Raw genomic sequence first — 115,343 nt, 5'->3', positions numbered from 1 at the left:
TACATGACGGTCATCTTGAGCTGGTAAAAATTGCCAAACAGCATGCAGATGTAGTGGTGGTCAGTATCTTCGTTAACCCTATTCAGTTTGGCGTTGGGGAAGATTTTGACAGCTATCCGCGTACATTAGATGCAGATGTAGCCAAGCTTGCGACAGTGGATGCAGATTACGTGTTTGCACCTAGCATTGATGCGATGTATCCAGTATTACCACCACCTACTGCTGTGTTGGCAGGGGCTATTGCCAATCAGTTGTGTGGTCAATCACGTCCTGGACACTTTGATGGTGTTGGTATTGTTGTCGCTAAACTATTCAATATCGTACAACCAGATGTGGCAGTATTTGGACAAAAAGACTATCAGCAGCTTGCTATTATTAAGCAGTTGGTACGTGACTTGAGTTATCCTATTAATATCATTGGTGCGCCTATTGTTCGTGCTGATGATGGCTTAGCGCTATCATCGCGTAATCAATACTTAAGTGCAAATGAGCGTCAAGCTGCCCCTGTATTACATCAAGCATTGCAAGAATTAGCGCAGAGTTTGAAAAGTACGGCTCTTAGTAAGCAAGCATTTGATAAGCTATTAGTAGAGACGCGGACACGTATTAGTGACGCAGGTTTTATTATTGATTATCTGGAAATCAAGACTGAGGAGTTAGGTTCTGTCGTAAGTGACTCTAAAACCTTTAATATAGAAAACAAAAATATCGTTATTTTAGTTGCAGCGTGGCTAGGAAAAGCGCGTTTGTTGGACAATCAGTTGGTAGTGGTAAATTAGCTTTTATGACATAGCGGTAGACTAGATACAATAGACTTGGATGAGTAGATCATGGGTGTAAGTCAGGATCAAAATAGTAATGCAGCAGCAACGATAGCGGATCAGACGTCTACGAATAAGCTCAGTATATTGGTGGTCTCAGGGCGTTCAGGATCTGGTAAAACCTCAGTATTGAATATCTTAGAAGATCTAGGCTATTACTCTATTGATAATCTGCCGCTGTCTTTATTACCTAATGCTGCTCATAAACTGGTCAATGAAAGCGGTATTCATCGTATTGCGCTGGGTGTCGATATTCGAACGCCACGTGCTGATTTATCTAATTTCGCAGTGACGTATGCTTCTCTTAAGGAGACTTATGGGTCGCATGCGGTACAGATTTTATATGTGACTGCACAAGAGAGTACGCTGATAGCTCGTTTCAATGCGACGCGCCGTGTACATCCGCTAATGTCACAAGATATCGATAGTGATAATGCTAAGCATGTTACTTTCAACTTACCTGCTGCTATCAAAAAAGAAGTTGAGCTATTAGAGCCAATTGCTAGTCACGCTGATATTAGGATTGATACCAGTAGCCTAAATATCCATCAGTTAAAAGACAGCTTGCGTGAACACATAGGTATGGACAACCAGATTGTCATCAATCTACTGTCTTTCGGTTTTAAATACGGTAGCCCCATTGATGCTGACTTTGTATTCGACGTTAGAATTCTACCGAATCCGCATTGGAACCCTGAGTTACGTGACTCGACAGGTCTGGATACTGAGGTAGGCGCATTCTTCTTAGATTATCCAGAAGTAGCAGAAATGATGGGTGATATTGATAAGTTTTTGACCCGTTGGCTACCAGAGTTTTTGCACAATAATCGTCATACGGTCACGGTTGCCATAGGCTGTACGGGCGGCAAACATCGCTCTGTTTTTATCACTGATCATCTACAACGCCGCCTTGCTGATGCTATGCCCAAAGGCGTGAAGGTATTAGCAAAACACCGCGAAAAAAGTCGTTGGTAGTGATATCAGACACTATTTAATTTATTAATTATTATTTTGGAAAGCTTTTATGATCGACTGGAAAGAACAGGACATGCGCGTTTCGCGCACAGAACTCAAAAAAGCCCATGAGCGCTTGCAGCAATTATCTATACCGCTTGCTAGCTTATCGAAAAAACAGCTAAAAGCCTTACCTGCCAGTGATTATTTTATGGCGGAGCTAATGGCATTGGCTGATATTACCAGCGCCAATGCTCGTAATCGTCAGACCAAGCGTGTTGGCAAGCTTATGATTGAAGAGAATCGCCATGAGCTGATAAAGGCACTATTTGATGCCTTTTTTCCTAAAGAACAAGTCTCAAAAATAGAGAGCTGGTACGAGCGTCTGAATATCAATGATGAAGGTACGCTTAAGCAGTTTGTGAAGCAATATAAAGCTTCTGAGCACCACAGTATGTATCAGTTATTATTGTGGATAGAGTATGCCAAACATATGCAAGATGACGAGTTGCTGGCAGAGTCTAAAGCAGATTTGGCAAGCTATATTCGTGAAGTGGCTATTTTATCGCAGCTGAAAAAATAGCATCTATAACCAAGCTAGAAATCTATTAATTAGAATTTTATTAGTTGAAAGATTAGTAGTTAAAAATGAGTAATTAAAAGACGTATAGCTAAAAGGTTAAGATGCAAAAAAGCCAATCAATTTATGATTGGCTTTTTTGTTCATGGCGTATAGATAGATCGTACGTCATGTGAGTTATTCAAGTACTTATGGCTCGAATTATTTCTTTTCAGCGCGAGTTTTGTCAACTAAATAGTCAACAACTTTAGCGACTTTAGCGTTTTCACCAGTTACCACATATTTGCCTTGTACAACGACAGATGGAACACCAGTGATTTGATAACGCTTGGCGCCTTCTTGAGAGCGACCGATTTTTGTGCCAACAGCAAATGAGTTATATAGGCTGTTAAATTTCTTTTCATTCACGCCTTTTGATGCATACCATTTGCTTAGTGACGCTTGATCAAATAGTTTTTTGCCATCTTTATGAATAGCATCAAATAATGCGTCATGAGTTTTACTTTCAAAGCCTAGAAGCTGAGCTGCATAAAAACCGCGAGCATTGGCTTCCCAAACAGGGTTAAGTGCTGCCGGTGTCTTAAAGAATGCCACATCTTTGTCTTTGGTTTTTGCCCATTTTTCCATGTGCGGGTTAAGCGCATTACAATGTGGGCAGCCATACCAAAAGAACTCACGAACAATGATAGCATCACCGCTGATTTTCTCTGGGTTGTCTAGCACACGGTAATCTTTTCCAGCGACATAGTCTGCAGCTTGTACGCCCATAGAGGCAAGTCCAATGGCCATGGCTAGACCAGTCAGTGTGATGACACGTTTCATACTTTATCCTTGAGGTGTGGAGACTTAGAATGGGTTAAGAGGTTGGTGTCTATATGGTTATTAAACATGTGACACTCTAAAATATATAGCTTTTAAAGGGTCTAAACCAGACAGTGTCGAGTATAATCGAACAATAGCAAAGTATCGACTATGATAACGTAAAATGTATGTACTTGTGAATCGCATTCTTAACCAATAGTTGTAAAGCTGTTAGCTATTATTTAAGGTATATTGCTTGTTACTTTCTGAACCTACTGTTTCTCAAACGTCTGCTTTATTTCTATGTAATATTTAAGACAGTCGAAAGTATCAGGATGCGGTATTTTCACAAAAGTATTTAGCTCTTCTATATCAAGATACTGCCCAAAAAACAAGGTAAAGTTTAAGCCTATTCACAATCAGTGACGATGTGCTTACGACAAAACTGCTACTCTCATGCTAATATTAAGCACATAATCGTGCACTGTAAACGATAATAACGATAGTGACAATCAAGGAACATACCATGAGCTCAGCTTTAAATTCTTCATCAACTTCGAGTGATCAAAATAACAATAGCACTTTCAATAGTACAGAGTCTAACACCATCAACGTAGATCCTAGCGAAGTCGAAAAATTTAATAACTTGGCGAGTGAATGGTGGAGCAATACAGGTGCCTTTGCAACGCTACACGAGATCAATCCATTACGTTTAAACTGGATAGAAGAAAACGTCAAACGTGGCTATCAAAACGCTGCTAATAAAACCGCTGAGCAAGGACTTTCTGGCAAAAAAGTACTCGATATAGGGTGCGGCGGCGGAATATTGTCAGAATCTATGGCACGCCGCGGTGCTGATGTGACAGGGATTGATTTAGGTACAGAGAACCTAAAAGCTGCTGCGTTACATGCAGAGCAAAGCCAGTTGGAGAGTACGCTTCGTTATCAGCATATACCTGTTGAAGAGTTAGCAAAAACGCAGGCTGGTCAGTTTGATGTGGTGACTTGCATGGAGATGTTAGAGCACGTGCCAGATCCTAGCTCGATTGTGCAGGCTTGTTATGAGTTACTGGCTCCTGGCGGTGTCTGTGTACTATCAACGATTAATCGCAATCCTAAATCTTATCTGTTTGCCATCGTTGGTGCAGAGTATGTGCTGCGGTTGCTTGATCGTGGTACCCATGACTATGCCAAATTTATTACGCCAGCTGAATTAGACAAAATGGCACTTAATACTGGATTTGTTCGTCAGGATATTATCGGTTTGCATTATAATCCGCTGACCAAACGCTACTGGCTTGCCCAAAACGTCGATGTTAATTATATGATAGCCGTACAAAAGCCACTGGCTTGATGCTGCACGCAGCCATTTATTTGCCATACTTTCACTAAACACGTCATCAATCTCAAGAGCATTCACTATGACCCAATTTGTAAAAGCTGTTTTATTTGACCTTGATGGGACATTAATCGATACTGCTGCTGATTTTGTTCGTATCATTGGTAAGATGAGTCTCGAAAACGATTGGCAGGCACCGCCTGAAGCAGAAATCCGTGAGCAAGTCTCTGCGGGTGCCTCAGCTATGGTGCAATTGATGCTAAGACATAACGATCAGCTTGAAGTCAGCGAGGAAGAGTTGCTTGAGTTTCGTCAGCAGTTCTTAGATGATTATGAAGCAGATATCTGTGTCGATAGCTGCGTGTTTCAGGCGCTTGAAGCGGTGCTGACTGAGCTTGAAGCAAAAGGTGTGCCTTGGGGTATCGTTACCAACAAGCCACGTTATTTAGCCGAAAAGCTATTAAGTGAGATGCAACTGGATCAACGCTGTGCGGTTTTGGTCTGTCCAGATGACGTATCACGTACCAAACCAGACCCAGAGCCAATGTACATGGCGCTAGAAAAACTCGGTATTCCGCGAGGGGCTGCAGGCTGCGTACTTTATGTCGGTGACCATGTACGTGATATTGAAGCTGGCAACGCTGCTGGCATGCCAACGATTTTGGCCGCTTATGGATATATTCCACCTGAAGATCAAAAGTCTTTGAAAAAATGGGGCGCCGACTATATTACGGATACGCCTGAGCAGTTAAATAAATTGCTGCTATCGTCTGGTAAGTTTGAGTATTTATAGACTGCTATATATCACCAGTTTTACAACCATAAGCACATATCCTCAATGATTTAATGATAAGTAGTGAGCAATGCCATGAGTAACAATAGTAATCAACCAGTCGATCCACAAGACAATAAAAAAACTGTTCAAAGTCCTATTCAGCCTTTGACTCATGATGACATTCGTAGCTTCGTACCGTCCAGTAATTGCCTAGATGGTAAGACTATTTTAGTGACTGGAGCAGGTGATGGTATTGGCCGTGTTGCGGCATTGACCTATGCTCGTTATGGCGCCACTGTCTTATTGCTAGGACGCACTAGCAGCAAACTTGAGTACGTCTACGATGAGATTGAAAGCCTTGGTGGTAAGCAGCCTGCTATGTTACCTATGAACCTAGAAGGGGCGACTTACGCCGAAATGCAGCAGCTCGAAGGGCTAATTAATAAAGAGGTCGGCCAGTTAGATGGTATCTTGCATAATGCTGGTGTATTAGGACAATTGACGCCGCTTGAGATGTATGACGTCGATACTTTCGCCCAAGTGATGAAAGTCAATTTCACAGCGACTTTTATGCTGACTCAAGCGCTATTGCCGCTATTAAAAGATGCTGATCATGGCTCTGTTGTCTTTACCTCTAGCACTGTAGGTACACATCCTCGCGCATTTTGGGGTGCTTATGCACTTTCCAAACAAGCAGTAGAAGGTATGAGTGATATCTTTACTCAAGAGACTCAGAACACTACCAATCTACGTTTTAACTGCGTTAATCCGGGTGGTACCCGTACCAATATGCGTGCGCATGCGTATCCAGGTGAAAACCCTATGAGCTTAAAAACACCTGAGGATATCATGGCAGGCTATGTCTGTCTGATGAGTGATGAAAGCATTGGCGTACGCGGTCAAGTCATTGAGCTACAACCTAAAGATTAGTAGCAAAGTTTTAAGTTGAGTCGAAATAACTGCGTCATTCTTTGTTGACGATTTTATAAACTATTGCAGGTTGCAATTAACTATAGCTAGCCCCATCTATTTGTTATTAAAGACATTTGTATTGTCTCATTATAATGAATAAAAAATAGGATAAGATTATGGCAGGTGGCTGGTCAAGAGATGGTGCTGAGCACGAACAGATGGATGCAACTGTAAATGATGCGTTGGAGCGAGCGCGACGTTCGTTACCGACAGGTGTGAGTGCTGAGCTGTGTGACGAATGTGGTAAGCCTATTCCAGAGGCAAGGCGACTGGCAGTGCCTGGTATTCAGCATTGTGTTAGCTGTCAGACGGAGCTTGAACAAGAAGCAAAAGCAGCTGAGCTGTTTAATCGTCGTGGTAGTAAAGACAGTCAATTGCGTTAAAAAATAGTTAGTTGCGTTGAAAAAAGAAAGGGCGGACATTGCTAGATAAAATAGCAATGTCCGCCCTTTTTTTGTCTGTTGCTATATAACCAGTGCCATCAGTTCGTGATCGCGATCTTCCCAATCTATCAAGGCTAGTGACGCTTTGGCATCATTCTCAGTTTCTGATTTTCCTGTAGCTTTATCGACAGCATGTGTATCGACAGTATTGCCTAATTGCAAAATAATTTCCAATCGACTATCCGTCTGTGGGTTGATAGTTCTAGTAGTTAGACTACCAGGGTTAAAATTGATCTGCATCCATCCATCAGAAGTATGCACTACGCCTTTGATGCGTTGCCAGTTTGGCAATGCTAACAACCAATTCTGTAAATCGTCAGCGTTTAGTATGTAGTGTGCAGGTAGTCGCCATCCAGCCAATTGAAAATCTTGCTGCTCTTCATGGTAGCGATAGGGCAGATCACTATCAGCACTGGTCTGAGGATTGGCCTGAGCTTCGGTCTCATCGATAGATGAAATCGATGATGACGCAGTTGCCAAAGAGTTGTCTTGAGACTGTAAACCAATCATCGATTTTGTAGGATTAGAGATACTGACTTTTCGTTGATTTGAAATGATAGAGCTGGGCTTATTCAGTTGTTCATTCAACGTTTTAGAGTATGTATCTGTTACAAGTTTATTTGCTACAAACTTATCTGATGAGTCTGTTGCCTCAGATGCTGTTAGCCCTGATGCTGCCCAAATGATTTTTACTTGTGAATTTAGCTTGGTTATCCATTCTACTAAGACTTGTTTTTCGCTAGTATCTAATTGGACATAACGATTGATTATCAGCACATCGGCATCACGAACATGCGCTTGAAAACCATCGTGATCACGATACTTAATCTGTTGCCACTGCTCGCCACTCAGTACGGTTATCACCGCATTCATTTTTAGGGCAGTTTGCCAGTGCGGCGCACTAAGTTGTAGTATCAGCTCACGTGGATGTGCCAATCCTGTCGGCTCAATGAGTAATCGCTGCGGATGATGCTCACTGAGCAGACGACTGATTGCAATTTGTAAGGGTAGCTGACTGGTGCAGCAAATACAGCCACCACTGACCTCACGAATGGCGATATTTTTTTGCTTAAGATCGTTATCTTGGGAGCTTGCTAGGAGTGCACCATCAATACCGATACGGCCAAACTCATTGATTAGGAGAGCCCAGCGTTCGTCATCAGGTTTTGTAGCCAGTAACTGATTAATTACGGTGGTTTTACCAGCACCTAAAAACCCTGTCACTAACGTGCAGGGTATGTTTTGAAAAATAACTGGGTTTTTCACAAATAGGCTCATCATATTGGCACGTGTTTGAGAGTAAACAAACACGGCCTATATTAAAAGGAATTAGATCAGTCAAAAGTTATTCGCTTTTGATGGTTTCTACCTCAGCTTCATCAGGAACGAACACGTAGCCCACGCCCCAGACGGTCTGGATATAACGTGCTTGTGAAGGGTTGTCTTCAATCAGACGACGCAGACGTGATACTTGGACGTCGATAGAGCGCTCCATCGCACCCCATTCACGACCACGGGCAAGGTTCATCAACTTATCACGGGTCAATGGCTCACGTGGATGCTGTACGAGTGCTTTTAGTACTGAAAACTCACCTGTCGTCAAAGTGACTACGTTACCATCACGTTTGAGCGTACGAGTCGATAGATCTAATGTCCATGGACCAAACTCGACCACTTCCATTTGATGACTTGGTGCACCTGGCAACTCACGGTTTTGACGACGCAGTACTGCTTTGATACGAGCCAATAGCTCTTTTGGGTTAAAAGGCTTAGGCAGATAATCATCTGCACCCGCTTCTAGACCTGCGATACGGTCAGCATCACCACCTTTGGCAGTCAACATAATGATAGGAATATCTGCATTGTCTTCACGCAGACGCTTACAAATACTGATACCGTCTTCGCCTGGCAGCATCAAATCAAGCACGACCAAAGAGAAAAGCTCACGTTGCATGAGTTTGTCCATCTGACTGCCATCATGAGCAGTACGAACGACAAAGCCGTCGTCTTCTAGGAAGCGTTGCAACAAAGAGCGCAGACGAGCGTCGTCATCGACGACTAAAATACGCTGAGTCAACGTGTCAGGGCTGTTGTTATCAGTCATACAGGCATCCTTTTATAAAAATTATTGTTATCAGAAACTACAAGTAAATAGCTATGAGCAAAAACACTGCCACTAATTATCATTATTTAATTATTGGTTACGAATAAGCACTTCATAAAATTAAAAACTATTGTTCAATATATCAGCACATATCAATATTTGTGTTATTGATACTTTAGTGTATAAGATTGCACCGAGAATTGCATCACCCATGATAATAAATGCTGTATGCGTTTGTTTAACAAGTCCATAGGATGTGTGATATAGAACGATTTGCGTCCTAAAATGCGCAATAAATAACGAAAAGATAAAAAGGATTTTTATTCATGCAGCTTTTGCTATAATGCAAAGCTACATTTCTCAACGATTGATACGTATATGAGTAGCACTGATACCTTAACGTCATCTCAAACCTCGACAAATGCACAGGTTTTAGATGCAACCACACACGCGAATATTCACGACAAGCTTGCTCGCGCGCTTGGCATTAAGACTGCTCAAGTCAATGCGTTTGTCAAACTTTATGATGAAGGCGCGACGGTTCCTTTTATTGCGCGTTACCGCAAAGAAAAGACTCAGAATCTTGATGATGCGCAGCTGCGTGCTTTAGAGAAGTCGCTTAATTACGAGCGTGACATGGCAACACGTCGCCTTAAAATTACTGAACTGCTAAGCACACAGGGCAATCTGACTGATGAGCTACAGACGCGTATCGATAATGCGACGTCTAAGCTTGAGCTTGAAGATATCTATCTGCCATATCGTCCGCGTCGTCGTTCACCTGCTGCCAAAGCTCGTGCCGCTGGTCTTGATACTGCTGCCCAAGCGGTCTTGACCCAAGAAATCACCCCGATGGATGCCTTGGCTGATTATCAGATCCAGTCAAGTATCACTGATGACAGTGGTAATGAAATCGAGGTTGACTTTAGCGATATCGAAAAACAACTCGCTGGCGTACAAGCGATTATCGTTGATGAATGGACGCAAGCATTGGGTTTGTTGGACAATTTACGCAGTGGTTTTGCCAAAACTGCCAGTATCGTATCGAGCGTTGCGAGCGAAGAGAAGCGCGAAGTGGGCGAAAAATTCAAAGACTACTTTGAGCATAGCGAAAGCCTTGCTCGACTGCCAAATCATCGCCTATTAGCAATGTTGCGCGGTCGTCAAGAAAACGTCTTGGGCCTAAAGATTGAAGGCGAAGACGCACCCTTTATCGAAAAAATCATCAGTCATTTTGACGTCGATGCCAAAGCGCCAGCAGCACGCCGTGAGTTTTTAGTAGAGGCAGCCAGTAGCTTGTGGAAAGACAAATGGCGTCCGCATATCGAGCATCGCCTATTAACTGAAAAGCGCCTAGCCGCAGAAGCGGATGCGATTGATGTGTTCGCTAGCAACTTACAGCATTTGCTAATGTCTGCACCTGCAGGTCCTAAAGTAATCTTGGGTGTCGATCCTGGTATCCGTCATGGCGTAAAAATGGCCATCGTCGATGCGCAAGGTCATGTCATGTTAGATAACGAAGAGAAACCTGTCATCGCGACAGTGTATCCGTTCGCACCTGATAATAAGATGGATGAAGCCAAAGAAGTCATCGATGCGCTGTTGAGCACTTATAACGTTGATTTGGTCGCTATCGGTAATGGTACGGCAAGTCGCGAAACAGATGCGATGATTAAAGAGATTTTGGCCGCGAATGATGCATTAAAAGCCAAAGCTGTTATCGTTAATGAGTCGGGTGCGTCTGTTTATTCAGCGAGTGAACTTGCTAGTGATGAGCTGGCCAATCTAGACGTTTCTGTACGCGGAGCGGTTTCTATCGCGCGTCGCTTGCAGGATCCATTGTCAGAGCTTGTTAAAGTTGATCCAAAAGCCATTGGCGTGGGTCAATATCAGCATGACGTCAATCAAAACCAGCTTGCAGACAGTCTTGATAAAGTAACTCAAGATAGCGTGAATGCCGTGGGTGTGGATGTAAACACAGCCAGTCCAGCTATCTTAGCTCACATCGCAGGTCTTAACCGCAATGTGGCGCAGCAAATCGTCACTTATCGCAAAGAGCATGGTGCATTTGATAGCCGTGAAGCGCTCAAAAACGTCCCACGTCTAGGCGCTAAGACATTTGAGCAGGCAGCTGGTTTCTTGCGTATTCATAATGGTAGCAATCCATTAGATGCCACTGGTGTGCATCCAGAGAGCTATGCATTGGTCGATAGCTTACTCGCACAAGCGGGCAAGCCGTTGTCAGAAGTCATCGGTAATGATAGCGTATTAAATACTATTGATACGACTATACTGGCTGCTAACGATGATAATGTTAGCGTAAAAGCGATTATCGAAGAGCTTGCTAAACCTGCTCGTGATCCTCGTCCTGAGTTTAAAACGGCCAATTTCCGTGATGACGTCAATAGCATCAAAGATTTGAGCGAAGGCATGACGTTAGAAGGGGTAGTCACTAACGTAACGGCCTTTGGTTGTTTCGTTGATGTGGGTGTCCATCAGGATGGTCTGGTACATATCTCGCAGATGGCCAATGATTTTGTCGCCGATCCTATGAACCGTGTCAAACCTGGCGATATCGTATCGGTACGGGTTATCTCTATCGATGAGAAACGTGGTCGTATCGGCTTTAGCATGAAACCTGAATCTGAAAAACCTGTCCGTACGGCTGCCAAGTCTACGACAGCTAGTACAGATGGTGAGAAAACCAGTCGCCCACGCAACAATAATGCAAATAGTGACCGTCCAAATAATAGCCGTCCAGCTGCTGATAAACGTCCGTCTAAGCCACGTGGCAAGCGTCAGGATAAAGACAACGCGAGCAATCGTAGTAAGCCAGTGAAAAATGATAAAGCTGAAGCCCCAAGTAAAATGGGTACACTCGGCGCTTTATTACAAGAAGCGGGCGTGACTAAAACTAAGAAATAAATACTGATAAAAATAGCTAAAATTTATAGTTTGGTATAACAAAAAAGGCAGCCATATGGCTGCCTTTTTATATAAGTAATACGCTTACAAACTAAATCAAATAAACTAGTTATCTGCTTAGCGTGATACAGCGATACGACGGTTCTCTTTGAACTGTACGTTTGCTGGCTGAGTAGCTAATAACTCACCACGCTTGTCTTTTTTCTTTTCTTGCAAAGTACTAGCAGCATCTGCAACTTTATTCTCAGTAGCCGCTTCACCAGCGATCAAAGGCTGATAGTCTGCATTGCTGTGTTGCATGTTAGGCGCTTGAGCGTTCTGTACAGGAGCCTGAGCAGTTGTAGCAGTAGTCATTGCTGCCGCATTGGTTGTTGCCTGAGCGTTATTCATCAAAGCTGCGTTATCATTGCTTACTTCATTATCCATATCGTCAGTTTCGTCGTTTATTTCATCTGCTTCATTATTCATGTCCATATCGACATCAGCAGTATTTGACGCTTCGACATCTACAGCGCCAGGTTGAGTCGCTAGCAACTCACCATCAGGACCTTCTATTTCGGCCTGTACAGTGCTCTCGACAGCAGCGTTACGCATATCTGCTGGCATTAGATCGCTATTGTTAACGGGTGCTGCCATTGCCATAGTTGGCAATACAAGGCTGGCGCCGACGATTAGTGATAAAACATTCTTCTTCATTATAAAACTCCATGATACATAATTAGCAATAGTTAAAAACGATAACTCATATTCAATAATGAGCTGTTTTTATTTAAAGGTGTCTGTAAATACTGTATGCAAATTATCAACGATGTAGTTTATATTTCAGTAGCAAACTCATTAAGGTTCTAACAGTTTAATGTTTTCTTGTGACGTTATGAAACTGTCATATTTAAAGTCTAGCTAGTATTTTAACTTGTATATTTTTCAAAAACTCATTAGTAGCAAAGGTTGATTTTGTTATTAAAGCTGTTAATAAATGAGTTTGTTAACTATAAATATTTACCGATGTCTCTAGCATTAAAAATATGAATGTTTGATTGCTTATAGTTGTTATTTGAACTTAGCTGATTGTTATTAATAGTTTTTTCAGTGCTATCTGTCAGTATTATAGAAACTTCTATCAGTAGTTTTTATTTATAATTAAAAGCCAGTGTTTAGATAATTCCTAAATTCTATTATATAAATCCTTTGATAATATATACTTCATTAAACTAATGTTTACGTATGATTTTTCTACAATATCTATAAAACGATAGTAGTACTAGATTAATGGTTAGTATCATAAAGTATTAAATAATCGGCAAACAGAAACATTGTTCACCAAAAAAATACGTTGTTCTTAATTTAATTTTCGTCTCAATTTTAGAATAGACAATAAAAAACCGTATCTCAAAGCCAAGATACGGTCATAAAGACATTGAGCCTTTGTTATCACTCAATAGATTAACTATCAATCACTTCAAAGCTAAGACCAGAATGCGCTTCTAAACGTGTTATTAGCTTATCTCCCATCGCAGTTGCTGGTGTCCAGAACCCGCCGCCAATATCTTCTTTGCTAATATCTTGTGCCAGACATAATGCCGCCTGCGAAATCATACGAGAGGTACTGCCATAACCAGGATCTCTATCACCTGTTACTTTAACGGTAATAGTATCGTTTTTGGCCGTTTGTCCAAAGTGACGAATATCAAAGTAGCCGTTCTCTTGCTCGTCCTTAGAAGGGCCTGAGCCAGCTTTTGGTAAGACGTGCTTGGATAGTAACTCGCGACTTGGTTTAATCATCATCGCAGTGGCAAAGCCTAGTAAACCTGCACTCATAGCATAGCTAGACAGTTTTCCTTTGACGCCATCTTTCATCCACATGGCTTCGTCATATTTAAAATCGCGACCGTACTCATAGCTGAGCAATTGGTTAGTACGATGGACGATACGCGTATTGATGGTCGCCATGACGAACGGTGCTAACCAGCGCTTATGATTGCTGTCATATACTGGTTTGCTAACATTATCCTGACGTACGTTTGGTGCGTTGGCATCATCGTTTAACAGGTATGGATTGGCCACTTGTTTGCGACGTGCTTTGTCCTCACCAGCTTCTTCAAATATTGATGCCATCGATGCGATAGTACCGCCTGAGATCCCACCTTTCGCTGCTTTGACACGCATATGAATGACATTACAGGTCTCGCCGAACTTTTCTTCTGCCTTAGCTTGGGTAAAGTACGCACCCAAATCTGAGGGGATAGAATCAAAACCACAAGAGTTGACGATACGAGCACCACTTTGCTTGGCAGTGTCTTGGTACTTGTCCATCATATCTTTGATGAAAATAGCCTCACCAGTAAGATCAACATAATCTGTACCGTTTTCAGCACAGGATTTAATCAGCGGCTCACCATATTTCAGATAAGGGCCGACAGTTGAGATGATGACTTGAGTTTGATTTGTCATCTTATCAAGGCTGTCAGCATCGTTACTATTGGCAATAATAATGTCTACCTTGCTCTCGAGTTTGGCCTGTAGCTTATTGAGCTTGTCTTCATCACGACCTGCGATCGCCCATGATACATTTGAGCCATCTTCGTTCTTATTATTTGACAAAAAATTGGTTAAATAGTGGGCAGTGATCTGACCGACGAAGCTTGTCGCACCATATAGAACGACTGCATAAGGGCGTGTGTCGCCGCTGGTTTTTTGTATAGGGTTTTCAGTATCCGTATTGGTATCCATATGTATTGTCCTTAATAGATTTGAGAATAGGTGGATAGTAAACTATAAACCAAGTCGTTTGATTAGGTTAGGGGTTTGTGAGGTCGCTACAGTTTATAGTTTGCAGCCTACCTCACATACAACATCACATATAACGTGAGAAATTTAAAATAGTTCTGCATACAGTTGAAAGAGTAGCGTTCAGTAAAAGGGCATTCAATAAAAGCACATACAGGTAAAAAGCGCTTAGTTTAAGAATGCTCAGTTAAATAACGTTGTATTCAGAAATATAATTCTATTTCGAAAATATCATCTATTAAAGAAAAAGAGGTATGAGACATTAACAGATACTACAAACTTTACATAACCTACCGATATTATTACTAAAATGAACGTTTTTTGGACACGAACATTGCTAATCTATAAGCGTAAACAGTAATAACTAGCATTAGATAAAAACAAGTTAAATAGATGCTATATAAATTCTAATATCTGTTTTTTACTATTATTTGAGGAGAAGATTATGTTTCGTTGGGCTATTATTTTTGCAGTAATCGCATTATTAGCGAGTTTACTAGGTTTTGGCGGTGTCGCAGGATTATCTGCTAATTTGGCATACATTTTCTTAGCAGTCGCAGTGATTTTGTTTATTGTTGCCTTTGTCAGTCGTAAGATGTAGACACAGCTTATCGTTGTAAATACCTACTATAAGAAAGACCCTCAATTGAGGGTCTTTTTTTGTCTGCTTCAACTAGGGTAATAGGTATAGAGCCAAGATAATTAGTATCAAGGTATGCATTATAGACTTGCTACTACAACCGTTTGGGCTGAATAATATGCTCCATGCGCTTGGCTAAACGAATATCCAAACTAGATATACCGCCTGTATCATGATTGGTTAGACGAACTTCTACGATATTGTAGGTATTGCGCCATTCAGGATGGTGCTCAAGCGCTTCAGCATGAAATGCCGCTTGATTCATAAAGCTCATAGCTTCGATAAAATCGCTGAAATGATACGTCTTGACGATGCTATTGCCGTCACGCTGCCAGCCAGCCAGCTCTTCTAGCTGTAGATTGATTTGTTTGTCAGATAAACTACTCATATTAATAACCTTTATTGTTATGTCGAATTGGTTTATTAAAAGTGGTGCTGGGGTATGTCTCCTATGCTAAATAAATATCTACATATTTTTCTGCTTTGCCCGATATTACTTAACTGAACCTAGTTAAAGAATTAGTTGAGCCTAATTATGTAGCCAGCTAAATCAAATCTTGATACTCAGGATTTTTGCTAATGTATGACGCGACAAATGAGCATTGCGGTACCACTTTTTTATTTTGCTCACGCGCATAATTCAATGCATGCTTTACCAGTGCTGAACCAACGCCTTGACCGCCTAATTGCTGCGGTACGATAGTATGATCGTAAACCAACTTGTCAGCATTTTCCTGATAGCTAATATAACCTGTCTGACCATTGATAGATGTCTCAAAGCGGTTCGCTGCTTGATTATGAACAATGTCCAGATTTGGTTTAGAGGTTTGATTATTCATTAATATACTCCATTTCTTATTATCGAATTTTTATTATGAATTAAATATTTATTAATTTAATAGTGCCAGTTTAGTATGTAGGTTTGACACCTAATAATCTAGACGCTTACCGTAATGGTCGATAGGACGATTGTTAACGTCATTTATGTTTGTTGTCCTACCTTATCATGGCAGTATCTGGTTGCAAATCTGAATAGGTCACCATGCATAGGATATGGCTTTACGAACGACTGGAGGTAAAAAGCGAGTGAGACCACCAACATTTTCTATCTCTAATTTATCTTCTAATTTGTTTTCTAAATTGACCGCTGACCTATCATCTTTATGAGTAGTAATATCTGCATTTTCCGTTGACTGTACATACGCTTGCCATTCTTTTTCACTAGGTTTGCTAAAGTGATAAATACGTCCCAGTACTTGCTTGAGCTGAGTGCTAAAGCGGCCAGTGTTATAGCTTAAACCATACTTATGGCACATGGCCTGTACCTGCGGCGCAATCTTTGCATAGTGGGCAGCTGGCATATCAGGGAATATATGATGCTCAATCTGATGAGACAAATTACCTGTCAAAAGGTGAAACCATTTGCTGCCTTTGATATTGCTAGAGCCAAGGATTTGGCGTACATACCAGTCGCCTTTACTTTCATTGGCATCGAGATGGGTATAGATATGCGCTTGCTCAGTGAAATGCCCACAAAAAATCACCGCCCACGTCCATAGGTTACGGACAGTATTGGCAGTCATGTTACCGCTCAGCGTACTAAAGGCGCCACGACGGCCTAGTGTCATCGCTACCACAGACGGCAGTGCGATATAGTCTTTGCCTATTTGTCGTCCAATTTTGGCAAATAACGCGCGAGACTTTTGCTGCATGATTTTGTGCAGATCAGGAGAGTCAGCGTATTCATCTGCACTGATTTGGATATCGTGAAAAGCTACCGCCCATTCAAAGCCTAATGCTAGCACCGCTGTACTAAACATATTATAGCGATCTTCTGGCGTCCAAGGCTGCTCGTCAGTCACTCGAATCAAGTGATAGCCTACGTCATGATCACGGCCAACAATATTGGTAAAAGTGTGATGTAGATAATTATGAGAGTGTTGCCACAATGGAGCAGGGCAGACAATATCCCAGTCAAACTTTTGACTATTAAGGTGCGGGTGTTGCATCCAGTCATATTGCCCATGCATGACGTTATGACCCAGCTCCATGTTGTTCAATATTTTGCTAAAGCTAAGTAAAGACGTACCTAGTAGCCAAGTAGCGACAAGACTGCGTTTCGATGGCATACGCCCAGCCGCTGCCAGTAAACCACGGGCGATAATTTCACTATATACCACGGTGGCATATATCCGCTGTATGTAACGTGCATCCTCACTACCTAGCCAGTCCATAACGCTTTTGTACAGGGCATTGAGCTCTACGGCTAAAGCATCACTTTGAGGCTTTGATAGAGGGGCATCAGTTACTGTTGGGTAGCGAGTCCGTGTTGACGTGTCTGGCTGACCTCTATCATTGATTGCTTTATCATTAAGCTGCGTGTAAGGCGTTTGCGGTGTCAAAGGCAAGGGCGCGTTTTTTGCTAGCTGTGCATCGGACAAAGGCGTCAAGATAGGCACAGCAGATTGTGGCGTAGTAACGGGTGGTAATAAGCGCATAAATAAATCCTTAACCGAAACGGCATGAATAAGCAGCACTGCATCCGGTTTGATAAGTTATCTGAGTTTTAGCCTATAAAGTGACGTTTGTCTTTTACTTCTCATAGGTTGTTTAGCATATGCTTTCTATTAAGCCAGTCATTAAACATCGAGTACCACATCAGTCATGGCAATGTTGATACAAGTCTGAATAGACTCGTAACCATCACCACTCACTTTCCCTGTTTGGACGTTTTTGACCACGCCGCTGACTTTATTACAGCGGCACAACTGGCAAATACCTTGCCGACAACCATATGCTAGTCGTATATCTGCATTTTCAGCAGCAGTCAGTATGGTCGTGTCACTGCTAAACTGTCGTTGCCGTGACCGTAAATAGACAGTGTGTTCTTCTACAGGTATCGTCTTATCGAATGTTTGATTGCTGCTGACATCAACATCAGCTAGAGCATTACCAAAGTTCTCTACGATAATGTTATCGCGCAACTGTTTGTCTGTAGGGCAAATTATCTCTGCGGCGACTTTATATAAGCCAGTTAATAACGCTTGTGAACCGCAAGCAAATATCTGCGTATCTGCTAGAGGTAAGTTTAGCAACAGCAGACCCTCTGCACTTAAATATCGTGTACCAGCCAAATAGGTAGTCGGATCTTCAGTATGGATTAGATGATAAGTGAAGTCTGGATGAGTATCGTTCAGCTGTTGCCACTGATGTTGCAGTTTGGATGAAATAGTCCGACTATAATGCAATAGCGTCACCTGATGTCCATTACTCAGGGCTTGAGTGATAAGTCCGAGCATAGGCGTGATACCGCTACCGCCAGCGATGAATAGCAAAGGAGTGGACTGCTTATTATCTGAGCCTTCCTGCACTACTATGGATGTCTGTCCCAAAGTGAAATGACCAAGTGGCAGGCTTGTATCAACGACGCTAGCCAATGGCATTTGCTTGGTTAAATAGTCAGATACCAATCCTTGCGGTTTAATCGCGATAGTTACCGTATGGCGTTGGTCTGCTGTGTTACTACTGGTATTATCGTCGAGCCACCAGAGGGGTTGATGCGCCAAACCCACTATCGAGTAGCTACGCTGGTAATAGATCCCATCAATACAAACGCGAAAATCAAGATATTGACCGCCTTGCCAACCACCCATCACCTCAGAAATTTGCTGTTTAAAGGCTCTATTGGTTTCAAATCGAAGTGCTATCAAATCATCATTTAATGTATAGCGTGCGATCAGGCGTAACTTAGGAGTCGTCAATGACCAAAACGGATGCAAGCGCGATCCGATAAAATCGACAAACGCACGTTGAATAATTTCAGGGCGATAGCCGTTGGCCATATTATCAGTACCTGTATGATTGTTATAAAGTAGGTGTTGAGACGAACATAAAGTCAGATGATCAATCGATTTTGATAATTAAATATCAAACGGATCTACTCGACCTTGTTAAGCCACACTAACATGCTAACGGCTATTGATTAAATTTGCGAAAGTTTTGATGCTATTTTTTGTGGTCTTTATAAAACGCTAATGAATCAAAATGTTAAGTTAGTTCATTAAGATAAGACCTCCTAAGTTATTTTCTAAAGCGAGTTTTATAGCTAAAGGGCATAGCCTGCTGCCAAAAACAGTAAAACAACTGGTAAAACAACCTGTCAGCTTGCAGGGTATGCGCCACAATGCGATAATGACCTATAATTTGTAACCCTGATTTTGAGGTACGGCACGCTTGGCATCATCGCTGAGTTGCATTTGCTGTTCTCTTCTATGCAGTCTATCGGAGTGTTAATGGCTCAATATATTTACACGATGAACAACGTGTCAAAACTTGTTCCCCCTAAGCGTGAAATCCTAAAAAACATCAATCTATCGTTTTTCCCTGGTGCCAAAATTGGTGTTTTGGGTATCAACGGTTCAGGTAAATCAACCTTGCTACGTATCATGGCAGGCGTGGATACTGAGTTTAGTGGTGAAGCACGCGCGCAGGCAGGTACCAAAGTTGGCTATCTGCCACAGGAACCACAGCTAGATGACAGCAAAGACGTTCGTGGTAATGTCGAAGACGGTATGCGCGAAGCACTAGATGCGCTAGCACGTCTAGATGCTATCTATGCTGAATACGCAGAGCCTGATGCTGACTTTGATAAGCTTGCTGAAGAGCAAGGCAAGATGGAAGATATTATCCAGTCTTGGGATGCGCACAACTTAAACAACCAGCTAGAAAAAGCAGCCGATGCGCTACGTCTGCCACCATGGGATGCTGACGTTAGCAAACTATCAGGTGGTGAGAAACGCCGTGTGGCACTATGTCGTCTGCTATTGTCGCGCCCTGACATGCTATTACTTGACGAACCGACCAACCATTTGGACGCCGAGTCTGTTGCGTGGCTAGAGCAGTTCTTGCAGAACTACAGCGGTACTATCGTTGCCATTACCCATGATCGCTATTTCTTGGATAACGTAGCTCAGTGGATCTTGGAGCTTGACCGTGGCCATGGCTATCCGTATGAAGGTAACTATACTGAGTGGCTAGAGCAAAAGAACACGCGTCTAGAGCAGCAGAACAAGCAAGAAGAATCATTTGCTAAAGCGCTAAAAAAAGAGCTTGAGTGGATTCGCAAAAACCAAAAAGGCCAACAGGCCAAGTCTAAATCTCGTGTACAGCGTTTTGAAGAATTGAACTCAACTGAGTTCCAAAAACGTAATGAGACCTCTGAGATTTATATTCCACCTGGTCCACGTTTGGGTAACAAGGTTATTGAGATCAATGACATCTCTAAATCATTTGGCGATCGTCTGCTGTATGAAAACCTAAGCTTTAACGTACCAGCTGGTGGTATCGTTGGTATTATCGGTCCAAATGGTGCGGGTAAAACCACGCTATTTAACATGATTACTGAGCGCGATACACCAGATACTGGTTCAGTTGATTTGGGTGAAAGTGTTAAAGTTGCCTATGTCGGTCAGGTACGTGATCATCTAGATGATAACAAAACCGTATGGGAAGAGGTTTCTGACGGCCTTGATATCATTACGGTTGGTGACTACACCACGCCAAGCCGTGCTTATATCGGACGTTTTAACTTCAAAGGCTCAGATCAGCAAAAGCACGTCGGTCAATTATCAGGTGGTGAGCGTAACCGTCTGCAATTGGCGAAAACGCTAAAGCAAGGCGCAAACGTATTGCTCCTCGATGAACCATCAAATGATTTGGATATCGAAACCTTACGTGCACTAGAGGATGCAATTCAAGTATTCCCAGGTACAGTAATGGTCGTATCGCATGATCGCTGGTTCCTTGACCGTATCGCGACTCATATCTTGGCATTCGAAGAAGAAGGCCCGGTTTGGTTCGATGGTAACTACACTGAGTTTGAAGCGTATCGTAAAAAGACAATGGGTGATGATGCCAGTCCTAAACGTGCCAAGTACAAGAAGATTACCAACTAATACGGCTGCTTAATATAGTTCAATCCAAAAAAAGACCGCTAATGATTAGCGGTCTTTTTTTATTTAGCTTAAAACCTTAAAGGGTGTGGCTAGTTGTTAAGACTAACGCTTACGCCCAAACTTACGCTGCTTTTTATTACTAATTTCAGTAATGGCGTGAGTGATTTCTTCTTCGTCCAAACTAGCGACTTGCTGCAAGATTTGCATCATATCAGGAGTTAACACGTACTTAGCATGATGAGCAATGTCATTAATACGATGATCAAAGGTCAGTATGCCTGTTTCATCGTCTTTTTGTAGATAGTCAAGACGAGTCAACGCACTGATGAAGCTGGTAAACAAGGCGCGATCAAAGAAGTCAGGAATATCATCTGCATAAAGCACAGATAAACGCTGTCCGAGCAGGTGACACAGGTCAACAACTTCATTTTCAGTCAAATTACCAGAACCTTGCTGAGCAAGTAGGGCAAGCGTCATAAAGTAACGCTCAAGGCTTTGTCCAACTGGAGTTGCCAGAACTTGCAGCTGCTGATAGTGCTTACTATTAGACTCAGGAACGCTGAGCGTATCATCACCCAAGTCAACGATGAGTCCATGAGACAGCAAGTTATCAACTTTCTTATTAAGCGTATCAGCCAAGCCATGTGCTGGATAATATAAGAATAGCTCACTTTGTAAGAACGGATATAACTGCTCAGCAATACTATCGAGACGGCTGCGTTTGATACGTCCATTGCGTGCGACTAGCGCAGACAGGAACGACAGCAGGATAAAGACATGCAAAATGTTGTTACGGAAGTAGCTGAGTAATGCTGCTTGCTTACCTGCGACCTGAATGATATCGCCCAAGATGTGCGGCGTACGCTCAATAAGTTTTAGCTTAATACCATAATCAATGATTTGCTGTGGCGTCATATCAGTGATAACTGTATCATCCGAGTAGACCAGCTGCTGAGCTAGACCTTGATACAAAGCGATTTGCTCACGGCAGATGTTTTCATCCAATGCAGCTTTCGGTGCCGATAGTAAAACTAATGACAATAGCGATACAGGGGTGACGACTGCAGCTTTATTGATATGCTGCATGACTTTCACACCGATGTTATCAACCATGGCACTGGTTTTTTCATCAAGCGGCGAGTCAGTACGATCGGATGGCAAACTATTGGCTGGCACATCGAACTTTGTCATAAAGTCGCTAAGGTGCAACGGCGTACCAAAGCTCAAGTGCACATTGCCGAAGATACGTTCGATTTTGCGGCCAACTTTGAGCAGTCCGATTAAAGACTCTGACTCTTTTGGCTTACCTTTTAGCTCACCGACATACGTGCCGCCTTCCATAATACGCTCGTAACCAATATAAGTTGGAATAAATACCACGGGCTTATTGGTTTGGCGTAATTGGCTATGCACGGTCATCGCTAGCATACCCATTTTCGGCGGTAGCAAGCGACCTGAACGTGAGCGACCACCTTCGATGAAGTATTCAATCGGGGTGTTACGCGTGATAAGGGTATGCATGTATTCGCGCAGTACAGCGGTATACAGCGCGTTACCACGGAAGCTACGACGAATATAAAAAGCAACGGCACCGCGTAATAGTGGGCCTAATACCGGTACATCTAAGTTGTCACCTGCTGCGACATAAGGGATACTCAGGCCACGCTTGTAGATAACATAAGACAGTAATAGATAGTCGACATGGCTGCGATGACAAGGCACATAAATCAGCTCATAATCGGTCGCAAGGTCACGTACTCGCTCGAAGTGATGAACTTCTACGCCGTCATATAACTGCGTCCATAACCATGTCAGAAATTTATAAAAACCACGGATGATAGAATGAGAGTAGTCATTGACCATCTCATTAGCATAGCCTCTGGCTTGGCTGCGAGCTTCTCGAACGCTGGTCCCTTTTTCTGCCGCTTCCATCTCGATCGCATGTTTGATCGCTGGCGAATACACCAGTTTGTCTACCAAGTTACGTCTATCTGATAGATCTGGGCCAAGCATACTGGCGCGCTGTTTATCTAAATAAATTGACAGTTGCTGCTGCAACATACGAACCAGTTCACGATTACTATCAGCCGATGCGACTAGCGCATAACTTGGTGTTTGCTCAGCATCAACTGCGGCATCACTGTTAGTAGCCGTTGATTCTGTATCGACTGAATCCGCCGCGGTTAAATTTGCTTTCAGTGCATCTGTAGCGACCGAATCAAAGGTAGCTGGTCCTTCCACATCGCCTTTAAGATTATCATTGATAATGGTACGTAAGTCTTGCGGTGGATGAAACTGTACGAAAGTATCGCGGCCCATAACCCCGATATTAAATAGTTGCTTGGTAATGCTAGGGTCTTGCCAGTTGTCAGCAGTCAACAGTTTAAATAGCGAATCTTCTTTTTCAGGTGCGCGTCCCCACAGAATCGATACGGGCACTAAACGCACCTTTAACTCTGGATATTGCAATACAGCAGATACTAAGCGAGAAAGTCGAGGAGACAACTGACTGTCTTTGGCACTTGGGTGATTCAAAAATATGATGGCCGCATTTTCTTTAATATTATGGGCGGCATCATTTACTCCAACCAGTGCAGGCGGTAAGTTGTGCTCTTGCGTTTGCAAGTCGATCAGAATACTGTTGGAGCGAGAATAGTCCTGTAGTACATAAAACCTTAGCGTCTGATCATCATTGTCGAACTCAGGCAGCTCGCCTAATAGCTTAGGTTTTACGGCGATATCGAGCATCTGACCTGACAGCTTACGATACAGCTGATTGATCGGTGCATTAGAATAAGGCTTAGTAGCGATTGCATTGCCATCAGTTTCAGACGCACGGTCAGTCGCGACCGGCGCTTTAAAAATCCGTTTTTTTAGGAACTTCGGTATCATAATCAGTATCAAAAATAGTCAAATATGTTGCGCTTATGATGCCATAAAAGCCACCAAAGCGATATATAGTGTCTATATATACTACCAATATTAATACGGTTTGGTTACGCTGTAGTGAGTGACAAATTATACAAAATGCTCAAACATTGGAAAGTTCATATATTTAGCGTAATAATATATTTTTATCATTGATGATTCATAGATATAGCGTCCATTTTTCAATTTCACTTTATTAAGCCTAAAACTTATGACTCCAGCTATTGATCTTGCCAAAAAACGTAACCTTGATTACCAAGTACACGAATATATTCATGACAGCAATGCCGCATCGTTTGGTTTAGAAGCCGCAGAAAAACTCGGCGTAGCGGTGACACAAGTGTTCAAAACTTTAGTAGTGACCACCGATACTGGCGTACTGGCTGTGGCGATATTATCAGTTGATAAAACACTTAATTTTAAAAAAATGGCTAAGGCTTTATCTTCTAATAAATTGCTATCTTGCAAAAAAGTGCAGATGGCTGACCCCAAACAAGTAGAGCGCAGCACGGGCTATGTGTTGGGCGGTGTCAGTCCACTGGGTCAAAAGAAGCGACTAGAAACCGTGATAGATAGCACAGCTCAAGATCAGGCCACAGTCTATGTGAGTGGGGGTCGCCGTGGTCTAGAGATTGAATTGCCGCCTGCACAGTTGGCTGCAACGCTTGATGCCTGCTTTAGTGATATCACTGATGAATAAAAGATTCCACGGTGGCTGTAATCTGCCTATTACAAAATGGTGATGTCGACAATTTCGCTAAGCATATTTATGAGTAATCTATACTGGATTCGCTTGTACTGAAGATATTTTGGCGCAAGATTGTTGTAGATTGACCATAGCGATAAGGCGTAGACTTATACGCCAGCTTATCTATTATTTCTATCTACATTTAAGGACATGCTCATGCCACATTTAACCATTCAAGTGACACCCAACGTCAGTATCGCTCACGAAGAATCATTGCTCAAATCGCTAAACAAAGCATTATGGGATAGTGGTCAGTTTAAGCTGCCTACTGATATCAAAGCCCGCATTGTACCTATTAAGTCATTTCTAGTTGGTGTTGAAGACGATGAGCAGGCCAATGGATTTATTTATGCTCACCTAAAGCTGATGAGCGGACGCGATATGGCCGCTCGTGACCAGTTGGCTGAACTGTTGGTTGCTACTATCGAGGAAAAAATAGGCGCAGAGCAGTCAGGGCGTGCAGCATTGCAGATATGTGTAGAAGTTGAAGAGATAAGTGCGGTGTATCATAAGAAAATGCTTGGTAGCTAACAGTACTCGCCTTAAACAGCTCATTGCTGTGTATTCTGTATAAGTAGATTTTCAGTTAAACACAAAAAAGCGCCTAAATGATAGGCGCTTTTTTATTGATTATCGATGCAATTCTAGTCTAAGAAAGCAAAGTGATCGATTTCCATTGATGTCATGCTTTCGCTTGGAGCAACCATCGCTTCTGCGTGACCAGAAGTGCGTGGTAGCAACTTATCAAAGTAGAATTCAGCAGTCTGAATTTTTGCTTTGTAGAATTCTGGTGCTTCTGTGCCGCCGGTTTCTAGCTTTTCGTAAGCGACCGCTGCCATACGAGCCCAATGATAGCCCATCATCACGTAGCCTGAGTACATTAGGAAGTCCTCTGACGCTGCTGAGATGATTTCACGGTCTTTACGTGCCATCAACATCAAGCGTACCGTTAAGGTGTTCCACTCAGCACATAGTTTGGTTAGTGCCCAAACGAATTTACGCATTTCTTTATCGAGTGCGTACTCGCCGCACCATTTCATGATGCTTGACGTGTAATCACGGATAATCTTACCTTTAGACTGTAAGATAACTTTACGACCTAGTAGATCAAGTGCTTGTACGCCAGTAGTCCCTTCATACATCGTCGCAATACGAGCATCACGAGCGATCATCTCCATGCCCCATTCTTTGATGTAGCCGTGACCACCATAGACTTGCTGACCGTGTTTAGCAGCTTCGATACCTAGCTCAGTTAAGAAGCCTTTTAGAATTGGCGTATAGAAGCCCAATTTGTCGTCCCACTTTTCGAACTCTTCATCATCGCCATTGACAATACCTTGTGCCATTTTGTCTGCATAACGTGCTGAATGATAAATCATTGAGCGACCGCCTTCAGCAAAGGCTTTTTGCGTCAGTAGCATACGGCGTACGTCGGCATGATGGATAATAGCATCAGCTACTTTTTCAGGATCTTTAGTACCAGATAGCGTACGCATAGAACGGCGTTCTTTGGCATATGGCAAGGCGTTTTGGAAAGACAATTCAGTATGCGCCAGACCTTGGATACCAGTACCGATACGAGCCGTGTTCATAAAAGTGAACATAGCTTTTAGGCCTTTATGCGGTTCGCCAATCAAGTAGCCGACTGCGCCGTCGAAGTTCAATACACATGTCGAAGATGCGCTGATGCCCATTTTGTGCTCAATTGAACCACAAACGACGGCATTGCGCTCGCCAGCTTCACCTTCAGCGTTCGGGGTGAATTTTGGTACGATAAATAGTGAGATACCGCGTGTGCCTTCAGGTGCATTTGGTAGACGTGCTAGAACGATATGGACGATGTTATCTGTTAAGTCATGCTCACCGCTTGAGATAAAGATTTTGGTACCGCTGATTTTATAGGTACCGTCATCTTGTGGAATGGCTTTTGATTTAACTTGACCCAAATCTGTACCACATTGTGGTTCAGTCAGACACATGGTACCTGCCCATGAGCCTTCGACCAGCTTAGGTAGGTACAGTGCTTTTTGCTCGTCAGTACCGTACTGAAGCAATGTGTTGATACAACCTGTTGATAGACCAGGATACATCGACCATGACCAGTTAGCAGTACCAATCATCTCAGCTTTAATAAGGTTGATTGACGTTGGCAGATTCATACCACCGAATTCTTCAGGATATGAGATACCTTGCCAGCCGCCTTCTACAAACTGGTCATAAGCCTCTTTGAAGCCCTTTGGCGTGGTCACGACGCCATCTTCAAAATGACAGCCTTCTTCACCACCTGATTGATAGAGCGGGGCAATGACGTTTTCAGCAAAATCAGCCATGCCTTGTAGAATCATGTCTACAGTTTCAGGATCAGCGTTTTCGCCATTGTCTAAGCTTTTATAATGCGTCTGATAGTCAAATACATCATTAATCAAAAATTTGATATCACGTAAGGGGGCTTTGTAAGTTAACATAATCGCTCTCTTTGGTTAGTTCGCTATCATAGACTTATGGCGCAATATCTGAGTCACAACTTATGTAAGCGATATTTACTTATTTTAGATGAGCTAGACGTTATATTAGTCATCAAGTGAATTATTAGTGGACAGCTTTCCAGTGTATTAGTTATTAGAACGTCTTTAGCGACGGACAGCTGTTATGGCGTTGATATGATTATAAATCTTCTACAGCGACAAATATACAACTAATAACTATTATTCATGATTAATTATGTTATTAATTCATTTTAGTTTGTATAGGTAAATTGTATCTTCGCTTGAAATTATTCTATAAAGGGCTATGTATACTCATCTAAATTCAAAGACAAATGGACTTATCAAATAGGAAAGCCATTTATGAGCACCTCGAAAAAGCAACAGCGAACCTCTTGGTTGGGCACACTATTAACTCGAATTAAGGGGTTAATCGATGGTGAGCTGAATCATCTACTGACAGTCAATCGTAGTCATCGACCATGGCATATGCCAATCATCGCGGCGATAGCGATTAGCTTTCCGGTGTTTGTAGGGGCTTATTTTGGTGACTTGTCTTCAGGTATCAAAGCCTCGCTAGGCTCGATGATTATTCTAAACCTACCATTTGTAGGCGGGCTACCACATCGGCTAGTGACAGTCATGGCTTGGGGGTTTGCGATGATACTTAGCTTTGCACTGGGTCTGATCGCGCAACTGATACCAATGCTGCGGCTGTCCGTGTTTATGCTGATAGGGATTAGCGTAGTGATGCTAGGTCGTTACTATCGACAACCACCACCAGCGGGATTGTTTGTGTTGATGGCGGGTGCGATTGCGCTATTTATCCCCGTGCCGATTGATCAAGTGCTCTCAGCGATAGGGCTTGTGATACTGGGTAGTGGCTCCTCGATGTTGTTAGCGCTACTCTATAGTTTGTTCTTATTGGCGACGCGTCCTGTTGCTTCTGTACCTGTCTATGACTATCAGCCTGATATGATTAGCGATAGTCTTATCGTGGTAAGTTTTGTTAGTTTGGCATTGGTCGTTGCCGTTCTGTTAGAGCTGCCTTATCCCTATTGGGCAGCGATGAGCTGCTTTATTATCATCCAAGGTATGCAGCTACGAACCATGTGGATCAAACAGTTGCATCGATTATTAGGTACATTAGCTGGCATGGGCGTAGCGGGCTGGATGCTGTCTTGGGGACTCTCGGTATGGGGCATTGCTATCGCAATATTGTGTATGATGTTTTTGATTGAATCGTTTGTGGATCGGCATTATGGACTGGCGGTGATATTTATCACGCCGCTGACGATATTTATCGCTGAGTATGGTAGTACGATGTCAGTGCCTCCAGTCGTTGGGGAGGTTATCCAAGCACGTATGATTGATACGGCGCTCGGCTGCATGATTGGACTGAGTGGTGGTCTAGCGATACACTCTACGAGATTGCGTGTACCGCTACGCCGCTTTGAAAATTGGCTATTACTACGTTTTAGTTAATAGGGTAGAGCTTTGCAAAGATTCTTCTTTGATTAACTGTCTTTATTTAGCGCTGTTGTCGCTTGTGCTACATCGATAGTATGCCCAGTCCAACGCTCAAAGCTTAAAGCGGCTTGACCGATAAGCATACCGTAGCCTTCAGAGGTCTGTGCGCCGCGAGCGGCAAAATGCTGCAAGAACGGTAGCGGACGTCCATACATCATGTCGTAAGCGTATTGACAGTTTAGAGCATCATCCAGCGGCAACGTATCACCTGACAAGCCAATAGAAGTGGCATTAATGATAATGTCAAAAGAGCCACTGAGTTTATTGGTCGCACAAACCTCGATATGTTGATTATCGATTATTGAGCTGGCCGCACTCAGCTCATTTACCAAGTCAGCTGCCTTAGACACGGTGCGATTGGCGATCTTGAGAGAGTTAATACCTGCTTCAAATAGTGGCAATATCACGCCACGCGCGGCACCGCCTGCACCTATTAGCGCCACACGAGCATCAGTTAGTGGCCAGCCCAAGCTTACGACGTGATTGACGAGTCCTTGCCCATCCGTGTTGTCACCATAGAGTGCTTCGGTGATTGGTACGCCTCTTTCTAATAGTGCCTTGTTCAACAGTAATGTATTGACCGCACCTGCCGTCTTGGCATGTTCTGATAAACCACCACGCGCCGCACAGCAATCATAAGCGACTTGTTTAAAAGGAACCGTTACGTTGGCACCCACACCGCCACCGCAAAAAAACGCCTCAACGACAGCCGTAAAACTAGCGGCATTATCAGGGCAGTACTGACGCTGATAGCTAATATCAATCCCTGCTTGAATAGCAAACTGCTCATGAATCTCAGGAGATTTACTATGGGCGATTGGATTGCCAATAACGATAAAGTGTTGGGTCATAAATAGTCCGCTGGCTAGAAAATAAAAATACTATCAAAGAAGCAATAAGTGGCGCTCAATCATCATAAGGGATAACGCTATAATTGACAAACCAAGAGGCCATCACCAATCAATGATTAGGAAGTGACATTGTTAGTCAGAGGCAGCCTTATCGCTTTTGAAAATAAATTGTGACATTGAGGCAAACATACGCAAAACACGCGCAAGCAGTTTTGTACTTTCTATTAAAGAGAAGGTCGTTTTGGTACGTTATATATTTAACAAATCTGTACTCTCGGGGAGTACTCCGCGTAACGTAAAAGGTAGTCAAGTGCTGAGCAGTTGGGTAAACTATAAAATATGGAAACCTATATCAATATGCTGTAATGACTGCTAGATTATAATATTTGTGAAATATGCTCTTTATTGAAAACTATTCGTTATCAGCGGCGTTCTTGCCAGCTCGTTAATACTATTTCGAGATCAATCTAAAAGTGTGAGTAAATTATCCATGTGGAATCCTAACCTACAGACCCTTCTAGTCGGTACGATAATGGCAGTTGGTGTGACGCTCAGTGGCTGTGACAGCACCAAAGAAGATGCTCCAAATCCAGATGCGGAGACCACTGAGCAGGCAACGACGAATGAGCCAGTACAGGACAGCGCAAACAACCCTGACCTAGACGGTGCCACTGCTCAGCAAGGCACGCCAGTGAGATATGATGTCACAGCATGGGGTGCGGATAAGGTTGAGTCGCTCGCTGTAGATGAGTTAGATAGTATAAAATCCGTGTTTGGCGAAGTGATGAGCACTGACGAAAACAGCCTAGACTATGCCAGTAATCCAGCGGCGAAATATCGCTTTATGAAAACGGATGCGCCTTATCTAGATATTATCGACTCTGAAAAATATCTAGAGCTTGGCTGGTACTATGCCAATCCTACTGACACAGACAAAGAAAAAGAGCTGAGCCAAAACCACGCCAAAAAAGCCTATCAGCTATCGCGTCAATTGATGGGCGATGATGGCGGTAAAATGGTTGCTGATATGCTCAATAGTCAAATCATCAAAAATAGAATCGTCGGTGGACAAAAGATAGAGCTAGCAAAATGTGAGTTCTACAGTTGCATGCTGGTTATCAATAAAGCCGCTGCTCAAACAGACAATAGCTAAATCATGACCGATACGATGTCAGTGCCAAACGGCTGGGTGTGTCTGTACCCTCAAGACAGCAGTGTGACCGAAGAGGATAGGGCAACCAGCCAAACGGTAACGATGTCTTTAGATAATCGCGGACTGGCATACGCTGATGGGTTTTTTACCACCATGGGCGTCATTGATGGGTTGATACTATGGTCAGATTATCATTATCAGCGGCTTGTCTCTCATGCTGAAGCCTTGCATCTAAACATAAACAGCGAAGAGCTATTAGCAGTACTGCAACTGTATGCCCAGCAGTTAGAGCAGGGTATGCTCAAGCTAGTGGTCACTCGCGCTGCGCAGAATGTACGCGGTTATGGCTATACACCTAGTACAAATGGTAGCGACTGTGAGATATGGCTAAAGGCTACTGCAATGAGAGTTTCTACTGCACTGCAATTGTCTTTGCCTGATGGAAAATTGGTACCTATCCAACCTAATGCTTCGGCAATATGCTTGTCCTCTCAGATTGCTTGCTTACCGCCACCGCTGGCAGGTCTCAAGAGCCTTAATCGTTTAGACAATGTTCTCGCTAGTGGTGAGCTACAATGTATAAAAGCTGAGCCATTGGCATCAAAGCTTGCTTCAACACTTGGTGAAGGACTGCTACGTGATATGGGCGGGCAGTGGGTTGAGGGTACGATGAGTAATGTATTCTATCAATTGGCAGAAGCACCACTATCAGAATCCAAAACTAGCTCTAGTATTCATAAAGATAATGAAAACTACCTAACCACCGGTCAGTGGTACACCCCTTCTATGGCTCAATCGGGTGTCGCTGGCGTCATGCGTCAAGTAATTATAGATGCACTATCGACGACGCAATATCCAGTCATAATCAGGTCGCTACAAGATGAGGATTTACCTAAGCTAACTCAGCTTTTCTTTTGCAATGCACTGCGCGGTATCATGCCAATGAGCAGTCTGACGTTATTATCAGGTGATGTTGTGGATTTTGAATCTGCCTAGCTGTTACTGAAAGATATTGAATTGGGTATCAATAAAATCATCTGGATGTAAAACCACTTGCTCATTTCTATACATCTCTTGCGCTTTCAAAAGTGCACTTTGCTCATCTTCTGCGACAACATCCACGATAGTGCTTAATGTTTCGACAATTTCAACTTGAAAGGTTTGTGCTGCCTTTTTATCTTTTCTTATTATATTCACACTCGATTCTCATATATCACTTCAGTCATTTATAGCAAGTAGATTAGCAAAAGCCCTCGAAAGAAGTGATCGTCTTTTGTTACGTGGTCTTGTGTCTTAAAGCAAATCGATCAATGCTGCTTATCTAATAAGGAGATAAGCCAATGTACGAAGTTTATGAAGATGAAAGTATCCCGCTACAAATCCGTCGTTTGATGGTTTTTGATGAAATCTGTAAATTAGCGAAGAAAGAACCTGATGAAATTATTCATTTATCAAAATTTACTCAGTTATCACTTGGAGTTATGTATCTAAAGGATTTTAAGAAATTTATAGCCTTTGGTGGTGTGTTTGAGTATGCACAAACACCCGAAGAAGTTATTGAGCAACGTATTCGCATTTTTCCTAACGACGAGCCAGTAAAGTGCGCGCTGACTGTTAATCTAAAGCAGTTTACTCGCCCAGCTAGTACACCTATACAATTAGTGTGGTATTGGAATAAATATGTAAAGAATAGAATGCATGCTTATGTTGACTATCGTGAAGAAGTTTTTTTTCGGATAAATGATGAAATTGATTCGGATTACCCACCGCATAAGTTTCATGACCGTCTAGTTGCGACAGCTCGTCTGCCACTATGGGATGATAGAGATGAGTTAATTGCAGATGTATACCGTGACAATCAAGGCGAACCTAGACCTGAACGTTATAATGAAAGGCGTTTGATATAATTTAATGAAAAGCGTTTGAAATAATTACTATGTTATACGAAGCTCATAATTAAGTTACTACTTATAATTATAGCTGCTAATAAATTTTAGCGGCTGTAATATTATGATCTTGATACTGTGTTTATATGACGTATCAGCCTTCTTACATAAATCACCACTCGCCTTTGAGGCTCCGTCAATCGAAGTTAATGCACTGGTACTTTCGCAAGAAGTCTATTGAGTGATGCATATCTCCAATAACGTTCTTCATAATTGATCGTCTTTTGTTAATGAGTATTGCGTACTGATGTTAATCGATCAATGATTGCATTCTATCCAATACTATTTAACAGGGGATAATAAATGCGTACTACATATGAAGATCAACGAATTCCACTACAAGTTCGTAGATTGATGATATTTAATAAAGTTTGCTGTGCAGCGAAAAGAAACCCTGATGAAATAATTCACTTACCTTGTTATTCACAGATAGCATTTAGTATTGTTTATTCTAAGAAAGATAAAAAATACACAGCATTTGGGAGTGTGTTTAAGTATGCGCATACCCGTCAAGAAGTCATTGAACAAGGTTTAGATAAGCAGTTTCATGAAGATACTGTGATGTGTGCAATCACAATCGAAAGACAAGCCTTTATTAAAGCTTCTCGCACTCCGTTAGGGCTGTTAATCAGCTGGAATAAACAGGTAAAAAATCGAGCTTATACCTGTCTCGATGGCAATGTGAAACACTTTTTCAAAGTAAATGATGAGCTTGAGCTAGATTACCCTCCTCATAAGTTTTACGGTCGTTTGGTTGCTGCCAAAGGTTTACCATTATGGGATGATAAGTGTTCTTAGTATAGCTTTCGATAATGACCACGGCTTACAAATTCAATGATGCCTTTATCTCGTAATACTTGTAATTGTTGGCGAATTTTATCTTTTACGTGCTTGTTTTCAGGATGTTTGAGCTGCAACTCATCAGCAAAAGCATAAACTTGATTGAGAGAAAAACTGTCATCGAGTCGGTCGATACATTGCCAGACATCGAGTGTCCAACCGCGTGAAGCCATAGATTGCTTGCGTAAAAACAAAGTCTTTTGGAACTGTTGAGTGACATTTTCACGCGGTATAACTTGTTGGTCTTTGACCAAAAATACTTTGCCTGATTCGGGTACGTGGCGTAAGTCAATATTGCAACCAACCCAACCTGCTCGTTTGGCAGTAACTGATAAGGGTTTACGCTTAACAATAATATCGGGTGTAAAGAAATGCTTAGGAATAATCAGAAAATTATTGACGGTGTATTCTTTTGAGTAGGTTAAAAAGAAAAAGCTGGGATTGTTCTTACTATTGATACGCTCAATCATCGTCTTATAAGCGCCATCATTGACAATATTGCTTAACTTGGCTTTTTTACTTTTTAGCTCATATTGCTCATTACAATTTTCGCAATAAAAATCAGCGGCAGGTTTGTTATTAGCAAACTCAGCAAGCGATTGGGCGCTACAATTGGTGCAGTAACTATTTTCTTTTACCCATGCTTCGCTGAGTACACGAACTTTTTGAGGTTCAGAGTGATAGTTTTTAGCAAGACTTTGGTTAAAATGTAGGTTCATAAGATATTTTCATTATTAATAGATAAGCTGAGAATACTGAAAAAAACGCTTAAGTATTAAGCCATATAAACGGCTATCAATAGCAAGATAATTCATAAGCTAAGCAAATACCATTGAAAATCGCACGGTTCAGTGCTAAATTCTAGCAAACATCTGCCTCGCGAGTTGCCATGAGCAAGCCTACACCCAATATACCACCTGAACGTCCCAATGAGTCGCCGTCAAACAAGCAAGATGGCACAGTCGAGGAGCGTGTCGATACCACGCTGCCGGACGCGCAACCAGTGGTAGATGAGGTGGAAGACACATCAGCAACGCCAGCAACCAATGTCTCGCTCATCAGTGGTAACAGTAAACCGCGTCAATATAAAGTCAATAACCCATCTTTTTTTATGCAACGTGGCTATCAAGTGCTGCTAGTGCTAGGGCTTATTGCTGCATTTTTCTTGGTCATGGTTTATCAGACGTTGTTTGGTCGTATCGAGCAGCCGCAGCAAATGGTCACGATTGAACCAGGTCAGACGTATTATGGTCTATTACCGCAGTGGCAGCAGCAGATTCCGCTGTTTTCGGCAGGCGTGGCCAAGCTGTATATCAAATCGCAAGTCGATGCGCCGTTGCATGCTGGTACGTATCAATTACCTGAAAACCCGACTATCGCTGAGGCGTTACAGATACTAGGTCAAGGCGCAAAAGCGGCCATGGTCAAGGTACAGATTATCGAAGGTAAGACATCTAAAGACCTTTACCAAGCGCTGCGCGATAATGACAAAATCGAAAAAGAAGTACTGACTGCAGATAGTGACAATGCGAGTATTGCCCAAGCACTAGATTTGACGGGTGTATTGCCAGATAGTGTGGCTAATAGTAGTGACCCGATTGTTAACTATAATCTTGAAGGTTGGTTCGCGCCTGATACCTATTATTATGGTGAAGGAACCAGCGATAAAAAAGTATTGACTGACTTGTATAAGCGTCAGCAGCAGGTACTGACTGATGCGTGGGAAAATCGTGCGCCGAATCTGCCTTATAAGAGTCCTTACGAAGCGTTAGTGATGGCGTCTATTATTGAAAAAGAGACCAGCGTTGCTGATGAGCGTCCTTTAGTCTCTGCCGTATTTAGAAATCGCTTGAATAAAAACATGCGTATGCAGACGGACCCGACTATTATCTATGGTATGGGCAGTCGCTATGATGGCAATATTCGCCGCAAAGACATCAATGAAAAAACGTCTTACAACACCTACCAAATTGATGGTTTACCGCCAACGCCAATTGCGCTACCATCAGCGGCCTCTATCGAAGCGACCTTACATCCTGCCGATAGTGAGGCCTTGTATTTTGTGGCAACGGGCAATGGCGGGCACAAATTTACCAATAGCTTGGCTGAGCACAATCAAGCGGTAAAAGACTATCTCAGTGTCATGCGTGAGAAAAAATCTCAAACGCCGCCGCAGTAATATTCCTTCTTAATCTTCTTAAAAAACTTATCGTTTATTGAGCGCTACAAAGTAGAGGTAGCGCTCATCAATGACATAAGGTCATATCATGTCAGTATCTATGCATACCAGCGCAACACCGTCACATACCAATACACCATCATCGAATCTACCTGAAGCAAGTGCTTCGAATACGGAGATGGCACCTACTTTAGGCCGCTTTGTTAGTTTTGAAGGGACCGAAGGCGTAGGAAAAACTACCGCGATTGAACAGCTGTGTTTGCGCTTAGAAGCTAATGGCATTCCATATCTGCGTACTCGTGAGCCGGGTGGCAGCCCATTTGCTGAGCAATTGCGTGACATATTATTGGACCCAGCGACGGATATCGAAGACGATACTGAGCTGCTACTATTGTTTGCGGCGCGCTGTGATCATATGCAGCAATTCATTTTACCAGCGCTCCAAAATGGTACTTGGGTGATATGTGATAGGTTTACCGATTCTACCATCGCGTATCAGGGCTTTGGACGTGCGTATGGCGATGAGTTGGTACGCGGCAAAATCGATATGCTTATCAAACAATTTGTGACGCAGCTTCCTGAGCTGACACTGTGGCTAGATTTACCAGTAGCAGAAGGTATGAAACGTGCCAATAAGCGCAGTGCGGCAGATCGTTTTGAGCAGCAGGCTACCGAGTTTTTTACTTGGGTGCATACTGGTTTTAGTCAGCTTGCGAGCGAATACCCTGAGCGCATACAGCGTATTGATGCATCGGGCAGTACGGATGATGTGAGTGCGCGTATATGGCAGACAGTTATGGACAGATTCGATATCAAGTAATTAAATTTTGCCAAATAGATTTATAATGCAGTTAAATGTATCGATATTTAGTCAGTCAGTTAGTTAGCACCAATAAAAAAGCCCCAGCATATTGCTGGGGCTTTTTATTAAGGTAAATCTTTCATCTTTAAGTCAATAAAGCAAATAACTATGCACGTTATTTATCATCTATTTTATCTACTTTTACACCATCAGTAGTAGCGATAGAGGCGTCGCTATCTTGAGCAGAGTCAGGTAGACGATTTGGGTCAAGCGCCCCTTTTTTGTTTTTAGGCGCACTACCATTGCCATTACTGTTCGTAGAGGTTTTGGTCTTCGAAGTCGCTGTCGAATTTGCAGACATGACACCTTTATTATCCCCATTAGTAGCAGATGTTTTTGGCTCTTCTACTGGCTCACTTTTCTCTACGGTAGTACTAGAAGGTGACTTAGTTTCAATGCTACTGCTTTGGTTAGTTGATGACTGATTAGCAGTGTTTTGCTCATCGCTTTTGTCACTATCTACCGAAGGCTCTGGCGCTGCTGTTTGACTATCGTCAGGGTTAGGCTCCTGCTCTTTGCGCTTTTCAGGTGCTTTTGAGTTGGATTCAAAGTTAGCATCAGCTGCCATGCGAGCCTGCTCTTGCTTAGGCGTTACATCGACTGGCTTCGGCTGTACTTCATCGTCTACCACTAGCGATATAAGCTTACGGTCACGAGGGACAGTACCGTCAAACTTATCGGTGATGACGTGCAGTTTGCCTTCTTTATCGACGGTATATAGCGGTACGAATTGTTTATTATCCGCTTTATACTGCTCAAAGCTATAGCTATCCGTGATGTTAGTAATCTTAATTCGAGCTTTTTTGGACAGCATACTGGCAAGCTTAGTATAGGTCACATCTTTGCCAAACAACCACTGTGAGTGGAAGTTCGATTGCTTATCATCACGCTCGCTTTTAACCTTTTCGTCACTGAATTTAAGTCGGTATAGCTTACGCTCACCAAATTCATGACGATAGTGAATCTCGGATAACGTATTCATTTCTTTGTCCATACTCATCGCAAACAGACGACCAATACCGATTAGATCTAGATGATGATCTGCGTGATCAGAGATGGGGTTACCGAAGTAAGTACGCAGACCGCTCATGCGTGCGCGTGCAATATTGGTGTAGTTATTGTGGGCAACGATGACGTCGAAGCCTTGGTCTTTGAGAGAGGTAGCAATCAATAACGCAATTGGGTTTGAGCCAACGATAAGGATACCGTTGGTCTCAGGCTCACGTACGCCTAGTAGATTACCGACGACTTTTGCACCCAAGCCCTGAATCATGACCGTACCAATGATGACCATAAATACTAGAGGTACAAGTAGCTCTACGCCCTGAATATCATACTCTTGCAAACGAATCGCAAACAGGGATGAAATAGCAGCAGCAACGATACCACGTGGCCCAATCCAACTAATCATCAGCTTTTCATTGGTCTTAAGGTTAGAGCCGATAGCGGATGCCCAGACTGATAGTGGGCGTGCGACAAACATCACGATAGCGAGCAGCACTAGCCCTGCAAAACCAACGCTGAGCAAACTTGCCAACTCTACACGCGCCGCCAGAATGATGAACAGCACTGAAATCAGCAAAATGGTCAACGATTCATTGAACTCTAAAATCGTCTCACGTGGGAATTTTGGCCAGTTTGCCAATGCCACGCCCAATACGGTGACGGTCAATAGACCAGATTCATGCTCTAGATGATTCGATATCGAAAATAACACCAGTACAAATGCTAGAGTAAAGACATTACGCAAAAACTCAGGAATCATATGACGACGCATGAGGAACGCAAGTAGCCAAGCACCTGCCATACCCATTGCCGTTGCCAATACGACAATCTTAGCAAACAGTAGAATACTACTGGCTTCGCCGCCTGAGATAATGTACTCATAGACCAATACCACAGCGATAGCGCCGATTGGGTCAATGATAATACCTTCCCATTTCAAGATATTGGAAATGGTTTTGTTAGGGCGTACACTACGCAGCAGCGGCATAATGACCGTTGGACCAGTCACACAGACCAGTGCACCGAAGAGTAGAGCAATCAATGGATCGACATCAAATAGTAAATAAGTCGATAGGGCCACGATAGCAATCGTAATCAGTACACCGACCGATACCAGCATCTGTACCACGGTACCGTGTTGCTTAATCTCATCGAACTCTAGCGTTAGCGAGCCCTCAAATAGGATAATCGCTACGCCCAAAGAGATGAAAGGAAACATCAGCTCGCCTAATACCAGATCTGGGTCAAATACACCCAGCACTGGGCCGACGATAATACCAATCAGTAATAAAAATAAAATGGATGGTTGCTTTAAATACCAAGCCAACCATTGGGCGGCAATGCCAATCCCAACCACGCCGGATAGCAAAAGGGCGGTATCCATAAATTAATCCTTTTATAATCTTGTCATATTTTATATCTATCAATAGCTGTTATAAGATAGTCGCTACCGTTTATTTAACAATAAGTTGTTATCCGTTTTTGTTGTAGCTAGGCCATCGCACTGATAGCCATCATGAATCACAACATAAGCTAGATATGATATAACTACTATAAAGTAGCAAAGACAAAAGCGCTTCTAGATAAATCACAATACGCTAGAAATGCAAAAGATGGAAAACAAGAGTGATGATAGCCAGTTTATAAACCTGCAATAAACAGTCTTATATACAAGCTAACTTTTGTTTGTTTAGTAAAATATTTGGTTTGACATCATACCATGATTTTATTTCAAGCTGATGTAAGCCGTACCTGCTAAAAAGCTATGTCACGGCCATAAAAGTATACGAAGACCGTATGAAATAACGCTGTCTTGGGTTATCCTGCACTATGCAAAAAGCATCAGCACAATACTTTAAGTTTTTATTTATCATACAATAGCTGCGTGGGGCATGCACGTCGCGCGCACAGGATAATAGTGTTGGCGCTATGAAATGTCATATACTGATAGCTGACATGGTTTATTTTTATAAGACACTATTAACCATCTTCTAAAGAAAAGCACTCTATAAATATTCAAGTAATGAGTAGGGATAAAAATAAGCGTAAAGTAATTGCTAAATAGCTATGACAATAAGTTCGAATAAAAGTGCTGCGTAGTATCAAGAGATAAGTGAGTATAATTTCACCAAATAGTAACGAATAGGGGTATGCCGCTTGGTGTAGTCGCTATCGCTGACAATCATAACGTGGCTGTTAATAACAGCGATTACTCATATGGAGGACACAAAATGCCTATCAATATGTTCAAAGGACAGACCACTGCCAATATGCAGCGCTGGTTACAGCGTAGTGCGCTGGCACTCGCTGTTAGTACCGCGATGTTCGCTAGTATTAATGTCACGACGATAAACAGTGCTCAGGCTGCAGTCACTACGGCTGATTTCTCTGGTTTGGTGCAACAAGTCACGCCAGCAGTAGCACGCGTCAATGTCACCAAAACGATTAGTGAAGCCGAGCTTGCTAAGGCTCAGACTGCTGAAGTGTTGCGTCAGTTCTTTGGTGATCGTCTACGTATTCCTGATCGAGTCGCGACGCCAGCGATTGAACATGCTTATGGTACGGCCTTTTTTATTACCTCCAATGGATATATGCTGACCAATCATCATGTCATCGCAGGGGCGGACAAAATCACTGTGACGCTCAATGATAGAACCGAGCTTGATGCAACTTTAGTTGGTAGTGACGAGCGCTCAGATGTGGCCGTGCTGAAAGTTGAGGGAAATCAATTTCCAGCCCTGCCTATTGGCGACTCCAGTGGTTTAAAAGTAGGGGAGCCAGTATTAGCAATCGGTTCGCCATTTGGTTTTGACTACTCAGCCTCTGCTGGTATTGTCAGTGCCAAGTCGCGTAGCTTCTCGCGTGAGACGAGCGTGCCATTTATTCAAACGGATGTAGCACTAAACCCTGGTAATTCTGGCGGACCACTATTTAACCAACGCGGTGAAGTGATTGGAATCAATTCGCGCATTTTTAGTGGTACTGGCGGTTATATGGGTCTGTCATTCTCTATCCCTATTGACGCTGCCATGGACATTTATGAGCAGCTAAAAAACGACGGTGAAGTGGCGCGTGCATATCTAGGAATTTATCCACAAGATATCGATCGCAATCTGGCCGAGGCTTATAATTTAGAGCGCCCTCAAGGTGCCTTACTGACTCGTGTATCACCAGATTCACCAGCACAAAAATCAGGCCTAAAACCTGGTGACATCATTTTGCAATACAATGACGTACAAATCATGGAGGCATCCGATTTGCTGAACTTGCTCAATCGAGCGCGTCCAAGCGACTCCTTCCGTGCACGGATTCAGCGTAACGGTAAGCAGATGGTGATTAACGGTAAGCTCGCTTATGCGCCTAATGATGTAAGAGCACAGAGCGGTGATGAGCAAAATGATGATGTACAGTTGGGCTTGCGTTTACGCGATTTGACGGCAGATGAACAAGCAGAAATCGCAGTCGATAATAAAACGGGCATATTGGTTACCACAGTGGATCCTACTGGACTAGCCGCGCGCTCAGGTATTCTGGCAGGTGATGTCATTACCAACTTTCATCAAAAGCCGATTAAAACAGTGGCAGACTTTTCAGGTGCTATCTCATCTCTTCCTAAAAAAGGCGTGGTCACTATAGAAGTTATACGCCAAGGCATTCCTGCTATTATTGGTCTGCGTATTGAGTAGGTGTCATGATTAAAGCGTGACTGTTAATGTTACTCATAATGTAACTCAGATTACGGTGCAGAGTATAAAGGCAGCGCACACGTCAATAATTGTGCTTGTCTATCATGGAGGTCGACCTCTATAATGTTTGGTTTTTTATCAAACAGCTAAGAGTAAGACCTCAACAGCAATCCATTCGTTAAATGAGTTATTGATCAATCAATAGGCTCTAAGGTGGGCCGAGTCGCTTAGTAGGCTCGTACCATTATACAACCGCTAGGTAATTATGACTGACCCCGCTCTACATACGCTTATTACAACGACGTCAGCAGCACTGCTAGCGTACATTGCACTGTGGTCAGGGCTACAAACGTTTAATGCCAATCCTACCAAGCGCTTTATGCGTATTTGGGTAAAACTCGCATTGTATTATGCCGCTTACACGATGCCTGCTTGGGCAGTATTGCTTATCATGGCTTGGTCACAGGACCTGATACCGATGTTAGCGCAGCTATCATTACCTGCCGTACTGATGGCAATATTGATGATGAGCTTATACTTTTTTACTGTCATTGTACAACCCAACCGCTTACGATTAGAGCATCATTCTATTGACTTAGATTTGTCTACACCGCTCAAAGTCGCCGTATTGGCAGATTTGCGTATAGGAATATACGGTGGTAAGCCGCGTCATATCCGCAAGCTAGTCTCTACTATTAATGCCTTGTCAGCAGACGCCGTACTGATTACGGGCGACTGGCTATACTATCCAAGTGCAGATTTAGTGGGTCAGTTAATGCTATTTAAAGGGGTGAATAAACCTGTTTATACGGTCATGAGCACCTCGGACTTGCGTTATCAATCTATGAATACGACCAAGCAAGGTCAGCCGCTACTAGAAGATACATTGGCCAGTACTTTTGATGTACTCGATATTAACTATATCGGTCAGCAATGTACGTCACTGCCACTCAAATGTGCAAGAACAACAAATGAGCAGTTAGTCGTCAATCAGTCGACTTATCGAACTAATAATCAAACTAATATTGAGCAAGAAAACTCGAATATAAATCCATTAGTAGCGGTGCTTTGTGGCTGGCAAGATGTACCCAAGCAATCTACAGATATTGAAACGTCAGAGGCGACTGATAAAGTAATGCTTGGATCGGAGATTGCCAATGCCACCAGTCCAGTGATTATCTTGGCATCACGATTTGATAGTATCAGTGATCTGCCAAAATCTTTACAGCCACGCCCTTTATTGATAACAGGCGCTGCAAAGGCTATTCAAAGAAATATCCTGCTTGCTCAAAAACAGAACGATATTCGACACAGTAGTGAACAGTCAGCATTGCTATATAACAGTCGTATGGGTAAGCAGCGCGGCCTATACCAACATGCAAGTGCACAGATATTTGTCAGTAGCGGCATCGGTACGAGAGGGTTGCCTTTTCGATTCTATCGACCTACTGTCGATGTGTTGTCGATTCGTTAATATTACATAAGAGATTTATCAGCGTACATTGATTGCGCTAAACTGCTCCTTTAATGATGTAACTATTTGTCTACAAGGTTTTAGGCCAAGTTCTATAAATTTAAGCGAAAAATAATACACGTTTTTTGGTACTAAAATTATGTGCTGACTGCCAATTGATTGATAGCGGTCAAATCAAAATATGCTACACTAACGAGCACTCTTATTATTATATTTCTGTCGGCTAGTAGGTACGCCTATTACTCTTGGTAAATTGCCATCACGATACTGATATCGTAAATATAATAATCTATGATACAAACGCTATTATAGTAAGTAGAGACGCAGCATTAATATCAAGTAAGTTACGCCATCAGCGTTTATCAACGCACACAAAACAATGGCCACTTGCAAACGACCTATCATGTGACAGCTTTAATAAAAGCTAGGATAATACAGTAAGGCACGGTTATGAGCACAGCATACGACGAGATCAAAACCCGACTACAAGGCTCAATGGTAGCCTTGGTAACGCCCATGCACTCTGACGGTAAGGTCGATTATAAACGTCTCGCAGATCTCATAGATTGGCAGATTGAGCAGGGCACACACTGCCTTGTAGCTGTTGGTACTACTGGCGAATCAGCGACCCTATCTATGCAAGAGCATAGCGATGTCATTCGCTATTTTGTCCAGCATGTCAAAGGTCGTGTACCGGTCATCGCAGGTACTGGTGCCAACAACACGATGGAAGCCATCAAGCTGACTCAGGATGCTGCCGATGCAGGCGCAGACTGTGCGTTGCTCGTTGCTCCTTACTACAATAAGCCGCCACAAGAAGGCTTGTTTCAGCATTATCAAGCCATTGCCAAAGCCGTAAATATACCGCAAATGCTGTATAACGTGCCTGGACGTACAGTGGTTGATATCGCTCAAGAAACGGTTGAGCGTTTGTGTGATATCGATAATATCGTTGCTATCAAAGATGCGACAGGATCTGTCGGTCGCGGTGAGCAATTGATAAAAGCCGTTGGTGACAGAATGGTTGTGTTATCTGGTGATGACGGTACTGCGCTTGATCTAATGAAAGTAGGCGGCAAAGGTAATATTTCAGTCACTGCTAACGTAGCGCCAAAAGCTATGAGCGAGACTTTTTCTGCGGGTTTACGTGGTGACTTTGAAGCGGCTGGTAAAATCCACGACGTAGTCAAGCATCTGCATCGTGACCTATTTATCGAATCAAGCCCTATCCCAGCGAAGTACGCCTTGCATAAAATGGGCATTATCGATAAAGGTATCCGTCTACCATTGGTTTGGCTCGCCGAGCAGCATCATGCGACTATCGATGAAGCATTGGTTCGAGCAAACATACGATAAATTGATATTTAGCCAATTGATATTCGGCGATTTAAGACTTGCTGCACATTAGATGAGTGCCATTCGAGCTAGCAGCAGGTCAACTTATCATGATAAGTCAATCGCCTACATGAGCAATAACTGCTAACTCAGAGAGACAACATGATGACAGTATCATCAAAGACGACAAAATTATTTCCAGCAATGCTGACCTTGGTTTTGGGTAGCACTTTGGTATTAAGCGGCTGTCAAGCGACCAAAAACCTGCTTGGTAAACGTGACAACGGCAGCTTAGATTATCAACAAAGCAAAAAGCTTGCACCGATAGAACTACCTGCTGCCCAAGAAACGGCACCCTTTGTACCTTTGTATTCAACACCTAATGCTGGGGCAAACACGCTCCAACTACAAAATGAGTCAGGCAATCAGTATCAGCTGCCAAAACCTCAGCGTGCTGTTAGCAACACTTCGAACTAAACTTACTCCCTTATCTATATCGCTGACTTTTGCGTTTTTTATTATAGCCGCAAATCATGTATCTTACATCAGTCAGCGGTAGCTGCGCGTTTTTACCACATAAGCTTGAACGAACAGGAACCCCTATAATGCAAAAGCAACAACTGCTGTATAAAGGTAAAGCCAAATCTGTCTATGAAACAGAAGACAATGATCTTCTGATTTTGCACTTCCGTGATGATACCTCAGCGCTTGATGGTAAGCGTATCGAACAATTAGCACGTAAAGGTGTGGTTAATAACCGCTTTAATGCTTTTATCATGCAAAAATTGTCTGACGCTGGTATCGAAACACATTTCGAGAAGCAATTATCTGATGACGAAGTGTTGGTTAAACGCTTGGACATGATCCCTGTAGAGTGTGTAGTGCGTAACTTTGCAGCTGGTAGTTTGGTGCGTCGTTTAGGTTTAGAAGAAGGTCAGGCATTGACGCCGCCAACTTATGAGCTGTTTTATAAAGACGATGCGCTAGGTGATCCGATGGTTAACGAATCACTTTCTGTATCTCTTGGCTGGGCGACCAAAGAGCAATTGGCTAAGATGGAAGAGCTAACCTATCAAGTCAACGATGTATTAAAGGCATTGTTTGATGCGGGTGATTTAATCTTAGTTGATTTTAAACTAGAGTTTGGCATATTCCATGACCGTATCGTGTTAGGTGACGAGTTCTCACCAGATGGCTGCCGTATCTGGGATAAGAATACCAAGAAAAAGCTGGATAAAGATCGTTTCCGCCAGTCACTAGGTGATGTGATTGAAGCTTATGAAGAAGTGGCTGACCGTATTGGTGTACCATTAAACTAAGTATCAGATACTTAGTATGCAATAAAAAACTGAGCCATGTGCTCAGTTTTTTTATGGCATTCTATAATGGTTGTACCCTAGTGAGGACTTGAATATTTGGCGGTAGGCTATTAGTAGCAATGGTTCCAGTTTTTGAAGCAACAGCAATGTACTTCGTTGTGTACATATAGTGAGCTTTTGCATCATTATTTTTATATGCTAAGTAGATGAAACATACTTTCAATGAGCTAGAGATAGTTATGAGTAAGGCAGAATTTAATGAGTTAGAAGCAATTAGAATCTTAGGCGAACTCAACTTTCTTTTCAAAGTTAATCATAATGTGCTAATTCCAGAGTTAGATAAACTAGAAAATATCGTGAAAAGCAAGAATTACGATAACTCTAATCTTGACTTTGGCTTTGCATTCAGACGAGTACAGGAAATAGGTATATATGACGAGGATATTGATGAACTGTTCAAAGAGTTAAATTTTATTATTTGTGTTAATTGAAATATAGGTAAATATTAAACTCTCAAGCTATAGTATTTATAAAATGATTCACCAGAGTTTATTGCCTAGAGCTTCCTCTTAATCGAACTAATTTATATTGAATCATGATCGATGCGCTATACAGGAGTCGAACATACTCTAAAAAAGGACTTTATGGTAAAAAATCATCAAAATACACAAGCTAATTGCAAGGTCATAAAATGAATAAAAGCGAGATAGATACTCTACTGTACAGTATTCCAGACAAAGTGGATTATACTGAAATACCAGACGAAATAGATTTAGAAGATGTACCCATAGAGCGTCTTAAGAAATTGATAGCACTACTAGAGGTCGATGATGAATCTCTTTTATTTGATGTCTCCAGATTATTAACATCTTGGGGTGTTAGAGAAGGATTCGATACTCTTAGAAGTCTTTTAATGAATAATCGTTTACAAGGAATGATCCAACATCGCTTGCACGGTTATGATGATACATATAAACATGTACTGGATAGCATTATCAGTTACTGGGCTAGCTTATCAGACTTAGGACAAGGGGCTAAAGCAAGACAAGAGATATTCGAACCCATATCCAAGATTATTAAAGATTCTAACTTACAATCATTTGAGATTAGTAGAGTATTTTATCTAATCCTTCGTGAAGGATTTTATGAATATATATCTCTATTGAAGGAGCATCTGGAAATTATTATTAAGAAACCTGAAGATAATTATTGGAAAATAAAAGATGCTCTTGATTTGTTTTTAAAGATTGATCCTGAATTTGTAAAAGTTGTTCTTAACAATAATTCAAAAACATTGGCTGATTTTGGGTTAAATGAAAACCTGTGAATATTGATTTAGCTCTTTAATAATCAATGAACACAATGTGTCTTTTTGGCTATACCCCAAGAGAACCATTTACTTAACCCTTCAAACCTATTAATAGACTACTTAAAACAGACTGCCATAATGGAACCGCTTATAACAGACTGCAATTCCTATCCATTTACCAACCAGTATCACCCTTTCAGCCATAGGCTTATCATTTAACTCGTATAAAAAATCAAACATAGCGCCAACACTGTACTCCATACCTTATCTTACTTTTATGCTAATTTGTTAGTACTTACTCATATCAATTAGACCATAAAAATAAGAAAAGGTTTCGCTAATGTCTATTGCTTCATCAACTGTTTTAGAGCCTGACTGGTTTACACGTCCGACCTGTGTGGTCGCTGCCGATTTGGTCGGTAAGGTGCTTTGTAGAAAGCTGATCGACAGCGACGAATCAGAAAAAGTTTTGCGAATGCGTATCTCAGAGACAGAAGCCTATATTGGTCAAAATGATCCTGCTTGCCATTCACATGCAGGTACTCGAACGGCGCGCACAGAGATTATGTATGAGCAAGGCGGTGTGTTCTATGTCTATTTGACATATGGTGTGCATCATATGCTAAATTTGATTAGCGGCTCTGTAGAGTCGCCTGAATCGGTATTGATCCGCGCTGGGTTTTTGACTGATGATAGTGACCGTCTGATCGAAGAGCAACAACTCAGTCCAGATAAGCAGTTTACTCATCCTAAGCAATTCGCAGGCCCTGGTAAATTGACCAAACGCTTGCAGATTGATCGCGATTTATATGGCAAATCTATCTCGCCGACATCAGAAGTTTGGATAGAAGAGGATGGTTGCCAACCACCCGTGTCAGTGCGTCCGCGTATCGGTATTGATTATGCCGGTGATGCCAAAGACTGGCTACTACGTTATATATGGACCGATCATCCTTCCTTATCTAAGAACTAGCAGATTGAGATTCAAAACTATTCTATGAGGTAAACCTATGTATAAGTTGACCTTTTTTGTTCCTGATGCAGCGTTAGAACAAGTGAAATCTGCTTTGTTTACTGCTGGCGCTGGGAAAATTGGAAACTATGAGCAATGCTGTTGGCAGGTACAAGGAGCTGGTCAGTTTATGCCATTGTCAGGTAGTATGCCGCACATTGGTACACAGGATAGCTTAGAAACTGTCGATGAGTGGCGAGTTGAAATGGTGGTAGATGAAGCCTTTATCGATGCTACCATTGCCGCGTTAAAAGAAGCGCATCCCTATGAAACGCCAGCTTATGATGTGATAAAAGTTTTGGATTTCTAGTTTTATATAGAAAAATGCCAGATTCTTAACTGTAAGAATTCTCATAAAAAAACCAAATAAGCCATTCGATGACTTATTTGGTTATAAAGTTTTTAATGTTCCAACTGAATATTCATAGTGAATATCAGATCCTAATAACTGATTAATCTTTTTTAAGTTTAATCACGTTGTAGCTTGGGTAGCCTAGCTCGATTTTATAATCGTCGCGTCCACGTTCGGCCTTTATCTTAATCTTACGATCACCGTTTTTATATTTGACGTCTTTGACGCGATATCCCATGCTACGGACTTTACTAGTAGCTCTTTGCTCGACAACAGAGACATAGCTGTCTTTGTTATCCTTTTTTTCTTTGTGTTTTTTATGCCCTTTATTGTCCTTATGAGTATGCTCGTATAGGTCGTCATAGCCGTTGTAGCCATTCGGCGCAGTCACACAGCCTGTGGTCACTGCCAATAAAGCTGCGACTATGCTGCCAGTCGCTACCGTTTTTAATGTTGAAAATGATAGAGTTTTCATAATGATTTCCTAATAATATATCATTGCTCAATATGGGTAAAAGTTAAATGTACCGAGGTCATTAGCTGAAAATGCTGAAAGCAATCAATCTTTTCTGACTTTGATCACATCTAAATTTGGATAACTTAATAGTATTTCGTACTTTTGTGAACCGCGTTTGGCCTCAACCTCAAAGACGCCTCGCTTGTTTTTTTCTTCAAGATCGATATCTTCAATACGGTAGCCCATCGCCCTTACTTTGTTGATAGCACGGCGTTTAATAGCTGGGTAACGTGATTCTCTTTTAATAATGTCTTCGACATCGCCTTTTTTATAGCGCTGACCATTCTGATAATTATCTTTATGCTTGTTTTCTTTATAGCGGCCATTATTTTTTTGCGACTTACTATTATCCCAGTTATCTGGCCATGATCTTTTACTTGAGCTGATGAGTCTTAGGGTAGGGTAAGTATATTTTAGTTCGTAGGCTTGGTTGTTCTTTTTAGCATAAGCCGTAAGAGCTCGATCACCACGGTAACTATCAGCTCTGATATGTATAACTTGATAGCCTTTGCGGCGCAAGTCTTGTCGAAGCTGCTGACTGATGCGATTAAAGTTATGGCTTTGGCTATTATTGTCACCACGATAGACAGGCTGATTGTCATATCCTGAGCCTACAACTGTACAACCCACTGTCGTACCCAATAATGCAACGACAAGACCAGTAGACAAAGTGGCCTTAATAGAGAAGGGTTTTATTGTTTTCATGAGGCAGTATCCTATGATGAGATTAAGTGGGTCGTGTAGGTTAAAGGTACCTATATTCTCTATAACTATAAGATTTTAAAAGTATTCTGGCGAATTAAACTAAATCGTAATTAATAAGTATTTCTAGTGATTTATTTTTCGAAATATTTCCTTACATTATCTATAATAGAGTACAAAACTTTGCGCTAGGTGTCATTTGCGTTAATAAGTTGTAATAATTGTGGTAAATAAAATAAATCGTTGTAAGCATATGCTTACATGCAATGACGTTTACGCGACTTAACATAAGAGTGAGAGTTAGGCATTATAGTCACACGGCATTAGGGAATGTGACTCAAGGATTGAGTTGACCGCATTAAGGATAATGATTCGATAACTAGCGTCAGGATGACAATAGCGATTGAAGTAAGGACACATACCCTTTGCTGATAGCAGCAAGTAATACTGAAGCTGTAGTGTAGTAAAAAGGGCAGGATGCCCAGTATCACAATATACTGAATATTTGTGCAAGGATGCATGAAAAGCAGTCGTGATAGGTAACATGGATAGTTAACAATAAAACCGCATAACAATTGATTGCTATGCGGTTTTATCGTGTCTGGAGAATGGTAATTTATTTCCCCAACAGCTTGTCTGTACAGTATAAATCTGACATAAAAAAACCGCATATATTTCTATGCGGTTTTTCAGTTTATTCAGTAGAGTAGTTATGAACTAAATATATTAATATTTGTTTTCTACACGCCAGTCATCTACTTCACGCTCTGCGTCTTCTTTGGCATGACCGTAACGTTCTTGTACGCGACCTACTAGCTTGTCACGGCTACCTTCGATATGGGTAAGATCGTCGTCTGTTAGCTCAGCCCATTTTTGTTTAACTGAACCTTTCATTTGGTTCCATTCGCCTTTTAGAGTATGTTCGTTCATTGTATTATTCCTTTTATTGAACTTATTGTGTTTGATTTATATTTTAATCACTATTTTGATTCTTATTTCACGATATCGATTACTGATACTGCTATTTAATTTTTATTCTAATTGTATTGCACAAGGATAAATGATTGGTTCCAAATATCTTGTGAGATCAAATATAGGACTTTTCAATTCAACTGTCTGTATATGCTATGTTTATAGTGTTACTTAATTATAGTGAGCGTTTACTAAGTGTTATATACAGGGCTGCTGTAGTAGTGCCACGTAAATTGCGTCTATTGTACGTGATAATAATTCTTTCTATGAACTTGTTTTTTATATGAATATTAAAAAAATATATTATTTATTGAAAAATAATTATGCAAATAAAAAAGCAGAGACTCAAAAATAGAGTAGCTGCTTTTTTTATTATCTTTGAAATTGAGTGAAAGTTATTTCGTCGAATATTTATTCAAATAACGATGATAGCGTTTGGTGAGTTTTTTTATTCGTATACGATCAGAAATCAATGAGAAAATTGGCGAGGCAGTTGGTTTGGGCGATTTTCCTTGCCCCATGCGCTGTAATTGTCGCTTGATGACCGCCATTGTAGCAACTGCACTTAAGGTTTTATCTTTCCAGCGTACCACAGGATTGTGAGCACTAAGCGTACTATCATTTTTCCAGTCATTCGGTAGAGCAGGGTTCATGGCTAATGCGGTTCCCATACCAACCATATCAATCCCTTGCGCCAGTACATCTTCTGCGACAGCCAATCGCCTAACGCCACCTGTCGTCATGATAGGCATGGTAGCGACTTGAGCAATCTCCTTTGCAAAGTCTAAAAAGTAAGCTTCTCGTTGCAACGTGCGACCATCAGCTGTGCTGCCTTGCATGGCTGGGCTTTCGTAGCTGCCACCTGATAGTTCAACCAAATCTACCGCCAATTCATTCACCGCTGAAATAACCACTTTGGCATCATCTGCATCAAATCCTCCGCGCTGGAAATCGGCTGAGTTTATCTTCACAGCGACTGCAAAGGTAGGCGCAACTTGAGCACGAACGGCTTTGATTACTTCGATTAATAGTCGCATCCGATTCTCAATCGAACCGCCATATTCATCTTTACGTTTATTGGTAAGCGGTGATAAAAATTGAGAAATTAGATAGCCGTGGGCGGCATGAATTTGTACACCATCGAAGCCAGCTTGTTCTGCTTTTAGAGCACTATCGGCGAATCGCTGTATCAGTTGCTCGATATCTTGTTGCGTCATCGCGCGCGGTTTACCAAATAGATGAGAGTGTTTGCCCAAGTCAATTGCTACGTCAGAAGGTGATAGCACATCGCCGCCCATGGCAGCATATACTTGACGGCCAGGATGATTGAGCTGCATCCAAACCTGGGTATTGTTGTGCTTGGCAGCATTTGCCCACGCTCTAAAAGGCGCTATCTCACTGTGTTTGTCTAATACGACACCACCAGGCCCTGTCATAGCACGGCCATCGACCATCACGTTTCCCGTGATTAACAGACCTGTACCGCCTTCTGCCCAGTTTTTGTATAGACGGAGCAGAGTAGGGCCAGGGACTTGACCGACATCAGCCATGTTTTCTTCCATGGCAGCTTTCGCTAAGCGGTTGGGTAAGGTAGCGCCACAAGGCAGAACTAAAGGGGTGAATACAGGTGATGTCATGATAGTGGCCTAGAAATGGTTGTTTTGTGAAGCATGAGTTCTACTATGGGTTTGGCTATAGACATATGGTTTAAATGACTATAACCTTATAGCTAAGATATTCGCTGTCGGCAATTGACCATTATCATCACATTTTTTTGGCACAATAGCACCTAAGGTAAATTACTGGTGTGTCGATATAATTATCTATTGAATAGGAATACCTCTGCATTGAATGTATTAGCGCAAGATTTGACAGTCCCAGTAGAATCTAAACGTGAGCTGGCGAAAGCTAAGACTCGGCGTGCGTTATTAAAAAGTGCCTTGCGGTTGTACAGTTTGGAAGGTGCTCAGGGCATGAGCATGAATAAAGTTGCCAAAGGTGCAGGTATTGCCCAGCCCAGTTTTTACAATCATTTTGAGAGCCTAGAGACGTTACAAAATGAGCTGAGCGCCCAACTAAAAGACAATTATCTATCACCGATGCGACTGGCATGGGTCAATATGCTCAAAGATTATGATGTGTTGAGTAAAGATCAGTTTAATCAGCAATGTCGACAATGTCTGATTATGATCTTTGATTCTGCATTTGAGAATATCGCACTGTTTCAACACTTGCTCGAAGATCGTCCTAGATTTAGTGACAGTATAGAAAACCAATCTTCATTAAATAATGGACTAGGCAATCTGATTACTGAAATACAAGAAGAATGGACAGAGATATTTATTCAGGGATTACAGTTATCCAATCGTACTTGCGAGCGCAGTGCTGTCAATCTATGCGTCGATATGGCGGCGGCACAAGTACATGAGTTGATATTGGGCTGTCATCAGCAGCGTTACTCAAGACAACAAGCGATTGCCACGTTGAGTAACAGCTTCGATGCACTGTTCGCCAATTTTTTGCACGGAAGCAATACTAGTCAGTAATGATAATTAGCAAAAATTATTGTCATGAAATCTAGAACAAAAAACACAACAGGGAGAGTGACTATGGCCACAACCACGGCTGCACCAACGTTAGGCGAAGCGCAAACGCATTTTAGAACTTGTACATTGTGCGAGGCAATGTGCGGCGTCGAAATAAAACATGATGGCGAAAAAGTCTTGTCGATTAAAGGGGATAAAAACGATCCCTTTTCGCAAGGCTATATTTGTCCGAAAGCCACCGCTTTGCAAGATTTGCATGAAGATCCTGACCGTTTACGTCAGCCGGTAGAGAGAACGGCAGACGGTTGGAAATCTATTAGTTGGCCAGAAGCGTTGGATAAAGTCGCCGCAGGTATTCAGTCCATACAGCAAAAGTATGGTCAAAATGCGTTGGGTGTTTATCTAGGTAATCCTAACGTACATAACATGGGTGGTATGTTGACCATCAAACAACTACTTACCAGCTTAAAGACGCGCAGTCGTTTTTCTGCCACTTCTATCGACCAGCTGCCACATCATATTATTAGTATGCATCTATTTGGTCACATGCTGCGCATTCCAGTTCCCGATGTCAATAATACACAATATATGCTTATTATCGGTGGCAATCCGCTGGCTTCTAACGGCAGTATCATGACTGCGCCCAATATGCGTCAAAAGTTAAAAGATATCAAAGCGCGCGATGGCAAAGTAGTGGTGGTTGATCCAAGACGTACCGAAACTGCAGACATCGCTAGTGAGCACCACTTTATTCGTCCAGCGACGGACGCATTGCTGCTATTGGCTATGCTAAATGAAATCTATACGCAGGGTTATGCCAAGCTCGATACTAGAGTGGCTGCCTTGGCACCTGAGATCGATCGACTTGCTTTGTTTGCTGAACAATACACGCCTGAGTCAGTGGCAGATATCACGGGTATTACCGCAGATGAAATCAAACGTATCGTCAAAGAGTTTTGTGAAGCGGAAAGCTCAGTTTGTTATGGCCGTATGGGCATCTCGGTGCAAGAGTTTGGTTTGCTCAGCCAATATTTATCTATGGTCATCAATATCGTCATGGGTCGTTTAGATGAAGTGGGTGGACTCATGTTCCCAAATCCTGCCGTAGATGTTGTGAACAGCTCAGGCCCAGGCTATTTAGGTAAACGTCATAGCCGCGTCAGCAACTTGCCAGATTTTAATGGTGAGTATCCAGTGGTTGCGATGGCAGATGAGATGTTAGTCGAAGGGGAAGGCCAGTTAAAGGGATTCGTTACGGTCGCTGGTAATCCTGTTTTGAGTACCCCAAATGGTGAAAAGTTGGATGAAGCACTATCTCAGTTAGAGTTTATGGTCTCGCTTGATTATTTTGTGACTGAGACCAGTCGCCATGCCAATATTATTCTGCCGCCTGTATCGCCATTAGAGCGCGACCATTATGACATCACCTTTAATGGCTTTGCCGTGCACAATGTCGCCAAATATTCGCCTGCTTTGTTTGATAAAACTGACGATACCAAGCATGACTGGGAGATTTATTTAGGATTAGCAGATCGCTTAGACAAAGATGCACCAGAAGCAACGCAAAAGGAACGTGCCGCGACAAAAGCCTTTGGTCCTAAGTTCTTGTTAGAGCAAGGCCTAAAGTATGGACCTCATAAGGAGGTGACATTTGAAGCATTAGTCGAAAATCCGCATGGTATCGATTTGGGTCCGTTGCATCGTATGTTGCCAGAGGCCATCAAACACGCTGATAAACAAATTCATCTTCATGTTGATTTTTATCAGTCAGATTTGGCCCGTGTCAAAGAGATGGTACAGCAGTACAACAGTAATGAGATTTTGCTAATCGGTCGTCGTCATGTACGTAGCAACAACTCATGGTTGCACAATAGCCATCGATTGGTAAAAGGTAAATCTCGCTGTACATTGATGCTGCATCCGCAAACAGCAGCACAACATGGCATTGCAGACGGTCAAGATGTTAGAGTAACTTCTCGAGTAGGTAGCGTGGTCATTGCAGCAGAAGTGACGGATGAGCTGATGCCAGGAGTGGTCAGTATCCCGCACGGCTTTGGTCACGGTCGCAAAGGAGTCAAGCAAAAGATTGCTCAAGCGCATGCAGGTGTCAGCGTCAACGATTTGACTGATGAGACGTTGATTGATCAGTTGAGTGGTAATGCCGCCGTTAATGGTGTGCCTGTGCAACTAGAAGCATTGGATATGGGTGTAGATGGTTTATCGACTGCTACAGAGACTGTGACAGAAGGCGCATTAGCATAAAGTTAATGATATATTTGTAGAAATATAAAAAAGGCGTTCACGTAAAGTGAGCGCCTTTTTTTTGCAATTTAAATATATCGCTGAGCCGATCAAACGCTCATGCCGATAAAATCAAAATCGACATTAGGGGTTTCGTCTTGGATTAGCAAACTAAGGGCTTTTGCAGAGCCGCAAGAGTGTGTCCATCCCAATGTACCATGTCCTGTATTGAGCCATAAATTGTCAAAAGTCGCTGAAGTATTATGACTACCATGTTTGACTTGACCACAGTGTGCGCGACCAATTAGGGGCACGTTCGATGGGGTCATCGGGCGCAGTCCTGTCCAATATTGCACAGAGTTTGCGATAATACCTTTTGGAAATAACTGCTGCACACGGCGAGTAATGGCCTCACAGCGCGTGGCATTTAAATCTAGGTTATAGCCATTAAATTCAGCTGTACCAGCGACTCGCAATTTGTCACCCAGTCGTGAGGTGACTAGCTTAAACTCATCATCAATTAGACTGACAAAAGGCGCTAAATGCGGCGCGCGTGGATTCACCGTATACGTAGCCGAATAACCTTTTGCTGGAAATATTGGCGCGTGTATCCCCAATGGTTTTAGTAGAGGTACGCTATAGCTGCCAAGCGCGACCACATGACTATCAGCCGTAAAGGTCTGCGCATTTTCGCCTTTTGGACGGATAGTAATACTGTGTACATGCGGACGCGCAGAGTCGGTATCGGTATTGAGTGCCAAAATCTCGGTATCATATAAAAACTGTACACCAGCATCGATACAGCGCTGCGCTAAACGTTGGGTAAACAGGTGCGCATTGCCAGACTCATCACGGCTGGTATAGGTTGCTCCCGTGAGCTTATGCGCAATTGGGTAGAGCGCTGGCTCTAAATTGACAGCGTTATTGATATCAATCACATGGCGCTCACAACCAAGCGCTTGCATGCGTTCAGTTGGTTCGATAGCCGCATCAAACTCTGCCTGATTGGTATAAAAATGCATGATACCGCGTGTTTGCTGCTCATAGTCGATGCCAATATCCGCACGCAGCTGTTGTAAGGTATCTCTTGAATATAGACCTAAGCGCACCATTTGCACCAGATTGGCATCAGCTCTATCGGCGCGGCACTCTTGCAAAAACTGCATGGCCCATTTGAGTTGATCCTTGTCCGCACGCAAGCGATACAGTAGCGGAGCATCTTCTTTAAACAGCCACTTAAGCGCTTTCATCGGGGTCGCAGGGTTGGCCCAAGGCGTGGCATGTGAGACAGATATTTGACCGCCATTGGCAAATGACGTCTGCATACCTGCTGCCGGTTCGCGCTCAATCACGGTCACATCATAGCCTGCCTGACGTAGATACCATGCGGTGGTCACGCCCACCACGCCTGCTCCGAGTACCGCAATATGTGTCATAGGATTCTCTATGCTCATGTTAGTCATGACGGTCGCGCTGTATTGAACGACCATCACCTTTGCCGCGTCGCTTGCCTGATTCGATGTGCCTTTATTTCGGGCGTGCGACATCTACTTGTAGTGCAGCTGGCAAGTCCAATATGCTCAAATCACTTTCTGCTAACTGTTCAGGGCGTGCCACGACCAAAGCGATAAAGCCATCGTCATTTTTCATCGTATTGACCACTTGGATTTTATCAATCTTGTCACCTGCGTTTGGTGTCTCACCAGTGCCTTGCACATAGTGTAAAAATGCTTTGGGCGCAGATTTAAAGTAAATACGAGCGATGACTTCCTGACCTAAGTAGCAGCCTTTATCATAGTCCATGCCGCCGCGCTGATGCAGACGCAGCTCTTGCGGTTGAAACTCACCTTGAGTCGCGGCCACAACCCAATAATTACCAGTAGCTAGGCTGCATGCCATCCAAGCCTGCGTATCCTCAGCAGTATTATGGTCGTCTTTATGGCTAAAAGTTGGCTCATCTGCTAGCACACAAGGATAAATCGCTGCTGGTACACTGGTTTTAAATTTAGAAAACGCCCCGTACTTATTAAGGTGTGCCTGAAAAGACTCAGCACAGTCGCTACTGATGACCACATCATAATGTTTCTCTGCTTGTTTTTTGATCCAGATGCCAAACTCAATACGACCTTTTAGGTTACCGATGGCGGCTGCCTGATAGCTAAGCCCAAGTTTGGTAACGTCACAAGTCAATTGCCCTTGCAAGAATTTTTCGGCGTCTTCGCCTTGGATAGTTAATTGCGAAAACTGCGGTACAGCTGCTAGATTTGAAGACTGAGTCATTGTTATTATCCTTCTGATGAGAGCTTACTTAGTAATAATATAGAGAATAAATCGAAGTGATAAAAAATTATATGGGCGCTTTTATCATTGATAGTATCTGTGCATATAAATTTAAATGAGGCTAAGAAGAGTACCACAAAAAACCCTGCCATAAAAAACGTCATCAATCAGCGATGAGTTAAGTGTTAAATTGGGCATAGCGTTTGATTTTCAAGCGTACAAATTGGTTAAAGGTGGTGAGTTACGGTACAATATCAGCTCTATAATTAACCTAATGTACGATGGCTGCCGAGGAAATAATGAGCTTACCAAATTGCCCTAAATGTGATGCTGAATATACGTACGAAGATGGTGCGTTACTGGTATGTCCTATGTGTGCTCATGAATGGACGGCGGCTGAGACTGATGCAGCGCAAGCTGAAGACCAAGACGCAGTGATTCGTGATGCAGTGGGTAATGAGCTACAAGATGGCGATGCCGTGACTGTAATCAAAGACTTAAAAGTCAAAGGCTCTTCAATCGTGATTAAAGTGGGTACTAAGGCGAAAAGTATTCGCCTGTTGCCAGACGCTACCGATGGTCATGATATCGACTGCAAACTTGATGGCTATGGCCCCATGAAGCTCAAGTCTTCTGTGGTCAAAAAAGCTTAAATTGTAAAAACTTCTTGAAAGATTCGATAATAAACAAATATAAAGCAGACGTTTAGTCACAAAACATTGTCGTTATAAATGTCGCTATAAGTAGAGAATAATTATGAGTACTAAAAACGAACAGCTCTTTGCACAAGCACGTAAACATATCCCAGGTGGTGTTAACTCACCAGTTCGCGCATTTGCAGGGGTTGGTGGTACACCTATCTTTATGCACCGTGCCAATGGCAGCAAAATTTATGATACCGAAGACAACGCCTATATTGACTATGTTGGCTCGTGGGGCCCAATGATTTTGGGTCATGCGCACCCAAAAGTCATCGATGCGGTGAAAAAAGCCGCTGATGATGGTCTAAGCTTTGGCACACCAACGCCGTTTGAAACGACCGTTGCAGATAAGATTTGCGAGATCGTTCCTAGTGTTGAAATGATTCGCATGACCAGCTCTGGTACAGAAGCGACCATGAGTGCAATTCGCTTAGCACGTGGTTACACTCAGCGTGATAAAATCGTTAAGTTTGAAGGCTGCTACCACGGGCATTCAGACAGCCTGCTAGTAAAAGCAGGCTCTGGCATGCTTGATATTGGTGAGCCAACGTCAAAAGGTGTGCCAGCAGATTTTGCTAAGCATACTATTACGATTCCTTATAATGATCCGCAAGCGATTAAAGATTGTTTTGAGAAATGGGGCGAAGAAGTCGCTTGCGTTATCTTAGAGCCTATCGCTGGCAACATGAACATGGTTATCCCAACACAAGAATTCCATGATACGTTGCGCGCAGAATGTACGGCTAATGGCGCGGTATTAATCTTTGATGAAGTGATGACGGGCTTCCGCGTTGGTCTTGGCGGTGCGCAAGCCCATTTCGGTATTGACCCAGACTTGACTTGCTTCGGTAAAATCATCGGTGCTGGCTTACCTGTTGGTGCTTTCGGTGGTAAAAAAGAAGTCATGTCTTGCATCGCGCCACTTGGCGGTGTCTATCAAGCTGGTACATTATCAGGCAATCCACTAGCGATGCGCGCTGGTATCGCCATGTTTGAGGACTTAACAGCAGAAGGTTTCTACGACGAGTTAGCAGCGAAAGTTGATCACCTAGTAGACGGTTTCCAAGCAGCAGCTGACAGACATGGTATTCATCTACGTACCAATAAGCTTGGCGGTATGTTTGGCATGTTCTTTGTCAAAGACAGCGCAACCGAAACACCAAAGAACTTCGATGACGTGACAGAGTGCGATATGGACGTATTCAATACTTTCTTCCACGGTATGCTAGATCGCGGTATTTACTTGGCACCGTCAGCTTATGAAGCAGGCTTTATGTCTATCAAACATAGCGACGAAGATATTGATGCGTCAATCAAGGCGGCTGATGAGATATTTGCAGAAATGGCAAAAGCATAGTTTAGCCATGTAAGTTATTAGCTAACTAAAAAGTTAAAGCTTAAAAAACCAGCAAGGTCATCCCGTGATCTTCGCTGGTTTTTTTGTTTATCGATATCTTATTTATAATCGTATTGGGAAGAATATAAAGTTTGTCATTTAACTTATATGACGATTAAACGTTATCGTGCTTTATCAAACTTACGATTTCTCAAGCTCAGATTGCCTCGTAGCACATCGCTATACATACGAAAATCGCTGACAAAGCTTTTCAATGGAAACTTAAAAGAAGCGGGTTTGTTCTTCTCAAAGAAAAAATGTCCAACCCATGCACAAGCATATCCAGCGGCAATGCCCTTTACCAAAGGTTTGGCTGAGCCAGTTTTGACAGACTTTGCTAGTCCTAATAATCCAAAGCTACTACCTGCGAAATGTAGGCGGCGACAGGCCATGTTTTGATGCTCATCTAAGTAAAAATCATAAAATGCCTGTTTGGGCGAACTTTCAGTTTTTACCATGTCTTTTTTGGCGCTACTGATAGGGGTCTCAGTATTTTGGGTAGCGTCTTTTGTGGTGGTCTGATTCATATGACTAGCTTCCTTGCTGGTGGGTTTGATAACTACTAATTGCAAATGATTTTTAACCGATTAGCTGGTGGCTTTTGAAGTAAATTACACGGATAAAAATTCTGTAAATAACGGTTTTTTATCATGATATTGATAGCTTTCAATGTAGCAAACCGATATGCGTAACACAAGCGCTAGATGCTGAGCCGATACCTGTCAACTCATAGGGTGGTCGTCGATGTTCCCGCTACAGTTTTGCATCGCTTGCGAGTGTTTGGCATAAATGCTTTAATGATAAAATTGCCCTGATTTTTGTGGTTATGACTTTTTTCTATACATGTGATTTTATAACTATATAGCACGTGATTTTGGTAAACTATCCACTCTCTCTAACACGGTGACGACTTGTCCTATGCCTATTGACTACCTTACGAATCCGCCAATTGGCGATGATGAAATGATGGCAGCCATCGATATTGGTTCCAACAGTTTCCATTTAGCTATTGCTCGTCTTGACCATGGGGAAGTGCGAAAAGTAGTCTCGATGTCTGAAAAGGTACAGCTCGCCGCCGGTCTGGACGAAAATAATATTCTAAGCGCAGCCGCTGAGCAGCGCGGTCTTGATTGTTTAAGCCGCTTTGTAGCGCGCTTGGATTCAGTACCGCCAGAGCGGATTCGTGTGGTCGCGACCAATGCGTTGCGTCAAGCCAAAAACGCTAACGACTTTATTTCCCGTGCCAATAAAATCCTACCAAAACCTATTGAGATTATCGCGGGCCGCGAAGAGGCGCGATTGATTTATTTGGGCGTCTCGCATACCAACGAGAGTAGTGATAAACGCTTGGTTATGGATATTGGCGGCGGTTCGACAGAGTTTATTATTGGTCAAAATTTCGATCCATTATTGACTGAAAGTTTACAAATGGGCTGTGTTTCTTTTACCCAAAAATTCTTTGCTGACGGCCTGATTACTAAAGAAGCCTTCAATAGTGCAATTTCAGGTGCACGTAAAGAAGTCTTAGCGATTAATGGTCGTTATCAAAAGACAGGCTGGAGCAGTGTGGTCGGCTCAAGCGGTACAATTAAAGCGGTGCGTAATGTTCTAGTATCAAAAGGCTGGGCCGATGAGCAAGAACGCATTACCTATAAAGGTGTCAAAAAATTAGAGAAATTGCTGATTAAGATTGGCAATATTGATGAGATCGAGTTAGAAGGTGTCAAAGAACATCGTAAAGCCGTATTTCCTGCTGGCGTGGCAGTATTGCGCGCGGTGATGAAAGTGCTGGGCGTTGAAACCATTACCTACTCAGATGGTGCGTTACGTGAAGGCGTTATGTACGATATGCTTGGTCGTTTTGCTAGTGAAGATGTGCGTGACCGCAGTGTATTGGCGTTAATCAAGCGTTATTCAGGGGATAAAAAGCAAGCCAAGCAAGTGGTGAAAACCAGCCGTCATTTATTTGAACAAGTAAAAGACAAGCTGACCCTGTCCAATGATGATTGCGACTTGCTCAGACGTGCTGCATTCTTGCATGAGATAGGACTGGCAATCAGTCACAGTAGTTATCATAAGCACAGCGCGTATTTGCTTGAATACTCTGATATTCCAGGGTTTTCGCAAGTCGATCAAAAACGCATGGCGCAGCTGATGCTTAACCATCGCCGCAAGCTTAAAGCCGATATGCTAGAGCAGACTTGTCAGATTGGTGGTGATCAGCTGGTTTATCTCTGCTTATTGTTGCGCCTCGCCGTACTGGCGCATCATAGCCGCAGTGATTATGCGCTACCAGAGCTAGAACTAAAGGTAGTCGCTGAAAACAGCTGGCAAATTACCTTGGCGGATAGCAGTGAGCATTATGCGTTCTTGCTCGCAGATTTGCGTACTGAAATTGACCAGTTTGCTAAATGGGGCGTACAGCTTAGTGTGATTGAAGCTCAAGAGGCCGAGACTCCAGAGGTTGAGCAGTTACCATTGTAAGTATTGAGTTAAAGATTAACGTAACAAAAGCGGCGTTGTCGATAATGTCATGCTATTTAAGATGTGCTACTATAGCTCCTATTGAGTTTACAACTGTACTTTCATTATCTGAATACGGATAACGATATTATTCTTAAACATAAATACATTAAGTATAATTATTAAAGGGAAGCGTCTATGAGCACTGTCTGGGATAGTGTGCAGCTTGCACGACATGCCAAGCGTCCATTATTTATGGACTATGTTAATCAGCTTTTTACCGAATTTGACGAGTTGCATGGCGACCGTGCTTTTGCCGATGACAAAGCCATTCTCGGTGGTCTTGCACGTTTTGATGGTCAGCCTGTGATGGTAATTGGTCAGCATCGTGGTCGTAGCACCCGTGAGCGTATTGCTCATAACTTTGGCATGGCCAATCCTGAAGGCTATCGCAAAGTGATTCGTTTGGTCAAAATGGCCGAGCGCTTTAACATTCCGGTGATGACCTTTGTAGATACTCAAGGTGCTTACCCTGGTATTGGTGCAGAAGAGCGCGGACAAGCGCAAGCGATTGCAGAGAGCATTGCTGTATTTTCTAGCCTAAAAGTGCCTGTGATTGTGACTATCATTGGTGAAGGTGGCTCAGGTGGGGCATTGGCAATTGGTGTTGGTGATAAAGTAAATATGCTACAAAACAGTATTTACTCAGTGATCTCGCCAGAAGGCTGTGCTTCTATTCTTTGGAAAACCGCTGAAAAAGCACAAGACGCTAGTGAAGCACTAAAACTAAACGCCATTAACCTTTATCAAATGGGTTTGATTGACGCTGTCATCGAAGAAGGCGAGGGCGCACATGTGCAGCCACAACCTGTGATGAATGCCTTAAAAGCATTGATTACTGAGCAGCTTGATGAGATTAAAGACCTAGATCCTCAAGAGCGTTGTGAGCTACGTTATGAGAAGCTAAAGTCTTTCAACTCAGAAGTGATGTTGCCTGCTTAATTGGTTGTTATGGCGCCTTTATTGTTAAGTCGCTATTATTCAATAATAGGTTTTTCATATTAGAGTCTGAGTCTTAATGCTAAAATAAAAACGTGTCATTTAATGGCGCGTTTTTTTATGGTTGTTAGTATATAAAGCACCTAACGTAACTAAAAATAAGGCTGACTATGACCAGCAGTGCAATCATCTCACATCCTATTAAACCAATTTCCGATTTGCCAGTTGATGAGACGCTAGCAACCGCATTATTGAGCAGTATGTCTGTTTATAGTGATCAGTTGCATGGTCGTCGTCTTTGGCTGGCATGTAGTGGTGGGCGTGATTCATTGGCACTTGCGGCGCTGTGTGTGCAGCTCTACCGACAAGGTAAATTGCCATGTCTGCCGGAGCTGTTACATGTCGATCATGGGTTACAATCGGATAGTCAGCATTGGGCTAAGCATGTTGCCAATTGGGCGCAAGCTCAGCAGATACCTTGTCGTATTTTACAGGCACAAGTGAACGGACATGATGAGCAGGCAGCACGGCAAGCACGCTATAATGTTATGCGAGCTCATATCAACCAAGACGATGTATTGCTATTAGCGCATCACGCTGATGACCAAGCTGAAACCGTATTGATGCGACTAATCCAAGGCGCTGGAGTCAATGGTCTTTCTGGTATGCAGCCATGGCGAGTGCAAACGCAGGGCGTACAGCGCAATATCCTGTGGCGACCTTGGCTCACAATACGACGAGCCAATATTAGTGCCTACGCCAAGCGCTTAGAGTTGCCTTATATCGATGATCCTACCAATGACAGCGGCGACAACGTACGTAGTGGGCTACGCCGCGATATCATGCCCATATTGTTCACATACAATCCCAATGTGATTGATAATATCGCTCGAAGTGCGCAGCTGTTAAGTGATGCACAGGAAACAATCAATGCTCAAGCTATTCAGGATATGCAGCAAACAGAAAATACAGACCTGCAACTTTCACTCGCACAGCGCGCGCTAAGTATCAATGCGTTGCAAAAGCTACCCATGTATCGTCAGCGGCAATTATTGCATTATTGGCTCGGTCAAGATGAGCCATTACCACCTGCTAAGCAACTCGTCGATGACGTACTAACTCTCAGCCAACGTGATGACCAAGATCATCAAACAGAACTGTTTTGGCAAGGTCGTAAGGCATCTTATACCATTCGCCGCTATCGTCAGCAGCTCTATCGTATGAGCAGCGAATGGCTGTCTTGGCTGAAGCTACCACTGACCGAGCAGGTGCTGCCATTATTTAGTCATTCAGCTAATAATTTAACATCACTCACCATACGTAGCAGTGATCGTTATATTTGGCAGTTGCAAGTAAAAGCAGATGCACTGGTACGATTGTTAGAAAATAGTACGGACTGTGTAGTACAACAGATAGTGTTAAAAGTAGCACCGTTAGACCGTATGCAACGGTTAAAGACCGAGATGGCTGCGCGCCCACAAGCAGGCAAAAAACTGTATCAAACGCTTGGGATTCCAATATGGCTGCGAGACAGCTTAATGGTAGTTAGCATCACCTTTATAAAAAAATCTGAAAATGGAAGCGACATACAAACTGATATTCCTCTATTACTAACATTGCCATTTGAGAGTTGGCTTTTGAGTTCTGAGCAGACGGATAAAGATACCGATAGCGATGCTAAAAGAAATCAATTGGCTGAGTACATTGCAAGTGAGCTTAGTCTAAAATAGAAAGCGTCAAAAGTTTAATATCCGTTGGTTGACTCATTGATTTTTATCAGGTTGATGTCAGGCGCGACATTTTGAATTTATCAAACGGTGGTAGTGGCAGTATGATAAACTGAGTGTCGTTTTATATATCAGTATGTTAAGTTGAATACCTTTGAATTTTGTGACTAGGAGACAAGTATGTCGGTATTAGATAATAAAAAAATCAGTTTTATTGGTGGCGGAAACATGGCACAAGCGCTCATTAGCGGGCTTGTGGGTTGCGGCATCAAACCAAATCTAATCACGGTCGCCGATCCTAGCAGCGATGCACGTGAGCAATTAGCCGCCAAAGGTCTAAATACTGTTGATCCAATGGCTGATCCAAAGTCTGCTGTGATCGGTGCAGATATCGTGGTGCTAGCAGTAAAACCACAGATGATGAAAGTAGTGGTAAGTGCTTTTGCTGATGTACTAGACAATCAATTGGTCATTTCAGTAGCGGCAGGTTTGTCGACTGATCTTTTATCAAACATGCTGGGCGGCTATAGCAATATCGTCCGTGCAATGCCAAACACGCCTTCTATGATTCAAATGGGTGCGACTGGCCTTTATGGTACAGACAATATCTCAGCGGAACAGAAGCAGCTAGCAACAGCCGTTATGGAAGCATCAGGTTTGGTCATGTGGGTCGATGACGAAGAGCATATGCATGCGGTCACAGCCGTATCAGGTTCAGCGCCAGCGTATATGTTTTATTTCATCGAATCGATGGTCGATGGGGCAGTTGCATTAGGGTTAGATAAAGAACAAGCCTCAGCGCTTGCGATGCAAACCATGTTAGGTGCTGCAAAAATGGCGATGAACAGTGATGATGCACCAGCTGAACTGCGCCGTAAAGTTACTTCGCCGAACGGTACTACTCAGGCAGCGGTTGAGTCAATGCAAGCCAATGAGATTGGTCGTCAAATCAGTGAGGCCATGCAAGCTTGCTATGATCGTAGCCAAGCGTTAAGTGAAGAGATGAGTAAGTAAACACTGACAAGGTGTGCTGTGAGTGATAACTGACGACACACCTTATGTAATCATCAGCATCTGATAATGACATTTGTCATCCTAGAATCTGTTAATAATGTCACATTGAGTAGCACTTCATGAACAACATGTTATTTCAAATTTTTGATTTGGTCACCACATTCGCTATGATGCTGGTGTTTATTCGTTTTATGTTGCAGTTTGCGGGAATGGATGCGAGCAATCCGATGATTGCGCCTGCTTATAAGGCGACGCATATCGTCGATGTATTTGGGCGTATTTTTCCGACTGTTGCACAGGGTCGTATTAGCATTGCCGCTATCGTGCTGATGTTTTTGATTCGTCTAATCGATATCTCTGGAAAGGCCGCATTGACGCATAAAGGTATTGCGCCTGTACCGCTATTCTTTACGGGCACGACTAGCTTATTGTTAGACTTTTTACGTATGTGTCGCTACCTAGTGATTGGTTCTATCATCGTTAGCTGGATTGTGGTGTTTACCAGATCTGAGCATCCGATTATTGGCATTATCATTAATTTGGCTGAACCTATTTTGGCCCCGTTTCGTCGTATTACGCCGAATTTAGGGATGCTAGATTTATCGCCAATGGTGGCTTTCTTAGCATTTTATTTGCTGGAGATATTCATCGGTGGCTTGGCTGCAAGTGTGTTGCCAACCTTGGGTTAATCCTAATAGAATTAAATCTGAAAACTGTCATAAAAAAGGCGTTCTATCAAAATATAGAGCGCCTTTTTTGCGTCTGCTACTTGGGTAAGCTATAGCTTATTAGATATGCTAAAAACGAACAAAGCGATTTGGTATGAGTTGAGCTTGAGTATCATCAGGATGCGGTGCATCAGCTGCCTGCAATGTCTGGGTAATCCAACTGTCGGCTGCTTTTACCGCGTCGATGAGAGCATCACCCATTGCCAAGCGTCCAGCGATAAAGCTGGCGAGTGAACATCCTGAGCCATGGAACTCACCATCTAAGCGCGGTAAGGTGCTTTTATGCACCATTTCGCCCTGTATATATAAGTACTGCTCGATGTCACCGCTATCAAAATCATGTGAGGTCTTTACTAATACCGCATGAGCACCTTGAGCACATAGCTTTTTTGCCCCGACATGCAAGTCTTGCTCACCGCTAAGCGCACGTAGCTCATGAGTATTTGGGGTGATTAAAGTAGCATAGGGCAGTAATTGTCTAAAGGCGCTAACCAGTGTTTTCTCATCGCCCAAGCTGCCACCGCTATTCGCGACTAGTACAGGGTCTAAGACAAATGGCATGTCGTTATCGATAATTTGATCAGCAAATAATTTGGTCAACATTGCGATATTATCAGTGGTGCCGAGCATACCTGATTTAATAGCACTAACAGGCAAGTCATCAAGAACCGCAGTAGCTTGAGCTTTTACCAATGATGCCGCACAAGCCTCAAAGCCAAATACCTGCTGTGAGCTTTGGATAGTGACCGCCGTACACGCGATGGCTGCATGTGCCCCTGACTGTCCAATGGCCTCGATATCCGCTTGTAATCCAGCACCGCCTGAAGGGTCTAATCCTGAAAAACACAGTACAACAGGTCGCATAACAGCTCCTTTTAAGAGATTTTAAAGTAAGTGACAAATACTATAGCCACCTACTACTAAAAAATCTATCATAGTCTTATGCTTGTGGATGAGGTATAAGACGGTAGAGTGAGTAGGCCTAATATTAGTGAGCAGTTTGGTTGTTATATTTAGCAATGATATGTCGCAATTTTCCGTATAAAAATGCAAGATAAGCACTTATATCTATAATTTTGATAAAAGCCGCATTAAATCTGTAGACAACGCTTGCAATTCGTTTTGGCTTTGTTATAATACTCGCCCACGACATGAGACGTATTGTTAGCATCAATACTATGTTTATAGATTTTTTATAAATGTCTTGAATCGTTAGGTGAAGTGGGTGAGTGGCTGAAACCAGTTCCCTGCTAAGGAACCATACGTGTAAGCGTATCGAGGGTTCGAATCCCTCCTTCACCGCCATTTATTCAGTTGTTATTAGAGTAATAACGCAATATACTGCGTTAAACATTTTAATAATTAATTCAAAAAATAATTTGTTTTAATTAAAAAAGATGTTGACACAAGCGATATTATCTATATAATGACCAACCTAATTTACTGCAAAAGATATTATCTTCGCAGTGGATAAAGTGCAAAATACGCGCCTGTAGCTCAGTTGGATAGAGCACTTGGCTACGAACTAAGGGGTCGGGAGTTCGAATCTCTCCAGGCGCACCATTTGCATAATAGCTTAGTATAAGCTGATAAAACATTAAAATAATCGCCTGTCTTATGACAATTGGCGGTTTTTTTATGTCTGTAACTTTTACCTTTCTACTTATTTATTCTACGATCATCTTCTGTGTATGACATGATTGGATAGCCAACTAATAATATTAAAGAGCAATCTACGATATTGGAGAGCAATCTATGATATTGGACAGTCATCTATGATATTGGACAGTCATCTATGATATTGGACAGTCATCTATGATATTGGACAGTCATCTATGATATTGGACAGTCATCTACGATGTTAGGCCACCTATGATATTGGACAGTCATCTAGGATAATGTACGATAGCCCCACCATTTACGGTACAATAGCATTACTATTCACTGCTTGCTATGAGCTTGTACCATGTCAAAAAGTCCATCTAAACGTCCGTCAAAAACGACTCGCAAATCAAAGCCTCAATCGAGTGCGCCTGTACAGCAAGATCCTAACGAAGAGCCAACCATCGCTAAGCCTATGATTCGTGTCGTGGCGATTCTCTATGATGGTATGCTGATTTTAGCGTTATTGTTTTTGGTAGGGACGATACTAACCGTCGTCGGTACGCTGTTGACTATGGAGACGGGTACTGAGTCATCACAAGCTCAGTCACTGCCGCTCTGGTATCAGAACGCCATTATGACGCCGTCATTTGTACTGACACTCGTGGCATTCTATGGGGTATTTTGGCGCCGTGGTGGTCAGACATTGGGTATGCAGACATGGCGATTAAAAACGATTAATGATGCAGGTCAATGGCTAACGTGGGGACAGTCGTTTAAGCGTATTTTGGCCGCTTGTTTGATGCCGCTGATTTTTGGCATTATTGGTAGTCTCATTGATGGATCACGCGCCGCCTTATTGGCCAGCGCGTTTCTTGGTTTGGTATTCAACTATGTGTTCTGTCTGTTCAACCCTCGCGGTTTGGCAGTACAAGATATGCTGTCCAACACCATCACCCTAAAGATGCCAAAAGTGGCACATGAAGGGCTATGGCGCGGTTTTAAAAATCGTAAGAAAAAACCGTAGTATGATGATACTGCATGTTTACCAAACTTTATAAAAGTAAAAATTACATACTAACGCTTTGAATCAGCCATGCAGTATAACCGACGAAGAAAAGTACCAACGTAGCGCCTGACGTACGACCGAATTGGCGTTTTGTTTTAAAGGCAAATACGCATAGTGTCACTAGCAATATCGTCAAGAGTCCCATTGCCATCACATCACGTGATAGAATCACTGGGTCGGCTGCGATAGGAGCAATGACTGTTGCCAAGCCGACAACTGCCAAAGTATTGAAGATATTAGAGCCGATGATATTGCCAAGCGCCATATCATGTTCGCCTTTACGCGCTGCTGACAAGCTCGATACCAGTTCAGGTAATGAGGTCCCAACGGCGACAATCGTTAGACCAATGATAAGCTCACTAAGCCCCCATAGCATTGCTAACTCGACAGCGCCCCAAACGATAGCACGTGAGCTAGCTACTAGCATCAGCATACCGATAATTAAACTGACAAGACCACGAGTTACGCTTGGTTCTAGCTTTTCTAAGCTCTCTGAGTTATTTAAGTGCTCTAAGTTATTTGAGTGCGCTGAGTCAGCATTAGCTACGACTACATCCTCTTCGTGCTCATGATAGCCTTCACGTATACTCATTATGATCTGTAGTCCTAAAACGGCGACCAATAGTATTAATAGTACGATACCATCAGCTTGGCTCAATGTCCCATCACGTAGCTGCCAAGCGGCGATGACAGTAATCAGTAGCAGCAAGGGCAAGTCGCGCTTTACGATGCCTCTACGGATGATAATAGGGCTAATCAATACGGTTGCACCGAGTACCAATGCGATGTTGATGATATTCGAGCCATAAGCGTTACCTAGAGCCAGCTCAGGGCTGCCTTCTATCGCTGCTAGTACTGATACCACCATCTCAGGCGCTGACGTGCCTATACCCAATATTAAGACACCTATTAAGAAGCTAGGCACACTAAATTTCTTGGCCAGTGCTGTCGCCCCATCAATGAAGACATCGGCACTCCAAACTAAAATTGCTAACCCAATCAGTATTGCAAGCGCGGCCAACCACATCAGTATGTTTCCTTGTATATGATGAAAAATGTGAATTTGATAAATAAAAGTGGCATAAAAAAAGCCGAATCTTGATTTAGATTCAGCTTTCCCTTTAGCATCGAGATTTTTAGTAATAATAGCAGCTAATTCAAAGATGTAACTTTGTGTTTATCTTAAATTTACCAAAACCTCACCATCCTGTCATATTAAGCAACTTGTACAGGAATGATATTTGCTGTGTCTTTTACGGTGTTGTCTTCGTTGCAATAGACAAGTTTTGGCTGATACGTTGACGCTTCAACTTCATCAAAATGCGCGTAAGCACAAATGATAACGATATCGCCCAAATCTGCCATATGAGCCGCAGCACCATTTAATGAGATAATACCAGAGCCCGCCTCAGCACGGATAGCATAGGTGCGAAAGCGCTTACCGTTGGTCACGTTATAGATATCAATAGATTCATTTTCGCGTAGACCAGCAAGATCTAATAGATCACCGTCGATACCGCAAGAGCCTTCGTAATGAAGCTCGGCATGGGTAACACGGGCACGGTGTAATTTGCATTTAAGCATATTAAGTAGCATAGGTTGGTTCCTTGGCGTAACTGATATTAATTAACTAAATCAAAAGGTTAATGGGGATAAAACTACCAAAATAAAAGGTCATTATCATTGAACGACTACATTATTCTGGTAATTTAAAGCCATTAATTTGTGAACGTGCTTTTTCGACATCACCATCTAACAATAATGGGAGCGCTTCAAAAGCAGCTGTCAGCGCGCTATCAATCGCAATCTGCTCATCGGGAGATGCTTTAGAGAGAACGTGTCCACTAACTTTAGACTTGTGACCAGGATGGCCGATACCCACACGCAGGCGATGAAAATCATTGCCAATATGCGGCGTGATATCACGTAGGCCGTTGTGACCACCATGTCCACCGTCTGTTTTGAGTTTGATACTACCAGCTGGAATATCGAGCTCATCATGAGCAATCAACAATTCATCATTTTTGATGCCATAGAAATTTACCATAGGCACCACTGACTGACCAGATTTATTCATAAACGTCAGCGGCATAAGTAAACGCACATCAGACCCATGAATCTGCCCACGCCCTGTCACTCCATGAAATTTTTTATCAGGGGAGAGCGTGATATTAAACTGCTGAGCCAAATGATGGACAAACCAAAATCCTGCATTATGACGCGTAAACATATACTGCTGACCAGGATTACCAAGACCGACAATAAGCTTTATGGCCATAAAAACACCCTGCTTGAATTTGATAAATAGGGGTAAGGTTTGAAGTACTGATAGACAGCTTATTTTCAAACCTTACTTACAAAAACAGCAGGAGATTTTAATCACCTGCTGTCTTATTGACTAAACGAATGTATCACTAACCAGCACAAAATAATGCACTAGTTAGAAATAGTATATTACTCGCTGTCTTTGTTTTCGTCAGTACCGTCGTTTTGCTCAGTTGCTGGTACTTCATCAGCATCAACGTCAGCATCAGCATCAACTTCTTCTACTGTTGGTGGCTGCATGTTAACGATAGTACGGTCATGACCGTCTTCTAGCTCAAGCTCATGAATAACAACGCCTTCAGGAAGTTTGATGTCTGATAGACGGAACAAATCACCGATTTCCATGCCAGACACATCTACTTCTAGGTATTCAGGAAGTTGTGATGGTAAGCAGATAACTTCGATGTCAGATACTAGAGTAGATAGTACACCAGCAGCAGCAGTACCAGGCGCATCTTCACGACCAGTGAAATGAACAGGAACGTTCATGTGGATTTTCTGACCTTTTACAATGCGCTGGAAATCAGCATGCATTGGGAAGCCTTTAGCTGGATGGCGCTGCAAGTCTTTGATAACTGCTTGATGCTCTTCACCGTCAACGTTGATAGTCAAGATGTGTGAGAAAAACGCTTCGAATTCTAGTGATTTTACTAGTTCGTTAAGCTTGATAGAGATAGCTGTTGGCTCTTCGTTACCACCATAGATGATAGCAGGAACTAGGTTCTGCTTACGTAGGCGGCGGCTCGCACCTTTACCTTGTAGTTCAGCAGCACGATCAACGGCGTTTAGTTCAAAATGATTAATGCTCATGGATATAATCCTATAAAAAAAATGATGAAGTGTCTGGTCATAAAAAAGTGGATTTGCGACCAATCCACTAATACGTGATGATAGCTAATATTATCGTTACGAATAAAACTCGCAATGTCTAAGCTTAGCCATTTGCTTATAGCAGCGCTCGCTATGATAATTACCATAACAATGGTTGCTGTTAAGCATGATCAGCACTTTTGATAGTGCTGGCCTAATAAAAACAACGAAAAGGTCAGCACAGGCGCGCATTATACGTGATTCTGTAGCAATAATAAAGACCTACGTAAAATGCCTACACAAAACAAAGCGCCAAGTAAGGATACTTGACGCTCTGTTTTTTAACTATTCAAGATGTCTTATGACAGTCATTGCTATTCAAAATTAACGCAATGGCTGTTTTAAAAATAACTGTATCAGATTAAGCGTCAAACATCGCGCTAATAGATTCTTCGTTATTGATACGGCGTAAGCTTTCAGCCAGCATCGGTGCAATACTTACCTGACGGATTTTGCTACAGGCTTTCGCTTCAGCAGATAATGGAATCGTATCAGTCACAACCACTTCATCCAATGCAGATTCGCTGATGTTTTTCAGTGCGTTACCTGATAGGACAGGATGCGTGATGTAAGCTAAGACGCGACGTGCACCATTTTCTTTCAATGCTTCGGCCGCTTTACACAATGTACCTGCAGTATCGACCATATCATCAACGATAACGCAATCACGGTCACGAACATCACCAATGATATGCATTACTTGTGACTCATTGGCACGAGCACGGCGCTTATCAATAATTGCCATGTCGGTATCGCCTAACTGTTTGGCCATCGCACGTGCACGAACCACGCCGCCTACGTCAGGTGAAACAACCATGATATTGTCATAGTCTTGCTTTTGTAGGTCGTTTAGCAATACAGGTGTGCCGTAGATATTGTCTACAGGAATATCAAAGAAACCCTGAATCTGATCTGAGTGCAAATCAACAGTCATTACGCGATCGATACTAACGATGTTTAGCATGTCAGCGACCACTTTAGCCGAGATAGGTACACGAGCTGAGCGTGGACGACGATCCTGACGAGCATAACCAAAATACGGCATGACAGCTGTGATACGGCCAGCACTAGAGCGACGCAAAGCGTCAGCCATCATCATGATTTCCATCAAGTTGTCGTTGGTCGGTGCACAAGTAGGCTGCATGATAAACACATCTTTACCACGTACGTGTTCTTTGATTTCCACGGCAATTTCGCCATCAGAAAAACGCGTGATGTCAGCTTTACCAAGAGGTATGTGAAGATGATCGGCTACGGTTTTTGCTAATTCTGGGTGGGCATTACCCGTAAAAATCGCCAAATAAGGCATGACAGAAGTCCTATTGATTGACTCAAGCAGCGACCGCTAAGCAGTGTCAAACTGCTCAAATTAAGAAAAGAGTGGTGAAGGTGTTGAAGTATACTATTACAGTAAAAAATGGCAGGGGTAGCTGGACTCGAACCAACGGATGTCAGGATCAAAACCTGATGCCTTACCAACTTGGCTATACCCCTGTAATGTCTAGGCTATGAACAACTGATATATAATAGCGACTAAGTAGTCGTTCTCAATATAGTGTCATGACCTGTCAGTTATCTAAAAAACGGATAATCCGTTTAAAACATAACTTTTCCCTAGCGGTGTCCATTGCGAACTATACCGAAACTGGGATAACGTTGTCAATGACAATAAGATAAGTGGCTGTCTATAAACCGCTTATACTCGATGTATCTCTAACGCTTCGTACTAAAAAATGGCAGGGGTAGCTGGACTCGAACCAACGGATGTCAGGATCAAAACCTGATGCCTTACCAACTTGGCTATACCCCTATTGTGGCGACCTATTATAAGTAAATTTTCAGATTTTGCAAGTCATTTGCAGCTTTTTCTGGTATTTATTCATCATAGGTTACTGCTGACGCTATTTTAGCAAATTAAAATAGGCAATCCTACCGTTGTCATTATTTAGATGATAAGAAATCTAAAGGTTATATGTGCTATTTTAAGTTTCCAACGACATATGCCGCACAAGGCGCATCTGCAATCCACTTCGCCACAAGTTTTTTGTTAGTAGCCACACTCGCATCTAGAGGCAAAAATACCGCACTGCCAGAGCCAGTCATGCGTGCTATGCTCAGTGCTTGCGCTTCTAACCCCTGCAAATAATTCAAGGCATCTGTAACGGCAGGAGCAAGGCTAGTCACTACTGACGTAAAAACATTGTGATAGGGTGCATTGAGCGTTTGTACATAATCAGCGTATTGGCTTTGAATGGTTTCAATCGATAGGGGCGTGATGTCTCGCTCTAGTTTTGGATGAGCGAAAAGTGTGGCAGTGTTGACGTGTGCATCAGGTGTGAGGAGCAAATATTGCTGGTCAGGCAACTCAATCGTAGTCAGTTCTTCACCAATTCCCATCGCAATAGCATCTTGGCCAAAGATAAATATCGGTACATCCGCACCCACAGTCGCGCCAATCTTTATAAGCTCATTACAAGTAAAATTAAGCTGCCAAATCTCATTGAGCACCAGCATAGTCGTTGCTGCATTAGATGAGCCACCACCCAACCCTGCGCCCATTGGCAAATGCTTATCTAAAGCGATATGCACTTTTGCTAATTGCTCCGGTAAAGTGTTTGACTGTATGGCAGATGCTAGCAGTGCGCGCGCTGCTTTGAAAATTAAATTGTCCTCTATACTGGTAGTAATAGCCTCTGCACCATCCAATATTAGTAGCTGATGACAGAGTTGATTAGCAGTTAATTCACTAGCTATAGTAGAAATCACAGCATCGTTGCTGACCGAGAAATGCAAATAATCGCCCCAGTCGAGCAGGCGAAATACCGTTTGCAAATTATGATAGCCGTCGGCACGTTTACCAGTGACGTGCAAAAACAGATTGAGTTTTGCAGGTGATATACGAGTAATCGTAGAAACAGATGGTACGGCTATATTTTCAGTCATATTTTTTTATCATAAGGTGCAGTTATAAATAGCTATCTTAATTAACAATGCTAGTTTTTAGCAGGCTTTCTGTTGTTAATAAAAGATGGATTAATGATTGATCGTCATTACAACTTTGTTGCCTTGTGGCTGTACTGCACTAATTTTACTAGGTAGCTTATCCGTACCTTTATAAGTAAAGCTGGCTGTCCACTCACCATTGACTGAGCTAACTAAACGATTCTGATCATCCAGTTGTGGCGCACTATCTGAAGGTGCTGGGCGACCAGAAATCCAGTAAGGCATTTGTGAAATTGGTGCTTGCCAACCAGTGGCTTTCTTTAGCAAGGTTTCAGGATCGTCAGCGGTCAATGTACCTGTCTTTTCGCTAACTAGAGTAGCGGTCTGACCATTGTATTCGATGTTGGTTTTACCAATACCGAGTGCGCCAATCAGCTCAATGGCAAATCGGTCATTTTGCTGGCCCCATGCATAGAACGCACTACCACCTTGGGTACCGGTCGAATCATTCGCAGGTGTCGTCACTCCAATCTTACCGGTGATATTGAAGCTCTCTAGCTTTTTGGGTTGATCAGCGTTTTGACCTTGTACAGTAGTCGTTGGCTGGTTGGTCGCGTTGGCCGTTTTTAATGACTGACAGCCAGAGGTTATGACCATTGCTGCAGTTATAGCAGTAAATAGAGCCAGTTTATTTGGTTTATAAGAAGTGATTGATGCTGACATAATAGTTTCTCAAAATGGAAAGATGAACAAAGATATTAGCTTAAGCGTTATTTGTTGCTCGGTTATGCACGGCTGTTAGCTTCTTATAACGACCTTGTAATTTACAAATGCTTCGTTATTTACAAAAACCTTATCAACTATCGTATCTCTATGGTTGCAAAGCCCAAGGAGCATATCCAAAATCAGCGCTATTAATACAGCTGTATGCGGTCATTGATATTATGCTGTCCAAATGAGAAGCGCTGCTGCAAATCTGCGAGTAATGCTTCAACTTTATCATTGTTACCTAAGCCTTGATAGGCACGCAATAGCAGCGTGCCTGAGCGCAGAGTTGGTAGTACATCATAAGGTGTCTGTAGGTAGTCGATGACCTGCTGATAGTTCTCTTTGGCCAATGCATTGCCTGCCAAGACATTTAAGGCTTGCAGATGTAGGTCGTTATCATAACGTGGGTCATCATAGCGAATCTGAATAATCGCTGTCGCTAGCGCCAGACCTTGCTCTGAGCTGCGCTCATTTGCCAGTAGCAACTGTGCATAGCTTAACTGATAGGATAAGTTGCTAGGATCTAAAGCCTGCAAATGGTTGAGCAGGGTGCGCTTAACGACATAGTCTTCTTTATCATCTAAAAGCTGAGCACGCGCGAAAAGTAGCATCTCATTATCAGGATATTTACGAGCGGCACGGGTTAGTAGACGCAGTGCTTCATCCGACTCGTTTTGTTGCCACAAGATATCGGCTTGCATGACAAAAGTGTCAGGCGCGAATACTGTGAAGTCTTTGCGCAGCTTCTCTAAAGTCGCGATTGCCCCATCAACATCGTTATCGAGTAATTCAAACGCCACTACCTTTCTACGCGCTTCTAATACCAAATCCTCTTGCATGACGCCATTGAGATAGTATTTGGCTTGATCGAACAACTGCTGACGCTCAGCACTGATACCCAGATAGTAATAGGCTTGATCAAGATAAGCTGGACTCTTGGCAAGCATATTGAGTAGCTCATCGGCACTAGCGTACTCTTCAATATCTAGGCTTACTAAGGCTGCGAGCAGAGTAATTTCAGAATCATCATTGAAACGGCTATGCGCCTCAAGCAGTAACTTCCACGCTTGTTCGCTTTGCTTTAAATCTAATAGATAGCGAATCTCATATAGATATAAGCTTTTGCTATCAGGGTTACGTAGACGAGCTTGACTGACATAATTAATGACGGTTTCTGCGGTCACGATTTTACGCAATATATCTGCTTTTAACGTAATAAAGGGCACATAGTCTGGCTGACGCTCTAGCGCTCGATTGATATGAACGATAGCGACTTCAGGTTCGTTAAACTGATAGAGTAAACCCGCTTTTAATACTGACAATGAGGCATTTTGCTCGCTATCTAGTGGCTGCAACGCGGCAAGAAGCTCACGTTTGTCATCATCATTATTTGGGTAAATACCTATGAGAATTTCACTTAAGTCTGCGCGTGGATCATAGCGCAAGATGCGGTTTAAAGTTTCACCCGCTAATATGTAGTCGTGGGCACGTAAGGCCAAATGCGCGACATAAAACCATGCAGGCACGTGGTCAGGGTTTTGGTCTTGCCATGTCTTGGCAAATTGTAATGAGTCTTCAACCCTTTCGTTACGCAAAGACAGGCTAAGCGCTCTCTCAAACACGGCTGTCGCATCTTCTTTAAAAGACTGTTGCTTATAAATAGAGACTGCACGTCGTTTGTCGTCGCGATCAGCAGCAAACTCGGCATCCAGTAGAGCGTACAAGCTTGGTTCACTAAGCTCAGGCTGCCATAAGCTGGCTGGCGCTAGGCCATTAATGTTTTTTACGTTTTCTATGGTGAGCGTATCTTCATTATAAGGTGTATCAATCGCATCACTACTATCATTTACTTTATTGCCATTTAGCTTATTATTAGCTGCTTTATTATCGGTAGCAACGGATACGTTAGGGATTTTTGTTTCTAGCAATACATCAGGATGGCTAGCATGAACAGGGGCTGCCAAACACAGACACACGGCTAGAGACAACGCTAGCTTATATCGTTGACACAGGCGCTCAATAGCGACATGCAATAAAGCACGGAAGCTAGAGTATTCGCTATAGGGATGTAGTGACCGAAGTAATGACCCAAAAAAAATCATAGATAGCCGTATTCGCCTATGGTTTACCTACAAAGATAAGGCAAGTTTGTTTTAATTATTTTACGTTAGATATTGGCAATATGTACCCATGACAAACATTATAAGAGTAGACCGATGAGATAAACAATAGCATCCGTGTTACTCAGGTATCGGCAGGTCTGACTGTATGAATGTGCTACTAGTAGCGAGTACGTTGCCAAAGAATGATACTGAAGATGATTAAATATAGATATGTCTGTCGAACTGAATATTATAGAAATATAACAAGTTAAGATAGAGTAAGCGAATGATTTAACATTATATTATTGACCATAAGTCAAAACCCAGCTATTGATTTTATAAATCGTATGAGTAGTTGATTTGTTACATTTGCGACCAGATACAGAGATATGGTTATCATAGATGGGTGAGTGTTAATTAAAGCCCGCAATAATGATATAATAGGCGGTTTTTAGGGTCTTCCTTTTTAGCGCTGTCGTCAAAAACTGTCTTTTAAAAATAATAAGATAGCGTAAGGGGCAACTGAGCGTCATGTTTATGGTCTATCGATAATGAGATTAGTGGTCATTGGGGTCAATCACAAAACTGCACCAGTCGCTCTGCGAGAGCGCTTGGCGCTTGTGGGTGACGATGTAAATGTCGCACTCAAACAAATAGAAGCCTTTACTGATGGTAGCGTGATCGTCTCTACTTGTAACCGCACCGAAATCTATGCGCTAGTGCCGCAAACTTCAACGTCGCAGCACGCTAATAGCCAATTATCTGACTCACAATCATCCAATGTGCAAGATGTCAAAGCTGCTGGCCAATCATCATCCAACAATACTTTTAGTAGTAGCATGAATATCTCGTCTGCTGCGATTAGTGCGCATATTACCAAAATCAAAACGTGGCTGGCTGATTTCAAGCAACTACCACTCGTTGATATTGATCCTTATCTCTATGTGCATCGTGATACTCATGCATTGACTCATTGGTTAAGAGTAGCGGCTGGTCTCGACTCTATGATACTGGGTGAGCCGCAGATTCTTGGTCAAATCAAAAACTCTGTGCATCTGGCTCAAGACCAAAAAGTACTCAGCAATCAGCTAGGCTGGATCATCGATCAAGTATTCGCTGCCGCCAAACGAGTGCGTAACGAGACGCAAGTTGGCGCCCAAGCCGTATCACTTAGCTTTGCTGCCGCCAAATTGGTCACACAAATATTTGATGATTTACCCAGTCGTACTCTACTGGTCGTTGCGGCAGGCGAGATGAATCGCTTAGTTGCCACCCATATCGCAGGGTTAGGGGTCGGACGAGTCATTATCTGTAACCGTAATCCCGAACGTGCCGAAGCCTTGGCGGCTGAACTACGTGGCCCTAATCGCCGCGTAGACGTTAGACCTTTACAGGAACTACCACAAGTCTTGGCAGAAGCCGATATCGTTAGTAGTTGTAGTGGTAGTATGGATTTGCTGATTGATAAGACAATGACCATACAAGCGCTAAAGCGTCGCCGTTATCAGCCAATGCTTATGATAGATTTGGCCGTACCGCGCGATATTGATTCGACCATTAGCCGTATTGATGATGTTTATCTGTACTCTGTCGATGATTTGCAGCATGTCATTGCAGGTAATATCGAACAGCGTCGTCAAGCCGCAGTGGATGCTGAACTGTTAGTCAGTCAGTTGGTGGTCGAGATAGACCGTCGCTTTCAGGTTCGCCAAGTCGGCAAAGATATTCAGCAGTACCGCGCGTGTACTCAAGGTCAAGTCGATAAACTACTGCATGAGTCTATTGCTAAGCTGCAACAGGACGATGTTAGTCCAGAAGATATCATCACTGAGCTATCGCGACGTTTGACTCAAACATTGACTCATGCGCCATCGAAACTGATGCGCAAAGCCGCACGCGAAGGCGACAGTGAGTTGCTAGACTTCGTGGTATCAGGACTACAAGATGCTCATCGAGGGCATTGATGTTTTTATCGTGGCTTTATAAATCAAAATTTATCAATCAATACCTACCAATAAATACTCAATAGCGCAAGTCATATCGTTGCCTGAGCGTATCGTTGTCAACCTTCAGTATCAGTGCTAATATCAAGCTCTCATGGATGGCTTAGGTCAAGATATGTGCTGGTGTTTGCTCGTAATATGACTATAAATATATTAACTTCACGTTAGTAGACCTCATCAGTGTTCGTTGTTTTTTGTTTGTTTAAAAACAACGCATCTCTAGACAGCGCAAGACCTCACCATCAAAATAATAGCACTTGATTATAGTGCTATCTAATCTATGTCGCATATTATCTAACCATACACTAGGAGTGTTCAATGCCTGCATTACGTCAAGATATCGATCCAAACGGCTTATTAGAGTATTCAGTGGTTTATACCGATCGTGCGCTAAACCATATGTCAAAAGCCTTTCAGCAAGTGATGAACGACCTATCTAGTGACCTAAAATCTGTGTATAACGCTGACGCCGTGGTGATCGTTCCTGGTTCTGGTACTTATGGTATGGAAGCAGTCGCTCGCCAGTTGGCAAATGATGAAGACTGCCTAATCATTCGTAATGGCTGGTTCAGCTATCGTTGGACGCAAATCTTAGAAAAAGGCAAAATTGCCAAATCATCAACTGTGCTCACAGCCAATCATACCGAAGATAGCGAGTCACCAAAGCCGTTTGCACCAGTCGATATCGACACGGCGGTCGCTAAAATCAAAGAAGAGCAGCCAGCAGTGGTATTTGCGCCGCACGTCGAGACCTCATCAGGTATGATTTTGTCAGATGACTATATCAAAGCGTTGAGCGCGGCTGTGCATAGCGTCGGTGGCTTACTGGTTATTGACTGTATCGCGTCAGGCTGTGTCTGGTTAGATATGAAAGACTTGGGTATCGATGTGCTTATTAGCGCCCCGCAAAAAGGTTGGAGCAGTACGCCGGGCGCTGGCTTGGTCATGCTAAGTGATGCTGCTGTCAAAAAAGTGGACAGCACTGAATCTGATAGCTTTAGTATCGACCTAAAGCAATGGTTGAATATCATGCGTGCCTACGAGAATGGCGGTCATGCTTACCATGCGACTATGCCGACAGACAGCTTACGTCAGTTCCGTGATGCCGTAAATGAAGCCAAAGCAATCGGTTTTGATAAATTGTGTGACGCGCAGTGGGCACTTGGCAAACGTATCCGCGAAGTACTAGAAGCCAAAGGCGTTAAGAGCGTCGCTGCCGAAGGTTTTAAAGCGCCAGGTGTTGTCGTCTCTTATACTGATCGTGATGACATGCATAAAGGTAGCGCGTTTGCTGAAATCGGGGTGCAAATCGCGGCTGGTGTACCATTAAAAGTGGGCGAGCCTGATAATTTCAAAACTTTCCGTTTGGGTCTATTTGGCTTGGATAAATTGACTGATATCGATGGCACAGTAGCGCGTTTTGAAGCGGCCCTTGATAAAGTGTTAGGCCAGTAAAGATGCCAATTAAGAGGGCTGATAAAGATAGTAATGTGATAGCTTATTAAGTCTTTTTCACTGTCCTTTTTGAAGCCTTTGCGGTACAGTCTTTACAGTTATAAAAAATACTGAACTATTAGCATTATGCTAGGTTCAGTATTTTTTTACCTTTTTATTATATTTTATAATATAATGTATTTTTATAAATTAATACTCAAGCACGTATTCAATAAACTTAACTAGGTAGTCCGTTATGAGCATACAAATAGACTGGCAAGCATTTACGCCGATCTCCTTAGTTGGGGGTCTAATGCTAGGCGTAGCGACGGTTATCTTACTGCTAGGTATCGGTCGTATAGCAGGCATTAGTGGTATTTTTTCAAGCTTACTAAAACCCAAAAGTGTAGAGATGTGGCAGGTGCTATTTACACTGGGCTTGGTGATCTCACCACTGCTATATCAGTTGGCAAGACCATTACCTGAGGTAGCGATTAGCAATTCTTTGCCGCTGTTGATTACCGCAGGGCTATTGGTCGGCTTTGGCACGCGTTTAGGTTCTGGATGCACGAGTGGACATGGTATTTGTGGTAACGCACGGCTGTCTCCACGGTCATTGGCAGCGACCGTCACCTTTATGCTGTTTGGAATTGTGACCGTTTATATCGGTCGTCACGTATTAGGCCTGCTATAGCAAATTCATGGCAGATTGCCAGATGAATGCTAATAATTGGGCTCACGCGCGAACGACATATGATGGTTAATAAAAGATAATAATAGCGAGATACGACGATGCTAAAAAATATAATCGGATTGCTAGCAGGACTGCTGTTTGGACTTGGACTACTGGTGTCAGGTATGACCGATCCTGTAAAGGTACAAGGGTTTTTGGACGTATTTGGTTTATGGGATATCTCCCTTGCACTAGTGATGGGCGGTGGTCTGATCGTCGCTTTCTTCGGTGTGCGATTGGCAAAGCGTCAACAAAGCAGCTGGATCGGCACACCAATTGATATGCCAAGCAAAACCGTCATTAATAAAAAATTGCTTATCGGTGCGATGTTGTTCGGTATTGGCTGGGGGCTGGTTGGTATCTGTCCAGGACCAGGAATTGTATTGCTTGGTACGGGACAGTGGCAAGCCTATGTCTTTATTCCTGCGATGATTATAGGGATGCTGGTTTATCAATGGCTTGAGCCTAAGCTTGGCTGATATAGTTAGTTCTCTATAAATTGGATACGGTGTCAGCCTCGCTTAGTCTACTATTTGTAGTACTTTCACTTGGCTTCCTTGTCTCCAAATTATATTGAACCAACTATAGTATAAATAGATTAGCACTCGAAAAAAGGTCAGTCACTTATACGTGATTGACCTTTTTGATGGATGTTAATTGATGACTTAATAAGTCGCCGCTCTATTTCGCACTGGCGGTTACTTTTGGCGTTTCGTGTGCCAACGACTTAGCCGCTTGGCGTAGCTCAAACTTTTGAACTTTACCGGTACTGGTCTTTGGTATTTCTGCAAAGACAATGTATTTCGGCATTTTAAAGCCTGCTAGATGCTGACTACAATGCTCCATCACCGTATCACGTTGCAAGGTGCTACCGGCGTGAATCTCGATAAAGGCAACGGGTACTTCGCCCCATTTATCATGTGGCGCGGCGACGACGGCACAGCTCTCAATCGCAGGTAGTTTATACAAGACGTTTTCTACCTCGATACTAGAGATATTCTCACCACCTGAGATGATGATATCTTTTAGTCTGTCCATGATTTTGATATAGCCATCAGGGTATTTAACACCCAAATCGCCTGTGCGGAACCAGCCATCAGCGAATGCCTCTTCGGTAGCCTTGTGGCTTTTTAGATAGCCTTTCATTACCATATTGCCACGTAGCGCCAGCTCGCCCATCTCTTCTCCATCAGCGGCGACTGGCTCAGTAGTACCTTGTTTAAATACCTCAAACCCTGCCATCAAGTGAGAAGTCATACCTTGACGTGATTTCTTTTGGGCACGGGTAGCCACATCAAGCTCATCCCATTCTTCCTGCTCAGCGCAGACCGTCACTGGCCCATATACTTCAGTGAGACCGTAGACATGAGAGATATGAAAACCCATTGCTTCCATCGCGGCCAGCATAGTTTCAGATGGCGGTGCACCAGCGACCCAGCCTTTGACCGTATGGGTGATAGCATCTTTATACTCAGGTTTGCCGCCTGCAATCATATTGTGCACCACCGGCGCAGAGCAATAATGGCTAACTTGATGCTTGGCAATCAGCTGCAATATCAAGTCAGCATCAATTTTTCGCAAGCATACATTGATCCCAGCACGCTCGGCGATGGTCCACGGAAAGCACCAACCGTTGCAGTGAAACAATGGTAGCGTCCATAGATACATTGGGTGTTTGGGCATGTCCCAATCTAAAATATTAGAGATAGCATTGAGAGTTGCGCCGCGATGATGATAGACCACACCTTTGGGCTTGCCTGTGGTACCAGAGGTATAGTTCAGCGCAATGGCATCCCACTCATCTGTCGGCATCTCCCAATTATCCAAACTGTCTGAACTGGCTATCAATGCTTCATAACTCATGAGCCCAAAGCGCTCGACATCGACAGCCTTGTCCGTTGAATGAATGACAATTAAGTCTGGAAAAGTCTCATCGATGATTTCAGCGTGCTCAGCAAATTCGCTGTCTAAAATTAAAACCTTTGCTTCGGAATGCTGCAAACAAAAGGTAAGTGCATTAATATCAAGGCGGGTGTTTAAGGTGCAGAGTACGCCACCTGACATAGGTACACCAAAGGCGCATTCGACCATGGCTGGCGTGTTCGGCAGCATCACGGCTACGGTGTCGTTTTTATCAATACCCAGTTTGCGCAGGCCATCAGCCAGTTGGCGACAGCGAGTATAAGTCTGTTGCCACGTCTGAGTCAGGTTGTTGTGTTCTAGGTCGTCATAAATGATGGCAGTCTTATTAGGATAAACTTGCGCGCTGCGAATGATGAAATCAATAGGGGTAAGTGGTTGATGGTTGGCGGCGTTTTTGCCGAGACCTGTATGGAAATCTGTCATGATGATAGTCCTTTATCGTATTTCTATAATGCGTCAGTACATTAACGTCAGTATATTATTTAGTACAGTAATCTAGCATAGAAGTTATAGGTATAAGTCGATATTTATCGATTTATATCTTAGTCTAATCTCTAAGTGATATTAAGCTAACGGTATATAATCTACCTCAAAAGTTGGCTAGGTTTTGTGATGTTTGCTTAACCATATGCCACAGTGCAGCCTGTTACACCGTCCCGCTCGTTATAGCAATTAATATAGTGCTCACTCATCAGTCGCTTGTCTGCATAGCTGACAATAATCGCGGTGTGTTACGATATCGAAGATGCTAAACCCCTTAGACCCACCAATTCTAAAAAGCCGTTTTTAAGAAGTAGCCTCATAAACTATTCATAAGGAAAATGATATGTCTGCCAGCCATAGTGCCAATACGATCCAAACCGCTAGCACCAATGAACACTATCCGCATTTATTTGAGCCGCTAGATTTGGGCTTTACTACGCTAAAAAACCGTATGGTTATGGGCTCAATGCATACTGGGCTTGAAGACCGTTTTTATAATTATGGCAAGTTGGCGGCGTATTTTGCAGAACGTGCCAAGGGCGGCGTGGCAATGATGATTACTGGCGGTATCTCGCCTAACCGTGAAGGTTGGTTGTTGCCTGCTGGCGGAACGATGAATACTAAAGCTGATGTTATCAATCATCAGCGCGTCACCCGTGCTGTGCATAAGCACGACAGCAAAATCATCATGCAGATATTGCACAGTGGTCGCTATGGCTATCATCCTTTTGCTGTATCATCTAGCCCGATTAAATCTCCAATCTCACCGTTTAAACCGCGTAAAATGAGCATTAAAAATATCGAGCAGACGGTAAAAGACTATGCTCGCTCAGCCAAACTTGCCAAGCAAGCAGGCTATGATGGCGTCGAAATCATGGGCTCTGAAGGTTATTTGCTCAACCAGTTTTTATCAAGTCATGTAAATAAGCGTAAAGACATCTATGGTGGTGATATTCATGGTCGTATGAAGTTCGCTGTCGACGTGGTCAAAGCGGTACGTGAGGCGACTGGCGAAGATTTTATTATTCTATTCCGTTTATCAGTGATTGATTTGGTCAAAGACGGTAACGTCATGGATGAAGTCATCACCGTGGCTAAGGCACTAGAAGAAGCGGGCGTAACCATCATGAACACTGGTATTGGCTGGCATGAAGCGCGTGTGCCGACTATCGTGACTAGCGTACCACGAGCCGCTTTCGTTGATTTCACTGCTGAAATCAAAAAGCATATTAGTATCCCGATGATGGCAGCCAACCGTATCAATATGCCAGAAACAGCAGAAGAGATCGTTGCGACTGGTCAAGCTGATATGATTCAGATGGCGCGTCCATTCTTGGCTGATGCGCATTGGGTCAATAAAGCCAAAAACGGACAGACAGATCGTATTAATACCTGTATCGCTTGTAACCAAGCCTGCCTCGACCATACGTTCGAAAACAAACGCTCGACCTGTTTGGTCAATCCGCAAGCCTGTTATGAGACTGAATTGGTCTATAAAAAAACCAAAAAACCGAAAAAAGTCGCTGTCATCGGTGGCGGTGTCGCTGGTATGTCAGCGGCTCATGTGGCGGCCTTACGTGGTCATGATGTGACTCTGTTTGAAGCAAAAGATGTGCTGGGTGGGCAGTTTAACTACGCTAAAGTTATCCCTGGTAAAGAAGAGTTCTTTGAGACTATTCGCTACTATATCAATGAGCTTGAGCATTTGGGTGTTGAGATTAAACTGAACACCAAAGTTGATAAGGACATGCTTGAAAAAGCTAAGTTCCATCATGTCATCGTAGCAACGGGTGTCGTACCGAGAAGTCTAGAAGGTAAGCTAGAAGGTGCTGAGCTGCCACAAGTAATGAGCTATGCTGAGCTGCTATCTGGCGAAAAAGCAGTGGGCAATACCGTAGCGGTCATCGGTGCTGGTGGTATTGGCTTTGATGTAAGTGAATATCTAACGGCTAATCATGGTAAGTCACTGGATGAGATCGGCCCTGAGGGACTAAAAGATCCAAGCTATCGTCCTGAGCCACAGTCCATCAATGAGTGGCGCGAAGAGTGGGGCGTGACCAATGATACCGACTATCAAAGTGATGGCGGTCTGGTCAGACCACATGCGATCAAGCCGATTCGCCAAGTTTATCTCATGCAGCGTAGCAAAGGCCGTCTAGGCAGTGGTCTTAACAAAACCTCAGGCTGGGTACATCGCGCACATATCAAATCTCACGGCGTGATCCAAGTCGCAGGCGTGCAATATGACAAAATCACCAACGAAGGTATCTGGGTAACTAACCCACAAGGTCAAAGCCAGTTATTACGTGTCGATAGCGTTGTTGTCTGTGCCGGTCAAGAGTCAGTCGTTGAGCTGATGCCAAATGTTGGCGATGCGCCAGATGCGCAATATCACCTAATCGGCGGTGCTAAGCTAGCAGCTGAACTAGATGCCAAACGTGCGATTCGTGATGGTGCAGAGGTTGCGGCAGGGATTTAGGGTTTAAACAGAAATAAAAAAGCAGTAAGCTGGCTCAACTTGCTGCTTTTTCTACAATAATATATTAAGAATTGCTTTTAAGCGTGTTCTTCTTGCGCAGAATTAGATTGATGTTTTTGGAAAAGTTTTGAAAAAAAATGTAAGACAAGGTTTTTTTCAAGCTTACGTTTTTTTCTATATAGTATTTCAATAGAATCTTGAGCTTCTTTTCGCTCTCTTAGAAACTCTTTATTTATTTCGATATAATAGCTCATTATTTCTTCATAATTCTCATCTACTTTCTTTTCAACCAACTTGATTTGATACTTTTTATCAGAAGTTTTCATTGTAACCTTCCTTTTAATTTAAAGCCTCTTTTCCAAGAGACATTCTAACGAATGTTCTAAAGCAAGCCTAATTGCAAACCGTTCTAAAACCCATTCAAAGTGTTTTTTCTCATTGTTTTTGAAGAAGTTTTTTTGAGAAGCAGCTATAGTTATAACATATATAACCTCTTTAGTTGTTACACTTATTAGTGGATAACATAACTGTGACCAATCTTCTGTCTCAGATGTCGCTCCTTTGACATAACAAGTAGCCTCATTAACACCTTGTTTCTGCCTAGAAATTTCCTTTCTAACATCTTGAACAATTTCTATTTGCATGCTTTTAATACATCTAGATATTGTACTTTCTGGAAGTCTCAGTTGATCTAAGGAAGTTCTTGGAGGTCGATTCAGTGGTAAGAAGTACTTCCAAGTATCGACACTATTGTTCTTAATATTCATCAAGCCTATTTTAAACTCAATATCTTCATAAGTGTGCTTAAAAAATAATTCTAAGGCCTCCAGAATTAACTCGCTCTGGTTTTCGGGCTTAGTAATAGCCTTGAAAACATTGTTCGTAGTATACTTTGTTGTTTTTGAGCGTACGAAATTATCAACTTCTTTAGCAAATCTTTCTCTCTTTTTATTAACGGGGCGTTCTAACGCTGCCAATAAGCCTGCTGAAACCATACCTTTATCGTTTTTAGACTTAGTTTTAGCTTCAAGAAATTTATAGAGAGCCTGATACAAAATAGCAACAATCGTAGCGGTTAATATTATAGGTATAGGGTGGTTCATTAAAAAACTACCGAAGAAAAGCTTACTAATTTCATCTGCAATCCTACTAGTACTGTAGCCAATTAGTATAAGACCATATAGCGAAATCAGTATTATTTTGACAATAGTAAATCGCCAATCATCAAGGATTAAGATTAACATTTTGAAAAACTTGTTCAATGTGTTGGCTCTTTGCTTTGTGAAATTAATATCCAATTAATTCAAAATTTGTACTCTTGAATATTTCAGATAAAGTGACTATTGAGAGTTTAAAGTTATGAGAATATGGATTTCTTGAAAAAATCAGAATTAGGAGGCTAGTTGTTGCTTACTGAAAATATAAACACTAATTTAAAAAAACTACTGATTTTAGTTATTCTTTAAAAAGAAATCAATCATTTCCTTAATTTAAGTAAAAGTTAGTATATACAATAGTATAATTTCATTTTGATTTTTAAATTAGCTGAGCCATAAGTGTAATTTATTCCTGTTACCAAAAACTCCTTCAATACTACGCTAAATTTTATCAGTTAGATTTAATCATAGGTAATAATTACAATATAAAAAGGATTTCTTAATGGTAAAAGCTCACATTGAATAGATTGCTTTATTTGTTTTAGCGCTAATTGTTACCATTCTTGGTTTAATACTGTATGGTTTCGGCTATACATTCTAGGAGTCTTAACTCAATCATCTTTAAGACTAAGCCTTCATCTCACCAACCAACCATTTTTCAAAATCACTAACTTGCGCTGCCAACTCAGGTTGCGCTTTTGCTAGTTCATCGAGCTTGTTTTTAATCTCAGGCTTATTATATTTAACGCCAGTCAATGTCTCTTTAAGCAGCTCAATAAGCTCAACATTGAGCGCGTCAGAGAAGATGACAACTTCGGTAATCATCGCTTGCTTCACATCCATATGTACATCCATCATGCCCCAATCAAAGCGAGTCTCGATATGATGAGTGAACTCAGGCGTTTTACCAAAGCGCCAATCCCAATCTGCCATTTGTTGATAGTAAGCGTTTAGCGTGGGCTGCTTAGCAAGGCTGGCCTCATCTAATTGCTCAACCTGTGCAGTCTCTCCATGATATTCACAGAAGGCTTCAATAATCGCATCAGACAATGTCTCGTGATTGATAGTCTCATTGAAATCTACCAAGTTTGCCACGCGAGCGCGCACAGATTTGATGCCTTTTGCTTTAAGCTTTAATGGATGCGGGTTTAGATAATCGCCAAGCTTTTGCATGTTGGCATTGACCAGCAATGTGCCATGATGAAAGCTGCGATCGGCTGCATGTCTAAATGCGCTACCCGATATTTTGCGGTCACCGACCTGCATGTCGTTACGACCAGACAGCGTGGCGTCTATGCCGAGTTTCTTAAGCGCATTAATGATGACGGTGAAGTTTGCTTCTTGGTCGTAAGCATCACTGGGCGATAAAAAGGTAAAGTTGGTGTTACCCAAGTCATGGAATACTGCGCCGCCGCCACTCTGACGCCGCGCTAAAAACACATCGTCTGCTTCCATCTTATCGGTTTTGCACTCTACCCATGGATTTTGTGAGCGTCCAATAACCACGGTCTCAGAGTTACGCCATAAAAATAGGGTATGCGAGTCGGGATTGAGCGTATTAAATATCCAATCTTCGGTGGCAAGATTAAACCAAGGATTGGTCACAGCAGACTTTAGGATGCGCAGTTTCATGTATTTGACTCTTTAATAAACTGGGTTGGTGTGCAGGTTCTATAAATAGGTAGCATCATTCTTACCGATGCAGGGTTGTAATTCAATGGCTGTCTAATAGGGAGGTTGATTTTATCAGTGGCTTTGACAGTGGTGAAGACGTTGAGTATATAGAAAAACGGTGAGAAAATTTCATAGAGGATGGTGCTAAGGTTGATGCTTCAGTTTTTAGCGGGCGGAAATAAAAGCCAAGCAAAACGCTCAGCTTTATTGCACTATAAATTGCCAGAATACTTTGTTCTATTTAGCACAGATCTCCCACTGCGATTTTGTACTAAGATAACATTGCATAACCGCTTTACCAGACTGCGCATAGGCATCGCTGACGATACGCTGATTGGTTGGCAGACGATATCTGATGATTGCTGGCTCGTCATTGACGGTGGTCGTCCATCCAGTCACTTCATTACGGTCATTATAGTTTGCACTGGTAGAGGTTGCCATTTTGCCAAGGCCTGGCAGATTATAGGAGACCTGTCTAAAACTATAACTCATCGCTGCACCCTCAGCGCCCTCATACTGACAGTTTAGCTTTTTTTGTAGTTTATCTTGTTTATAAACATAGCAAGTGGTCTCATCTGAGAACTGACCAACCCCGCAAAAACCTGCCGTTGCAACTGACATCATACCGATAAATAACGCTATCCTTTTCATAATCATTCCTCAATAATTTATAAATCCTATTAATGATGTTTGCCATCTATTTTTTGTATTGCCAAATACTAACCAATACCTTTTAGATAGTAGAAAATTAGTAAACAAATATCAACTAATATATTTTAAGAAAATCTTGATTGATTTATCAGAGCTATCCTTAACATCAGTATTATTAAGAGTAGTGGTTTTAAAACAGGGTTATAAGGAGGGTTTACTATGACCGTGAATCTGTTTTTATAGGTATTGAACGGATGACTTACTTAAGGATGACTTTGGAGTTCTTTAGTATATGAATGGAAAGGCGCTGGAATAGGCTAAAGTATAAGAAATATAGGAACAGCGCTGCTTGCTATATGGTGCTTACTAAAAGGAATTTGTCCAGATTTATAAATTATCAAAAGGTGCAAACCTTAAAACTGTGCTAGAAAAATTAATAAATAGATAAAAACTCACTATAAATTTTATAAAAAATTACCCATCAAACAATTAAAAAGTTATCATCATGAGTTTTTAATCGCATGATAATTTTTACAACGCATCAGACGCTTCTGACCGACACGAGTTGGCAAACGCAGTCGAAGCGCTTAATAGGATTACCCAATGACCAACCGTGACCTCATCATCTTTGTGACGCTCTCTTTTATGTGGTCACTCTCTTTCGTCTTTTATCGTATCGGCGTACCTGAATTTGGCTCATTGGCATTTGCCAGTTTGCGTGTGATATTCGCCGGATTGGTCATGTTGGTCTTTGTATTGCTCAATAAGAAAAACAGAGTAGGCATCAAGGAGCATTGGAAAATGCTAGCGCTCGTCGGCTTGTTTTCAGCAGCGCTGCCTTTTGTGTTGTTCTCGTTTTCCGCGCAGTCAGTGAACGCAGGCGTGCTAGCCGTACTAAATGCCTCTGTGCCGATGATGAGTGGGTTTATTGCTAGAGTCTTTTTTAAAGATAGGCTATCGAAAAAACAAGCACTTGGTTTGGTGATCGGGGTGATTGGGGTAATCATATTGATGAGCGAAAGCTTATTTGGTGGTGGGGAGTCGGGAAAAGGGTTGGTTGAAGGCATACTGCCGATGGGTTACGCGCTACTGGCCTGTGTGGGTTATGCGCTTGGGGCCAACATCACCAAAAACTATCTGTATGAAGTATCGCCAGTCGCTATCACCGCAGGCTCGCTCATTATCGGTAGTATCATCATGCTGCCTGTGGCCTTTAATGAGTTCCCTTACGGCAAAGATATCAGCATAAAGGCGTGGGTATCCGTAATCTGTATCGGTGTATTTTCGACCGCCATTGCGCTTATCTTTATGAATCAGCTGATTAAAAATATTGGCCCGACACGCGCCACTAGTATTACTTTAGTCATTCCGATTTTTGCCATTATTTTAGGGTATCTGCTACTTGGTGAAGCCTTAAATATCCAAGCCATCATCGGTTCAGTAGTGATATTGTTTGGTACATATCTTTCATTAGAGCTGTCTGTCAAAAAGATGCTACAACCAAAGAATTCCACGCGGGCGACGAGAGTTTAAGCTACAGTAAACTGTTTTCGTAGCCTGTAATTATAAAGATTCGAATATCTAAATATTGGTGTTTCTGTTTGTAAATATTGCTTGGAATAAGGGCATTTGCCCTTATAAAGAACTCGGCTTATGAGTAGCGTACTTCGCAAATTATAGAACGACAGCTAAGTGCTACCTACTAATATAAGTGCTATTTATTACCAATAATAGTAAACCTGATACTAAGGTTTAAAACAATAAACAGGGCTTTTTATGGCACACGATAATTTATTTGAAACCGTCGAAATGGGTACTCAAACCCTAAAAAACCGCATCATTATGGCACCGTTGACGCGTCTGCGTTCGGTTGAGCCAAGTGATGTACCAACAGCATTGGCAAGCGAATATTACTCACAGCGCGCAGGTTCTGGCTTGGTAATCACTGAGGCAACGCAAGTATCTTTTCAAGCGAAAGGCTATGCTGGCGCGCCAGGCGTTCATACCAAAGACCAAATCACTGCATGGAAAACCATCGTAGATAACGTCCATGCTAAAGGTGGCAAAATCGTCGTACAGCTATGGCACACGGGCCTAGTCTCTCATGAGAGCGTACAGCCAGACGGCAAAGCGCCGATTTCTGCTTCTAACGTTGATGTTGGTGTACGTACCTCGCTACGTGACAGCGATAACCAAGCCATTCGTGTAGATGCAACGCCGCCACGTCCAGCCACGCTTGAAGAAATCAAACAAGTTATTGCTGACTTTGGTCAAGCAACTAAGAACGCTAAAGAAGCGGGTTTTGATGGTGTAGAGATTCATGGTGCTCACGGTTATCTATTGCATCAGTTTTGGGTTGAGCAAACCAACCAACGCGATGATGAATACGGCGGTAGCCGCGAAAACCGTGCGCGCTTGACGCTTGATGTTATCGATGCGTGCGTAGACGCTTGGGATGCAGATCATGTTGGTATTCGTATTTCACCACTTGGTACGTTCAACAACGTAGAAGCTGGATATAACGAAGACGAAAATATCTGGATGATTGAGCAGATCAACAAACGCGGAATCATGTATCTGCATCTGTCAGAGCCAGATTGGGCAGGTGGTACGCCGTATAGCGAAGACTTCCGTAAGCGTGTGCGTGCTGCTTTTGATCAAATGATTATCGCAGCTGGTGGTTACACTGCCGAAAAAGCAGAGCAAAATGTAAAAGCGGGTTATATCGATGCAGTCGCCTTTGGCCGTGACTATATTGCCAACCCTGATTTGGCTGAGCGTATCCAAAAAGGCGCGCCACTCAATGAGCAACATCCAGAGTCTTTCTATGGTGGCGGTGCTGAAGGTTACACTGACTATCCATTTTTAGACCAAGCGTAATAGTTAGATTTTTAGCTAAATAACGCAATATAAAAAGGCCGTTTAACTAGCAATAGTTGAGCGGCTTTTTTTATGCATAAATTTTCATTATTTGCCGAAAATGCCTATTTGATAATCACGAAAGGTTTGACGTAGTTCTTCTTGAGTATTCATGACAAAGGGACCGTGACCTGCGACTGGTTCGCCGATTGGCTTGCCGCTTAGCAGTAGCAATTTGATAGGGGTATCGTCATCGGTAGTTGCGGGGTAGGTCAATTCGATAGTATCGGTAATAGGTAAGGATGAATGTTCAACCTGAGTGTCGATATGAGCTTGGATAGGCGCTGAAAATTCTATCAGGCTGCCTGCACTGACGGCTGTACCGTTGACCAATACCTGACCTTCTTGTACCAGCAGTAGGGTGTTGTGTGTTTTCGGTACTTGTAGCGTGGCTGTACCTGCTGTATGTAGCTCGATATCCCACATATTGACTGGCGTAAAGGTCGTTGCGGCTCCCGTTATCCCATGCCAGTCACCGGCAATAATGGCAGCTTGGCCGATGACAGTTTGCTCGTCGCTATTGTCTATCAGATCAACGATAGGCATATCAGCACGTTTGATAGATTGGTATTTTGGGTCGGTCAGTTTGTGGGCGCTTGGCAAGTTGACCCATAACTGCACCATACTAAAGACGCCGCCACGCTGCCCAAAGGCTTCAGAGTGGAACTCTTCGTGCAGAATACCGCGACCCGCAGTCATCCACTGTACATCACCTTCTAAAATATCGCCGCGCCCACCGGTCGAGTCTGCATGGCTAATCTCACCTGAATAAGCGATGGTTACAGTCTCAAAACCTTTGTGTGGATGCAGTCCGATGCCATGCGGTTGCAGCTTATAATTAGGATTGGGCGAAAAGGTCGTGGGCTGACCGTAGTCAAATAATAAAAAAGGATCGGTATGGCTATAGTTAAAATCAGGATGATTATCGAGATGATTGATTAGGGTTTTTACAAAAAAGCCGTCACCTACCCAATGCGGTTTTTTATCACCATGAATATGCTTGATTGGACGCATGGATTACCTCATAAGTCTAAGTGGCATTGCTATCGATAGGATGAATGCCTTACGTTAATTCTACTATGAAAATAGACTTATGTTGTGTTTATTCTCATTGCTCTCTAAGGTTACTGTCTAAAACCATTCAACTATCATCAAACATACTGTCAGCCATTATCTGAGTAATAGTCAATTATTCAAATGCTGACAGTCATTAAGGCTATTATTGTCGCTATAAATAGTGAAGCCATTAAGGTGATTAAACGACTTCACCACTGACAAAACCACTGGCCCAAGCCCATTGAAAATTATAGCCGCCAAGCCAGCCAGTCACATCGAGTACCTCACCGATAAAGTACAAGCCATCTTGCAAGTTGCTTTGCATCGTTTTGGAAGATATCTCGTCGGTTGTGACACCGCCGCGTGTTACCTCAGCCGTGCGGTAACCTTCTGTACCAGAGGGCTTGAGCTGCCAGCCATTGAGCGTAGAACCAAGTTCTGTAAGGCGTTCGTCTTTAATGTTGGCAAGTTCTGTATCTTTGATGTCTTCCCACAAATGCGTCTGTAATGCTGCCAATAGCTTCTTGGGTAATGCGTTATCTGTATTTTCTGCCAATACGGTACGAATCAGTTGGCGTGGATGTGATTTTTTACGAGTCAGTAAAAGATCAGTGACGTCTATTTCAGGCAACAGATTGATACTGATGGTTTCGCCAGTCTGCCAATAGTTGGAGAGCTGTAGCATGGCAGGGCCAGAGAGACCGCGATGGGTAAATAGGACAGGTAATTTAAAAGAGATACGTTCGTTAGTGGCAATAACTGGCAGACTGATACCAGCCAAGTCACGGATAAGTTCTCCTGTTTTGTCAGTGAAAGTAAATGGCACGAGACTGGCATCAGTAGGTACGAGCGTATGCCCAAACTGCTGCGCCAACTCATAGCCGATACCACTTGCCCCCATGGTCGGGATAGATAGACCACCAGTAGCGACCACCAAAGACTCACAGCTATAGCGTGTTTGCGCGGACTGAGTGCCGCTCGCGATGTCTTTTTTACCTAGCTTTTTGCTCGTCGTTAGATAAAAGCGTTCGCCGTTATCATGAGCAGCAGTTTTAACATGATCAATTTGAGCATTAAGCTTTACTTGTACGCCTACGGCCGCGCATTCATCTAACAGCATAGACAAGATGTCTTGTGCTGAGTCGTCACAGAACAGCTGACCATGTTCGCGCTCATGGTAGGCAATCTTATGCGACTCTACCATGCCGATAAACTCCCAACTCGGGTAACGACTCAGTGCTGATTTGCAGAAGTGAGGGTTGGCACCAATAAAATGCTCAGGCTCTACAAAGTAATTGGTGAAGTTGCAGCGACCACCACCCGACATCAAAATCTTTTTGCCAGCTTTATTGGCATGATCTAACACCAATACGCGGCGGCCGCGGCGACCAGCAGTCAATGCACAATACAACCCTGAAGCACCAGCGCCGATGATGATGACGTCATAGTGATTATCAATGGACTTTTTGGCTGACGACGGATTACCCACTGACGAATTAGTTGGCTTAACTGGCTTTGCTTGTTTTGACATTTGACTCATGATGATGACTTATAGAATAGGTTTGGATAGACGATACAAAGTAGCTAATTATACCATGGCAATAATGGCGGTGTTTTTAGGTGAGTAATATAAATAGCTTTTGCCACTTGCTATAAATCGTTGAATAACTTTGATTTTTCTATAGACAATAATTCGTAGTTGGTATAATGTGAATACATGAATATTATTCGCTACTACTGCTGCCATGTTGATTACTTACTAAAACGCTAGTCGTTTTGATACGAAGAAAATGAATTTCTTTATAAATAGTTGATGAAAAAGTCAGTCGATTGAACCGCTTATTCAAACATTGTCACGGATGATAATGTTAAGACAAAAGGGACTTTATGGATATCCTACAACTGCTCATTAGCGGGATTGCTAATGGTTGTATATATGGGCTGTTAGCGCTGGGTTTTGTACTCATTTACAAAGCCTCAGAAGCGGTAAATTTCGCCCAAGGCGACATGCTTATGCTCGGTGCCTTTTTGGGCATATCTTTCATCAATGCCGATCAGGCAAACCTTCCCTTCTTATTAGGCATCACCTTTGCTGCTGTCATCATGGGTGCATTTGGCTACTTACTCGATCGCTTTATCCTACGTGGTATTTTTGGTCAACCTCAATTTGCGATGGTTATCCTTACCATCTCGCTTGGTTTCCTAATGCGCTTCGTCGCTGGTGTCATCTGGGGACATAGCCCAGTCTCACTACAGACGCCGTTTTCAGGCAAGATGTTGGCATTAGGCTCGCTAAGTATCGCTTATGTTGACATCATTATCATCATATCTACTATCGCATTAACCTCTATTTTGTACTTCTTTTTTGCCCACACACGGCTTGGTATTGCGATGCAAGCCAGTAGTCAAAACCAAATGGCAGCCTACTATATGGGTATTCCTGTCAAGCGGGTCAACGGTATCGTTTGGGCATTGTCAGGGGTGGTTGCCGCACTTGCCGGCATACTATTTGCGGCCAAAGGTGCTATCGAGCCCTCTGTCGGATTACTATTCGGTATCAAGGCCTTCGCCGCTGCGGTAATCGGTGGCTTAGGCTCCTTGCCTGGTGCGCTGGCAGGCGGGTTGCTAGTAGGGGTGATAGAGCCCTTTGCTGGGCGTTATCTACCGCTAGGTCTTAGTCAAATTGCGCCTTATGTGGTTATGCTAATCGTACTAATCGTACGTCCGGGCGGTATTTTTTCTCAGGTCAAACAGAAAAAAGTATAGAAGCTTTGATCCAAGGTAGCTTTGATTCAAGGATGACAAAGCGGCCTCCAAATCTTTTCAAGGATGAGTACTGCCCATGAAAGCTCAGTTTAAACACAGCTATGATCAAGATATCAATGTCTTCGATGACAAAAGCCAACTCATAAAGTATGGCGTGCTTCTCTTGCTACTATTAATGGCGCCTTGGTTGTTGAGCAACTATTACATCAGTGAGCTTAGCGCCATATTGATTTGGTCTATCTCTGGACTGGGTCTGATGCTTTTGACCGGGCACACCGGACAGGTCAGCTTAGGGCATGCCGCCTTTATGGCGATAGGGGCATTTAGCCATATGGCACTGATGGCTCGAGGGTGGAATTTTTTCCCTGCTTTGATTGCCTGTGCACTCATTACTGGGGTTATCGGTGCGATCATCGCCAGACCAATCTTACGAACCAGCGGCATCTACTTAGCCATCGCGACTCTGGCGCTTAGTATTATCGTCGAAGACATCGCTATCGTGGCTGAGCCTATTACTGGCGGTATCTCTGGTACCTTTGCCTCTCCTATTAACCTTTTTGGCTATACCATCGATCGCTACATCACGCCCAAAGCATTTTATTACTTATGCCTCGCGCTCGTGGTGCTAGTTACCTTAGGGTATATCAACTTACTCAGAAGTGGCACAGGACGATCGTTCTTAGCTATTAGAGACAGTGAGGTCTCTGCCCGCGCGCTTGGCGTCAATGTACCGCAAGCCAAAACGCTAGCGTTCAGCATATCTTGCGCGATTACCGCTGTTGGCGGCGCTATGTACGGACATTTTGTGCAAGCGGTCAATTATGAGAGCTTCACCGTTATCATCTCTATCACCATACTACTGCAAATTGTCATCGGTGGTTTGGGCTCCATACATGGTGCATTTTTTGGTGCTGTCGTCGTTGTCTTATTGCCACAAGTGATTGCTATCTTAGGCGATATGGTTGGTCAAGGTGCGGGCTCTAGTATCACCAGTATTCCTGGTATTGATACGGCGCTGTTTGCTTTAGTCATTGTCATCATGATCATCTATGAGCCACGCGGTATATACGGCATTTGGATAAAGATACGGACTTGGTTTCAGATGTTTCCGTTATATCGTAAAGGACTGTTTCGCCGTTCTAAAACTTATCTTAAAACGGAGCGTATGCGATGAGCTTATTAAAAGTTGACTCCTTATCTATCGCATTTGGCGGTGTCAAAGCCGTTGATAATATTAGCTTTGAGGTAAACGAGGGCGAGGTATTTACTATCGTAGGACCTAATGGGGCTGGTAAATCCACGATTTTTAACTTAATTAGCCGCTTGTACGAGCCGCTTAGTGGTCGTATTACCTTTGATGGTACTGATATTACCAAACTACCTGCTCACGATATCGCAAAACTAGGTATTGCCCGTACGTTTCAAAACATTGAGTTGTTTGATCACTCAAGCGTGCTTCAAAACCTGCTTATCGGCCGCCATTCACAACGCAATACGTCGTGGATACAGGACTTGCTGTTTTTGCCAAAGGTGCGCCGTAGCGAGCGCGAGCATCGTTTGCAAGTTGAAAAGATTATAGATTTTTTAGAGTTAGCGCCTTATCGAGATAAGCTGATTGCAGGTTTACCTTACGGTATTAGAAAAGTGGTCGAGATTGCGCGCGCATTAGCGGCTAATCCAAAGCTTATTTTGCTCGATGAGCCGGCCTCTGGTCTTAGCGTAGAGGAGACGTCCGAGATGGCGTGGTGGATTGAAGATATGCAGAAAGATCTTGGGTTGACTATCTTGATGGTAGAGCATGACATGAGTCTTGTGAATCGGGTGTCAGATCGCGTATTGGCCGTCGCTGAAGGTAAGTTTTTGGCTCAGGGCACGGCAGCTGAGGTACAAGCCAATCCACAGGTCATTGAAGCCTATCTTGGACAGGAGAGTGTGTAATGTCAGCTATTAAAAAATCACTATCCTCTGCCGCACCTGCCACTGAAATGAATTTGGTCGGCTCCGAAGTAAAAAACAACGTGCTTGAAGTGCGAAATTTAGAATCCGCTTATGGTCCAGTGATGGCATTAAGAGGCGTAAGTCTAGAGGTGCCCGAAGGCAAAGTGGTCACTATTTTGGGCGCGAATGGTGCAGGTAAGACGACGCTAATGAAGACTATCTCGGGGGTTATCAATCCTCGCAAGGGCGCAGTATGGTTCCACGGAGAGCGTATCGATGGCACTGAGCCTGATCGCTTGGTCAAAAAAGGACTGTCGCATGTACCCGAGGGACGCGAGGTATTTCCCTTTTTGAATGTCGCCGAAAATTTAGCAATGGGCGCTTATACTCGGCGTGACAAGTCTGAGATACAGCGCGATGTAGAGATGATATATGAGTATTTTCCTATTCTAAAAGATCGCCGTACACAAGCAGCTGGCACGATGTCTGGTGGTCAGCAGCAAATGCTCGCTATCGGTCGCGGGCTAATGTCACGACCCTCTCTTATGCTACTCGATGAGCCGTCTCTTGGACTGTCTCCATTACTAGTACAGGAGATATTTGCCATTATTCGACGTTTAAATAAAGAGCAAGGCGTCACGATTCTACTGGTTGAACAAAACGCTAGAGTTGCCTTGGCAGCAGCGGATTACGGTTATGTGTTAGAAACAGGGCGTATTGTCATGGCAGGTTCAGCGGACAAACTCATGCACTCTGATGATATTAAAGAGTTCTATCTGGGACAAACCAAAGATAACACTGCGGAAGCCACTCGGTGGAAACGCAAAAAGACTTGGCGATAATAATCATGACGACCTCCATTGATGTTCATACTGAAAACAATACTTCACTTTCTCCCGCGGATGCTACGGTCACGAAAGTAACATCTGCCGCACCAGTATCGTCTCGCGATAATTCTAAAAATTATGATTACGATACGGGTCGAAAGATACACAACGCGCCTTTCGATCATGCACCTCAAATCCTAGAAGGGTGCGATACGTTGAGCAAACTCTGGCGACAGGTTTGCTTGAGCAGAGGTGACAGGATTGCTCATCGAGAAAAGAGCTTTGGTATTTGGCAGAGTTATAGTTGGCTGGACTATTATCATCATAGCTGTGATATCGGCATGGCACTCGTCGAACTTGGTCTGAGCAAAGGCGATACTGTCTCTATCTTAAGTGAAGACAACAAAGAATGGCTTTATTTTGATATGGGAGTCTGCGGCGTAGGCGGGATACCCAACGGTGTCTATACGACAGACAGTCCCGAGCAGCTTGCTTATATATTGAATGACAGCCACTCAAAGTTTCTGATTGTAGAAAACGATGAGCAATTGCATAAGTTTTTAGAGATTCGTGAACAGACACCTCATGTCAAAAAGGTCATTGTCCTTGATCGTAAAGGCTTGCGTAGCCTAGAGGATGATCAGGTTGTTTTCCTCGATGAACTATATACGATTGGTCGAAGTGTTGATAACGCAAGAGAGCGTTTTAGCGATTGTATTGATCAAGGCACACCTAATGACATACGCACTTTAATCTATACCTCTGGTACAACAGGCAATCCAAAAGGCGCTATTTTAACGCATGCCAATGTCCTCTTTGAGCTAAAAACAAGCATTGATATTCTTCCTATTTTGCCTACTGATGAGCAGCTCTGCTTTCTGCCCTTATGTCATGTACTCGAACGTTTAACGTCAGTAGATCTGCCTATCCATCGAGGTTGTATCGTCAATTTTGCTGAGAGCACAGAAACGGTATTTGAGAATATGAAAGAAGTCTCACCTAATACCTTTACCGCTGTACCCAGACTATGGGAAAAAATGTACGCCTCTATCAGTAATATGCGTAGCGACGCCAGTGCACTCAATGGCTGGGCATTTGATCAAGCCATCAAAGCAGGTCATGACTATGCTGATATCGTGATGGCAGGCAATACTCCTACGACAGGTCAACGACTGCGTTACGAGTTTTGGAACAGACTGGTGCTATACAAAATTCGTGACCTGATAGGCATGAGTAATATTCGCCGTGCCACTACGGGTGCCGCGCCCATCTCGCTAGATATTATCCGCTGGTTTCATGCGATAGGGGTGCCTATCTATGAAGGCTATGGCATGACCGAAAGTGCGGGCGTGATATCGGTCAATACGCCTGAAGCGCAGATGGCCGGCAGCGTAGGTAAGGCACTACCAGACTCTGAAGTTCGTATCGCCGACAATGGGGAGATACTCGTAAAAGGCGCTAACGTGTTTGCAGGTTACTGGAATAAGCCAGAAAAAACGGCTGAGGACTTACGTGATGGCTGGCTACATACGGGTGATGTCGGCGAGATAAGAGACGGTTATATATTCATCACGGGTCGTATCAAGGACATTATTATCACCGCAGGCGGCAAGAACGTCACACCAGCTGCGATTGAAAGCAAACTTAAATTTTCACCTTATATCTCAGATGCGGTCGTCATTGGCGATAAACGGAAGTATTTGACTTGTCTGATCATGATAGATCAAGAAAATGTCGAAAAATATGCGCAAGATAATCAAGTGATGTTTTCTGATTTTCGCTCGTTGTGTCACGCGCCAGAAGTTATCGCCTTGATAGATGACGTCGTACAGTCTGCTAACGAGACCTTAGCTCAGGTAGAAACCATAAAGCAATTCAGGCTTATTGATGTGCTGCTTAGTCCTGAAGATGACGAATTGACCGCGACGATGAAATTGAAAAGAAACTTGGTTGAGAAAAAGCATCACGCTCTCATCGACTCTATGTACTGATCTAGCTCTTTATCACATTTTAGCTTAGTACCGTTCAGCTTTTTTGAAATCGTCTCAACCTCAAAAGTATTAATCTCAAGAGCATTAAACTAACAGCGACTGAGTCGCAAGGAGAAAGGCAATGAAATGGACATTCAAGACCACGCTACTAGCACTCACGGTCGGTACGATGGGTTTAGTAGGGTGTAGTGATCCAGAAACGACCGCAGCGACGGGCACTGATACTGAGGCTGCTACATCTACTTCTACAAGTGATATGCCAGTACAAGGCGTGACCGATACTGAGATTATCTTAGGCGGTGCGAATGATTTATCTGGGCCGTTCGCTGGATTTGGTAATCCTGCAGTCGCCGCAGCCAATATGTATTTTGATGAGGTGAATGCGGCAGGCGGTGTCAATGGTCGAAAGATTCGTTACATTGTCGAGGACCATTCTTATCAAGTACCAAAGGCCGTACAGTCTGCGAACAAACTGGTCAGCCGCGATAAAGTGTTTGCCATGCTGATGTCGCTAGGCACACCGCACAACTTAGCGAGTTTCCCTATTATGGATCGCGCCAATGTTCCTAGTATCATGCCGCTCACTTTTGCTCGGGCTATGCAAGAAGAAGGGGATTTCAATCGTCGCTATACCGCTGGTAGTACCTATTATGATTCAATAAAGCTAGGTATGGAGTACCTTATTGCCGAAAACAAAGTTAACAATTTATGTGTCATGTATATTCCGTCAGACTACGGTGAAGAGACCAATGAAGCGGCTAAGGATATCAGCGATAACAATCCTAACGTCACTTTAGTTCAGTCCAGCTCCCACCGTCCTGATGAAACAGACTTTGCTGGGGCAATGGCCAAGCTAAAAGACGCTAAATGTGAGCTTATTGCCTTATCTCTAACCATTCGCGGCGCTATTACAGCGGTTGGTACAGCAAACGCTATGGGCTGGAGTGATGTGAAATTTATCGCTCCTGTGACTGGTTTCCATCCTGCAGTTGCAGCGGCACCAGGCGGCGCAAGTGAAGGCCTATACTCTGTGTCTTACTATAATGATTTGGCACTAAGAGCGAATGAACCTGAGACTAAAGCTTGGGTTGAGAAGTTCGAAAAAGCCACAGGAGAGGAAGTATCAGCAGGTGCTATTCTTGGTTATCTAGCTGCAAAAGTGACCGTTGATGGTCTAACCGCAGCAGGTCCTGACCTAAATGCTGACACTTTCAACAAGGGTCTTGAGACTGTCAGTTTTGTCGATGGCGTTACAGGATCTACAGTTGCCATCACGCCTGAGAGCCATGTCGCAATTAATGATATTTACTTGTCACAAGTACAAAATGGTCAGTGGAAAACAGTAACGCAGCTTAAATAATACGTCCTAGGCGTTTAGTGAAGTTTTGATAGCAGCAAGCCATACATAAGTATGGCTTGTGTCGTTTATGAAATATGGGTTTGACAATAATTTCATTTTATATTTCAACCATTTTACAATTATTTATAAGTCCAAAACCCTTCTCAATACAAAATAAGCCATAAGCTACAAACAATAGGAATTGACTAGAATGCTGAGTTAATTTCGCTTATAGCGACTAGATTATTTGTGCCTAAACATACAGATGTACAGTGAAATTGTTATGTTTGGCTTTTGATGTCTTGCAACCGTCACGCTTATTTGTCAAACTAACGATGAGTGTCACACATTATGGAAGATGACTCTTATCGCTTACATGGGGCGCGTCATAGACGTTGAGCCATGTAGGTCATAATAATTAAAAGGGACCCAACACTATGACTCAGAAATCATTTCCTATCTCAGCCGAGTTTATGGCTGCTGCCAATACCACACCTGATAAGTACCTTACAGACTACCAGCAATCTATCGAATCACCTGAAGCAATTGATGTTTTTTGGGCGAAGCGTGCTGAGCTAATCGATTGGATAAAAAAGCCGACCAAGGTCAGTAACGTCAATTATGACTTAGATGATTTTCGCATCAAGTGGTTTGAAGATGGTGAGCTGAACATTTCAGTCAACTGTCTTGACCGTCACCTCGAAGAAAACCCATATAAGCCTGCTATCATCTGGGAAGGTGATCACCCTTCATTGCATAAAATCATTTCTTTTAAAGAGCTGCATGAAGCTGTTTGCCGCTTAGGTAATTCATTGCGCAAACTTGGCGTTGTAAAAGGTGACCGCGTAACGCTATATATGCCGATGATACCGGAAGCCATGGTAGCGATGCTAGCATGTGCACGTATTGGTGCGGTGCATTCAGTGGTGTTTGGTGGTTTTTCTGCCGAGAGTTTGGGCAATCGCTTGATAGACAGTCGCTCAAAAGTTGTTATTACCGCTGATGAGGGTTTACGCGGCGGTAAGCACACACCGCTTAAAGCCAACGTCGATCACGCACTCGACATGGATGGCACTGAGAGCGTCGAAAAAGTCATCGTTGTTCATCGTACGGGTAACTCTATACCGATGAGTGGGCGCCGTGATGTGTGGTATCACAATTTGGTCGATGGTCAATCAGAGATCTGTGAGCCTGAAGTCATGAATGCCGAAGACCCGCTATTTTTATTATATACCTCTGGTTCGACAGGTAAGCCAAAAGGTGTAGTGCATACTACAGGCGGCTATATCACCTACGCTATCTCAACGTTCCGTGATGTGTTTGATATCAAAGAAGATGACGTCTACTGGTGTACAGCAGATGTGGGCTGGATTACCGGCCACACGTACTCAACCTATGCACCACTGGCCAATGGCACGACGACGGTAATGTTCGAAGGTGTGCCAGAGCATCCAACATGGGCACGTATCGGTCATATCATTGATAAGCATGACGTGACCATCCTATACACTGCACCGACAGCCATTCGAGCGATGATGAAAGAGGGTGACGCTTTCGTTCGAGAGTCGGATCGTTCTAGTTTGCGTCTGCTAGGTTCGGTCGGTGAGCCGATCAACCCAGAAGCGTGGGACTGGTACTACAATGTCGTCGGTGATGGTAAATGTCCTATCGTCGATACATGGTGGCAGACCGAGACTGGTGGCATCTTAATGGCGCCAATACCAGGCACGGTCGATCTCAAACCAGGCGCGGCAATGACACCACTATACGGGGTAAAACCAGAAATCGTTGATAGCGATGGTGCGATTTTAGAAGGCCCTGCAGAAGGCAATTTGGTGATCAGTAGCGGCTGGCCAGGGCAGATGCGTACTATCTACAATGACCATCCACGTTTCTTAAAGACTTACTTTAGCGATTATCCAGGTCATTATTTCACAGGTGATGGCGCTCAGCGTGATGAAGACGGGCATTACTGGATTACTGGTCGTGTCGACGATGTACTCAACGTGGCAGGGCATCGCTTGGGCACAGCAGAGATTGAGAGCGCTGTGGTTGCGCATCCTGCAACTGCTGAAGCTGCGATTGTCGGTATGCCGCATGAGATACGCGGTACAGGTATCTGTGCATTTATCATTCTAAAGTCAGGTGAAGAAAAAACTGACGATCTAAAAGCAGAGTTAAAACGCCATGTACGTGCCGAGATTGGGCCGATTGCGACGTTAGATGCTATTTATATGGTCGATGCACTACCAAAAACGCGCTCAGGAAAAATCATGCGCCGTATCTTGCGTAACCTTGCAGCAGGGCAATATGTGGGACTGGGCGACCTATCTACGCTTGCCGATAGCTCGGTGATTAATGACTTGGTCGAAGAAGTCAAAGCAGGCCGTGGAGAGTAATTCAGCCTGATAACGAACCTGTAGTATTAAGGATAGTTATTCAATACTAGCCATTAATATTCATATATCAAAGTTAAATAAAAGCCATGTTATCGAGAATAGCATGGCTTTTTTACGTAGACGATATTGATATTGAGTTACTTTGAAGGTTCAATAATACTAACAAGACAACATCGCTACCATTTTAATTGAGGATTAATTGACGAGCCACTCGGTACTTACTAGGCTAACTAATTAATATAGTAGCGACTCATAAATACTTTATAAGGTCTACTGTCATTATGACTGATCATGCTTCGTGCTCAACTGTTCTATCTAACCCAAAAATAGCCATCATCGGTGGCGGCCTAACGGGATTGCTCACAGCAACACTATTAGAGCGCGCTTCAAACCAATCAAGCTCGTCATCTAACACTCCGCAAATCACTATCTTTGAAAAATCACGTAGTGTGGGCCGTTTAGCGACCCGCTATCGCAGCGATAGTAAAACTGATAAAAACTGGCAATGGTCATTCGGTGCGCAGTTTTTTACTGCGAAAACTACTGACTTTCAACAATTTATCGCGCCTTGGCTAGATACAGGGTTGCTACAGCCATGGTGTGCCGAAGTGGTTGAGTTAACTCCTGCAAGTGACAATGGGCAACCGCCTAATATCCAAAGCAAAGAACAATGGGACGCGGTGCATGCACGCTACATCAGTACACCGAAAATGACCAGTTGGGGCCGTGAATTGGCCGCCGCGCTCAAGCATACGACCATAGTATTTAAGACCCGTGTCGCACCGCTCACTCAGTATTTGCAGTCTCAAAATCAGCAGCGGTCTCAGCATCAGATCCAGAACCAGACTTTTAATCAAGCTTTTAATCAAAACAGCAAGCAAACTGAGCTATTTGACGACACTGGCGCCAGTCTTGGTTGGTTTGATTGGGTGATTTGCACAGCGCCAAATGGTCAGGCAGTAGAGCTGATGTCAGATAGCGGCTTTGCTCAACAAAGCAAAATTACTAAACCGCAAATGCAAGCCTGCTATACGTTGATGCTTGGTTGGAATGATGTGCAAAAACTACCTGAAACATTAAATGGCCAACTAGCACCGCAATGGGATGTCGCTTATTTAAATAGCACTATTCTCGATAGGATATTTATTGAGCATCAAAAACCTGCTCATGATGAGCTACTACCAAGTGTCACCATTCATGCACGTAATGACTGGTCAGAAGCCCACGTCGATGACGATATTGAGTCAGTCAAAAAACAGTTATTACAGGCGGCAAAACAAGCATTAAATTGGAGTGAAGAGAGCGCACCTAGCCAGACAGATTGTCATCGTTGGCGCTATGCAGCTACTATCGTAAATAAGGATACTGAAGAGCTAGGCATCTTAATCGATGCAACCAAACAATGGATCGTCAGTGGCGACTGGTGTGCTAAAGGTAATATTGAGAGCTGCTATCGAATGGCGCAGCAAACTGTTAAAGCAATCATGCAAACGCAGTAAGCGTAATATCCATGCTCATTATTTTGCATTGTTTGGCGATATTTGGACAGTCGAAAACTCGACATTTGGCAAAATGTAAGCAAAAAAAGGCCCACAGAGGAGGTACTGTGGGCTGAGGAAAACGGGTCATGTATTAGCTACACAGGCCGTGGTCAAGAGTTGTTGTAATTATTGGTGCTCTCTACTGTTATTTATAAGGATAATAATTATTAATACAATAGGTGGAGATATTTAACTATTAACATTTACTGATTTAAGTGTACAAGTGTTCTGGTACAGTCGCTATGATAGCGCAATTGAGTGCTGTCTGGCGGTTTTGGTTACAGTATATTACGTTGTAAAATTCCAAAAGACGCCAAGACTGGTATGAAGCACTGATATTTAGAGTAAGTAGCGGAGCTTTATGATGCAATCATTGATAAAGGCTGCCAATAATTTCAATACCTTATGTCGATAGAAGGTCATCTAGTCAGCCTTGATACCTTTCTTGATATCTTTGATAACTTAATCGCTGCAGAGATGGCATGACGCCTTGTCCGAAAAATGCTAAGCTATCTGCCATTATTATGTTCATATTAAACTGGGTTTGCCATGACTGACAGCACGCATTTGCATACGCAGGAAGAACCGCCAAGTTCGCAAAATACCAAGAGTATTTTTAACTTACCTAACAACCTTACGATTGCGCGTATCTTGATGATTCCGCTATTTGTCGCGATTGCTTATTGGCCGCCAGCCATGGGTATTGGTATGCCTGCGATTTCAGACAATGTCATTGCGCGCGTTGGGATGAGCGAGTTTAGTGATAGCTTGTTGCGCCATTTGTTATTGACTGGTGTCTTTATCATTGCCGCAATTACCGATTGGCTCGATGGGTATTTTGCTCGTAAACTTAATGTCATGTCAGCCTTTGGTCGATTTTTGGACCCTGTTGCTGATAAATTAATGGTGGCGGTGGCGCTCATCGTTCTTGTACAGTGGCACCCCAATATCATTATGGCGATAGCGGCTATCGTCATTATTTCACGCGAAATCGCAGTATCAGCATTACGCGAATGGATGGCGGAGTTGGGTAAGAGCACTAGCGTCGCCGTATCTTATGTTGGCAAATTAAAGACCACATTTCAGATGGTAGCGATTACCGTACTATTGCTTAACTGGCAGTCGCTTGAAACCATCGGTTATGTATTAATGGTCGCTGCTGTAATACTTACTTTATGGTCGATGATGATTTATCTAAAAGCCGCTTGGCCTTATTTAAAGCAAAGCGGATAATTCCATAAAACGAAAATAATCAGCCCAAAATTTAGACAATAAAAAACGCCAGTCGCATTAGCCACTGGCGTTTTTGTTTTTACTGCCTATAAATTTTTACTGCCTATAAATCAGACAACTTATAGTGTCACTGAGTTGTTTTCACCTAAGTTGGTCGCCTTCTTGCCATCCATTACCGCAGCAGTGGTCATCTTAAACATATTGACTACTGAGCTACCGCTTAGCCAGTATTCTGCACCATGTGGGACGACTTTAATTAATTGGACATTTGGATCTTCTTTACCTTGCTCATAAAACGCATTGTAAATTGGCGACCATAGCTCATCTAACTTCTCTTGGTCTTCGACCAATTCTGCTTTACCGTTAATTGAGACATAATCTTTTGAATCTTGACTGACATAGGCCAAGTTCACTTGTGGGTCTTTTTCGATATCTTTGATGGTTTCAGTGGTTTTATCGCCAATAAACCAAATTTCTTTTGCACCAATGCTCGTCTCGCTAGTAGTCATTGGGCAGGCATGTAAATGGCCTTCATGAGTACGAGTGGTCATCATGGCAAATTTCACTTCTTTTACCAGTTCTTGTACTTTATCGATATGGTCTTGTCTACTCATAATAAATTTCCTTTTTTATAGTGTTTTAATTGGGCTTATATAGCGTTGTTTTAATTAGCCGAATCGAACAGTTGATTATTTATAGTAATTTTTCTTTAGGCTAGATATGTCTAACCATTAAATAAATTTAAAAGTTAAACGTCATCATCGCCTTAACAACTGAGACTAGAATACCGAGTTGTCACCCTACATTTATATAGGTTCCCAGTAATGCGATGTGAGTGTTTGTAAGGAATATGAAGGTTAGGTAAAAATTGTGACAGCGTAGATTTGAGCGTTCTATTTTTCGATGGATTAATCAAAAACGATTTAAAAAGATACTTTTTTGAATTATCGATTCGCAAATAGTAAGTCGCGATAGAAAGCAACTTATCGGCAATTTATCTTGGTTTAGACCTGCTTATTACAGGTCTTCTTGTTATAATACCCAGACCATTTACTTAGCATGGCAGAGATGCCTTGATCTTACGGATTATGCCTTTATGATGACCATCGCCGGACAACCGTTTCTTACCGATTTTCAGACGCAGCAACTCATCAGTCAGTTTCAGCAAAAAACCGAGCTAAATGTCAGTCAAATAAGTACTCAGCAAGTGTATGTACTATCACGAGAGCTATCTGGTGATGAACATAAAAAAGCGCTAGATCTACTGGCGGTTGACCAGTCAGCAACGCTAAATGCGCCGCAAGACAACCAACTACAAGTCATCGTTGGGCCACGTTTTGGTACGATATCGCCATGGGCAAGTAAAGCGACAGATATCTTTAATAACTGTGAAATCGAGATCAATCGTGTTGAGCGTGTCGTTGTTTATACGTTAACCCTCGATGAAAAAATAGACGGCGCCGCAGGCGAAAAACTACCAGTAGACGCCGAGCATTTATTATTTGACCGTATGACTCAGAGCTTGGTCTATGACTTGAGCGATGTCAGCAAATTGTTTGATGATCAAGCGCCAGCATCACTGAATCATATTAATGTTATCGGACAAGGTCAGTCAGCACTAGAATCAGCCAATACCGAGTTCGGCTTTGCGTTATCAAGTGAAGATATTGACTATCTGATGAATGCCTATGTCAATGAGTTGAAACGCAACCCAACTGACGTTGAGCTGATGATGTTTGCACAGGCAAACTCAGAGCATTGCCGTCATAAGATTTTCAATGCTCAGTGGACAGTCGATGGTGAAGTGCAGCCAAAGTCACTGTTCCAAATGATTAAAAACACGTACCAGTCGAACCCACAAGGTATCTTGTCAGCGTATAAAGACAATGCTGCGGTCATGGCAGGGTCTGATGGCATGCGTTTTTATCCTATCCCAACCGACGCGATGGATGCCAACTCAATCCATCCTTACGACTTTCATCAAGAGAACATCGATATCTTAATGAAAGTTGAAACGCACAATCATCCAACGGCAATTGCTCCGTATTCAGGTGCGGCAACAGGTGCTGGCGGTGAGATTCGTGACGAAGGCGCAACTGGTCGCGGCGGCAAGCCAAAAGCGGGTCTAACAGGATTCCACGTGTCACATCTGCATATCCCAGAGCTTAGCGAAAAGTGGGAGCAGTCAGGTCAATTGAGCACGCAGGATTATGGTACGCCAGATCGTATGGCAACCAGCCTTGAGATCATGACCGAAGCGCCATTAGGTTCAGCCAACTTCTCAAACGAGTTTGGTCGTCCAAATCTATGCGGTTACTTCCGTAGTTTTCAGCTAGATACCTCTGCGGCAAAAGACGGTAGCGAGATGCGCGGCTATCACAAGCCAATCATGTTGGCAGGTGGTTACGGCAATATCAAACGCAATCTGATTGAAAAAAATGCAATCAAAAAAGGCGATTTGCTTATCGTTCTTGGTGGCCCTGCCATGCAAATCGGTCTGGGCGGCGGTGCCGCATCGTCGGTCGATAGTGGTGATCTTGATGAGGGTTTAGACTTTGCCTCAGTTCAGCGCGATAACGCTGAGATGGAGCGTCGTTGCCAAGAAGTCCTTGATCGCTGCTGGGCCCTCGCTGGTAATGATGTCGATGTAAGTAATAACAGTAAAGACGGTAACCCAATCGTTTCACTACATGATGTAGGGGCAGGTGGTCTGTCTAACGCGATGCCAGAGCTGGTCAATGACCATGAAATGGGCGCGCATCTGAACTTGCGTAAGATTCCATCGTTAGAAGCTGGCATGTCGCCAATGGCCATCTGGTCAAATGAAGCTCAAGAGCGTTATGTGCTAGCGATTCGCCCAGAGAGCAAAGATCAGTTCGATGCCATCTGTGCCCGTGAGCGCTGCCCATATGCTATCTTGGGCGAGGCGACTGATATCCGTCAGTTAATCGTTGATGATGAGCTATTGGATGAGCAACCAGTCGATATGCCGATGCAAGTACTACTCGGCGGTACACCGAAAATGCAACGCAGCTTTGAGCGTACTGAGAGCACGTTACCAGCATTAGAGCTTGGTGATGTGAATCTAGCTGAATCAATCACCGATGTATTGCGTCACCCAACCGTGGCGAGCAAATCATTTTTGATTAGCATTGGTGACCGCTCTATCACGGGTATGGTCGTGCGTGATCAGTATGTGGGTCGCTATCAAGTGCCTGTATCAGATTGTGCAGTGACCGCTTCTGGCTTAGTGGCACTAGATGGTCAGCCAATGACTGGCGAAGCCATGAGTGTCGGTGAGCGTACGCCTGTTGCGCTTATTAGTCCAAAAGCCTCTGCGCGTCTAGCAGTCGGTGAAGCGATTACTAACATCGCTGGTGCGCGTATCGCTCAGTTGTCTGATATCACGATGTCAGCGAACTGGATGGCCGCGTGTGGTGATGACGTAGAAGATGCGGCATTGTTCGATGCTGTACATGCCGTTGGTGAAGAGCTGTGCCCAGCACTCGGTATCGCTATCCCAGTTGGTAAAGACTCGCTATCGATGCGTGCTAACTGGACTGATAACGCCAATGACAATGGTGACAACCAAGACAAATCAGTCGTGTCGCCAATGAGTTTGGTCGTGACTGCGTTTGCCCCTGTCGTTGATGTCGCAAAAACGCTAACCCCTGAGCTAATCAATGGCGACAGCGCGTTCTACCGTATTGACTTGTCAAAAGGTAAATTGCGTCTAGGTGGTTCAATCCTTGCGCAAACGCTTAGCCAACTAGGCAATGACTGCCCAGATTTAGCGCAGCCAAGTGATTTGGTCGACTTCTTTAACTTTATCCAAGCGGGTAATGAGCAAGGCGTCATCAGCGCTTATCACGATATCGGTGATGGCGGTCTGTTGGCAACTATCGCAGAGATGCAGTTCACTAGCCGTCAAGGTATCAAGCTGTCATTAAATGACGACAACTTACTCGGTCAGCTGTTCAGTGAAGAGCTAGGTGCAGTCATCCAAGTATTACCAGAAAACGTCGCTACCTTGATGGAGCTAGCAGATCAGCATAACGTGAGCGACATGCTAAGCCTCGTCGGTCAAAGCTCTGAAGAAGACAGCTTACTAATCCAAACGCCAACGCTCATGGGTGACGACACGCTACGCTTTAGCCGTGCTGAATTACAGCAAGCGTGGACGCAGGTCAGCTATCAAATCGCGCGCCGCCGTGATAACCCAGCGTGCGTACAGCAAGAGTATGACTTGATTAGCGATGCCAGCCATAAAGGTCTGATCGCTGCGCCAAATTTTGATCTCAATCAAAAAGTTGAAGAACCATATCTAAATAGCCGTGCTGATTCTGATAACAGCAAGCCAAGAGTCGCTATCTTGCGTGAGCAAGGCGTCAATGGTCAGACAGAGATGGCAGCAGGCTTCACTCAAGCTGGCTTTGAAGCGGTCGATGTACACATGAGCGATCTACTCAGTGGCCGTATCAATCTACGTGACTTCGACGGATTGGTCGCTTGTGGTGGCTTTAGTTATGGTGACGTACTGGGCGCTGGCTCTGGCTGGGCGAACTCTATCTTGTTCCATGACGAGCTTCGCATGCAGTTTGTCCGCTTCTTCGCCCGTCCTGATACCTTCTCACTAGGTGTCTGTAATGGTTGTCAGATGATGGCGCAGTTAAAAGACCTCATCCCAGGTGCAGAAAACTTCCCACGCTTCATCGCGAACAAATCAGCTCGTTTTGAAGCGCGTACGGTCAACGTAAAAGTCGAGCGTACCAAGTCTATCCTGTTCAAAGGCATGCAAGACAGCATCTTGCCAATCGCTGTTGCGCATGGTGAAGGTTATGCCACACTAGACAATACCGAAATCGACGGTATGGCAAAACACGGTCAACTTGCGATGCGTTATGTCGACAGCCAAGGCCATCCAACCGAGACGTATCCGCTCAATCCAAACGGTTCGCTCGGCGGTGTCACGGGTCTGTGTAGCACTGATGGTCGCGTCACTATCATGATGCCGCATCCTGAGCGTAACCTAAAAGCCTACAACCATAGCTGGAAACCAGAAGAGTGGGATGAGGACGGCGCGTGGATGCGTATGTTCCGCAACGCTCGCGCTTGGTTGCGTTAAGATATAGGGTAATTTGTTCTAAAGTATAGTTTTAGATAGAGGTTTTTTAAAGTAAGAAGGTGGGCTTCGGCTCACCTTTTTTGTGTTTAAGAGTTGAGTGTTTGGAGATAAGGGCTAGCGTTTATACCGTGTTTTCACGAATATAGGTAATGACACCCATGCTAAAATTGCGGTCAACGTAGATTAGCATTAAGCAAAATAAGGAAGAAGGAAATGTCAGGAATTACAGATATCAATGAGCTATTGAGTTCGATGCAGCCCGTACTAGTTGATGAGTTATTTGTGTTTTGTACTGTAAAAGGGCAGCTAGCGGAGTACCTAAACTTAGCGCCAATCGCGACGTTTGTGGAAACAGAAGGGCTGACTCTTGTGTTAAAAAAAGCCAAAGCTGACGAGGCAGGTTTACAGTATGAGGGCGTGTTTCGACAAATCACTTTGACGGTGCATTCAAGCCTAGAAGCGGTCGGTCTAACCGCAGCAGTGTCAACCAAACTGACCTCAAAAGGTATCAGTGCCAATGTGATCGCTGCTTATTATCATGACCATATATTTGTATCGAATGATAAGGCGGAGCAGGCGCTATCGGCGTTAAAAGAGCTGATTAATATATAAAATTTTTAAGAATGATCAGGCAAATAGTAAAAGAGAAGGTATGAGACAATACATAGCTTTCGTAAATAAAATAGTGAAAAAGTCCCTCTAAAAATGAAAGCTAATATGTTTTTACCGAACTATGTATCTTTCAAAATTTTTAGCATTAGCGATCAACTCATAAATCTTATCACTTTCTAATATCCAAAAAAAACGGCACTGAAATCAGTGCCGTTTTATAAGTAGTGATAATTTAAACCATAACCACGACTCTTCAAATGCTAAATCGCCAAAATCAATCCCAACTTAAAATCACCTTACCGCATTGCCCACTTTCCATGATATCAAAGCCTTCTTGAAAGTCATCAATGTGCATGCGATGGGTAATGATGGGCGACAGATCAATACCGCTGATCAGCATTTGCTCCATCTGATACCACGTCTCCCACATCTCGCGGCCATAAATACCTTTTAGGGTTAACGCCTTAAAGATAATCTTGCTCCAATCCACCGTGGTGGTGTTAGGCAAAATGCCCAAGAGCGCAATTTTAGAGCCGTTATACATGTTACTAATCATCGAATCAAAGGCCTGAGGCGAGCCTGACATCTCAAGCCCAATATCAAAGCCGTGCATTTTTAACGTATCGATAGCGCCTTCGATGGTTTCACCTTTGGCTGGGTTGATGGTCATCGTCGCGCCCATTTTTTTGGCAAGCTCTAGACGATAATCACTGATATCACTGACCACGATATTACGTGCTCCAGCAAATCGGCAAATCGCCGTTGCCATGGAACCAATCAGTCCTGCACCCGTGATTAGTACATCTTCACCAAGGACAGGAAATGATAAAGCGGTATGCGTGGCATTACCAAAGGGGTCCATAATGGCGGCCATCTCATCGCTGATACGCTCATCGAGTTTGATGACATTATCGGCAGGTATCACCAAATATTCGGCAAACGCGCCATCGCGGTCAACGCCCACGCCGATGGTGTTTTCGCACACATG

96 protein-coding genes and 4 tRNA genes (2 of these 100 only partly in view) are annotated in these 115,343 nt (G+C 43.1%); 58 read left to right on the top strand and 42 right to left on the bottom strand.

What is annotated here, in order from left to right; genetic code table 11:
• The 3 genes in view from panC to yjgA are tightly spaced (at most 51 nt apart) and all read left to right on the top strand, a layout consistent with a single transcriptional unit that may run on beyond the window.
• Nucleotides 1–779 carry the 3' portion of a pantoate--beta-alanine ligase gene (gene panC, locus ACQKCP_RS07790; RefSeq protein ID WP_427611905.1) on the top strand. Its footprint begins 124 nt before the window's first position, so the window shows 779 of its 903 coding nt (coding positions 125–903); its start codon lies beyond the left edge, outside the window; the stop codon is at nt 777–779.
• Between the two features lie 51 nt (nt 780–830).
• The gene (gene rapZ, locus ACQKCP_RS07785; RefSeq protein ID WP_427611904.1) at nt 831–1,796 is read left to right on the top strand and encodes an RNase adapter RapZ; all 966 of its coding nucleotides are present in this window, start codon (nt 831–833) and stop codon (nt 1,794–1,796) included.
• A gap of 49 nt (nt 1,797–1,845) precedes the next feature.
• Nucleotides 1,846–2,358: a ribosome biogenesis factor YjgA gene (yjgA, locus tag ACQKCP_RS07780; RefSeq protein ID WP_057757930.1), complete on the top strand. Its 513-nt coding sequence runs from the start codon at nt 1,846–1,848 to the stop codon at nt 2,356–2,358.
• A gap of 198 nt (nt 2,359–2,556) precedes the next feature.
• Here the strand turns inward: yjgA and ACQKCP_RS07775 are convergent, their stop codons facing one another.
• Nucleotides 2,557–3,177, bottom strand: coding sequence for a thiol:disulfide interchange protein DsbA/DsbL (locus tag ACQKCP_RS07775; protein ID WP_427611903.1), 621 nt, complete (start codon nt 3,175–3,177; stop codon nt 2,557–2,559).
• Between the two features lie 505 nt (nt 3,178–3,682).
• On the opposite strand from ACQKCP_RS07775, the gene ubiG reads away from it, so the two are divergent.
• The 4 genes from ubiG to ACQKCP_RS07755 all read left to right on the top strand — a co-directional run bounded on the left by ubiG (nt 3,683) and on the right by ACQKCP_RS07755 (nt 6,625).
• On the top strand, nt 3,683–4,510 hold the full coding sequence (gene ubiG / locus ACQKCP_RS07770) for a bifunctional 2-polyprenyl-6-hydroxyphenol methylase/3-demethylubiquinol 3-O-methyltransferase UbiG (RefSeq protein ID WP_427611902.1): 828 nt from the start codon (nt 3,683–3,685) through the stop codon (nt 4,508–4,510).
• Nucleotides 4,511–4,577: 67 nt separating this feature from the next.
• Nucleotides 4,578–5,288: an HAD family hydrolase gene (locus ACQKCP_RS07765; protein WP_191114535.1), complete on the top strand. Its 711-nt coding sequence runs from the start codon at nt 4,578–4,580 to the stop codon at nt 5,286–5,288.
• A 75-nt stretch (nt 5,289–5,363) separates the two neighbouring features.
• Nucleotides 5,364–6,200, top strand: a complete 837-nt coding sequence (locus ACQKCP_RS07760; protein WP_427611901.1) for a YciK family oxidoreductase — start codon at nt 5,364–5,366, stop codon at nt 6,198–6,200.
• Nucleotides 6,201–6,358: 158 nt separating this feature from the next.
• Entirely contained in the window at nt 6,359–6,625 is a 267-nt protein-coding gene (locus tag ACQKCP_RS07755) for a DksA/TraR family C4-type zinc finger protein (RefSeq protein ID WP_101204603.1), read from the top strand.
• Between the two features lie 81 nt (nt 6,626–6,706).
• Here ACQKCP_RS07755 and ACQKCP_RS07750 read toward each other — a convergent pair whose 3' ends face one another.
• Both ACQKCP_RS07750 and ompR read right to left on the bottom strand, forming a co-directional pair.
• Nucleotides 6,707–7,951, bottom strand: coding sequence for a CobW family GTP-binding protein (locus ACQKCP_RS07750; protein ID WP_427611900.1), 1,245 nt, complete (start codon nt 7,949–7,951; stop codon nt 6,707–6,709).
• 79 nt (nt 7,952–8,030) lie between these two features.
• Nucleotides 8,031–8,789 (bottom strand): two-component system response regulator OmpR, encoded by a 759-nt coding sequence (gene ompR / locus ACQKCP_RS07745; RefSeq protein ID WP_057757943.1) that lies wholly within the window; start codon nt 8,787–8,789, stop codon nt 8,031–8,033.
• Between the two features lie 378 nt (nt 8,790–9,167).
• Between ompR and ACQKCP_RS07740 the strand changes: the two genes are divergently transcribed.
• On the top strand, nt 9,168–11,714 hold the full coding sequence (locus ACQKCP_RS07740) for a Tex family protein (RefSeq protein ID WP_427611899.1): 2,547 nt from the start codon (nt 9,168–9,170) through the stop codon (nt 11,712–11,714).
• A 117-nt stretch (nt 11,715–11,831) separates the two neighbouring features.
• Here ACQKCP_RS07740 and ACQKCP_RS07735 read toward each other — a convergent pair whose 3' ends face one another.
• Both ACQKCP_RS07735 and ACQKCP_RS07730 read right to left on the bottom strand, forming a co-directional pair.
• Complete coding sequence (locus tag ACQKCP_RS07735) at nt 11,832–12,410, bottom strand: hypothetical protein (RefSeq protein ID WP_427611898.1); 579 nt, start codon at nt 12,408–12,410, stop codon at nt 11,832–11,834.
• A gap of 747 nt (nt 12,411–13,157) precedes the next feature.
• Nucleotides 13,158–14,444 carry a saccharopine dehydrogenase family protein gene (locus ACQKCP_RS07730; RefSeq protein ID WP_427611896.1) on the bottom strand — a complete coding sequence of 429 codons (1,287 nt, stop codon included), beginning with the start codon at nt 14,442–14,444 and terminating at the stop codon, nt 13,158–13,160.
• Between the two features lie 502 nt (nt 14,445–14,946).
• Here ACQKCP_RS07730 and ACQKCP_RS07725 point away from each other — a divergent pair.
• A complete protein-coding gene (locus ACQKCP_RS07725) occupies nt 14,947–15,102 on the top strand; it encodes a DUF1328 domain-containing protein (protein ID WP_021814049.1) in 156 nt (51 codons plus the stop codon).
• A 133-nt stretch (nt 15,103–15,235) separates the two neighbouring features.
• Here the strand turns inward: ACQKCP_RS07725 and ACQKCP_RS07720 are convergent, their stop codons facing one another.
• From ACQKCP_RS07720 to ACQKCP_RS07705, 4 genes are all read right to left on the bottom strand, one after another.
• The gene (locus ACQKCP_RS07720) at nt 15,236–15,529 is read right to left on the bottom strand and encodes a 4a-hydroxytetrahydrobiopterin dehydratase (RefSeq protein WP_057757953.1); all 294 of its coding nucleotides are present in this window, start codon (nt 15,527–15,529) and stop codon (nt 15,236–15,238) included.
• 157 nt (nt 15,530–15,686) lie between these two features.
• Nucleotides 15,687–15,980: a GNAT family N-acetyltransferase gene (locus ACQKCP_RS07715; RefSeq protein WP_427611895.1), complete on the bottom strand. Its 294-nt coding sequence runs from the start codon at nt 15,978–15,980 to the stop codon at nt 15,687–15,689.
• A gap of 198 nt (nt 15,981–16,178) precedes the next feature.
• The gene (locus ACQKCP_RS07710) at nt 16,179–17,639 is read right to left on the bottom strand and encodes a fatty acid desaturase family protein (RefSeq protein WP_427611894.1); all 1,461 of its coding nucleotides are present in this window, start codon (nt 17,637–17,639) and stop codon (nt 16,179–16,181) included.
• 141 nt (nt 17,640–17,780) lie between these two features.
• Nucleotides 17,781–18,983 (bottom strand): flavin reductase family protein, encoded by a 1,203-nt coding sequence (locus ACQKCP_RS07705; RefSeq protein ID WP_427611893.1) that lies wholly within the window; start codon nt 18,981–18,983, stop codon nt 17,781–17,783.
• Nucleotides 18,984–19,433: 450 nt separating this feature from the next.
• On the opposite strand from ACQKCP_RS07705, the gene ettA reads away from it, so the two are divergent.
• Nucleotides 19,434–21,095 (top strand): energy-dependent translational throttle protein EttA, encoded by a 1,662-nt coding sequence (ettA, locus tag ACQKCP_RS07700; RefSeq protein WP_057757965.1) that lies wholly within the window; start codon nt 19,434–19,436, stop codon nt 21,093–21,095.
• A gap of 102 nt (nt 21,096–21,197) precedes the next feature.
• Here the strand turns inward: ettA and plsB are convergent, their stop codons facing one another.
• Complete coding sequence (gene plsB / locus ACQKCP_RS07695) at nt 21,198–23,987, bottom strand: glycerol-3-phosphate 1-O-acyltransferase PlsB (RefSeq protein WP_427611892.1); 2,790 nt, start codon at nt 23,985–23,987, stop codon at nt 21,198–21,200.
• A 247-nt stretch (nt 23,988–24,234) separates the two neighbouring features.
• Between plsB and ybaK the strand changes: the two genes are divergently transcribed.
• Nucleotides 24,235–24,723 (top strand): Cys-tRNA(Pro) deacylase, encoded by a 489-nt coding sequence (gene ybaK / locus ACQKCP_RS07690; protein ID WP_427611891.1) that lies wholly within the window; start codon nt 24,235–24,237, stop codon nt 24,721–24,723.
• Nucleotides 24,724–24,927: 204 nt separating this feature from the next.
• Complete coding sequence (locus ACQKCP_RS07685; RefSeq protein WP_427611890.1) at nt 24,928–25,302, top strand: 5-carboxymethyl-2-hydroxymuconate Delta-isomerase; 375 nt, start codon at nt 24,928–24,930, stop codon at nt 25,300–25,302.
• Between the two features lie 113 nt (nt 25,303–25,415).
• Here the strand turns inward: ACQKCP_RS07685 and ACQKCP_RS07680 are convergent, their stop codons facing one another.
• A complete protein-coding gene (locus tag ACQKCP_RS07680) occupies nt 25,416–27,236 on the bottom strand; it encodes an acyl-CoA dehydrogenase C-terminal domain-containing protein (protein WP_191114545.1) in 1,821 nt (606 codons plus the stop codon).
• Between the two features lie 381 nt (nt 27,237–27,617).
• On the opposite strand from ACQKCP_RS07680, the gene ACQKCP_RS07675 reads away from it, so the two are divergent.
• Nucleotides 27,618–28,739, top strand: coding sequence for an FUSC family protein (locus tag ACQKCP_RS07675; RefSeq protein ID WP_427611889.1), 1,122 nt, complete (start codon nt 27,618–27,620; stop codon nt 28,737–28,739).
• A gap of 32 nt (nt 28,740–28,771) precedes the next feature.
• Here ACQKCP_RS07675 and aroE read toward each other — a convergent pair whose 3' ends face one another.
• Nucleotides 28,772–29,635 carry a shikimate dehydrogenase gene (gene aroE, locus ACQKCP_RS07670; protein ID WP_427611888.1) on the bottom strand — a complete coding sequence of 288 codons (864 nt, stop codon included), beginning with the start codon at nt 29,633–29,635 and terminating at the stop codon, nt 28,772–28,774.
• Nucleotides 29,636–30,125: 490 nt separating this feature from the next.
• On the opposite strand from aroE, the gene ACQKCP_RS07665 reads away from it, so the two are divergent.
• Together ACQKCP_RS07665 and ACQKCP_RS07660 are read left to right on the top strand one after the other, a co-directional pair.
• Nucleotides 30,126–30,788, top strand: coding sequence for a hypothetical protein (locus ACQKCP_RS07665; RefSeq protein WP_427611887.1), 663 nt, complete (start codon nt 30,126–30,128; stop codon nt 30,786–30,788).
• Nucleotides 30,789–30,791: 3 nt separating this feature from the next.
• Complete coding sequence (locus tag ACQKCP_RS07660; RefSeq protein WP_427611886.1) at nt 30,792–31,784, top strand: aminotransferase class IV; 993 nt, start codon at nt 30,792–30,794, stop codon at nt 31,782–31,784.
• Nucleotides 31,785–31,787: 3 nt separating this feature from the next.
• Here ACQKCP_RS07660 and ACQKCP_RS07655 read toward each other — a convergent pair whose 3' ends face one another.
• Nucleotides 31,788–31,985, bottom strand: coding sequence for a DpnD/PcfM family protein (locus ACQKCP_RS07655; RefSeq protein ID WP_427611885.1), 198 nt, complete (start codon nt 31,983–31,985; stop codon nt 31,788–31,790).
• A gap of 143 nt (nt 31,986–32,128) precedes the next feature.
• On the opposite strand from ACQKCP_RS07655, the gene ACQKCP_RS07650 reads away from it, so the two are divergent.
• Both ACQKCP_RS07650 and ACQKCP_RS07645 read left to right on the top strand, forming a co-directional pair.
• Nucleotides 32,129–32,695 carry a hypothetical protein gene (locus ACQKCP_RS07650; RefSeq protein WP_427611884.1) on the top strand — a complete coding sequence of 189 codons (567 nt, stop codon included), beginning with the start codon at nt 32,129–32,131 and terminating at the stop codon, nt 32,693–32,695.
• Nucleotides 32,696–33,037: 342 nt separating this feature from the next.
• Entirely contained in the window at nt 33,038–33,532 is a 495-nt protein-coding gene (locus tag ACQKCP_RS07645) for a hypothetical protein (protein ID WP_427611883.1), read from the top strand.
• Here ACQKCP_RS07645 and ACQKCP_RS07640 read toward each other — a convergent pair.
• Nucleotides 33,529–34,293 (bottom strand): DpnI domain-containing protein, encoded by a 765-nt coding sequence (locus tag ACQKCP_RS07640; RefSeq protein WP_427611882.1) that lies wholly within the window; start codon nt 34,291–34,293, stop codon nt 33,529–33,531. The two genes, ACQKCP_RS07645 and ACQKCP_RS07640, sit on opposite strands and share 4 nt — an antisense overlap.
• Nucleotides 34,294–34,463: 170 nt before the next feature.
• On the opposite strand from ACQKCP_RS07640, the gene mltG reads away from it, so the two are divergent.
• Nucleotides 34,464–35,753 (top strand): endolytic transglycosylase MltG, encoded by a 1,290-nt coding sequence (gene mltG, locus ACQKCP_RS07635; RefSeq protein ID WP_201573014.1) that lies wholly within the window; start codon nt 34,464–34,466, stop codon nt 35,751–35,753.
• Nucleotides 35,754–35,931: 178 nt separating this feature from the next.
• A complete protein-coding gene (gene tmk, locus ACQKCP_RS07630; protein WP_427612036.1) occupies nt 35,932–36,573 on the top strand; it encodes a dTMP kinase in 642 nt (213 codons plus the stop codon).
• Between the two features lie 157 nt (nt 36,574–36,730).
• On the opposite strand, the gene ACQKCP_RS07625 is transcribed toward tmk, so the two are convergent.
• Nucleotides 36,731–39,004: a cation:proton antiporter gene (locus ACQKCP_RS07625; protein ID WP_427611881.1), complete on the bottom strand. Its 2,274-nt coding sequence runs from the start codon at nt 39,002–39,004 to the stop codon at nt 36,731–36,733.
• A 937-nt stretch (nt 39,005–39,941) separates the two neighbouring features.
• Between ACQKCP_RS07625 and ACQKCP_RS07620 the strand changes: the two genes are divergently transcribed.
• From ACQKCP_RS07620 to ACQKCP_RS07580, 9 genes are all read left to right on the top strand, one after another.
• A complete protein-coding gene (locus ACQKCP_RS07620) occupies nt 39,942–41,306 on the top strand; it encodes a Do family serine endopeptidase (RefSeq protein ID WP_427612035.1) in 1,365 nt (454 codons plus the stop codon).
• Nucleotides 41,307–41,571: 265 nt separating this feature from the next.
• Complete coding sequence (locus ACQKCP_RS07615; RefSeq protein WP_427611880.1) at nt 41,572–42,780, top strand: hypothetical protein; 1,209 nt, start codon at nt 41,572–41,574, stop codon at nt 42,778–42,780.
• Nucleotides 42,781–43,230: 450 nt separating this feature from the next.
• The gene (gene dapA / locus ACQKCP_RS07610) at nt 43,231–44,136 is read left to right on the top strand and encodes a 4-hydroxy-tetrahydrodipicolinate synthase (RefSeq protein WP_427611879.1); all 906 of its coding nucleotides are present in this window, start codon (nt 43,231–43,233) and stop codon (nt 44,134–44,136) included.
• A gap of 141 nt (nt 44,137–44,277) precedes the next feature.
• Complete coding sequence (locus ACQKCP_RS07605) at nt 44,278–44,592, top strand: hypothetical protein (RefSeq protein ID WP_427611878.1); 315 nt, start codon at nt 44,278–44,280, stop codon at nt 44,590–44,592.
• A gap of 128 nt (nt 44,593–44,720) precedes the next feature.
• Nucleotides 44,721–45,434, top strand: a complete 714-nt coding sequence (purC, locus tag ACQKCP_RS07600; RefSeq protein WP_427611877.1) for a phosphoribosylaminoimidazolesuccinocarboxamide synthase — start codon at nt 44,721–44,723, stop codon at nt 45,432–45,434.
• A 239-nt stretch (nt 45,435–45,673) separates the two neighbouring features.
• Nucleotides 45,674–45,925: a hypothetical protein gene (locus ACQKCP_RS07595; RefSeq protein WP_427611876.1), complete on the top strand. Its 252-nt coding sequence runs from the start codon at nt 45,674–45,676 to the stop codon at nt 45,923–45,925.
• Between the two features lie 200 nt (nt 45,926–46,125).
• A complete protein-coding gene (locus ACQKCP_RS07590) occupies nt 46,126–46,761 on the top strand; it encodes a hypothetical protein (protein ID WP_427611875.1) in 636 nt (211 codons plus the stop codon).
• A gap of 322 nt (nt 46,762–47,083) precedes the next feature.
• Nucleotides 47,084–47,716, top strand: coding sequence for a DNA-3-methyladenine glycosylase (locus ACQKCP_RS07585; protein ID WP_427611874.1), 633 nt, complete (start codon nt 47,084–47,086; stop codon nt 47,714–47,716).
• A gap of 37 nt (nt 47,717–47,753) precedes the next feature.
• Nucleotides 47,754–48,065 (top strand): NGG1p interacting factor NIF3, encoded by a 312-nt coding sequence (locus tag ACQKCP_RS07580; RefSeq protein ID WP_427611873.1) that lies wholly within the window; start codon nt 47,754–47,756, stop codon nt 48,063–48,065.
• A 142-nt stretch (nt 48,066–48,207) separates the two neighbouring features.
• Here ACQKCP_RS07580 and ACQKCP_RS07575 read toward each other — a convergent pair whose 3' ends face one another.
• The 4 genes from ACQKCP_RS07575 to ACQKCP_RS07560 all read right to left on the bottom strand — a co-directional run bounded on the left by ACQKCP_RS07575 (nt 48,208) and on the right by ACQKCP_RS07560 (nt 51,935).
• On the bottom strand, nt 48,208–48,582 hold the full coding sequence (locus ACQKCP_RS07575) for a hypothetical protein (protein ID WP_427611872.1): 375 nt from the start codon (nt 48,580–48,582) through the stop codon (nt 48,208–48,210).
• 84 nt (nt 48,583–48,666) lie between these two features.
• Nucleotides 48,667–49,329 carry a hypothetical protein gene (locus ACQKCP_RS07570; protein WP_427611871.1) on the bottom strand — a complete coding sequence of 221 codons (663 nt, stop codon included), beginning with the start codon at nt 49,327–49,329 and terminating at the stop codon, nt 48,667–48,669.
• A 723-nt stretch (nt 49,330–50,052) separates the two neighbouring features.
• Nucleotides 50,053–50,256 (bottom strand): CsbD family protein, encoded by a 204-nt coding sequence (locus tag ACQKCP_RS07565; RefSeq protein ID WP_057758006.1) that lies wholly within the window; start codon nt 50,254–50,256, stop codon nt 50,053–50,055.
• Between the two features lie 437 nt (nt 50,257–50,693).
• Complete coding sequence (locus tag ACQKCP_RS07560) at nt 50,694–51,935, bottom strand: NADH:flavin oxidoreductase/NADH oxidase family protein (RefSeq protein ID WP_427611870.1); 1,242 nt, start codon at nt 51,933–51,935, stop codon at nt 50,694–50,696.
• A gap of 210 nt (nt 51,936–52,145) precedes the next feature.
• Here ACQKCP_RS07560 and ACQKCP_RS07555 point away from each other — a divergent pair, with 210 nt between their 5' ends.
• Nucleotides 52,146–52,844 carry a TetR/AcrR family transcriptional regulator gene (locus tag ACQKCP_RS07555; protein ID WP_427611869.1) on the top strand — a complete coding sequence of 233 codons (699 nt, stop codon included), beginning with the start codon at nt 52,146–52,148 and terminating at the stop codon, nt 52,842–52,844.
• Nucleotides 52,845–52,907: 63 nt separating this feature from the next.
• Complete coding sequence (locus ACQKCP_RS07550) at nt 52,908–55,106, top strand: molybdopterin oxidoreductase family protein (RefSeq protein WP_427611868.1); 2,199 nt, start codon at nt 52,908–52,910, stop codon at nt 55,104–55,106.
• Between the two features lie 89 nt (nt 55,107–55,195).
• Here the strand turns inward: ACQKCP_RS07550 and ACQKCP_RS07545 are convergent, their stop codons facing one another.
• Nucleotides 55,196–56,521, bottom strand: a complete 1,326-nt coding sequence (locus ACQKCP_RS07545) for a D-amino acid dehydrogenase (protein WP_427611867.1) — start codon at nt 56,519–56,521, stop codon at nt 55,196–55,198.
• Between the two features lie 91 nt (nt 56,522–56,612).
• Nucleotides 56,613–57,365, bottom strand: coding sequence for a YgfZ/GcvT domain-containing protein (locus tag ACQKCP_RS07540; protein WP_427611866.1), 753 nt, complete (start codon nt 57,363–57,365; stop codon nt 56,613–56,615).
• Between the two features lie 299 nt (nt 57,366–57,664).
• On the opposite strand from ACQKCP_RS07540, the gene ACQKCP_RS07535 reads away from it, so the two are divergent.
• A complete protein-coding gene (locus ACQKCP_RS07535) occupies nt 57,665–58,018 on the top strand; it encodes a zinc ribbon domain-containing protein YjdM (RefSeq protein WP_057758016.1) in 354 nt (117 codons plus the stop codon).
• A gap of 103 nt (nt 58,019–58,121) precedes the next feature.
• Nucleotides 58,122–59,423, top strand: a complete 1,302-nt coding sequence (gene hemL, locus ACQKCP_RS07530) for a glutamate-1-semialdehyde 2,1-aminomutase (protein ID WP_427611865.1) — start codon at nt 58,122–58,124, stop codon at nt 59,421–59,423.
• Between the two features lie 161 nt (nt 59,424–59,584).
• Here the strand turns inward: hemL and ACQKCP_RS07525 are convergent, their stop codons facing one another.
• Entirely contained in the window at nt 59,585–59,920 is a 336-nt protein-coding gene (locus ACQKCP_RS07525) for an Mpo1-like protein (protein WP_427612034.1), read from the bottom strand.
• A gap of 460 nt (nt 59,921–60,380) precedes the next feature.
• Between ACQKCP_RS07525 and ppx the strand changes: the two genes are divergently transcribed.
• The 5 genes from ppx to ACQKCP_RS07500 all read left to right on the top strand — a co-directional run bounded on the left by ppx (nt 60,381) and on the right by ACQKCP_RS07500 (nt 66,354).
• The gene (gene ppx / locus ACQKCP_RS07520; protein ID WP_427611864.1) at nt 60,381–61,946 is read left to right on the top strand and encodes an exopolyphosphatase; all 1,566 of its coding nucleotides are present in this window, start codon (nt 60,381–60,383) and stop codon (nt 61,944–61,946) included.
• Between the two features lie 177 nt (nt 61,947–62,123).
• The gene (locus ACQKCP_RS07515) at nt 62,124–62,927 is read left to right on the top strand and encodes an acetyl-CoA carboxylase carboxyltransferase subunit alpha (protein WP_102078709.1); all 804 of its coding nucleotides are present in this window, start codon (nt 62,124–62,126) and stop codon (nt 62,925–62,927) included.
• 167 nt (nt 62,928–63,094) lie between these two features.
• Nucleotides 63,095–64,654 (top strand): tRNA lysidine(34) synthetase TilS, encoded by a 1,560-nt coding sequence (gene tilS / locus ACQKCP_RS07510; protein ID WP_427611863.1) that lies wholly within the window; start codon nt 63,095–63,097, stop codon nt 64,652–64,654.
• A gap of 177 nt (nt 64,655–64,831) precedes the next feature.
• The gene (gene proC, locus ACQKCP_RS07505) at nt 64,832–65,665 is read left to right on the top strand and encodes a pyrroline-5-carboxylate reductase (protein ID WP_296209212.1); all 834 of its coding nucleotides are present in this window, start codon (nt 64,832–64,834) and stop codon (nt 65,663–65,665) included.
• A 128-nt stretch (nt 65,666–65,793) separates the two neighbouring features.
• Nucleotides 65,794–66,354, top strand: coding sequence for a YggT family protein (locus ACQKCP_RS07500; RefSeq protein WP_224737825.1), 561 nt, complete (start codon nt 65,794–65,796; stop codon nt 66,352–66,354).
• Between the two features lie 108 nt (nt 66,355–66,462).
• Here ACQKCP_RS07500 and ACQKCP_RS07495 read toward each other — a convergent pair whose 3' ends face one another.
• A complete protein-coding gene (locus tag ACQKCP_RS07495; RefSeq protein ID WP_427611862.1) occupies nt 66,463–67,257 on the bottom strand; it encodes a hydroxymethylpyrimidine/phosphomethylpyrimidine kinase in 795 nt (264 codons plus the stop codon).
• Between the two features lie 351 nt (nt 67,258–67,608).
• On the opposite strand from ACQKCP_RS07495, the gene ACQKCP_RS07490 reads away from it, so the two are divergent.
• From ACQKCP_RS07490 to ACQKCP_RS07480, 3 genes are all read left to right on the top strand, one after another.
• A tRNA-Ser gene (locus ACQKCP_RS07490) sits at nt 67,609–67,698 on the top strand.
• Nucleotides 67,699–67,879: 181 nt separating this feature from the next.
• Nucleotides 67,880–67,956 (top strand) — tRNA-Arg (locus tag ACQKCP_RS07485).
• Nucleotides 67,957–68,359: 403 nt separating this feature from the next.
• Nucleotides 68,360–69,022, top strand: coding sequence for an RDD family protein (locus ACQKCP_RS07480; protein WP_427611861.1), 663 nt, complete (start codon nt 68,360–68,362; stop codon nt 69,020–69,022).
• Nucleotides 69,023–69,065: 43 nt separating this feature from the next.
• Here the strand turns inward: ACQKCP_RS07480 and ACQKCP_RS07475 are convergent, their stop codons facing one another.
• The 10 genes from ACQKCP_RS07475 to ACQKCP_RS07430 all read right to left on the bottom strand — a co-directional run bounded on the left by ACQKCP_RS07475 (nt 69,066) and on the right by ACQKCP_RS07430 (nt 78,072).
• The gene (locus ACQKCP_RS07475) at nt 69,066–70,091 is read right to left on the bottom strand and encodes a calcium/sodium antiporter (protein WP_427611860.1); all 1,026 of its coding nucleotides are present in this window, start codon (nt 70,089–70,091) and stop codon (nt 69,066–69,068) included.
• A 188-nt stretch (nt 70,092–70,279) separates the two neighbouring features.
• Nucleotides 70,280–70,660, bottom strand: a complete 381-nt coding sequence (gene panD / locus ACQKCP_RS07470; RefSeq protein ID WP_010196068.1) for an aspartate 1-decarboxylase — start codon at nt 70,658–70,660, stop codon at nt 70,280–70,282.
• Nucleotides 70,661–70,760: 100 nt separating this feature from the next.
• Nucleotides 70,761–71,342 (bottom strand): aminoacyl-tRNA hydrolase, encoded by a 582-nt coding sequence (gene pth, locus ACQKCP_RS07465; RefSeq protein WP_101205142.1) that lies wholly within the window; start codon nt 71,340–71,342, stop codon nt 70,761–70,763.
• 176 nt (nt 71,343–71,518) lie between these two features.
• Nucleotides 71,519–72,199: a 50S ribosomal protein L25/general stress protein Ctc gene (locus ACQKCP_RS07460; RefSeq protein ID WP_101205141.1), complete on the bottom strand. Its 681-nt coding sequence runs from the start codon at nt 72,197–72,199 to the stop codon at nt 71,519–71,521.
• Nucleotides 72,200–72,620: 421 nt separating this feature from the next.
• Complete coding sequence (locus tag ACQKCP_RS07455; protein ID WP_057758042.1) at nt 72,621–73,568, bottom strand: ribose-phosphate pyrophosphokinase; 948 nt, start codon at nt 73,566–73,568, stop codon at nt 72,621–72,623.
• A gap of 109 nt (nt 73,569–73,677) precedes the next feature.
• Nucleotides 73,678–73,753, bottom strand: a tRNA-Gln gene (locus tag ACQKCP_RS07450).
• A gap of 240 nt (nt 73,754–73,993) precedes the next feature.
• Nucleotides 73,994–74,069, bottom strand: a tRNA-Gln gene (locus ACQKCP_RS07445).
• 167 nt (nt 74,070–74,236) lie between these two features.
• Nucleotides 74,237–75,202 (bottom strand): 4-(cytidine 5'-diphospho)-2-C-methyl-D-erythritol kinase, encoded by a 966-nt coding sequence (gene ispE, locus ACQKCP_RS07440; protein ID WP_427611859.1) that lies wholly within the window; start codon nt 75,200–75,202, stop codon nt 74,237–74,239.
• A 90-nt stretch (nt 75,203–75,292) separates the two neighbouring features.
• Nucleotides 75,293–75,925: a lipoprotein insertase outer membrane protein LolB gene (gene lolB / locus ACQKCP_RS07435; protein WP_427611858.1), complete on the bottom strand. Its 633-nt coding sequence runs from the start codon at nt 75,923–75,925 to the stop codon at nt 75,293–75,295.
• A gap of 191 nt (nt 75,926–76,116) precedes the next feature.
• Nucleotides 76,117–78,072, bottom strand: coding sequence for a tetratricopeptide repeat protein (locus tag ACQKCP_RS07430; protein WP_427611857.1), 1,956 nt, complete (start codon nt 78,070–78,072; stop codon nt 76,117–76,119).
• A gap of 551 nt (nt 78,073–78,623) precedes the next feature.
• On the opposite strand from ACQKCP_RS07430, the gene hemA reads away from it, so the two are divergent.
• The 4 genes from hemA to ACQKCP_RS07410 all read left to right on the top strand — a co-directional run bounded on the left by hemA (nt 78,624) and on the right by ACQKCP_RS07410 (nt 82,721).
• Entirely contained in the window at nt 78,624–80,036 is a 1,413-nt protein-coding gene (gene hemA / locus ACQKCP_RS07425) for a glutamyl-tRNA reductase (RefSeq protein WP_427611856.1), read from the top strand.
• A gap of 357 nt (nt 80,037–80,393) precedes the next feature.
• Nucleotides 80,394–81,530 carry an aminotransferase class V-fold PLP-dependent enzyme gene (locus tag ACQKCP_RS07420; RefSeq protein ID WP_427611855.1) on the top strand — a complete coding sequence of 379 codons (1,137 nt, stop codon included), beginning with the start codon at nt 80,394–80,396 and terminating at the stop codon, nt 81,528–81,530.
• Nucleotides 81,531–81,765: 235 nt separating this feature from the next.
• Complete coding sequence (locus ACQKCP_RS07415; RefSeq protein ID WP_427611854.1) at nt 81,766–82,203, top strand: YeeE/YedE family protein; 438 nt, start codon at nt 81,766–81,768, stop codon at nt 82,201–82,203.
• Between the two features lie 98 nt (nt 82,204–82,301).
• The gene (locus tag ACQKCP_RS07410) at nt 82,302–82,721 is read left to right on the top strand and encodes a DUF6691 family protein (RefSeq protein ID WP_427611853.1); all 420 of its coding nucleotides are present in this window, start codon (nt 82,302–82,304) and stop codon (nt 82,719–82,721) included.
• A 202-nt stretch (nt 82,722–82,923) separates the two neighbouring features.
• On the opposite strand, the gene ACQKCP_RS07405 is transcribed toward ACQKCP_RS07410, so the two are convergent.
• Nucleotides 82,924–84,588: an AMP-binding protein gene (locus tag ACQKCP_RS07405; RefSeq protein WP_427611852.1), complete on the bottom strand. Its 1,665-nt coding sequence runs from the start codon at nt 84,586–84,588 to the stop codon at nt 82,924–82,926.
• A 403-nt stretch (nt 84,589–84,991) separates the two neighbouring features.
• On the opposite strand from ACQKCP_RS07405, the gene ACQKCP_RS07400 reads away from it, so the two are divergent.
• A complete protein-coding gene (locus ACQKCP_RS07400) occupies nt 84,992–87,127 on the top strand; it encodes an FAD-dependent oxidoreductase (protein WP_427611851.1) in 2,136 nt (711 codons plus the stop codon).
• 77 nt (nt 87,128–87,204) lie between these two features.
• On the opposite strand, the gene ACQKCP_RS07395 is transcribed toward ACQKCP_RS07400, so the two are convergent.
• The 4 genes from ACQKCP_RS07395 to ACQKCP_RS07380 form a co-directional block, all read right to left on the bottom strand.
• A complete protein-coding gene (locus tag ACQKCP_RS07395; protein ID WP_427611850.1) occupies nt 87,205–87,453 on the bottom strand; it encodes a hypothetical protein in 249 nt (82 codons plus the stop codon).
• Between the two features lie 18 nt (nt 87,454–87,471).
• Nucleotides 87,472–88,389 carry a hypothetical protein gene (locus ACQKCP_RS07390; RefSeq protein WP_427611849.1) on the bottom strand — a complete coding sequence of 306 codons (918 nt, stop codon included), beginning with the start codon at nt 88,387–88,389 and terminating at the stop codon, nt 87,472–87,474.
• Between the two features lie 522 nt (nt 88,390–88,911).
• Nucleotides 88,912–89,916, bottom strand: a complete 1,005-nt coding sequence (locus ACQKCP_RS07385) for a lipoate--protein ligase (RefSeq protein WP_427611848.1) — start codon at nt 89,914–89,916, stop codon at nt 88,912–88,914.
• 279 nt (nt 89,917–90,195) lie between these two features.
• Nucleotides 90,196–90,609 (bottom strand): hypothetical protein, encoded by a 414-nt coding sequence (locus ACQKCP_RS07380; RefSeq protein WP_427611847.1) that lies wholly within the window; start codon nt 90,607–90,609, stop codon nt 90,196–90,198.
• Nucleotides 90,610–91,212: 603 nt separating this feature from the next.
• Between ACQKCP_RS07380 and ACQKCP_RS07375 the strand changes: the two genes are divergently transcribed.
• Nucleotides 91,213–92,142: a DMT family transporter gene (locus ACQKCP_RS07375; RefSeq protein ID WP_427611846.1), complete on the top strand. Its 930-nt coding sequence runs from the start codon at nt 91,213–91,215 to the stop codon at nt 92,140–92,142.
• 243 nt (nt 92,143–92,385) lie between these two features.
• Nucleotides 92,386–93,489 carry an alkene reductase gene (locus ACQKCP_RS07370; protein ID WP_057758073.1) on the top strand — a complete coding sequence of 368 codons (1,104 nt, stop codon included), beginning with the start codon at nt 92,386–92,388 and terminating at the stop codon, nt 93,487–93,489.
• An 87-nt stretch (nt 93,490–93,576) separates the two neighbouring features.
• Here the strand turns inward: ACQKCP_RS07370 and ACQKCP_RS07365 are convergent, their stop codons facing one another.
• A complete protein-coding gene (locus ACQKCP_RS07365) occupies nt 93,577–94,542 on the bottom strand; it encodes a pirin family protein (protein WP_427611845.1) in 966 nt (321 codons plus the stop codon).
• Nucleotides 94,543–94,783: 241 nt separating this feature from the next.
• Nucleotides 94,784–96,124 (bottom strand): aminoacetone oxidase family FAD-binding enzyme, encoded by a 1,341-nt coding sequence (locus tag ACQKCP_RS07360; RefSeq protein WP_427611844.1) that lies wholly within the window; start codon nt 96,122–96,124, stop codon nt 94,784–94,786.
• Nucleotides 96,125–96,471: 347 nt separating this feature from the next.
• On the opposite strand from ACQKCP_RS07360, the gene ACQKCP_RS07355 reads away from it, so the two are divergent.
• The 9 genes from ACQKCP_RS07355 to pgsA all read left to right on the top strand — a co-directional run bounded on the left by ACQKCP_RS07355 (nt 96,472) and on the right by pgsA (nt 108,618).
• Complete coding sequence (locus ACQKCP_RS07355) at nt 96,472–97,350, top strand: branched-chain amino acid ABC transporter permease (protein ID WP_057758078.1); 879 nt, start codon at nt 96,472–96,474, stop codon at nt 97,348–97,350.
• A 76-nt stretch (nt 97,351–97,426) separates the two neighbouring features.
• The gene (locus tag ACQKCP_RS07350; RefSeq protein ID WP_427611843.1) at nt 97,427–98,524 is read left to right on the top strand and encodes a branched-chain amino acid ABC transporter permease; all 1,098 of its coding nucleotides are present in this window, start codon (nt 97,427–97,429) and stop codon (nt 98,522–98,524) included.
• Entirely contained in the window at nt 98,521–99,288 is a 768-nt protein-coding gene (locus tag ACQKCP_RS07345) for an ABC transporter ATP-binding protein (RefSeq protein WP_010196014.1), read from the top strand. The genes ACQKCP_RS07350 and ACQKCP_RS07345 overlap by 4 nt, the downstream gene beginning before the upstream one ends.
• Nucleotides 99,288–100,130: an ABC transporter ATP-binding protein gene (locus ACQKCP_RS07340; protein WP_427611842.1), complete on the top strand. Its 843-nt coding sequence runs from the start codon at nt 99,288–99,290 to the stop codon at nt 100,128–100,130. Before ACQKCP_RS07345 ends, ACQKCP_RS07340 begins: the two co-directional genes overlap by 1 nt.
• A 5-nt stretch (nt 100,131–100,135) precedes the next feature.
• A complete protein-coding gene (locus ACQKCP_RS07335; RefSeq protein WP_427611841.1) occupies nt 100,136–102,106 on the top strand; it encodes an AMP-dependent synthetase/ligase in 1,971 nt (656 codons plus the stop codon).
• Nucleotides 102,107–102,227: 121 nt separating this feature from the next.
• Nucleotides 102,228–103,466 carry an ABC transporter substrate-binding protein gene (locus ACQKCP_RS07330; RefSeq protein ID WP_296209283.1) on the top strand — a complete coding sequence of 413 codons (1,239 nt, stop codon included), beginning with the start codon at nt 102,228–102,230 and terminating at the stop codon, nt 103,464–103,466.
• A gap of 416 nt (nt 103,467–103,882) precedes the next feature.
• Complete coding sequence (gene acs / locus ACQKCP_RS07325) at nt 103,883–105,844, top strand: acetate--CoA ligase (RefSeq protein ID WP_427611840.1); 1,962 nt, start codon at nt 103,883–103,885, stop codon at nt 105,842–105,844.
• 281 nt (nt 105,845–106,125) lie between these two features.
• Nucleotides 106,126–107,343: an NAD(P)/FAD-dependent oxidoreductase gene (locus ACQKCP_RS07320; protein WP_427611839.1), complete on the top strand. Its 1,218-nt coding sequence runs from the start codon at nt 106,126–106,128 to the stop codon at nt 107,341–107,343.
• A gap of 591 nt (nt 107,344–107,934) precedes the next feature.
• Complete coding sequence (pgsA, locus tag ACQKCP_RS07315) at nt 107,935–108,618, top strand: CDP-diacylglycerol--glycerol-3-phosphate 3-phosphatidyltransferase (protein WP_057758088.1); 684 nt, start codon at nt 107,935–107,937, stop codon at nt 108,616–108,618.
• Between the two features lie 119 nt (nt 108,619–108,737).
• On the opposite strand, the gene ACQKCP_RS07310 is transcribed toward pgsA, so the two are convergent.
• Complete coding sequence (locus ACQKCP_RS07310) at nt 108,738–109,232, bottom strand: pyridoxamine 5'-phosphate oxidase family protein (RefSeq protein ID WP_057758090.1); 495 nt, start codon at nt 109,230–109,232, stop codon at nt 108,738–108,740.
• 482 nt (nt 109,233–109,714) lie between these two features.
• Between ACQKCP_RS07310 and purL the strand changes: the two genes are divergently transcribed.
• Together purL and ACQKCP_RS07300 are read left to right on the top strand one after the other, a co-directional pair.
• Nucleotides 109,715–113,743 (top strand): phosphoribosylformylglycinamidine synthase, encoded by a 4,029-nt coding sequence (gene purL / locus ACQKCP_RS07305; protein WP_427611838.1) that lies wholly within the window; start codon nt 109,715–109,717, stop codon nt 113,741–113,743.
• A 213-nt stretch (nt 113,744–113,956) separates the two neighbouring features.
• Nucleotides 113,957–114,355 (top strand): ACT domain-containing protein, encoded by a 399-nt coding sequence (locus ACQKCP_RS07300; protein WP_427611837.1) that lies wholly within the window; start codon nt 113,957–113,959, stop codon nt 114,353–114,355.
• Between the two features lie 274 nt (nt 114,356–114,629).
• Here the strand turns inward: ACQKCP_RS07300 and tdh are convergent, their stop codons facing one another.
• A protein-coding gene (gene tdh, locus ACQKCP_RS07295) for an L-threonine 3-dehydrogenase (RefSeq protein ID WP_261869247.1) crosses the window boundary here: on the bottom strand, nt 114,630–115,343 show its 3' portion. It continues 312 nt past the right edge of the window; 714 of the gene's 1,026 nt are visible here — the last part of the coding sequence; its start codon lies off the right edge, out of view — the gene reads right to left on this strand; its stop codon occupies nt 114,630–114,632.

The organism is Psychrobacter sp. NPDC078631 (assembly GCF_050268165.1).
GTDB lineage: Bacteria > Pseudomonadota > Gammaproteobacteria > Pseudomonadales > Moraxellaceae > Psychrobacter.
This window is presented reverse-complemented; position numbering and strand designations above follow the sequence as displayed.

Bases quoted from the DNA above. Each gene is read 5' to 3' on its own strand.
- rapZ (WP_427611904.1), top strand. From the start codon at position 831: ATGGGTGTAAGTCAGGATCAAAATAGTAATGCAGCAGCAACGATAGCG.
- yjgA (WP_057757930.1), top strand. From the start codon at position 1,846: ATGATCGACTGGAAAGAACAGGACATGCGCGTTTCGCGCACAGAACTC.
- ACQKCP_RS07775 (WP_427611903.1), bottom strand. From the start codon at position 3,177: ATGAAACGTGTCATCACACTGACTGGTCTAGCCATGGCCATTGGACTT.
- ubiG (WP_427611902.1), top strand. From the start codon at position 3,683: ATGAGCTCAGCTTTAAATTCTTCATCAACTTCGAGTGATCAAAATAAC.
- ACQKCP_RS07765 (WP_191114535.1), top strand. From the start codon at position 4,578: ATGACCCAATTTGTAAAAGCTGTTTTATTTGACCTTGATGGGACATTA.
- ACQKCP_RS07760 (WP_427611901.1), top strand. From the start codon at position 5,364: ATGAGTAACAATAGTAATCAACCAGTCGATCCACAAGACAATAAAAAA.
- ACQKCP_RS07755 (WP_101204603.1), top strand. From the start codon at position 6,359: ATGGCAGGTGGCTGGTCAAGAGATGGTGCTGAGCACGAACAGATGGAT.
- ompR (WP_057757943.1), bottom strand. From the start codon at position 8,789: ATGACTGATAACAACAGCCCTGACACGTTGACTCAGCGTATTTTAGTC.
- ACQKCP_RS07740 (WP_427611899.1), top strand. From the start codon at position 9,168: ATGAGTAGCACTGATACCTTAACGTCATCTCAAACCTCGACAAATGCA.
- ACQKCP_RS07735 (WP_427611898.1), bottom strand. From the start codon at position 12,410: ATGAAGAAGAATGTTTTATCACTAATCGTCGGCGCCAGCCTTGTATTG.
- ACQKCP_RS07730 (WP_427611896.1), bottom strand. From the start codon at position 14,444: ATGGATACCAATACGGATACTGAAAACCCTATACAAAAAACCAGCGGC.
- ACQKCP_RS07725 (WP_021814049.1), top strand. From the start codon at position 14,947: ATGTTTCGTTGGGCTATTATTTTTGCAGTAATCGCATTATTAGCGAGT.
- ACQKCP_RS07720 (WP_057757953.1), bottom strand. From the start codon at position 15,529: ATGAGTAGTTTATCTGACAAACAAATCAATCTACAGCTAGAAGAGCTG.
- ACQKCP_RS07715 (WP_427611895.1), bottom strand. From the start codon at position 15,980: ATGAATAATCAAACCTCTAAACCAAATCTGGACATTGTTCATAATCAA.
- ACQKCP_RS07710 (WP_427611894.1), bottom strand. From the start codon at position 17,639: ATGCGCTTATTACCACCCGTTACTACGCCACAATCTGCTGTGCCTATC.
- ACQKCP_RS07705 (WP_427611893.1), bottom strand. From the start codon at position 18,983: ATGGCCAACGGCTATCGCCCTGAAATTATTCAACGTGCGTTTGTCGAT.
- ettA (WP_057757965.1), top strand. From the start codon at position 19,434: ATGGCTCAATATATTTACACGATGAACAACGTGTCAAAACTTGTTCCC.
- plsB (WP_427611892.1), bottom strand. From the start codon at position 23,987: ATGATACCGAAGTTCCTAAAAAAACGGATTTTTAAAGCGCCGGTCGCG.
- ybaK (WP_427611891.1), top strand. From the start codon at position 24,235: ATGACTCCAGCTATTGATCTTGCCAAAAAACGTAACCTTGATTACCAA.
- ACQKCP_RS07685 (WP_427611890.1), top strand. From the start codon at position 24,928: ATGCCACATTTAACCATTCAAGTGACACCCAACGTCAGTATCGCTCAC.
- ACQKCP_RS07680 (WP_191114545.1), bottom strand. From the start codon at position 27,236: ATGTTAACTTACAAAGCCCCCTTACGTGATATCAAATTTTTGATTAAT.
- ACQKCP_RS07675 (WP_427611889.1), top strand. From the start codon at position 27,618: ATGAGCACCTCGAAAAAGCAACAGCGAACCTCTTGGTTGGGCACACTA.
- aroE (WP_427611888.1), bottom strand. From the start codon at position 29,635: ATGACCCAACACTTTATCGTTATTGGCAATCCAATCGCCCATAGTAAA.
- ACQKCP_RS07665 (WP_427611887.1), top strand. From the start codon at position 30,126: ATGTGGAATCCTAACCTACAGACCCTTCTAGTCGGTACGATAATGGCA.
- ACQKCP_RS07660 (WP_427611886.1), top strand. From the start codon at position 30,792: ATGACCGATACGATGTCAGTGCCAAACGGCTGGGTGTGTCTGTACCCT.
- ACQKCP_RS07650 (WP_427611884.1), top strand. From the start codon at position 32,129: ATGTACGAAGTTTATGAAGATGAAAGTATCCCGCTACAAATCCGTCGT.
- ACQKCP_RS07645 (WP_427611883.1), top strand. From the start codon at position 33,038: ATGCGTACTACATATGAAGATCAACGAATTCCACTACAAGTTCGTAGA.
- ACQKCP_RS07640 (WP_427611882.1), bottom strand. From the start codon at position 34,293: ATGAACCTACATTTTAACCAAAGTCTTGCTAAAAACTATCACTCTGAA.
- mltG (WP_201573014.1), top strand. From the start codon at position 34,464: ATGAGCAAGCCTACACCCAATATACCACCTGAACGTCCCAATGAGTCG.
- tmk (WP_427612036.1), top strand. From the start codon at position 35,932: ATGGCACCTACTTTAGGCCGCTTTGTTAGTTTTGAAGGGACCGAAGGC.
- ACQKCP_RS07625 (WP_427611881.1), bottom strand. From the start codon at position 39,004: ATGGATACCGCCCTTTTGCTATCCGGCGTGGTTGGGATTGGCATTGCC.
- ACQKCP_RS07620 (WP_427612035.1), top strand. From the start codon at position 39,942: ATGTTCGCTAGTATTAATGTCACGACGATAAACAGTGCTCAGGCTGCA.
- ACQKCP_RS07615 (WP_427611880.1), top strand. From the start codon at position 41,572: ATGACTGACCCCGCTCTACATACGCTTATTACAACGACGTCAGCAGCA.
- dapA (WP_427611879.1), top strand. From the start codon at position 43,231: ATGAGCACAGCATACGACGAGATCAAAACCCGACTACAAGGCTCAATG.
- ACQKCP_RS07605 (WP_427611878.1), top strand. From the start codon at position 44,278: ATGATGACAGTATCATCAAAGACGACAAAATTATTTCCAGCAATGCTG.
- purC (WP_427611877.1), top strand. From the start codon at position 44,721: ATGCAAAAGCAACAACTGCTGTATAAAGGTAAAGCCAAATCTGTCTAT.
- ACQKCP_RS07595 (WP_427611876.1), top strand. From the start codon at position 45,674: ATGAGTAAGGCAGAATTTAATGAGTTAGAAGCAATTAGAATCTTAGGC.
- ACQKCP_RS07590 (WP_427611875.1), top strand. From the start codon at position 46,126: ATGAATAAAAGCGAGATAGATACTCTACTGTACAGTATTCCAGACAAA.
- ACQKCP_RS07585 (WP_427611874.1), top strand. From the start codon at position 47,084: ATGTCTATTGCTTCATCAACTGTTTTAGAGCCTGACTGGTTTACACGT.
- ACQKCP_RS07580 (WP_427611873.1), top strand. From the start codon at position 47,754: ATGTATAAGTTGACCTTTTTTGTTCCTGATGCAGCGTTAGAACAAGTG.
- ACQKCP_RS07575 (WP_427611872.1), bottom strand. From the start codon at position 48,582: ATGAAAACTCTATCATTTTCAACATTAAAAACGGTAGCGACTGGCAGC.
- ACQKCP_RS07570 (WP_427611871.1), bottom strand. From the start codon at position 49,329: ATGAAAACAATAAAACCCTTCTCTATTAAGGCCACTTTGTCTACTGGT.
- ACQKCP_RS07565 (WP_057758006.1), bottom strand. From the start codon at position 50,256: ATGAACGAACATACTCTAAAAGGCGAATGGAACCAAATGAAAGGTTCA.
- ACQKCP_RS07560 (WP_427611870.1), bottom strand. From the start codon at position 51,935: ATGACATCACCTGTATTCACCCCTTTAGTTCTGCCTTGTGGCGCTACC.
- ACQKCP_RS07550 (WP_427611868.1), top strand. From the start codon at position 52,908: ATGGCCACAACCACGGCTGCACCAACGTTAGGCGAAGCGCAAACGCAT.
- ACQKCP_RS07545 (WP_427611867.1), bottom strand. From the start codon at position 56,521: ATGACACATATTGCGGTACTCGGAGCAGGCGTGGTGGGCGTGACCACC.
- ACQKCP_RS07540 (WP_427611866.1), bottom strand. From the start codon at position 57,365: ATGACTCAGTCTTCAAATCTAGCAGCTGTACCGCAGTTTTCGCAATTA.
- ACQKCP_RS07535 (WP_057758016.1), top strand. From the start codon at position 57,665: ATGAGCTTACCAAATTGCCCTAAATGTGATGCTGAATATACGTACGAA.
- hemL (WP_427611865.1), top strand. From the start codon at position 58,122: ATGAGTACTAAAAACGAACAGCTCTTTGCACAAGCACGTAAACATATC.
- ACQKCP_RS07525 (WP_427612034.1), bottom strand. From the start codon at position 59,920: ATGGTAAAAACTGAAAGTTCGCCCAAACAGGCATTTTATGATTTTTAC.
- ppx (WP_427611864.1), top strand. From the start codon at position 60,381: ATGCCTATTGACTACCTTACGAATCCGCCAATTGGCGATGATGAAATG.
- ACQKCP_RS07515 (WP_102078709.1), top strand. From the start codon at position 62,124: ATGAGCACTGTCTGGGATAGTGTGCAGCTTGCACGACATGCCAAGCGT.
- tilS (WP_427611863.1), top strand. From the start codon at position 63,095: ATGACCAGCAGTGCAATCATCTCACATCCTATTAAACCAATTTCCGAT.
- proC (WP_296209212.1), top strand. From the start codon at position 64,832: ATGTCGGTATTAGATAATAAAAAAATCAGTTTTATTGGTGGCGGAAAC.
- ACQKCP_RS07500 (WP_224737825.1), top strand. From the start codon at position 65,794: ATGTTATTTCAAATTTTTGATTTGGTCACCACATTCGCTATGATGCTG.
- ACQKCP_RS07495 (WP_427611862.1), bottom strand. From the start codon at position 67,257: ATGCGACCTGTTGTACTGTGTTTTTCAGGATTAGACCCTTCAGGCGGT.
- ACQKCP_RS07480 (WP_427611861.1), top strand. From the start codon at position 68,360: ATGTCAAAAAGTCCATCTAAACGTCCGTCAAAAACGACTCGCAAATCA.
- ACQKCP_RS07475 (WP_427611860.1), bottom strand. From the start codon at position 70,091: ATGTGGTTGGCCGCGCTTGCAATACTGATTGGGTTAGCAATTTTAGTT.
- panD (WP_010196068.1), bottom strand. From the start codon at position 70,660: ATGCTACTTAATATGCTTAAATGCAAATTACACCGTGCCCGTGTTACC.
- pth (WP_101205142.1), bottom strand. From the start codon at position 71,342: ATGGCCATAAAGCTTATTGTCGGTCTTGGTAATCCTGGTCAGCAGTAT.
- ACQKCP_RS07460 (WP_101205141.1), bottom strand. From the start codon at position 72,199: ATGAGCATTAATCATTTTGAACTAAACGCCGTTGATCGTGCTGCTGAA.
- ACQKCP_RS07455 (WP_057758042.1), bottom strand. From the start codon at position 73,568: ATGCCTTATTTGGCGATTTTTACGGGTAATGCCCACCCAGAATTAGCA.
- ispE (WP_427611859.1), bottom strand. From the start codon at position 75,202: ATGACTGAAAATATAGCCGTACCATCTGTTTCTACGATTACTCGTATA.
- lolB (WP_427611858.1), bottom strand. From the start codon at position 75,925: ATGTCAGCATCAATCACTTCTTATAAACCAAATAAACTGGCTCTATTT.
- ACQKCP_RS07430 (WP_427611857.1), bottom strand. From the start codon at position 78,072: ATGATTTTTTTTGGGTCATTACTTCGGTCACTACATCCCTATAGCGAA.
- hemA (WP_427611856.1), top strand. From the start codon at position 78,624: ATGAGATTAGTGGTCATTGGGGTCAATCACAAAACTGCACCAGTCGCT.
- ACQKCP_RS07420 (WP_427611855.1), top strand. From the start codon at position 80,394: ATGCCTGCATTACGTCAAGATATCGATCCAAACGGCTTATTAGAGTAT.
- ACQKCP_RS07415 (WP_427611854.1), top strand. From the start codon at position 81,766: ATGAGCATACAAATAGACTGGCAAGCATTTACGCCGATCTCCTTAGTT.
- ACQKCP_RS07410 (WP_427611853.1), top strand. From the start codon at position 82,302: ATGCTAAAAAATATAATCGGATTGCTAGCAGGACTGCTGTTTGGACTT.
- ACQKCP_RS07405 (WP_427611852.1), bottom strand. From the start codon at position 84,588: ATGACAGATTTCCATACAGGTCTCGGCAAAAACGCCGCCAACCATCAA.
- ACQKCP_RS07400 (WP_427611851.1), top strand. From the start codon at position 84,992: ATGTCTGCCAGCCATAGTGCCAATACGATCCAAACCGCTAGCACCAAT.
- ACQKCP_RS07395 (WP_427611850.1), bottom strand. From the start codon at position 87,453: ATGAAAACTTCTGATAAAAAGTATCAAATCAAGTTGGTTGAAAAGAAA.
- ACQKCP_RS07385 (WP_427611848.1), bottom strand. From the start codon at position 89,916: ATGAAACTGCGCATCCTAAAGTCTGCTGTGACCAATCCTTGGTTTAAT.
- ACQKCP_RS07380 (WP_427611847.1), bottom strand. From the start codon at position 90,609: ATGAAAAGGATAGCGTTATTTATCGGTATGATGTCAGTTGCAACGGCA.
- ACQKCP_RS07375 (WP_427611846.1), top strand. From the start codon at position 91,213: ATGACCAACCGTGACCTCATCATCTTTGTGACGCTCTCTTTTATGTGG.
- ACQKCP_RS07370 (WP_057758073.1), top strand. From the start codon at position 92,386: ATGGCACACGATAATTTATTTGAAACCGTCGAAATGGGTACTCAAACC.
- ACQKCP_RS07365 (WP_427611845.1), bottom strand. From the start codon at position 94,542: ATGCGTCCAATCAAGCATATTCATGGTGATAAAAAACCGCATTGGGTA.
- ACQKCP_RS07360 (WP_427611844.1), bottom strand. From the start codon at position 96,124: ATGAGTCAAATGTCAAAACAAGCAAAGCCAGTTAAGCCAACTAATTCG.
- ACQKCP_RS07355 (WP_057758078.1), top strand. From the start codon at position 96,472: ATGGATATCCTACAACTGCTCATTAGCGGGATTGCTAATGGTTGTATA.
- ACQKCP_RS07350 (WP_427611843.1), top strand. From the start codon at position 97,427: ATGAAAGCTCAGTTTAAACACAGCTATGATCAAGATATCAATGTCTTC.
- ACQKCP_RS07345 (WP_010196014.1), top strand. From the start codon at position 98,521: ATGAGCTTATTAAAAGTTGACTCCTTATCTATCGCATTTGGCGGTGTC.
- ACQKCP_RS07340 (WP_427611842.1), top strand. From the start codon at position 99,288: ATGTCAGCTATTAAAAAATCACTATCCTCTGCCGCACCTGCCACTGAA.
- ACQKCP_RS07335 (WP_427611841.1), top strand. From the start codon at position 100,136: ATGACGACCTCCATTGATGTTCATACTGAAAACAATACTTCACTTTCT.
- ACQKCP_RS07330 (WP_296209283.1), top strand. From the start codon at position 102,228: ATGAAATGGACATTCAAGACCACGCTACTAGCACTCACGGTCGGTACG.
- acs (WP_427611840.1), top strand. From the start codon at position 103,883: ATGACTCAGAAATCATTTCCTATCTCAGCCGAGTTTATGGCTGCTGCC.
- ACQKCP_RS07320 (WP_427611839.1), top strand. From the start codon at position 106,126: ATGACTGATCATGCTTCGTGCTCAACTGTTCTATCTAACCCAAAAATA.
- pgsA (WP_057758088.1), top strand. From the start codon at position 107,935: ATGACTGACAGCACGCATTTGCATACGCAGGAAGAACCGCCAAGTTCG.
- ACQKCP_RS07310 (WP_057758090.1), bottom strand. From the start codon at position 109,232: ATGAGTAGACAAGACCATATCGATAAAGTACAAGAACTGGTAAAAGAA.
- purL (WP_427611838.1), top strand. From the start codon at position 109,715: ATGATGACCATCGCCGGACAACCGTTTCTTACCGATTTTCAGACGCAG.
- ACQKCP_RS07300 (WP_427611837.1), top strand. From the start codon at position 113,957: ATGTCAGGAATTACAGATATCAATGAGCTATTGAGTTCGATGCAGCCC.